This is a genomic window from Clostridium gelidum (genome assembly GCF_019977655.1).
Taxonomy (GTDB): domain Bacteria; phylum Bacillota; class Clostridia; order Clostridiales; family Clostridiaceae; genus Clostridium; species Clostridium gelidum.
In genome coordinates this window covers 620,344-735,686 of sequence record NZ_AP024849.1, presented here as the reverse complement: position 1 = coordinate 735,686, position 115,343 = coordinate 620,344, and the positions used below count along the sequence as shown (strand labels likewise).

The following is a 115,343-nucleotide window of genomic DNA, read 5'->3' as shown; positions in this document are numbered from 1 at the left end:
GGTTTTCCCCAACGTGCAGCTGGAGTCTTTGCTATTATAAATTCGTTAAATGGATGTCCTGGTGTTCTAATTGGTGCAGTTTGAGGTGTTTCTATATATCCAGGTCCAAGTCCGTTACATTGGATATTATATTCACCATATTCAGATGCAATATTTTTTGTTAGCATCTTAAGTCCACCTTTAGCAGCTGCATAAGCTGAAACAGTTTCTCTTCCAAGTTCACTCATCATAGAACATATATTTATTATTTTTCCATGTCCTTTTTTAATCATTCCAGGTATTACAGCTTTAGCTACTATAAATGGTGCAGTTAAATCTACATCTATAACTTGTCTGAATTCTTCTGCTTTCATTTCAAGCATTGGAATACGCTTAATTATTCCTGCATTATTTACTAGAATATCAATTACTCCAACTTCTTTTTCTATTGTTTCAACTAATTCCATTACCTTTGGTTCATTTGTAACATCACATACATATCCAAAAGCTTTTATTCCTAATTCTTCGTATGATTTTAATCCCTTATCAACCAATTCTTGATTAATATCATTAAATACTATTGTTGCTCCTGCTTGTGCATAAGATTTTGCAAGTGCAAATCCAATACCATATGCTGCCCCTGTTACTAATGCTATCTTACCTTCTAATGAAAAATTCTTATTTATATTCATGAAATATTCCTCCTTGAATTCATAATACTTATTTGATAATTTCATTATACTATTATATTTTCACTATTTCTTGTGATATATTCATCAAAATGTTGCAAATATTGAAGTAATAAGTATAATAAATATTAATAAGTCATTATTTAATGAGGTGATTTTAATGAAAGAACTTACATCTTGTAAGAAATCTATTAATAATTGTATAGAAAACAAATATTTTTCAATTGCACATCTACATAGTGAAGAAGAAACTATGGCAATTCATATACATGATTGTTATGAAGTTTATTATTCTATTTCTGGTGGAAAACAATTTTTAATTGATAATAAACTTTACGATATTAATCCAGGAGACTTATTTGTTATAAATCAGTTTGAAAGTCACTATGTTTCTCAAATAAGTAAAATGATTCATGAGAGAATAGTAATTTCTATCCATCCTGACTTTTTAAAATCTATCTCTACTACTAAAACAGATTTAAGCTATTGTTTTACACATCGTGATGAAAATTTTAGCCATAAACTTGAATTTGATAAAGAACAGCAAAATAGATTTATGTATTTTATAAATAAAATTGCAAGCTGTGAAGGTTTTGGTTCTGATATGATTGAGTATTCAAGTTTTATAGAACTTATGACTAATTTAACTAAAGCATTTGTAGATAATAAGGACTCATTGTTATCCTGTTATAAGTATAACAATAAAATTCAAGAAATAATTGGCTATATCAATGACCATGTTATAGAAAACATTACCATTACACATTTGGCAGAACACTTTTTTTTAAGTGAATCATATATTTGTAGAATTTTTAAATTGGCTACTGGCACCACTATAAATAAATATATTACTGCAAGAAGAATATCTATAGCTAAATCTCTGCTTTCAAATGGTTCAAGTATTAGTGATGTATATATTGAATGTGGATTTAATGATTATAGCAACTTTTTAAAGTCATTTAAAAAAGCTGTTGGCGTTTCTCCTAAAAAATATTCTACTTTTAGTATGAATTAGATTTAACAAAAAAAGAAAAAGCATCTACTTAAGATAACGGGTTCCACTTTGAAGCTCTTTTTATAAAATATCATTCATTTTCGCATTAATAAAACTCTATGATTTCATCATAGAGTTTTTGGTGGCATAGCTTTGTTTAAATGTACTTCTCCCATATTTTTTCTAATTTTATCATCAATAATCGCACTGTTAATAAATTTATTAACAGTGTGATTCCTTGTGCGATTATTTTAGTAATTTACCACATAGTAAGGAACAAAAATTATAACCTGAGAAGTTATAGCACGGACTTGTAAATAAGCTTACCTAAGATATGTAACATTTATAAGTTAAGGCACATACATCTTATTCTGACACAAAGTTAAAGAAGTTCAAACCAGGGAACAATTTATATATAATTATGCTAAATACTTGAAATTAATATTGATATTTGGTAAATAAGTATAGTATAATTAGTAAACTATTGTAAGATTAAATAAAATATTAATTTATATAACTTTTAGAGAGGTGGAAATTGATATGCAAACATCGGAAATAATACTTATTGCTCTTGTTGCTTTTATAGTTATAAGTCTAATTTGCCAATACATTTGCCAATACCTCGTCACTACAAACAAAATAAAGGTAAGTAAAATTTCAAAGATATTTTATAGCGATGATGAAAGTTTCATTAAATCTTGGGGAAAAACACAAGAAAGAGGTTTGATAAAGTATATCATTATTAATATTATTTCTTATACTGTTATAACGGGTATATTGGGAATAGTTATTATATTGTGCCAACGCAACGGGTATGGATATGAACTAAGTCAACTGGAATTACTTGATTATTTGTTAATGGGTGTTGTATTAGGTGCATACAATTCTTTTGGTTGGGTTATAAGCAAGAATAGGTACAACCGATTAAAAGAAGAAGAAAAAGTGAAAAGTGACAATATAAAAAAGGATACTATAAAATATAAAGCATAGTTCTAAATATACGTATTATGTGAATTAAGGTAAGATATTTGATTCCCCTTAGAAATTATTTTGTTTTAACAATATTTTTAAACATAGACTAATACTAAGTAAAAAACACAAGCGAAATGCGAGGCCACTGAAAAAGCTATGCTTTTTTAGTGTTTCAGATAAATAAAAAATAGGATTTTATTCAACTGTTTAAATCAGTTAAGTAGAATCCTATTTTTTACATTTAAAAAGAAAATATTTAATTTATAAAGGTTATTAGTTGCTATCTTATTGTTATTTCTCCTTCATTAAAGTTAGAATCCTTTTAATATTTACAGCAAATATTGTCATTGCTCCTTGTAATTCCATGCCAACTAGACCTGAAGATGATGCAACATCATATCCATGTCGGTGCTTAAGTTCACTGTTTTTAGCTTCAATTTTATATCGTTCTTTAGCTTTTTCCTTAAAGTATTCACTTTCTTGAAATTTAATTTGTTCCTCATGAGATAGTGATTTTATAGAAATGGAATATGTTTTTGCTTTTGATCCATCTTTATAGCATCCTTCTTTTATTGAGCATCTTTTACATTTATCTATATCAAAATAATATGTTTCAGTTTGATTTCTACCTACATTCTTTTTACCTTGCTTCGCTTTTCGAATGGCCATATGGCCGGCTTTGCAAACATACATCTCCGCATCTTTATTGAATTGGAATTTATCCTCATTTCTTCTGTTACCGTGTGTTACAGCCTTACTTAATTTAGATATTAATTTGATTTCTTTTTTGCTAGCATAATTTATATTTTCTTTCTCTGAATAAGCAGCATCACCAATAATATTTTCTACTTGAATTCCAGCTTGTTTACTATTCTCAACTAAATTTTGTAATTGCTTTCCGTCATGTTTTTCACCAGTAGTTACTGTAGCTGCAGTAATGATTCTTTCTTCAGTCATAGCAATATGAGTTTTATATCCAAAGAATGATGTATCAGCAGTTTTAGGTCCTACTTTCGCATCTACATCTTTAGAAAGATTAAGTTGCTCTATATCATCTTGTACTAGTTCTTTTAACATATTAATTTTTTCTTTTACATTTGGGTAACTAGAAATAATTTCATCTTCCAAAATAACGCTAATTAGTTTCTCACAGTAGTTTATTTCATCTTCCAAAATTCCATTATTGATCTTTGGAGGAAATTTGCTTTTCATTGTCTCATCTACTGCATAAACGGATTTTCGTAGTCTTTTAGAGTACTCTAAAAGAATTTCTCTAGGAGACTTTTGGTTATACCTTGCTTGTGTATGAGTTGAATCTACTATAATTGATTTACTTTTTATAATCTGTTTGTCTAAAGCTATTTCAACTGTTTTATTTATAAGCAAGTCTAAAAGATTAGAATCTTTCAAACGTAATTTTCTAAATTTAGTTAATGAACTAGGATTTATTACAGCTTCTTCGGGAGCCATACCTAAAAAATACTTAAATGACATATCATATTTTGATCTTTCTACAACATCCACATCTGAAACATCAAAAATAGTTTTTAATAATAAGTATTTAAACATTTTTATAGGATCAATTGCTCCGCGTCCGTTATTGGTACAATAAACGTTAATTAATTCCTCATAAATAAAAGAAAAGTCAACAAGTTCATTGATTTTTCTTAGCATGTTATCTTTAGGAACGATAATATCATATAACTCTGTATAAGGACTTAAAATCATAGCTGCTTGCTTTAACATTTATTTACCACCTTGCTTAGTCTTAATAAATAAATTATATAACAAAAAAAGCATATTCCCAATACTAAACGTATTGGAATTATACTTTTTAATTCTTAAAATAGAGTGAGGGCACTTTTTCAGTGGCCTCCGAAATGCCCTGTGTTTTTTTTGCTTAAATAGTAGATTAGTTACACCCATATATTAGTGGGATTCCGTAAGCTAATATCAATGATATATCAATAAAAGAACTTCAAAACGGAACCCGTTATACTTAAGAGATGCTTTTTAAACCCTTATGTTTCCTATAAATTATTATCTACAGTTGGATGCGGAAGCCACTGAAAATTTACACCATTCAAACCCACATTGTTCTGTTGAGATTTTATTGAAAAAGTGACTTTTCCAGTGCCCTCTTAAATATGCTATGCTAGTCTACTTATTTATCTACATCTTAATTTGAAATTAAAAGTTCTGTAGACTTAAATTTATTTTTTTCTTTAAGAACAAATTTTTTCTTATCAACAGTGAACTGTTAATTTATACATTCTAGATTCATACGGTCTAAGATCTATAGTTCCTATTGGTTCATTTACATCTGCATCATAATTTGAAATCAAAAGTTCTTTAGTCTTAAACTCAATTTGTTCTTTAAGAGCAAACTTCGCCTTATTTTCTGTAAAATTACATACAACTAATAATTTTTCATTTTCTAAAGTTCTTGTATAAGCAAATATTTCTTTATTTTCTTCTAAAATCAGTTTATATTCTCCATGCACAACTACTGGATTTGCTTTTCTAATTTTAATTAATTTTTTATAGTAGTTAAATATAGAATTTTCATCATTTAATTGTGACTCAGCATTTATTTCTTTATAATTAGGATTCACCTTTATCCATGGTTCTGCACTTGTAAATCCTGCATTTTCACTTTCATTCCATTGCATTGGTGTACGTGCATTATCTCTTCCTTTTGAGTAAATAGACTCCATTATTTCTTCATGAGTATATCCTTTTTCTTTTCTCTCTTTATACATATTAAGACTTTCTATATCTTTATAATCATCAAGACTTTCAAATCTTACATTAGTCATACCAAGTTCTTCACCTTGATATATATAAGGTGTCCCCTTCATTCCATGTAATAATGTAGCAAGCATTTTTGCACTTTCTACTCTATATTCTTTATCATTTCCCCATCTTGAAACTATTCTTGGTAAATCATGATTATTCCAAAATAAACTGTTCCAACCTGTTCCTTCTAATCCTGTTTGCCATCTTGATAATGCTTTCTTTAAGTCTAATAATTCTAAAGGTTTTAAATCCCATTTTTCTTTACCTGGTTGTTGATCTAATAAAATGTGCTCGAATTGAAATATCATACTAAGTTCACTATCATCTGGATTAGAATATTGTTTAGCTATTTCTATAGTAGATCCCCAAGTTTCTCCAACAGTTAATAAATCTTTACCACCAAAAGTCTTCTTGTTCATTTCTTTAATATATTCATGAAGTTTTGGTCCATTTGACATAATTTTTTCATCAGGAATCTTGCCTATAAGTTCTATAACATCCATTCTGAATCCACCAATACCTTTATCAATCCAAAAATTCATCATATCATAAACTCTACTACGTACTTCTTCATTTTCCCAGTTTAAATCTGGTTGTTTTTTACTAAATAAGTGCAGATAATATTGTCCACTTTCTTCATCATACTCCCATGCACTACCACTAAATGCTGAAGTTAAATCATTAGGTTCTCTACCATTTACTGGATCTCTCCATACATAATAGTCCCTATATTGATTTTCCTTTGATTTCTTTGCTTCAATAAACCATTTATGTTCGTCAGAAGTATGATTAACAACTAAATCCATAAGGATTTTTATACCTCTTTTATTACCTTCTTTAAGTAGCTCCTCCATATCTTCCATTGTCCCAAAGTCGTCCATTATATCTTCATAATCACTTATATCATATCCATTATCATCATTAGGTGATTTATATACTGGTGATAACCAAATAACATCAATTCCTAGTTCCTTTAAATAATCCAACTTTTCTGTAATACCTTTTATATCTCCAATTCCATCTCCATTTGAGTCATTGAAGCTCCTTGGATATACTTGATAAACTACACTTTCTTTCCACCATGTCTTTTTCATAATTTATTCTCCTCATTTATTATTAATTTTTTCAAACTTAAATACGTCTATGGATTTATTTAAAATGTTCATCATTACTCTTATGAATACTAGCCTCTAATACACTAAGCTTATAATGTATATTTTTCGTAAAACAAATAATTATTGTTATTTATTTTCATGTGCCTTATTAAACTACAAGAATAATTACTTGATATCCTTGTAGTATTATTTTGTCCTTTTCATGTTTTACTTCATCACAATTATTAAGTAATACTTTACTATATAGTTTAGGTAATTCAATTGTTTGCTCTTCTTTTTGATAATTTGCTAGTAACATTAATTTTTTAGATGATCCTTCTCTATAAAAAGCAAATAAATTATCATAGTTTTCTAATACAGATTCAAATGTGCCATATACAACTGCATCTTTAAATTCTTCTGATTTTCTTAAATTTATAAGTTTCTTATAAAAGTTAAATACAGAATCTTCATTCTCAACTTGTGATGCGGCATTAATTTCTTTATAATTTTTATTAACTTTAATCCAAGGCGTTCCTGTTGTAAAACCTGCATTTTCAATATCATCCCATTGAAATGGTGTTCTAGCATTATCTCTGCTATAATTATTTACAATTTCTAATGCTTCTTCTTTACTACATCCTTCTTTGATTGCTACATTATATTGATCTATTGTTGCAATATCATCAAATTCTTCTACAGAATTGATTTTGGTATTTGTCATACCAAGTTCTTGTCCTTGATAAATAAATGGTATGCCTCTAAGCATAAGAGATATAGCTGCAAGCATTTTCTTACTTTTATCATTTAGATCTTCCTTTGGAATATAATTACTTACCCCTCTTGGTTCATCATGATTTTCAATAATATTAGCTTTAAAACCTACGTCCGCTGTTTTTATTTGGCTATCAAAAATAGATGTTCTTAATTCATTTGGTGTAAAAGTTCTATTATCGTACCAGCCCTTTTCACTCTTACCTAACATCTCCATTTCAAAATCAAACATAGTAGAGAAATAGCCGTCTTTACCAATAAATTTATACAGTTCTCCTTCTTTCTCATTAAATACTTCTCCAACTGTAAAGGCACCAAACTTTTCAAAAGTTTCTTCTTTTAGTTCTTTTAACATATCTAAAACGCCTTCTGCTGATTCTAACATTCTATCTATACTACAAAGTCCATCTTCCCTATCAGCTGGAAAATCCTGAAATCTCAAGTCTTTTTTTATATTAATAATAGCATCTATTCTAAAACCTGCTAGTCCTTTTTCAAGCCACCAATTAATCATTTTATATATTTCATTTTTTAATTTTGGATTTTCCCAATTTAAATCTGGTTGTTCTTTTGCAAATACATGAAGATAATACTTATTTGTATTAGGTACCTTTTCCCATACACTTCCTCCAAAGTAAGACCTCCAATTACAAGGCGGTTTATTTCCTTTGCCTTCACGGAAATAAAAATAATCTGCATATTCTCCCTCTGGATCTTCTAATGCTTTTTTAAACCACTCATGTTTATCAGAACAATGATTAACAACTAAATCCATTAATATATACATATTTCTTGCTTTAGCTTCTCTTAGTAACTCGTCCATATCTTCCATAGTACCAAATTGGGAATCAATATTATAATAATCAGAAATGTCATAACCTTGATCTACCATTGGAGAACAATAAATTGGTGAAAGCCAAATTATATCTACTCCTAATTTTTTCAGATAATCAAGTTTACTTATAATTCCTCTTAAATCACCGATTCCATCTCCATTAGAATCACAAAAACTTTTTGGATATATTTGATAGGCTACTTTATCATGCCACCATTTTTTCATAATATAAAACCTCCTAAATTTATTACATGTCTTCTTTTAATTTGAAGTTATTAACTTGTTCAATAAGATTATTAGAATTATGTGCAAGCAATTGTGCAGTATTAGCTAAACTTTCAGCAGATACTGTAACTTCTTGTGTTGAAGCAGCTATTTCCTCAGATGAAGCTGAGTTTTCTTCTGCTATACTAGCTGTAGAATGTATTGTTTCAACAATTTGATCTTTCTTATTATTTATCTCTTCAACAGTAGAATTTATTTCTTCAATTTGTGGAAGAATATCATTAATAGCATTAATAATTCCTTTGAAATCATTAACTGAATTTTCTATAACATATATTTGTTGTTTTAAATCTTTATTAACGCCATTTGTAGTGTTTACTACGGTGTTTGTTTCTTTAGAAATGTCTTGAATCAACCTATTGATATCATTGGATGAGCTCTTTGATTGTTCTGCTAATTTTCTAATTTCCTCGGCTACCACTGCAAATCCTCTACCTGATTCACCTGCTCTAGCTGCTTCAATTGACGCATTTAATGACAATAAATTAGTTTCTTCTGCAATACTGTTTATAACCTCTGTTATTTTATTAATTTCTGAAATTTTTAAACCTAGTCCTTGAATTTTTCCACTAACATTATCAAAAGAGTTACTAATGGTATTTATTGTTTCCATAAGAGTAAACAATTGAATATTACTACTTTGTGCCATATTATTAACTGATTTAGTATTTTCATCAACATCTTTAATTGATGTAAAAATGTTTACAATTTCATCACCCAATTTAGAAAAGGTATCATTTATCACTATTAATTCATTTGATTGAACTGAAGCACCATCGGCTATACCATGTATGGCAATAGCAACTTCCTGCATTGTACAATCCATTTCCTTTGATACAAATTCCAGTGATTTAGACTTTTCTAAAGTTAATATACTACCTTCCTTAATTACTTTTAGAATATTAGCAATTGAGCTTATAGTAGCTGCTAGTTCTTTTTTCATTATTCCTATTTCAGACTTTTTATCTGTTTCAATATCAACGGTAAAGTCTCCCATAGCCAAAGTATCTAAAATCCTATTAAATGAACGAATAGATTTCTTTAATAGTTTAATAACCACAACTGCAATTAAGAATATTAATATAACTGAAGTAATAAAAAACACTATGAAACTAATAATACCGTTTTTATATGTTTTATTGGCTTGATTAAATAATTGTTCTGCATCAGCTTTATTCTGAGTAACCCCTACAAAAACTCCATTTGAAAATTTATACTGATTTGTTTCAAAATTTGCTTTATATGCATTTTTTGTTTTATTTTCAGTAGCAGCATTATTTTGAATTTTAGCTATATCATTACAGCTATTTTTTAAGCCAACAAAAAGTTCATCTATTTTAGTATCATCACCTGTAAACGCCAGTGACTTATATTCAGCTAAATCCATAGAAATACCATCAATTTCTGTATTAATATTATTTCTATTTGAGTTACTTGGATACTCTATTTGATTTGGAATGTTATTCCTCAAAACATTTAGGTGTACATTAATAGAGCTTAATAACATTTGTCTTTGAAGACAACTTGTATACATTAGATTAACATTGTTGTGAGTCGCATTAATCGTAACAAAAGATGATATTCCAATAGCAAAAGTAGTTAAAAGTGAAATAGTACATATAATAATAAAACTTCTAATTATAGTTATGTTTTTAAATGATAATTTTGGAAAAATACTCTTTGAATATTTACTTTTGAAATCTTCGGTGTTTTTCTTGGTAATTCTTTGTTCTTTAAATTTTTTATCCATAGAAACATCTCCCTCTAATAACTGTCCTTCTATTTTAAATAAACTAAGTTTAACAGTTGTTCCTCCAATATCTACACCAAATATATATTCTTTCATTTCTACAACTCCGCATAAGTGCTATTCTTACTTTAAACTTACATAGAATTTAGGCATATTTTAAAAAATAACAAGTCAGTATGCTACTAATCTTAAGACAAAATATACATGGCATTTTTGACTTGTTATTTTCTTTCATATGCCTAACTACTAATTATTGATTATTTCATTTTATAGTTTAATATCCTTATTTTGCAGGATTAGAAATAATAGCTTTTCCATCTACAACTTTCACAGCTTCTCCATTTATAATTAAGATCTTTCCATTTAAATTATGAAGAATAAATTCTATATTTTCATATTTATCATCATATTCATGATCTATTACCTTAAATTTTATTTCAACTTTTTCATTGTTTATTACTTTTATTTTGTAATTATTAAATTCTCCTACTTGATATTTAAAGCTTTCTCCATCATCAATATAGTGGTGATATTTTGTTTCTGTATTTTCATTACATAAGTAGACTTCTACTGTTAATTTATCAGCTTGTTTTTCACCAATGTAGTTTTGCTCTTTTCCTATTGGAATTACAGCCCCACCTTTAATAAATATTGGACAAGTATCTAATGGTGTTTCTTTTATTACATATTGTCCACCTTTATATTCTTCTTTTGTCCAATAATCTATCCAAGTTTCACCTTCTGGAAGATAAACCATTCTTCCTTTTACTCCTTGTTCAACAACTGGTGCAACTAGGATATTATCTCCACAAAGGAATTCATTATTAATTTCATAAGTATTCTTATCATTTTGATAGTTAAATAGTAATGGTCTTATAATTGGAGCTCCAGACTTACTACAATTCCACATAGTATCATATATATAAGGAAGTAATTTATAACGTAATTTTATATACTTTCTATTAATTTCTTCTGTATTTTCATCAAAAGCCCAAGGTTCTTGATCTCTTGTTCCCATGGTTGAATGATTTCTAAATAGTGGAGTAAATGTTCCAACTTGAACCCATCTGCTTAACAATTCTGCACTACAGTCATGCCCAAAGCCACCTACATCAGTTCCACAAAAGGCCATTCCACTAAGTCCAAGATTCATGAGCATTGGAATTGACATCCTTAAATGTTCCCATGTACTTTGATTATCCCCAGTCCATACAGTTGAATATTTTTGAGTTCCCGAATAACATGCTCTAGTCACTATAAATGGTCTCTTTCCAGTTTCTTTCTTTAAGCCTTCATATGTAGCTTTAGCCATCATATGTCCAAAAACATTATGAATTTCTTTATGAGTAACAGGAATTCCATCATTATCAAACATAACATCATCTGGAAGTGGTCCTCTAAAGCTTGCTGGCTCATTCATATCATTCCAAATACCACTTACACCAGTATCCGTCATAATTTTTTGGTTTCCTGCCCACCATTTTCTAACCTTTGAATTTAAGAAATCAGGATAAACAGAATCACCTGGCCAAACTTCATTTACATATGTTATACCTTCCTTATCTGTTGCAAAATATCCATTTTTAAGACCTTCATCATAAATCTTATATCCTTTATCAACCTTAACACCTGGATCTATTATAGTTACCACTTTAAATCCCATACTATTTAGCTTTTTAATCATTGCCTCGGGATTTTCAAATCTCTCGTTATTCCAAGTAAATACTCTATAACCATCCATATAGTCTATATCTAAGTATAATGTATCACAAGGTATTCCCTTTTCTCTAAAGCTATTTGCAATTTCCATAAGCCTTTCTTCATTATCATATGACCATCTACATTGTTGATATCCAAGAGTCCACATTTGAGGTAGTGGCATATTCCCAGTAATTTTAGTATATCCTTCAACCACATTCTTAACTGACGGTCCATAAATAAAGTAATAATCTAAATTACCGGAAGCTGCAGCAAAATAGTAATATTTAGAATTATCTCTTCCCATATCAAAATGAGTTTCAAAATGATTATCAAAAAATATGCCAAAAGCATTTTCTTTATTTAGTGTAATTAAAAATGGAATTGACTTATAAAGTCTATCAAAAGTTTCTCCATGAGGCTTCGGATCATCTGTATTCCAATTTACATAGTGATATCCCTTTTTATTTAAGTGACCACTCTTTTCTCCAAGTCCATAAAAGTACATATCATCTTCCATTTGTTTTGATACATATACCTTGAGGTCTGAATCCACATTAAGATTATGACCTTCTGCCTCTGCAAGCTGATAATCTCCAGTTCTTCTTATAAATGGATCTTTTTCTCCTCTATAATCTGCACATAATAATGTTCCTTCTTTATCATAAATATCAACTTTAAATTCATCATAGATCTTAACCTTTAATTTTTCTGTGGAAATTTGAATTCCGTTTTCTATATTTTCAACATCAAAGTCATAATGGCTATCTTTTAGAAATTCAACTGCTTTTGAATTTCTTTCTTCTCTAAATAAAGGAGCAAAAAAATTAATAATATAAGAATTTACTATTTTCACAAATACTTTTTTTTGTTCAAACTTAACATTAATTGCATTTTCCTCAACTTCATAACTTAATAACTTTCCAAAGATATGTTTTTCTTGTTTACATTTGTCCATAACTATTTCCTCCATTATTCCAACACTTTTTGATTTGCACTCCCGTTATAAGTCTCATAGACTTTATCAAATCCCATTTCTTCATAAAACAAAACTTTTTTTCAATATTATCTGCTGGAATGCCTATATTTTGTACTCCTGTACAACATGCTTTAAAATTCATTATTCTCATCCACCTTTACTTTTTGAGCTAAAAGCAAACATCCTGTAATTCCAGTATTATCTCCAAGAAATGTTGGTACAATATATACATCTAAATTGATTATTTAAACATAGTTTTTCATTAATTATTCTAGCTCTTTTCTAATAGGCGGAAATATATGCTATTTAATTGCTCCGTCTACCATACCGTTAATAATCTGTTTTTGCGCAAACAAGAACAAAATAACAATTGGTATCATCGCAAGAAATGCTGCCGAAAGAATTAAATCCCACTGTTTTACATAAGAACCCACGAAAGCACTTACTGCTACCGGAAGAGTCTTAATCTTACCGTTTAGACCTAACATCAACGATGGTAAAAGATAATCATTCCAAATCCAAATACCATTTAAAATCAAAATAGTCATTTGCACTGGCTTTAACAGTGGAAGGATAATACGAAAAAAAGTACCTTCAGGACTACAACCATCAATCCATGCCGCCTCTTCCAATTCACGAGGAATACATTTTATAAATCCATGAAGGATAAATACTGACATAGAACCACCAAATCCGAGATATGCAAATATGATTCCTTGATAACTTTGTAACATTGGTATTCCAAAAAAATCAGATATACTCCTAAACGTAGAAAGCAAAGGAAGCATAACTACTTGGAAAGGAATAACCATTGCAGCTACAAGACTCATAAAAATAACAGCAGACCATTTAGTCTTATTACGACAAAGTACCCATGCTGCCATTGCAGAAACTACAGACACTAGCACCAGGGAAACTGTAGTAATAAATAAAGAACTTAGAAAAGAATTAAAGTAATTAAAACTATCGGTATTTACAACCTTTTTGAAGTTCTCCAGCATCTGTCCCCAGTGAGATGGAACTCCAATCGGATTGATTACGATATCTGCACTTGTCTTGGCTGAGTTAATTATTACCAAACCAAAAGGTAAAAGAATTACTAATGCCAAAATAATACCAATAATATCTGCAATCAAAGTCCTTGTTTTTTCTACTTTCATTATACCTCTACCTCCTTCTTCTTACTGATGTATACTTGGGTTAATGATATAATTGACAGAATAATAAAGAATATAACCGCCTTTGTCTGACCCATTGCATACTGATTTTTACCAATTGCAGTATTATAAATATTCAAAGCTAAAAATTCCGTTGACTGTACAGCTTTACCAGCTAAAATTCTACTAGGAGCACCATTAGTAATTGACAAGTTTAAGTCAAATTGCTTAAAAGAATTAACTAGCGTTAAAAAGATACATACTGTAAAGGTATTGGCAATCATTGGAACCTTAATTTTAAATAAAGTCACTAGTGGATTTGCACCATCTACATTAGCTGCCTCCATAATATCCTTTGGAACATTCTGCAATCCTGTAACATAAATCATCATAATATATCCTGCATACTGCCAAGTGCTAACCATCAAAATTGCAATTAATGCCATATTCGGATTAGTAAGCATAGATGGACTACCACTTATGATAATTGTGAATACTTTGTTAAAAATAAACTGCCACACATAACCAAGCACAATACCACCAATCAAATTTGGGATAAAGAAAGCCGCACGATACAAATTCTTTCCTTTTACCTTAGATGTACAGAGTAATGCCAAAGCAAATGCCACTACATTAACAGAAATCATATTAATAACTGTGAAAATAAAGGTGACTACAAAAGAATATACATAATCCTGAGACTTAAACATAGTAATATAATTACTCAATCCAACAAATTCTGTAAATTTAATTCCATTCCAGTTCGTAAAAGAATAAAAGATACCACATACAAACGGTATTAGCACAGTAATTAGAAATGTAAACAACAATGGAAATAGAAATAAAATATTAATCACCATACGATGTTTCTTAGTAGGAAAACTATAAACACCAAAAATCTCTAGTAAAGCACCTACTATTAATATATTTCCACGCATTGTGTTTTGGCTACCTGCAAAATCCAGATAGAGTGCGAAAGCCATAGACACAATACCCATCACTATTCCTACAATAGAAAGCGTCCGCTTCATATTTACATTCACGCCTTTTCCCCCTTTTAAATGTTTTGCCAATATAATTAATCTCTGCTATATAAACAATTTAATTGTGAATATATGCTACTTTTTTAAAAGTAGCATATATAAATTACAGGTTTCAATAATTATTTTGCTACATAATCAGCAACTGCTGTTTTCATCATATCTGTAAAACCTTGTTTGTCTAATTGTTTTTTTGCATATAATTCAAAAACAGATCCGGTAGCATTCATAGCAATACCTTCCTTCATATGTGCCCAATCCCAAGCATAGGTTTTACCTTCATTAATATAATTAGACACACTTAGTGCTAAAGGTGCTGTAGGCTTAATTGTACTTGATTTATATGGTGAAACCATAGCACAATCTTTAATTAGGCAGTTTTGTCCCTCTTCTGTGGAAACAAAAGCCTTAAGAAATTCTTTACATGCATCACTTTTCTTACTTTCGCTGTAAATTCCCCAATAAGCTGGCGCATCTGCTAAAATGCCTGGTGTATCTTTTGTTGAAAATGCAGGTGGCGCCATACCAACATCAAATTTCACATTATAAGTTGGTAAAGAAGGATCAATCCAGTTTCCTTGAGTAATAAAAGCTGTTTTTCCTTGTGCAAATAATGCCAGTTGATCATCATAAGTACCAGATATCAAAACGTTTGGATCTGCATTATCAAACAACAGTTTTACATAATCAGCAAATTCTCCTAAACGTGCATCATCCAATTTCCCTTTATTTAACATATTAATATATGTTTTATCAGTTCGTGCTAAACCTTCTGATAAATACGCACCAAACATATGGTTTCCAGTTGACCAGTTCATTTGACCTGATTCTGCTGCCACAGAAGCAACTGCTTGAATTCCAAGTTCAGATTTCATACTATCAATTTTTTTGAATGCCTCTTTGTAAGCGTTTATATTAGTTAGGCTCTTTGGATCCACGCCTGCTTTCTTTAAAATATCAGCATTGTATACAACACCAATTCCCTCAATAGCAAACGGAAAACCGTAAACCTTATCATTTTCGCCCTTAAAAGCAAAATCTGTATCCTTAACCCATGACTGATCACTTAAATCTGTTAAATAATCTTTAAATGAACTGTAAGAATCTGGTCCAAATGCATAGATATCTGGCATATTACCTGCTGCTAGATAATTTTTAAGTTGTCCATTAACATCAACACCGCCCCCAATAGATTCAATGTCCACTTGTTGACCTGTTTTTTCTTGGTATTTCTTAGCAAATTCCTTTAGTTGTTTATCAATCTCAATTTTTGTGTTTACCATACGAATTGCTCCACTATTACTTGTTGATGTTTTAGAGTCAGAACTATTTTGACTTGGGCTGCTTCCACAACCTGTCAAAGAACCAATTATCATGGTACTTGCTAACAATGTTGCTAATAATTTTTTTCTCATATTTTTCCCCCCATATATTATTATTTTATTTTTACCTTATGCGCATAAGGTCATTTTACAAGATTATCATATCACAATGTTCTCATATATACAAGTACTTTTGCGCGTAAGTTTAAAATTCACTTTTACTTCAATTATTTTTTACATTTACTTTAACATAATAAATTACATGTACTTTATATAAAAAGCCAGGATAAACTTTTATGCGTTTATCCTGACTTTCTATCTTATTCACTTACGTTTAAATTTTTAACTGTGTTACGAATTACCAGCCTAGTAGGCAACATTACCATTCTGTTTTCTGGTTCTTTCCCTTGAATCATCGCTACTAAATATTCTATAGCAACTTCTCCCTTTCGACTGATATCTTGATGAACTGTTGTTAATGATGGTCTGCATATTTCTCCATAAAAAATATTATCAAAACCTACAATAGAAAATTCATCAGGTATCTTTTTTCCTCTGTCAGTCATATAATTCATAACCTTTACTGCATAATAATCAGACATGCAAAAAAATGCTGTGTAGTTTTCAGATAATTTATAAATTTCCTGCAAACTAGCATCAAAATTTCCTTCTATTTGCTTTATAATAATAACATCTTCTTTATTGAAATTGATACCATATTCTTTTAAGGCCTTTTTATAACCAATAAGTCTTTGATAACATAGTCCCACACAGTTATCTGTAAAAAAACCAATTTTTTTGTGTCCACATTCAATTAAATACTTCGTCATCTCATAAGCACCCTGAGTATCTTCCAACCCCACATTTACAAAGTCTGTAATTCCGTCATAAAAGTAACTATCAATAAAAACCATCGGCTTTTTGTATTTTTTCTTAATTTTCTTACAGTCATCTTCATCTACACCAAGAAAAACCAATCCATCCACATTCCAAGTGGATACACATTTCAATATTTCCGAAATATCATCAGCTATATAAAGCATCATAAAATATCCACTAGCTCTGATGTGCTTTTCGATAGCTCCCAAAAGTTCGCTGTTAAATGGATCATTAATGACGTTCTCATATTCATCTTTTATTGATTTAATTGCCACTGCAATAATTTTCGAATTATTTGTTGCTAAATTCCTTGCATTAATGTTAGGAACATAATCATATTTCTCTAGTAACTCTTCAACTTTTTTTACAGTTTCTTTTGAAACTTCTTTGGTTTTCCCGTGAATAACATTGGAAACGGTAGTAGAACTAATTCCAAGAATATTAGACATTTCTTTTATTGTTATCATGATTTCATTCTCCTATATCTATTGAAATATATTATAACATGTGTATTTATTATTTATTCGTAGTTATTTTTAATTTTCATCAAAAAATTTCATCTAAACCTTAGGTCCCTCTTCTATTTCTAAATTAAACTGCTTACTTGTATAATCTAGCTATAGCATTTAAATACAATTAATTTTTATTATAGCATATCTCCTTTCTTCAAATACATTATGTCCTATAATTTTTATATCTCCATATATTTTTAGACATAAAAAAGACTAATATAAGAGTAATTCATTTGTCCTATCTTACTTCTTATATTAGTCTTATTTAATATGTTCTTTATTCTCATGAATAATTTATAATTTCACCAATGCTTGTCTATATTAGGACAATAATTCTTTTTAATTGCAGCTCTCATTTCTACAAAGCAACCACAAATCTTACACATACCATTAATTAAATTATCGCACTCTTTACATATATCCAGCCTTTTTTTATATTCCTCATCTTCTGTTTTGATGTACTCATCTAAGTGTTCAATGTAGTCCTGCAAATGTTTATATTCCTTTTCTTCAAATAACTCATCTAATAAACATCGTCTACAAAATCTTTGATTCATATTATTCTATAATGAAGTGAATTACACTACATTTAGGAATCTTAAAGTCGATTCCTTTATTTGTAATTGTGAATTCTTTAAATACTTTTGGTTTTACCACTTCTGGTTCATCAAAAGTATTGTAATCACCCATTTCACTTGTTAAAATAGTAGCTTTAACAGCTTTAATTTCTTTTTCTACGAATATTCCTTCAATCTCATAATCATCAGAAATAGATAAGTTATTTAAAGTAATATTGATTCTTCCGTCTGCATCTACAGAAGCTGATTCATGTAAATTAGGAACTTGATTTTCTTCTTCAACTCCAATATTTTCAGTATCTATATAACTTTCAATAAGAGTTGCATCTTGGTGATTTTTATACATATTAAACACATGATAAGTTGGAGTTAAAACCATCTTTTCTCCTTCTGTTAAAATAACAGACTGAAGTACATTTACTATTTGAGCAATATTAGCCATCTTAACTCTATCACAATTTTTATTAAATATATTTAAATTAATACCTGCTACTAATGCATCTCTCATAGTGTTTTGTTGATATAAGAATCCTGGGTTAGTTCCAACTTCAACATCAAACCATGTTCCCCATTCATCAACTATTAGTCCAACTTTCTTTTCTGGGTCATATTGATCCATAATAGCACCATGTCTATAAATTAATTCTTCCATTTTCAAAGTTTTCTTAAGAGTTAAATACCAATCCTTTTCTTCAAATCCAGTTGCTGCTCCTTTACCTAGCCAGAAATCCCCTGGAATTGTGTAATAATGAAGAGATAATCCATCCATAAAGTTTCCTGCGATCTTCATTACACCTTCTGTCCAATTATAATCGTCTACATTAGCTCCACAAGCAATTTTGTAAAGATTGTTTCCGTTATAATTTCTACAGAAAGTTTGATATCTTCTGTATTCATTTGCATAATGTTCTGGTGTCATATTACCGCCACAACCCCAGCTTTCATTACCAACTCCAAAATATTTTACTTTCCAAGCTTCTTCATGTCCATTTTTAGTTCTAAGGTCAGCCATTGGAGAAATACCTTCTAATGTTAAGTATTCAACCCATTCAGACATTTCTTGAACAGTTCCACTTCCTACATTACCATTAATATATGGTTCGCACTCAAGTTGTCTACATAATTCCATAAATTCATGAGTACCAAAACTATTGTCTTCTACAACTCCACCCCAGTGAGTATTTATCATCTTTTTACGATCTTTATTATCTCCAATTCCATCTTTCCAATGATATTCATCAGCAAAACATCCACCTGGCCAACGAAGTACTGGTATTTTCATTTCTTTTAAAGCTTCTACTACATCATTTCTCATACCATTTGTATTAGGAATCTTAGAATTTTCTCCTACATATATACCTTCATAAATACATCTTCCTAAATGTTCTGAAAAATGTCCATAAATTTCTTTATTAATTTTTCCTTTTTTATCGTGTACGTTTACAACTAACTTGCTCATAATATCCTCCCTTTATTTAAGTAAATACTTTACTATTTAAGTTTATATTCAATATTATTCATAATATAACATTATATTTTGCTCTAGTCAAACAGTTTATACAAATTTGTATAAACATACTATTCTCTATTTGTAATGTTATTTTTTTCTTTCGTTTAAACTTTACTAGGTATATAATTACTATTAAATATAAATTTATGCACAAACTAAATATTTTTGTTTAACACATAGGAGGAAGTTTAATGGATCGTACACTCACCCTAAAAGAGGGCCTTGAAAATAAATCTTTTAAAGAAAAACTTGATTATATATGGTATTACTACAAATTTCATATATTAGCTATCTTAATTTTGGTTTTCCTTGTAGTTTCATATATATCTACTCAAATAAATAGACAAGAGCCATATTGTAACATTACATATATTGGAAATTCAATTGATGTTGGAGAATTAGTTCCCGTAAAAGATAAACTTAATAATATCGTCTTAAATAATGATAAACATTCAGTTATTAATTTTGATTCCATATTTACCGATGGAGAATCAAGTGCTAAACTTGCTATGGATCAAAAATTACAGGCAAGTATTGCTGCTCAACAAATAGATATTGCACTTGTAAATAAGGACTTCTTTGAGAAAAATTTTCCTTATGATATGTTTTTAAATTTAGAATCTCTTAATGGATTTTCTACGCTTCCACTATCAAACCATGAATTAATAAAAAAGACTGATAGTAATAGCGGAACTTATGGCATATCAATTAAGAATTCATCTATTTTAAAAGATATCCATTTTGCTGATGATAATAATATTCTTGTAGTAATTTCTAATACTGAACATAATGATGCTGTAGTTAATGTATTAAAAACATTATTAGACTAATCATGTTTAATCACATTAAGGTACATTCAAAAAATAGTGGAGCGGTAGGTCTGTTAATTTACAAACATTATATTTTCTGCTATGATACATTTATTATTTAAACAGAAAGGAAAAATATATGCTACATTTTGAATCAATGGGAGATGCCAGTGAAATTTTCAAAGCGCTCAGTGCACCAATGCGTCTTAAAATAATGGAGATTCTATATGAAGATGGCGATAAGAATTTAAATGATTTAGCTAATATGGTTGGCTTAACTAATAGCGCCATCTCACTCCATATAAAGAAATTAGAAGAAGTCGGTTTAATCGAGATTCATACCATGTCGGGTAAACGTGGTTCTATGAAGATTTGTAAACCACTTCATGATATATTGGTAATTGACTTACTTCCTAAAAAACTAGATATTGCTTCATATCAAGATGAAATTAAAATAGGTTACTATTCTAACTGCCAAGTAACAGCTACTTGTGGTATTTCAACTAAAGATAAAATTATTGGGGAATTTGATGATCCTCGTTATTTTTTATTTCCAGAACATTTTGATGCTTCTGTTCTTTGGTTTACTACTGGATTTATAGAATACAATTTACCAAATCATTTAACTGCAGGACAAAAATTAACAGAACTTCAACTTTCTTTTGAGATTTCATCTGAAAGTCCTGGATTTAATGAAAACTATCCATCAGATATTCATTTTTCTATTAATTATATTCCTTTAGGTCTTTGGGTAAGTCCCGGTGATTTCGGTGCTAGACATGGAAGACTCACTCCTAATTGGTGGCCTAATATATGTAATCAATATGGAAGACTTAAAACTTTGACAATTAACAATAAAGGTACTTTTATTGATGGTGGATATGAAATTTCTAAAGTTACAATTAATGATCTTGACTTAGACTATACTAGTACTATTTCTTTTCGCTTTTCTGTTCCTAAAGATACAAAAAATGTTGGTGGTTTTACATTGTTTGGAGAAGGATTTGGAGATTATAATCAATCTATTAAAATGCAAACCTTCTATGAAATGCACGAATCTTAATTATTAATATAATCATATTAGGAACAATCAAAAAAATAACAAGTCTATAATTTTTTTGCCCTTATTTATATGAAATAAATAAGGGCAAAATATATATATAATTATATTTTACTAATTCTTGATACCTAATCTATAGAATAACATATTTATTTAGAGCTTCTGCCACACCATCTTCATCATTTGTTAAAGTTACATCATTTGCATGCTTCTTTACATCTTCTGGGGCATTGCCCATGGCTATTCCAAGTCCTGCATATTCTAGCATGTCCATATCATTATAATTATCACCCATGGCTATTATTTCTGATTTATCTACATTAAATTTCTTTTGCAAAATATTAATTGCGGATGTTTTCGATGCATTAGTTGGCATAATTTCTAAGTATGTTGGTTTTGATGGATATATATTTAAATCACTAGCTTTAATATTTTCTTTTAAGAAATTTATTTTATCCGGATCAGACATACATAAAATCTTATTTGGTCCTGTACCTTCCTTTTTCCATAGTTCTATCAACTCATTAAAAGCTGTAATTTCAGGGATAATATTTGTTATTTCACTTTCTTGCTTAGCCCAATAATCCATTTCTTCTATATACCATTCATCATCTTTGTATAAGCTAATGTGTATATTATTCTCATTAACTATTTTATATATTTCTTCAAGATTAATAACATCTATAAATTCTTTAGATAACATATTATTATCCTTATCTAATATTAAAGCTCCGCTATAGCAAATAATTGGTTGTTCTATTCCAAGCTCTTTTTGCAAGAATCTTATGCCTTTGGGCATTCTAGCTGAAACCAATATTACAGGTATATTCTTTTCATTTGCAACTACACTAATTGTGTTTTTCACTTTTTCTGAAATTTTGTGGTTTGAATTTAATAAAGTTCCATCAATATCTAGACATATCATTTTAAAATTATTCATAAGCTCATCCCCTTAAATCATTTAATATCTGTCTTTTTTTAACTCAAAAGCCTTTACGTTTTTTTATATATAATTAATACATCACTTATTTTTATAAAATACATAATGCTTACTAATACTTATTACTTCTTATTAACTATGCATTATTATAAGTAATAATTAATTTAATATCATATGACTCTATAATATCTACAAAAACAGAAGGTGGCATTTTATCAGTAATAATAATATCTATTTGATTCCAATTTACACCTCTGTAATAACTTAAACATTTAAATTTCTCATATTCAGCAAGTACAATTACTATATCAGATCTTTTCACAGCTGCTTGTTTAATTAAAGCATCTTCTTCATCAACATAATAAATACCATCTTCTGTTATGGATGCTGCTCCGAGTATTGCTGTATCGAACCTTATTCCTTCAAAATAATTTACACAATCTCCTTTATAAAAAAATCTATTTTTATGATTAAGAGATCCTCCAATAGAATTTACATTAATATTTTCTTTTTCAGAAAGTATTTCAATATTATCTAGAGAATGTGTAAATACCCAAATTGATTTATCCACTTCTTGTGCTAAAAAACTTACTATTGTAGAAACATCAAAAAAATAGTGTTTACCTTCTTCAATAAATTCTAATGCTTTTTTTGAAATACTTTTTTTCTCTTCTGAATAAGCTTCAATTCTTTCTCTATATTCTTTAATCGCATTTTTCAAAACTGGTAAGCTAATTCCTCCGTGAGTCCGAATTGCAGTTCCTTGATTTATAAGTTTTACAATATCACGCCTTGCAGTATCCCTTGATACATTGAACATTTCACAAATATCGTGAATAGACATAGAATTATGTTCATTTAAATATTCTAATACTTTTAAAAGTCTTTCTTCTTGATACATTAAATCACCCTATTTCTCAATTTACGCACAGATCGTATAATTTCATCTACATAATAACCAAGCTATTAGGATTAATTTCAATATTTTGTGACTTTGTAATTTCTGCAAATAATGAAACTGATATTGGATCAACAATAATAATATTTATTTGATCCAACGTTAATCCCTTATACCAAGTTGTTTTTTCATATTTTTGATGTTCTGCAAGCAAAATTACTTTTTTAGATCTTTTAGCAACTTCACTTTTTATAAAGGCATCTTCTTCATTCTCATAATAAATACCATCACTTTTTATAGCACCAGCACCTAAAAATGCTGAATCAAACTCTATTCCATCAAAGTATTTATTATAATCTTGTCTATAAAAAAAACGATTCTTATTATTAAATTCTCCAGCTATTAAATTTACTACTACATCTTGTTTTTCAGAAAGTATATTAAAATTATCTAGGGAATGAGTAAATATAGTTGCTTTTTTATTTAAACCTTTTGCAAGAAGTTGAACATTGGTAGAAACATCAAAAAAATACGTTCCACCATTATGAATAAAATGCATGGCCTTTTCAACAATTCTTTTCTTTTCATTAATATTTAAATTTAATCTTTCTTTATATGAATCTATATTATTGAAATTTTTATAACTCTTTTCTTCACACATTATGAACACCTCCTATATTTATTATAAGTAACTTTAAGTGATAAATCAATATATTTAAGTAATTGTAAGTATTTTTATTTTCATTTATATAAAAAAGACTATATATGCACTCAAATTCATATATAGTCAATTTAGTTTTATTATATTAAGTTTTTAATAATTGTACATAATAGCAAATCAATCTTACTTTCCTAAATTATTATATTTATACTACTTTATAAATACTTTTTAACAATGCTATTTCTTTAGCATGCCCTTCAAGCTCATTTGGAGTTTCAAGGAAAAACGGCAAATTACATAGTTTAGGGTGATTAATAATATTTGCAATTGCTTCTAAACCAATAGAACCTTCACCAATTGTTGCATGCCTATCTTTGTGACTCTCAAACGGATTCATACTATCATTTAAGTGTATTGCACGTAATTTATCTAATCCAATTATTTTATCAAATTGTTCTAATACACCATCTAAATCATTAACAATATCATATCCAGCATCATATACATGGCAAGTATCTAGACATACTCCCATCTTATCAGATAATCTTACACGACTTAGAATTTCTTGCAACTCCTCAAATGTACGTCCAATTTCAGTGCCTTTGCCTGCCATTGTTTCAAGTAATACAGTTGTTGTTTGTTCTGGTTTTAATACTTCATTTAACAGGTCAGAAATATATTTAATTCCAACTTCTACCCCTTGTTTAACGTGACTACCTGGATGAAAATTATACAAGCTATTTGGTGTATATTCCATTCGAGCTAAATCATCTTCCATTACTTCTTTTGCAAAAGCTCTTGTATTCTCATCTGCTGAACAAGCATTTAATGTATAAGGTGCATGGGCTAATATTGTAGTAAAATTATTTTCTTTTGCTAATTCTAAGAATTCTGCTACATCCTTTTCATCAATGGCTTTTGCCTTGCTTCCTCTTGGATTACGAGTAAAAAATTGAAATGTATTTGCTTTTATTTCAAGAGCTTCTTTCCCCATATTTTTAAATCCTTTTGAAGTTGATAAATGACATCCTATTTTTAACATTAATTATTTCCTCCCTCTATCTTTTGTAATTAGGCACATGAAAATAAATAACAAGTCCAAAGTTGCTATGAATATTTTTCATCAGGCAAGGAGACGAATTGCCCTCATAGCGGGCCTATTAGGTCAATTTTTCTACACAGAATGATGGAAAATAAGCTGGCAAATGGACTTGTTATTTTTTTGATTGTGCCTTATTAAATACATGTTTCCTCTTTATCTATTATGAATATATTTAGTCTTAACTATTTTTCATTATTTTTCTCTAAATTAAGAAGTTTTTCCTTTAAATCAAGTCCACCTGCATAACCAACTAATTTACCATTAGCTCCAATTACTCTATGGCAAGGAACTATAATAGCAATTGGATTTTTATTATTAGCCATTCCAACAGCTCTTGATGCTTTTTCATTTCCAATTATCTTTGCGATTTCACCATAACTTCTTGTTTCTCCAAATGGAATTTCCTTTAAAGCATTCCAAACTTTTTTTTGAAATTCTGTTCCCTTAGGCTCCAGTGGTAAATCAAATGAAGTCCGTTTTCCATCTAAATACTCATTAAGTTGTTTTATAGCTTCCTTTAGTAATACTGTCTCATGTTTTTCTATTATTTCTTCTTGAACATCTTTATGTATAAAATCTAATCTTGTAATAGCCACACCATTTTCTTCTATTCCAATTCTTCCAATCTTCGTATTATAATAAAATATATATTTCATTGTTATCCTCCATACCAATTACCTATATTTTAACTTTGTAACAGCTGTTTTGCCGCCTAATTTTTCATTAAAATCCACTTACTCTATAAAAAATTATATCATTTAAAAATAAAAATGATAGTACTAACAAAAAACTACGAAAATCTAAACTTGAGATTTTCGTAGTTTTAATGATTGAGGTGAAGCAGAGCATATAAACTCCACTTTTATCTTTAAAATATAATAACCAGCTTGACTATGGTCTATAGATATCCGCGACTAAATCATATGTTATTTTTATTTACATCTATAATATTTACAGCAAGATTTCCGTCTACCACCACAACTTCTCCATAAGCAATTACCTTTCCGTTTACGTGGAGTTCTATAGGTTGACCAGCCACTTGATTAAGCTCAAGCAGCGTTCCTTTGCCAAAATTCATAACTTCTTTAATGGTACGTTCCGCATTTCCTAATACTACTTGTATATTTAATGGAACATCAAATATAGAATTTGTGTTTTTGGATACAAAATTTGTCTCATTGAAAGATTTAAACTCCACCTTTTGCATTTTATCATTGAAGGGTTCAGTTTCTGAAACAGAACTGTATATATTACTTTCTGTTTTTTCTTTTGTAACTACGTCCTCTTTGATATTTGCTTGATCTTTAATCTTTTCAACCGCATCCTGCTTACTTTCAATGACAATGTCACTTGATTTAGCAACTTCATTATGTTCTTCTGCAGGTTCACTCCCCATCATGATAGACTCTATTTTTTTCACTGTTTCTATAGATAATACCTGCATAATAATACTGTCGATTAAATCTTCTATCTGGAGTCTAAATGCAACTTGAATAATTGCCTCTTCTTCCCCAATATTGTCAGACATATTAGCAGTTGTAGAATCCCAAACCTTTGACTTTGGAGGAGAAATGTCCACCTTTCTTGAAAACATTGTAGCCATGGATGTGGCCGCAGAACCCATCATCTGATTCATAGCTTCTGAAACTGCACTTTCCTCTATTTCTGATAAAGTTTGACAAGATGTTTCTCCAGTGCCGCCCATCATTAGATTTGCAATGACTGCTGCATCGGTAACCTTCATACAAAAAATATTCTTCCCTGCAATTCCCGTTACATATTTTATTTCTACTGCTATATTCGGGATTTCAAAACTTTCTCTCATCTTTTTTAAAGTTGTCACTGAAATCACTGGCGTAGTTATACTCACTCTTTTTCCAATCATGTCAGAGAGTGCTGTAGCGGCAGAACCCATTGAAATATTGCCCACCTCTCCAATAATATCATTTTCCATGTCTGTCAAGACAACGAGTTCTTTCTCTATATCTGTCAATGCAATAAGTTCTTTCTGATCATCTGTATTAATTGTTGTGTCGATAACTTCTGCCTCAGGAGACGCCTTTTTTCTCCCACGTTTCGATTTTTTTGGTTTTGCTTCTTCATTCAAGCTGCTTTCCAATAAAGCATTGATTTCTTCCTGCGAAATTGCATCACTCATTTTTACACATCCTTATCTAAACAATTTTCTATTTTTACAGCTTTACGGTTATCCAGTATACCAGCTTCACCATCAAAGCAATGTTTTCCTTCAACTAATATAGCTACTTTATTCTTATATGGTTTATGAGTATTTAAAATCATTCCCTTTTGTAAATCCATAAGTTCTCCTAAAGATAAATTTATATCTCCCAATACTGCCTTTATATTTACTTTAGCATTTTCTAAGAAAAAGCTTGTCTCCACTTTGGTAAATGTAGGTATTATTTCTAACTTTCCTGAGTATTTCTCCATACTTGAATAAGGAATACATATATTAAAGAAACCGGTGAACTCATTCAAAGTAGCAGAAAACGATAGCATTGCTACAGGTTCATCCTCAAAAAGTACTTTAATATTAGCAGGATCAGTTTCCACATTTTCTACTTCAGAATTAACAGCTAAAGCATTACCCCAAGGTTTTTCAAGATTCTTGATAAACATTTCAGTTATTTTTATTAAAGTATTTTTATCACTTTCTAAGTTCAAAAGCAGATCCTGTTTCTGCCCTCCATCTTCATCTGAACACACATTAGAAATTTTCGAAACAAAATCTAGACTTGTCTCAAATAACAAATATCCCTCTAAAGGATTCAATTTAAATACAGTTATAACAGCAGGACAGGGAATTGAATGTCTGAATTCTTCATATCTTATTTCTTGTATAGACTCTAAATATACCTTTACTTGTATATTTTCAAACAAACTAAGCGACAAAACCTTTGCATATTCTTTATGTATGTACTCTAATATTTGTAAATCTTTCTCAGGAAATTTCAACTGTTCCTCTAACAAGACAGATGGAGTGCTTTTCATCTCCTCAGAAGGTTTGTCACTAACCTCCTCAGTTGCTTCTCCCATCAACATTGCAGCAAGTAAAGCATCTATTTCACTTTGAGATAAAAGATCTGACATTGCTAACCTCCTCATTTCCGTCTTTATAAATCATCCTTTATTCCACCTAAGGCAAATTTATGACCTTTATCATTTATTTTAGAGGCTATATGGCTTATTACTTCAGTCCCCATTTTATAACTAACCTTATTCGCCAGATTTAATATTTGTATACTTTTTTATAAATTGCTGGCCAATATCTTATTTTAGACTATGTCTCATATATAGCTATTTTAATTATAGCAATTAAATACAACAACTTCAACAACATGCCATAATCATAATTATAGTATGCATATTATATTACTCTAAACATAACTTTAAAATTTGCTAAAAGAAAAATATTGCTAGAAATCAAAATTTCCAGCAATATTATAGTAAATCCATACTCACTTATATAATAATTTATTATATCCATCAAACATGCTATTATTAACAACTGGTACAATATTTATACCCAATGCCTGATATCCACGAATACTTTTTATTGATTCATTTATTAATTTAACACCTTTTATATCTTCCAAAAATGTATCAAAAAATATTCTAATTCCTTCAACCTTTACAAATTTAAAAACATTTTGATTATCTAATCTTATACTTTCTACTACCTTAATAATGTCAGCCTGCCTCCATGCACAATTCACTAAAATCATTTTAACTACTCTCCTCTAATTGATAACTATTGTGTATTTAAATTTATAATTAAACTATATTTTTGTAGCTAATAAATTAACTTGAAAAACAGTTTATTAAAAAACCTACAAAAATCCAACTTTTAGATTTTGTAGGTTTTCTAATGAAAACAAAGACATATAAGTCTAAAATTTTCTCAAAATAATCTTATATATATTGTTTATTAATTACTTAAATCTTCTCCATTAGTACCAATAACCTTCTTATACCAATAGAAAGAATCTTTACGATAACGATTTAGTGTCTTCATATCAAATTCATCTCTATCTACATAGATAAATCCGTAACGTTTAACAACACCTTCATGAGTTGAAACTAAATCAATTGCAGACCATGGGCAATATCCCATCATATCTACTCCATCTGTAATCGATAAACGAAGTTGTTCAATATGTTTTCTTAAGTATTCAATACGATATGGATCATGGATAGAACCATCTTCTTCTAATTTATCATAAGCTCCCAAGCCATTTTCAGTTACTATTAATGGCAATCTATATCTTGAATATATTTCTCTAGCAGTAGCTCTAAAACCATCTGGATCTATTTCCCATCCAAATTGAGTAGTTTGTAAATTAGGATTTTTTAAACTTTTACATACTCCAACTTCATCCATACCACGTTGTTGATCTTTTTTACCAGCAACATCGCCTTCCATATTATATTCTTCTACTGTAGCTGTGCTGTAGTAATTGAATCCAATAAAATCTGGTTTTCCTGAAGCAAGAATTTCCATATCGCCTTCTTGAATTTCTGGAACAGCATCAATTTCTTCTAAAAATGACCATACTAAATTATTATACTTTCCATACACAGCCATATCTAAGTATAACCAGTTACGAATTGCATTTAAATTTTGAGCTGCTAAATTATCTTCTGGTTTACAGCTTGCTGGATAAACTAAAGCGATATTTGGCGCTGGACCAATTTTAGCATCTGGAATCATTTTATGACATAACGCCATGGCTTTTGCTTGAGCAACTAACATATGATGATTTTGTTGATAAAGTTCTTTTCTTACATTTGTACATCCCTCCGGTATCATTGTAGTACCGATAACATCACCCATTAAGGTTAATACATTTTGTTCATTAATAGTTAACCAATATTTAACCCTGTCACCAAAGTTTTCATACATAACCTTTGCAAAATTTACAAACCAATCAATTGATTCTCTTTTAGACCATCCACCACGTTTATCAAGTGCTGCTGGCATATCGAAATGAAACATTGTAACTAAAGGAATAATATTGTATTTTAAACATTCATCAATTAAATTATTATAATATTCTATTCCTTGTGGATTTACTGCCCCTGTTCCTTCTGGAATTAATCTTGACCATGAAATAGAAAAACGATAAACCTTAAAGCCCATTTCAGCCATTAACGCAATATCTTCTTTATATCGATGATATTGATCTGCACAAACATCTAATTCTGAAGTTCCTTCTGGTACTTTTTTTATATCCTGACAAGATGGACCTTTGCCATCAATTAAGTTAGCACCTTCAACTTGATAAGCCGATGTTGAAGCTCCCCATAAAAAATCCTTTGGAAAACCTTTTAAATTTTTGTGAAACATATAAAAACCTCCATTTATATTTTATTTTTAGTTTACAAAATCTATTTAATTTAACTATCTATTAACTTAGTTAAGTGTAATTCCATTCCTTATTCTTAATATATCATAATTAATTTTATATTTGTGTAATTTAGCTTATTTAGTGACACGTGCTTATTATTAGAAATTTGTTTTTTTATAATACACCCTGTTTTTTATTTCCAATAAGATTTTATACTGCTCAATCTAGCATAATATTATATTTACTCTGCGAATTATTTAAGAGAGTTTCTTTGTGCAAAAAAATAGGATAGACTACACTAAGTCTATCCTATACAATAACTTCAACTATTGCTTTTTCTTCTATAATATATTCTTTATTTATATACACTTTGTTTTTATTAAAAGTTTTACCTTTAAACTTATCCTCTTTACTGTTAGTATTTCTTAATTTTTCTTAATTCGATGTTTAGAGTATAGAAGAATGTATACATGAATTTTTATTTATCAATAAATTCATATGCTACCATAGCCTTATATAAGCCATCATCAAAAATATTTTCCGTCACATAAGACGCAATATTCTTCAATTCTTCTACAGCATTGCCCATTGCAATTCCTGTATTTACTGTCTTAAGCATTGTAATATCATTATGCCCATCACCAAATGCAATAGTATCTTCTATTGGTATATTTAAAGCTTTAACGACATATTTAATACCATCACTTTTATCAAAATCTTTAAATGATACATCTGCAGACATATGTGGACCATGAGGGTTGAATATTAAACCATTCTGAAAATAACTTTTACATTCATCTAACTGTATTTTATCTTTATAAAAAATATCTATTGTATTTGCAGATACATCTTCTATTTTCCATATAGTAATTAAATAGTCAGTTTCGTTAAATTGAGAATTATAGTGTTCTATTTCTTCTGATTTCATTTTATAGGAATATCCATTATATGGTCCAGCAAAACTACTTCTTATTCCAAGTTCATCAAAAGACTTTATTAATTCCTTAAGAGTATTAATATCAATGGTTTTATTAAATATACATTCTCCCTTATAAACTATATGTGTACCATTTGCTGATATATAACCATCAAACATATTCTCTCCAAATATTTGATATATAAATCTCATAGGTCTGCCTGTACATATAAATGCCAAATTCCCATTTTCTCTAAACTTTTTTAATGCTAGCTGTGTGCTTTCAGGGATTTTATGTTCCTTCCCATCAAACCCATATAAAGTGCCATCAATATCAAAAAATGCAATTTTACTCATAACATCCTCCTTGTCCACTTAATTCCTCTTATTAATAACTCTACTACATTATATAATTTCGTCAATACCCTGTAGCTTAATAACAGATATTATTAATATCAATATCTCCTATATTCCCAGAAAATCAAAAAATAATAATCCCATAGTTCTATCAAATTAGTTGTTTGATAAATCTATGAGATTATAACTTTATTCACAAATTATTTTAATAGATACTTTCTTAATCCATCTATCATCATTTTATGTGCATCTTTACTTTCTGGTGATTCAAAATCTGCAATTGTAAAACCATGCCTTACTCCATAAAATCTTTTTGCAGTAGTTTCAACTCCTGCTTTTACCAACTTTTGAGCATAATCTTCTGCTTCATCTCTAAGAGAATCTATTTCACAAGTTATAACTATTGCTGGAGGTAAATTTTTAAGTTCATCATTTGTTGCAAACACTGGTGAACAATATGGATTTTTAGCATCCTCTTCATCTCTATAGCATTTATCAAACATTGCTGCTATTTCAGGAGGAATTGCACCTTCAGTATAGAATTTTTCTGTTGGTGATGTTGCTACATCAAGAGGCGGATAATCAAGTATTTGACATTTAAATGAAAACTCATTTTTGTCCTTTGCCATCATACATACTACTGTTGAAATATTAGCTCCAGCACTATGTCCACCAATTGCCATTCTATTAGGATCAGTTCCAAATTCATCACAATGTGCACTTACATAGCTTACAACATCATAGACATCCTTTTTATCTTTTGGACATTTATATTCAGGCGCAAGACTGTAATCAATGGAAATAACCGTTATATCTAATTCATTTCTAACTTCATCACAAAACTTATCATCATCTTCAGGTAGTCCTGTTACAAATCCTCCACCATGAATATCAAAAAATACTGGTGCCATTGTTTTTTTATTTTTAGCTTTATAGATAAGCACTCGGACTTTTCCATCTGCTGTTGGTATAAAAGTTTCTTCTCCTATAACCTTTAATTTTGCTATTCTCTCTGATCCTTCTCTTCTCATGTTCTTCACTATTTCAAATATTTTATCATCATCCATAAGTTAATCTTCCGCCTTCCATAGTGTTCTAATGTAAAATCAATTTAATTTTATATATTTCTATCTTGTATAAAAAATTGTTATGTCAAACTTTCTAATCTTAGATTATATAGATGCCCACTACTAAAGTTTTACTTATGCTTGGTATTATATTCAACATTTACTATACTTAGGAGCATATCCAAACAGAGAAATTGGATACATATTTGTAACCACAAGGGTCATAATATGAAGTAGGCATTGAAAATAAGCTGCTGAAGCTTCTTAATGGAAGGTTGTTCCATTATAGTTTGTCCAAAAAGTGAGAATCGAAATTTTATATTTCGTTCTTCGAACTTTCTCTGTGAGCTTTTACATTTGGAGCAAACTATAATGGGTGCAACCTCCCATTTAGAATGCTTCCAGCGAAATTTTCACAGTCCTACGGAATAAAATTTCGGCGGATGTATGCATAAGTATGAGTTCCACTGTGGTTATCTATATATGATTTGCAACTTCATAAGCATCCCAAATTGCATACATAATATTTGAAACCTTACGTGCATCTCCTAAAAGATGAATTTCAGGAATTTCAAATTCTAATTCTTTATATAATGAATCTTCTTCTGTATATCCAACTGAAAGTATTACTGAATCACATTCAAGCTTTTCTAATCCACTTTCTGTTTCCATTTCTAAAATTCCATCTTTATATGCTTTAACTTTAGAATTTACCTTAACCTTAATTTTATTAAATGGAATTAATCTTTCAAGCATCTCACTATTTGCAGAACATAAAGGTCCATTTATTGCAAGAATTTTATTCAATGCTTCGACTATAGTTACTTCTTTGCCTTTTTTAGCAAGGTCAAGAGCCAATTCACATCCAACTAAACCTCCACCAACTACAACAGTCTTATTTCCTACATCTTTCTTTCCTAATAAAATATCAATTGCTGTAAATACTTTATCATCATCTCCAAGTGAAAAGATCTTTGGATTAGATCCTGTAGCTATTATTACACTGTCAACCTTAGATTCTAGTATTTGTTCTTTTGTTACTTTACTATTTAAATTTACTTCAACTTTTAAGTCTTCTAATGTATGAGCATACCAGTCAGCTAAAGCAATATCATCTTCCTTAAAATCTGGTGCTCCACCTGGAATAAGATTTCCACCTAATCTATTAGACTTTTCATAAATTACTGGCGCATGACCTCTAAGTACTAAAACTCTTGCAGCTTCACAGCCGGCTACACCACCACCAACTATTAGAACTTTTTTCTTTTTTAATATAGGTGTAAGTGCCATGTCTTTTTCTCTACATGCTTGAGGATTTACAGCACAGTTAAGCATTGAATAATGTTGAATACGTCCCATGCATCCTTCTTGACATGATATACAAGGTCTAATTGATTTACAATTATTTGCCCTTAATTTATTTACATAATCAGGATCTGCAAGTAATGGTCTACCAAGACTTATTATATCGCAAGTTCCATTTTCAATAGCTTCAAGAGCCATATCTGGATCATCCATTCTTCCTGCACATATAATAGGTACATCTACAGTTTCTTTCATTAATTTAGCGTACGGTCTATATAATCCTTTTTCTTGATACATTGGAGGGTGACTCCACCACCATGAATCATAAGATCCAACATCTGTATCTAATGAATCATATCCATATGATACAAGTAATTTAGCTGTTTCTATTCCTTCGTCAAGATCTCTTCCCTTTTCAACAAATTCTTCACCTGGAAGTGCTCCATCTCTCAAATCTTTAATAAAACTCTTTGGTGAATATCTAACCGTTACTGGGAAGTCTTCTCCACATCTATTTTTAATTTCTTCAACTATTTCACGTGCAAAACGAAGTCTATTTTCTAAACTTCCACCATATTCATCAGTTCTGTGATTAAATAATGAAATAGCAAATTGATCTATAAGATATCCTTCATGAACAGCATGAATTTGAACTCCGTCAAAGCCAGCTCTCTTTGCATTAAAAGCTCCATCTCCAAATTTTTTAACTATAGATTTAATTTCATCAATTTTAAGTTCACGACAAGTTTTATCAAGCCATCTATGTTGAATTGGTGATGGTGCTACTGGAGGAAATTCTCCAAGGTTAGTAGGTATAGTAACTCTACCAAAGCCACCTGACATTTGTAAAAATACTTTTGCGTTATATGCATGTATTCTTTCAGTCATTTCCCTTCCTGTTCTAACAAATTGAACTGGATTATGTGTAGGACATGGAACATTTGGCATACCGTGTTCTTCAACTTCATTATCTACAAACGTTACACCTGTAATAATTAAACCTGTTCCACCTTTTGCTCTTTCAGTATAATAGTCAATTCCTCTTTGATTAAATCCACCTTCACTATCAGCTAGTCCAAGTGGTCCCATTGGTGCTAGTGAAAAACGATTTTTTATTTCGCATTTCCCTATTTTTATTGGTTCAAATAACTTTTTATACTTGTTCATAAACATCCTCCTAAATTTGCATGATATGTAATACTAAAAGTCTTAAATTTTGTATATTTTATAATTGTTATGCAAAAAAATTCACATACATATATTATATTCTCCAAATTCTAATCATGTCAATATAGACATGTTGTTTTTTTCATATTTTGCTTTACTTTATTCTTAGTCATGATAAAATGATAGTATATAAAAATGAGGTGCTAACATATGAGAACTTTAAAATATGCAATCTTAGGATTGATTAATAGAAATCCATTAACAGGTTATGATATAACAAAAGAATTTAATAGTGGCTTAGTTGAATTTTGGTATGCTAAACATAGCCAAATTTATCCTGAATTAAAAAAATTAACTGATGAAGATTTAATTTCATATGAAACAGTTATTCAAGGTGAAAAATTAGAAAAAAAATTATATACTATAACTGAAAAGGGAACGAAATGTTTTCAAAAATGGCTTGCCAAAGAGGATCCTTTAGAGCCAACTCCCAAGGATATTTTTAGACTTAAAGCTTATTTTTGTGATGAAATGGATACTAACACTTTATTAAGACAATTTGAAAATGCACTCAGCAAACATTCTGAAAAATTAGAGTATCTAGAAAATCACATGGCTGAACTTTTAACGAGTGATGATATATCTACAGTGTCTTCTCCTAGATTCGGAGATTACATTATTTTAAATGGTGCTATTATGAGAGAAAAGACTTACATAGAATGGATTGAGGACTGTATAAAAAAAATATCCCAATAAAAACATAATAACATTTCTATACGCCTATTTTTTGTATTGTAATTAAAATAGGCGCATACTTGTATTCAACATTTTTACTTTTCTTAGCAACTAAATATCCTGTTGCTGAACAAAAGTAAAATAAAAAAAACGGATTAAATACAAATATAAAATTTATGTTTGCATCTAATCCAAATAATTAATTTTAGTATAAGTACATATACTTTTATTGCAGATTATCCTTTAAAGATTCTTCTCTACTCAATCTGCTAAAATTAAATTACGAATTATAATTTAATTTTATAGCTATTTCTTTTATTTCACCTTTAGAATTTTTTCTAATTACAAAATTCTTTATATCTTTAAAATCATTTTCTAGTTGATAATTTAATTCTGTAATAGTAGCTTTTACTTTTTTAGTTATTCCACTATCTTCAACTACTACAAATCTTGTCTTTCTGCAAGTTGTTTCATTCTTCTCATCATCAATAATTACATAGTATTCTGGTGCTTCTTCTATTACTGAATATTCTTTGTTTAAAGTTAGTGCTGTACAAAGATTATTATCGATACATTTTATTCTCATTATAAATTTCCTCCCTATTGTGCATTTCAGTATTTTATAGAAAACTTTCTATTTTTTCTACGTTAATGCAACTTTCTATATCTATTATATAATACTTTATATAAAAAGATGTCAGGAAAATACGAATTGATTAATTTAATGGATATTTTTTAATTAATCTGACATTTGTGCATTTGTAATAGTTTAACATTCATAATTTATCAATTATTTTTAGTGTTGCATATGCTTTCTCCTGTCCATTAACCATTAGGTTAATTCGGTGTTCCCCATGATAATGGCGTCGAACTGTTAAGTCTGCAAAACTGTGTGTCTTGGTTCCACTAATATGTGTTCCTCCTGCTACAGTTTTATCTGACAGTAGGAACAGTTTACGTGAGACATTTCCTCTTGCCTTCACAAAATCAATTCCATATTCAATACGAATATGTACCGATTCACCCTTTGGAATATTCAGTTCATATCGAAGTTCACAGCTTTCGCCAATCTTTATTTCAGAGGGCCCCACGAAAATTGAAGCTTCTGTAATCTGCAATTCTTTGTCTTCAAAGTTTGCATAACCGAACAATTTCATAACCTCTGGATTAGCATCTCGAATTAAAGTACGACATCCCTTTCTCAAAATCCAATCAGTGTGAGAATTTATATTGATCCATCTTTTAGCTATATCAATTACAGCATCAGGATTATCCTTTGCAATGTCATTTAAGTTGTTAGCAACACTTTTTCTCACATAAAGCGAGTGGTCGCTCTTCAACTTTTCTAGTATGCTAAGCACCTTTGATGGATCTTTCTTAAATATTTGGAGTGCCATTCCCCAAGGTAGTCGTGGACGGCAGCCTTCACTAGCTAAGCGTCTTACATGTTCATTTGTATGATCTGCCCAAATCATCATGCGGTTCATAACACGATCTGGGTCTCTCACTATAAAAGGTCTTATGGCAAATTCCGAAGATGATCTTTGAGTAAACCGTTTTATTGCCTTCATTGAAAGTTCCCAGTGTTCTTCTTCTTGACCATATACCTCTACAAAATCAGGAAAAAATAGGTATGGAAAACCGACACAACTTTCATCAATTGAAAATAACACCTTCAACGCATCTTCATAGCACATCGGAAGATGCTGTCCTAAATTTTCTGTAATTCGTCGCATCCTAGCTTTCAATGGAAGGTCATCCCAATCATCGGTAATAATATCATCTATAAAATTCTCCAGATTAAAATTGCAGTATATGTTATGAACCTTCTCCCCAAATTCACGTAAAAACCTTTCATTGTACATGTCTTTTAACTGTGCACGCATAAATTAATTACACTTCCTTTCTCTTTAGATGCTATTGTTTTTTATTTACTAAAATATTAACAATTTTAAATAGCCTGTTTATCTTTATATAAATACTTACAACGCATGTTTGCCCCACTCATTTATAATCGCCAATGCCGGCATCAAATCATGACAGCTATCTGTTAAAGAATATTCTACATGAGGTGGAATTTTATTGTATTGCACTCTTTTTACAAGACCATGTTCTTCTAAAGACTGTAAAGAGCGAGTTAGCATAATATTAGTGATTCCAGGTATACTTCTTTTAAGTTCATTATATCTAATGCCTTTTTCAGTGGATAGTTTCCATATGATAGGTATCCTCCACTTACCTCCAATAATTTCAAGAGCACGAGTAACAGGACATTCTTCATGACAAATATGCGATTTTTCTTTTAATTCGTCTTCCATAAATAATACCTCCAAAAGTAAGGCACAAAAATGTGCGTACTTGATATTTTGTTCCTAAATAAAATATACTACTAATATATCAAATAAGATTGTAAACGTAAATTAATAATCAAATAGGAGTGTGGAATTTTTGAAAAAATTATTTTCAGAATTTAATATTAAAAATGTAAAAATGAAGAACCGTATTTGTATTCCTCCAATGGTAGTTGGATTTCGCCCTGATGGGTATGTAGCACCTGAAAATGTTGAACGTTATAAGAAATTAGCTCAAGGCGGAGCAGGACTAATAATTCAAGAAGCTACCTGTATAAATATTGATGGAAGATTATCAGAAAAGCAACTTGGAATATGGAAAGATAATCAAATTGAAGGACTAAAGAGCATAGTTAATGCAGTTCATGAAGAAGGCTGCCCAATATTTGTTCAAATTCATCATGCAGGAGTTGTTGGAGTATCAGAAAATCCACTATGTCCAAGTGCTTATGAATATAAAACTCCTACTAAAACTGTTGTTGGACATGAAATGACTATAGAGGATATAAAATCTATACAAAATGATTATATTGAAGCTGCAAGAAGAGCTTATGAAGCAGGATATGATGGTATTGAACTCCATGGATGCCATGGCTATTTAATATGTCAATTTTTTAATAAGAGAGTAAATAAGAGAACTGATGAATATGGTAACAATCCCGAAAAATTTGTAATAGAAATACTAGAAGGTATTAGAGGCGTAACACCAGAAGAATTTGTTGTTGGAATCCGTTTAGGAGGATTTGAACCAACAATAGAAGATGGATTACATTACGCTAAAGTATTAGAAAAAAATGGAGTAGATTTCCTTGACATTTCTTATGGATTTGGTAGTGAACAAGAAATGAATGTACCTGAAGGATATAAATACTCTAATGCTGTTTATGCAGCTGAAAAAATTAAGGAAGAAGTTTCAATTCCAGTATTTGCAGTTAACGGAATTTATTCTGTTGAAACTGCAGAAGAAATATTAAAAGAAAGAGATGTAGACATGGTGGACATTGGTAAGGGAGCTCTTATAAATCCTAACTGGGCCAATGATGCTAAAGAAGGTAAGGATACTGGAAAATGCTTAAGTTGTTCAAAATGTATGTGGTTTGGTCAATCTAAGGTTTGTCCAGGAAAAGTTATGTTTGATAAAGCTAATGGACAAAAGTAATATAAAAGGAATCACATTCTTATCATAACTCTGCCTCTGGATATTGATTCCTGTTTTTTTAACAACAACTCAGCTCTGCAAACACATCATAGTTTGCGAAGCTGAGTTTCTTTTATTCAAAATTCATAAATTAATTTATTTAAAACATATATTTCTTATTCTTCAAGAATTCTTTGCCATACTATTTAATACTATTGATAATAAAAATCCCATTCCAGCAATTATAGCTACAATAAAAATAGTAGTATTAACATTAAAATAATTTGTAATTGTTCCTCCAATAGAAGGCATAAGTAATGCAGATAATCCAGAATAAATACTGAGGGCTAATAATAAACCTGTAGATTTTAATTTCCCACTTGAAAATTCAAATATTAACATTCGACTAGCAAGCATCATCATTGGGCCAGTGATAAATTGAAAACCAGAAAGAAGAATCATTGCATCTATACTATTACTCATTCCAAAAAGTATAAATTGTAACATAATTGCAAAAGCAGAAATGCAAAGCAATTTATAAGGTCCAAATTTTCTTAAGAAAAAACTTCCATAAATATAAACTGGTATTTCAACTAACCCTGAAATTGTCCATTTATATCCGATTTGTGCATTAGTTGCACCTAATTCTAGCATCTTATCAATTATTGTTGTTGAATTAGAATTATTAGCACAATAAATAAAAAATAATATAACTATTACTACTATGTATTTTTTATTGCTTAACAATTCTTTTATATCTGTAGCTGTAATCTTTTCACTTTTCTTTTGAGTGGATTTTGAACCTTCTGAAACTAAAAACATTACTCCTAACATGATAATTGTTAAAAGGACAATAGTTAACCCTAACCCCTTATAACCAAACATATTTAACAGTTTTGCAATAACTATACTTGATACTGCCCAACCTATAGATCCAAATGCACGTATAAAACTAAATTGACTTCTTGCCTTTTCTCCAAATGTGAATAACCAATTATCAAAATATCCAAAATTAAGATTAGCTAGTCCAGCACTCATAGCAATTAAAATCATATGTAAAATAAACATTTTTGTTTCCAAACTATAAAATAAATATGTAAATATAGCAAAAGCTACTACTGCAATAATACACAATTTCTTTACTGTCTTATATTTATCTGATAAAATTCCAAATATTAATTGAAATGCAATTGTTGTGATTGCATATGATGAAATTAAAATTCCCCTTTCCATAGGATTATACCCAATGCTTGATAAGTACGGAACATATTGAGTATACCCTAGTGCTATAATTCCATATGCCAGAAAGTATATTATACAAAACTTCATCATTAATCTTTTATCTTCCATTGTTAATCTCCTTAAAATCATTTAACTACATATAAAGATCTATTAATATATTTTCTTTAAATTACAGTTATGCTATATTAACATATCATATTTTGTAGAAATTAAAATGATTTTAGTGATTTTAGTAACATATACTTCTCTTTAGTTATATGTTTTTTGAAAAAACAACTTGTTTTTTAATGCCAAATGGCAGGTTGTTCCATTTTCTGCTTGTCCCATAGTATTGGGATTGTGTAGAAATTGGTGCAACCTGCCATTTATAAATTTTCAAGCGAGATTTTTTTCTTTTATATACCTAATTTGAAAATTCTTGTGTTCCCATAAATTTATTATTTCCTTGAACAACTCCTATACCAACCTTAGTATATGAAGAGTTCATCATATTTGCTCTATGACCTGGTGAATTCCACCATTGGGTAAACAATTCAACTGCGTCATAATTGTTATATGCTATATTTTCCCCAGCTGTAGTATATGTGTATCCTACTGCTTTTAACCAATCTGAATATTTAGTTCCTTGTGGAGTTACATGGTCAAAGTAGTTATATTGAATCATATGGTCACTCTTATATCTTGCGACTTGTACTAAAGTGTTATCTATAGTTAGTGGCTTTAAACCAGCTTCTACTCTTTTTGCGTTCATTAATTCAAGAATTTTATCTTCAACACTAGCTTGTACATTTATTGAATAAGTTGTTGGCAATTGAGGTAACCCCTGTACATCTACTGAAGTTGCATTTGTAGAAGTAGTACTTCCTGTACTTGCAGTAGTTCCTGAATTAGATGTATTTCCTGTATTATTTGTATTTCCTACATTAGTATCAGTTCCTGTACTAGTTGCGTTTCCTGTACTTGTAGTTGCTGTTGTTCCTGTGCTCGTATTACTTTCTGTAGTTGTATTCGTAGTAGTTCCTGTATTTGTTGTCCCTTGATTATTATTTGGCTCACTTACTGTAGAATTTTGATTATTATCTTTTGTTACATTATTATTTGAGTCAAATACTTTATCACTTGTTGGAACTTTAGTTCCTGTAACTTGTCCATCTACAGAACACTTATATGTTTTATTATTTACTGTAACCTTTCCAGTTTCCAATGCACCAGCTTTGTTTAGGCAATAAGTTTTACCATTAACTTTAATTACTCCTGTTTGCATTGCTCCTGTATTATCGCAGAAATACCATCTGCCATTATCATTAATCCAACCAGTCTTTAAATTACCTATTGTATTATTGTAGTACCAAGTTCCATTATCGTAAACCCAACCTGCTTCTAATGTTTTATTTATAATTGAATTATAAAAATTATTAGATGTTGCATCATTAGTTGCTGCAGATACTCCTAATGTTGATAAAGTACTAATAGATGTAGCCGCAATAACTGCTAGTACCATCTTTCTTATAAATGCTTTCTTCATTAGTTTTTCTCCTTCATGTGTTTTATTTGGTTTCTTGCTTTCATTTGTTTTTTCTGTTTAGCAAGTCCATGTCTCTATACTAACATGTTTTCGACATTATTCAACACAGATTTCCTTGAAGTAATTGCACTAAAAGATATTAACTACGATATGTTCCTTTATGCTCTTGTTTCTTTCGTTATGCACTATGATATCCTTTAAACCCTTGCAGTACAAAGGATACCCCCCTATATTTATTTTTATATACACTTTATAAAAGCTTGTTAATTTGAATTCCCGGTGTATTTCTAGGTATTAATTCAAACTAATTAAAAAAATAATCAATTTTATCAGCCAGCTTTTTCACGTAATAATTATAGTTGTATTAAACTTATATTCATATATGTTGTAATTTACAGTGTACAATTTACAATTGTGGATGAAATTCTCACAGAATTTCTTAAATTTGAAATGAAGAATTATTTTTGAAACATATATATATTTGTAATTTTATCAGCTTTTTGATTAATGGTCTCTATTCACTATAATTCAATAACTGCTTCAGAAATGCGGTATTCCGTAGCACCTCTCCTTAATGTTCTCTTATACATGTTTTTCATTTCTTACCTTAGTTTATGCTCCTTATTTTTTAACTCTATAGACTAAGAATATTCCATAACAAACAAGTATCAATGCTATAAAAATCTTAATATCAAATATATTTTCACCCAAAAATATTGATGATAATAATGTTCCAAATACAGGTACTAAAAAATTGAATACCGATATTATTCCTACTTTATTATATTTTAATAATTGAGTCCATGTTACAAAGGCTACAGAAGATAATAATGCCATGTATATTAAAAGTGCTGTAGATGTTATTGTGAATCCTTTTAAACTTCCACCTAAAAGCCACCCTAAAATTCTTAATATAGCTCCGCCTATAAATAATTGAAGTCCTGTAACTAGTGATGGTTCTTGAGTTTGTGTTATTCTTTTACCATATATTGAAGATGCTGCAAATATAATTGCTGCAATCATTACTAGCCCTTCTCCTTTAAAAGTAAAAGAAGTTCCCCCTAATGATTGTCCATTTAAATTGATAATTATTACACCTAAAAATCCTATTACGCATCCTATTATCTTGTTAAAATTAAGTTTATCATTTTTATAAATAAAATGAGCTAATATAATACTTACAAAGGTTCCAGTTCCATTTATTATTGAACCTCTTACTCCTGTGGTATATGACATTCCTATATAAAAAAATATGTATTGAAGAGCGGTTTGTGTTGATCCTAATAATGTTATTTGTGCAAATTGCTTTTTAGAAAAAATAAATGCTTTTTTCTTAATAATTATCTCTAATAAAAGCACCAAAATCCCTGCAAGTGCAAACCTGTATCCTGCAAAAACCAATTTAGAACCTACATCATTTACATTGAATAGAGAATATCCTATTTTTATTGATGGATAAGCACTCCCCCATAAAATGCAACATAAGGTTGCTAAAAGTACAATATTTTTTCTGTTAGTATAAAATTTAGTTTTATCCATGTTGTAGTTTTCTCTCCTGTCCATTATTCGAAGTTAATTTATTTTTGCAGTTTTTCTAATTTCATCTAATACATTCATTACACGAATTGACTCATTTAAAGATAAATTCTCACTTTGTAGTTTTAACTCTTTTAAACAATCATGTACTTCCTTGATTTCTGCATACATATCATCAAATTCTAATTCTTTTTCAATTTTATAAGATTCTTCATTATTTAAATTAACAATAACCTTATGAGGTCTATTATATATTGGTATTTCTATACACCCCTTTGTCCCTTTAATAATAGCAGTTCTTTCCTTATTTCTATCAATAGCACCTTCAATTGTTCCTATTACACCATTTTCAAAAGTTAATATTGCTTTAAAATAGGAATCCACTCCTGCTTCATTTATTTCCATGTGTGATTTAACTTGATCTACTTCAGAATCAATCATATCCATAACAAATGACAAAGGATAAACTCCAACATCTAATAAAGCTCCCCCTTGTTTTTTATCCAATAAATAAGATCCTTGTTTAATATCTGTTACATTATTACAAAAATTAGCTTCAATATTTGTAATTTCACCAATCTCATTATTTTTTAATATCTCTTTAATAGTATGAATTAGTGGAATAAATCTAGTTTTCATTGCCTCCATAAAGAATGTCTTATTTAAGTAAGCTTCTTTTTTTATTTCTTTCATTTCCTCTGCATTTAAGCCTACAGGTTTTTCACATAAAACAGCCTTCTTATGTCTTAGCGCTTCAATTGACCAATATTTATGTAACCCATGAGGCAATGCAATATAAACAGCATCTATTTCCTCATCATTTAATAATTCATAATAATCTTCATAAACTTTATCGCAATTATACTGTTCATAAAAAGAATCACGTTTGTCCTTTGTTTTTGAAGCAATAGCATATAATTTTCCTTCTTTTGTATAAGATAAACTCTTTGCAAAACGCATAGCTATATTTCCAAGCCCAATAATTCCCCATTTAATCATTGCATTTATCTCCTTCTTATAAAATAAATATTCAAGTGATTTACCTTATAATTAATTTTATTGTGTTAACTATATTATATTTTAATTTATATTTATAACAAGACTTTCATCTAGTGAATATAAAAAAAGTCTTAAGAATAAACAAATATATTTATTCTTAAGACTTTTACTGAAATTATTTCACCAATTATACTTGTGCTGATCTTTATCAATATCCTTCATAGTTAAAGATATTCTTTTTCCCCTTCCTAATTTTTATTTTTCTAATTCATTTGTCCTTTCTAATGCCCTTTTTACACTAGACATAACAATTCCATGAAAACCAGACTCGCTTAATACATGCAATCCTGCAATTCCGATACCAGCTGGTGAAGTCATTCTATCTGTAATTTCATATGGATGTTTTCCTGTTTTTTGAAGAGTTAGTGCAGAAGCAATCAAATTTTCCAATGCAATCGCTACTGAATCTTTACGAGAAAGTCCAGATTGTACTCCCGAATCCACTAATGCTGCAATAAAATACATAATATATGCAGGACCTGCACAGCTATATGCAGTAAATCCATTAATGATATTTTCATCAATGAACATTGTCTTTCCTAATCCACTTAAAAGTATTTCAATAATTTCTTTATCACTATCTTCAACTTTTTCATTTATACTTATGGCACTATAGCCATGTTTTACCTCAATCATAGTATTTGGCATAACACGAACAAATTTATGCTGACTTCCAAATATATTTTCTAACTTTTCTATTTTAATCCCTGCACATATAGAAATGATAATAGTAGATTCAGACAAATTATTTTTTATATCTTGTACAGCTTTCTCTATTTTTTGTGGAAGCACTGCAATTAAAACAATATCTGCACCTTCAACAGCAGACAGAGTATCCTCTGCATCTTTAATTCCATATGTGTCTTTAAGATATTTTCTTCTATCACTCAATATATCAAAAACTGTAATATTTTTAGGATCAAAGATTTTATTAGATAAAATTCCACCAATTATACCCTCTGCCATATTTCCTCCACCAATAAATGTAATTTTTTTATTTAACATATATAATTCCTCCTAGTTTTATTTTAATTCATAGTGTATATAAATTTAATAGCTTACTTTTCACTATTATCCTATTCATATTGACCATTTAGCACAGATAAATACTCTTCTCCAAATAACTCTACATATTTTTCTACTACTTTATTAATAATTGATTTTCCATCTTCATCAAGTTTATTTTTTAATGTTTCACTCATTGAATATAGCAGATGTGCAGTGTGAAAGTTGAAATCTCTAGTACAGCTATTGCCTAATTCTGCTTTCTTATTAGCAAGTTTTATAACATCTTCTTCATTCATAGGATTTCCCCAATGAAATTCACAATGATCTGCTCCAGAGCTTAAATTACTAGTAGCTTTCATATGAAATTTTTCATTAAAACCATTGAAAACAGCTGAATCTATATTTATACAGTAATATTTTCCATAATCTAAAAGATTATACTTCTTCCATGCTGTACACCATTCGCATTTTGTAACATTACTAATATACTCAGGCTCCATTCTAATAATTCCGAACCCCATTTGACCTTTTTCTGGGACCCATTCACCATAAGCTTGGCTATTTACAAAATCTAAAGCATCTCCATTAGTAATCGCTCTTTCTGCCATTCTTTTTCCACGTTCATGTCCATAATTTTCGATACTAGTATATATAACATCCTTACCTTTTTCAGGAAGACTTTCTATAGTATATTTTGCAAAAAGTGCAAATAATATTGCGTGATTCTCAATTGTGCAATAAATATTATCTATATCTTTCATTTTCATACTTCACATCCTTAAAAAAATAATTTCTACTCATTCTTATTATTTATATCTTTTCTTAAATAATCTATATACTTTTATGTTCTTCCACAGCTTTCACTAAAATTTCCGAATTATCAATTAACATCTTTGCACCTTGAGCCATAGATTTTGCTACATATATCATGCTCTTATATCCAATTGATGAACCTGCTTGTGCTGTAAATGCCCAATGATGCAGAGGAGTTCCCTTACATGCCGTAGCTGTATTCAATGTAACCGTTGGTACAAGATGACTTACATTAGATACATCAGTTGAAACAAATATATCTGTCGCTTTATTTTTAAATTTATGTAATCCATCAAAGTATTTACCTTTGTTCTTTAGATTTGCAGCTTTACTAATTGATTCTGCAAATTGAATTTCCTCTTCTGTATAAGTTGGCACCAAAATATTACTCATTGCGTTATAAAATGTATCTAGTAATGTAAAATTCAACTTTGTTTCCATACAACTGGCCACTAATTCACTTTCATATCTTGTATCTGTCATTAGTGCTGCACCTTGTGCTATACGTTCTATACGAGCTGATACCTCATCAACATGTTCACGATTTTTACCACGAATAAAATATGAAGTTTGTGCAAAGTCTGGAACTATATTAGCTTTTTCACCACCATCTAAATAAACATAATGTATGCGAATATCATCTGTTACATGTTCTCGTAAATAATTTACGCCTACATTCATTAACTCTGCCGCATCAAGTGCACTCCTGCCTAAATGTGGACTTCCAGACGCATGAGATGTTGTTCCAAAAAATCTAAATTTCTTAGAATCCATAGCTTGATAAATATCTTCTCCGACACGGTTCACATCAGATGGATGCCATGTAATTGCTGCACTCAATCCATCAAAACACCCTTGTTCTGCCATTATAATTTTCCCATACATAATTTCTTCGGCTGGACATCCAAATAATTTTATTGTTGCCTTCTTACCAGTTGATTCCAATTCATTTTTAAGAGCCGCAGCAGCTGATGCAGCACCAACTCCAAGTAAGTTATGTCCACATCCATGTCCGCTGCCTTCTACCTCGCAGCGTTCTCCTACTGGTTTCTGTCCAAGCCCTGGTAGAGCATCATATTCTGCTAAAAAACCTAATATTGGCTCTCCTTCTCCCCATGTTGCAACAAAAGCTGTTTCTAATCCTCCAGCCTTCCACTCAATTGAAAATCCTTGTTGCTCCATAAATTTTGCTAAACATTCAGATGATTTCCTTTCTTCTAATGCTAATTCAGGATTTTCAAAAATAAATTTTGCTGTTTGCTTTATCTTATCATCATTTTTATAAAACCATTTTTCAATATTATCCATATTTCTCCGCTCCTTCCACATACTTTCTTAAATTGTATAACAAAGAAAAACTGCATTCAGCTATCACTTACATTAATGTGAATTATTAGCTAGGAATACAGCATCATTAATAATTTTAAATAGTATACGTAAACTCTGGTAATATTCTCTTTAAAAATTGTTTTGTTCTTTCTTCTTTTGGTCTTGTAAAGATTTCATTAGGCGCTCCTTCTTCCACTACAACTCCACCATCCATAAAAATAACTCTATTTGCTACATCTTGAGCAAAGGACATTTCATGAGTAACAACTAACATTGTTGTCCCTTCCTTTGCAATGTTTTTCATTACTGTTAAAACTTCACCAACTAATTCTGGGTCTAAAGCAGAGGTTGGTTCATCAAACAAAATAATGTCTGGATTTAAAGCAACTGCTCTTGCAATACCAACCCGTTGTTGTTGTCCACCAGATAATTGACTTGGATAAAAATCATATTTTTCTGACAAGCCTACCTTATCTAGTGCTTTTTTACCAATTTCATCTGCTTGCACTTTAGGAATCTTTCTACCAGTAATAAGCCCTAATGTTACATTTTCTAATGCTGTTTTATTATTAAAAAGGCTATAGTTTTGAAATACAAACGCTACTTTTTGTCTAATTTCATGAATTTGTTTCTTAGATACAGTTTTTAAATTCACATCAATCTCTCCAAAGCTGGCATGACCTTCATCTGGCTTTTCAAGAAAATTTATACATCTAAGTAATGTTGTTTTTCCGGAACCACTTGGTCCAAGAATTACTACAACATCACCCTTATCTATTTTTAAATCTACACCCTTTAATACCTCATTTTTACCATATGCTTTATGTATATTTTTTATTTCTAACATTTTATCCACCCCCTGCTTCAGTCTTTAGACACTTACACCTTTATAAGTTCTTAAACGATTCTCATATAACTTAAATCCATATTCTACTATGATGCATATAATTAAATATACAAGAAAGATATCAATATAAGCTTCAACGTAATTGTATCCTACGTTAGCAGCTACTTTTGCTCTTAACGTAATTTCTTTTAATGACATTGCATAACATAGAGATGTTCCTTTAATAAGATTAGTTGTTGCTGTACAAATATTTGGTAGTGCTACAACCAATGCTTGTGGAATAATAATTTTTGTATATGCTTGTACGTTTGTTAATCCAACCGACTGAGCTGCCTCTAATTGCCCTTTATTTACGGTTCCTAGAGCTGAACGAAACACTTCTGTAAGAATAGCTATAGTATTTAAGGAGAAGACAATGAATGCATACCAAATTGGATTTACATCATAAATATTAATTTTAATGTTTAATTTAGTAAATATCGTTGCTAAAATTAGTGGAACACTACTATATATAATGAAAATTTGAACAATCATTGGTGTTCCTCTTACGAAAGAAACATATACTTGAGCAAACCTATTAAAAAATTTAACCTCATTTATTCTTACTAATGCAAGTAAAAATCCTAATGGTATTGCAATTAGTAATGAAACAACAGTAATTAAAATTGCTGTAGGTGCTCCTGATAATGCTACAAAAAACGTATCAACTAAAAATTTATAATTTAACATTCTGTCACCTCCCCTTAAGTTACTTTTATAGTTTGTTTGCCTTTACTAAGGACTTTTTCTATCCTTAAGAAAAGTTGTTCAATAATAATTGAAACCACCCAGTAAATAATAGATAATGCAATATAAATCTCTAATGAATGAGCATTCATGTTAGCTGCAATAATAAGATTTGCTTTTCCCATAATATCAATTAAACCAATTGTATATGCTAAGGCTCCTTCTTTAATTAATGCAAGAAGAGAATTACCTATGTTAGGAAGTGCAACTACAAAAGCTTGCGGTAAAATAATTGTTATATAGGCTTGTACGTCACTTAACCCTACACTTATTGCTGCTTCAAATTGTCCTTTATCCACAGATTCATAAGCTGTTTTAATAACGTCACACATAGCTGCTGCAAACATAAGAGAAAAAGAAATAACAATAAATACTACTTTATCAACATCATCTAAATCAATCCCAAAATTTTTTGCTATAGCTGGAATACCATAATAAACTAAGAACAGGAGAACTATGGAAGGAGTACATCTCAATGCAGTAGTATAAATATCTGCAAATTTTTTAGCTATCTTGCCTTGTCTTATTTTTGCCACCGCTAAGATAAAACCTAACAGAGTTCCAAATAATACAGATAAACCTACAACCATAAATGTTACTTTTAAATATGGTAACAATTTAGGTATTGAGTCCGTTATGTATACCGAATTAAAATACTTATCCATAGTCTTCCCCCATCTCCATTCTTCTTAATAGATATTTTAAAGTATGCTTTATCTATTTACTTTATCTAATACTTCAAATAAGTCTCTTCCATAGAATTTTTTGCTAAGTTCATTTGTTTTCTTTTCTTCTTTAAGCTTTTTGATTGCTCCATCATAAGCATCTGCGAATTCTTGTTGTTTCTTATTGAATAATGGCCAAGTTTTAATTACTGCAAATTCATTATAAACAACATCATTTACTAAATTGTGATATTGACCATTATCTGCTTTTACCTGTTGGTCAAATTGACCTTCAAGTGTTATTCCACCCTTTACACGCCCTTCATTTACCCATTGAATTACATCAACTGTAAATGAATCACCAGCTTCTAATTTCACTTGGTTATTTGGATTTGCCTTATTGTACTCATCAATAACTGTATATTGCGCATTATTAGCAGCAATTGGTGCTAATGTAAACCCAGCCGAAGCAAAATCTGATAAAGTTTTAATATTTTGATTTTCCTTCTTTAATGCAAGACCTGTGCTACTTAGCCCAAGGAATTCTTTTGGAAAAACAAATTTTTCAGTTCTTTCTTTAGTCCAGAAAGCATTTTTAATACCTACATCATATTTTCCTTGTTCAACACCTACCAGTAAATCATCACTTGTAGTTGGAATATATTCAAATTCATATTGTGGAAGTAATTCATCAACTTGTTTCATAACTTCTACATCATATCCAGTTGCATTTCCATTTTCATCTGTATAAGAAATTGGTTTTAAAGTCTGATCATATGCTACTTTTACTTTTGCAACTTTTGCATCACTTTTTGCTGGTGCTGCATCAGTTGTTTTGCTTGCCCCACATCCTGTTAATAAAGTCGTCACTGCTAATCCTGCTACTAATAATTTTAAAAGTTTTTTGTTTTTCATTACTGTTATCCCCTTTTTTTATAATTTTTTTATTGCTTATAGCTTTTTATAATTTTCACGACATATTTTACTTATCTAAGCTTAACTCAAATGGTAACAACATCGTTCACTATTACAGTTAATTTTTCTATAATACATTTGTATTAAATTTAGGTTATGTATTAACATATTGCCACCACCTTTTCCCCATTTTACTTAACCAAGTATTTTTATATGTTTTGTTGGTCAGCTTTTTTTATAGTATAGTATTCTGATAGGAATTTGTCAACATTATTTTTCATTTTTTTGACATTTATTTTTCTAGAAATTTTATATCTGTTTGGAAACTCTTCCTGCATCTATAACAAATTGACTTCCAGTAATATATCTAGCTTTATCACTTGCTAAGAAAAGTACCATATTTACAACATCTGCAACTTCTACCCAGGGTGCTTCCAAAAGATTAACCTTATTTCTAGCTATTTCTTCTAACGTTGTTCCATCTTGCTCTGCCATATCTAGCTTCATTGTGGTATTTACTCCAGCCGGATGTATACTAACCACCCTTATATTATATGGTGCAAGTTCTATTGCTTGAGACTTGGTAAGCCCAACCATACCAAATTTAGATGCTGAATAGTGACTTAATTTTCCCATCCCTTCTAATCCTGCTATAGATGAATTATTTACTATTACACCACTTTTTTGCCTTATAAAATGAGGAATAATATACTTTGAAGTTAACCACGCACCTTTTAAATTAATATTCATAGTTGAATCCCATTCCTCTTCTGTAAGTTCATGTGATAATCCATATTTACAAATTCCTGCATTATTAAAAAGAATATCTATCTTTCCAAAAATTTTGATACCTTTATCTACTGCAAATTTAATATCATTTGAATTTGTTACATCTCCAGAAAATATTTCTATTTCGCCTCCTATTTCGTTAATTTCTTTTTTTAACTCCTCAAGTTTTTTTATGTCACCTCTATTAAATGCAATTGTATTAGCTCCTTCTTTCGCAAATGCTAACGCCGCACCTCTTCCTTGACCTTTAGCTGCTCCTGTTATAAAGACTGTTTTATTTTGAAAATCGTTCATAAAATTTGCTTCCTCCAATATTTATATAAATAAAAAGATGGTTTAGAAATATTTAACCATCTTTTTAATCATTATTTACTATTTATTTATTGCTCTTCTTACTACTTTTTCTTTTTTATTAAAACTTGGCAAGTTTCATCACCATTTGCAATAGTATTTCCTAATTCAAAAGTGAAATTATCAAATTTACTTATTATACCTCTATCTCCATCCATTGCTATATCACACAATTTTGAAATTTTAACTTCATTATTAGTTAACTTTTCCCATGCTGCTACAAGTGGACAGTAATGAAATTCTATATTTAATTCTTCATCTGTAGTTTTTACATCCATTTCAAATACCTTTTGAACTTGTTCTGTTGCAAATGCTGTTGCAAATTCTCTTATATCATCAGTTTTAGGGAACTTATTTTGTCCATGAAAGCAACCACATTGACGTATTGCATCTCTAGCAAATTCTGCATCTACCCCCTTTTTTTCAGCTTCATCAATTAAAAAGTAAAACCAAGTTGCTCTGTGTTCAAACGCTTGTCTTAGATCCTCTGTATGCTTCTCATTAATATTTGGTACATTTTTAATCATAATTTTCTTCTCTCCTTAATCCCTCTTTTTCTTTTTCCTACTACACCTATGTATTTTGTGTATTTTATTAGATTATACTCTCTTTTTATAATTTGTAAACTTATTTCTTCAAATTTCAACCAATATCTTATTATCTTCTACAAAAAAAGTCTTAAGAATAAACAATCTATTTATTCTTAAGACTTTTAAAAATTTAAAATCCACTATTCTATTTTAAAGAAAATATATTAATTATACTTCTGCCGACTCATCAATATCCTTCATAGTCAAAGATATTCTCTTTCTCTTTTCATCAACTTCTATTATAGCTACCTTTACTATATCTCCAACTTTAACTATATCTAAAGGATGCCTTACAAATCTGTTTGCCATTTGGCTCTTATGAACTAATCCATCTTGATGAACTCCAATATCTACAAATGCACCGAAGTCTGATACGTTTCTAACAGTTCCATCTAAAACCATTCCTGGCATTAAATCTTTGAGTTCAACTATTCCTGTCTTAAGTATTGGCTTTGGCATCCCCTCTCTAGGATCTCTACCTGGCTTTTTCAGTTCTTTAATTATATCTTTTAAAGTAAGTTCTCCAACTTCTAGAGTTTCGCTTAAAGCCTTTAATCCTTGTGCTTCTGCTCTTTCATCAATATCACCTAGTTTATTCTCTTTAAGATCTTGCTTTTTATATCCTAATAGTTCAATTAGCTTTTTAGCTACACTATAAGATTCAGGATGGACTGATGTATTATCTAAAGGATCTTTACCATCATCAACTCTTAAGAACCCTGCACATTGTTCATATGCCTTTTGCCCTAATCTCTTAACCTTTAATAACTCTTTTCTTGAAGAGAATTTTCCAACTTCTTCTCTATAATCAACAATATTTTTAGCTATAGCTGCATTTATTCCTGAAATATGTGTCAAAAGTGATGGTGTTGCTATATTTAAATCAACTCCAACAGTATTAACTGAATCCTCTACAACACCTGCTAAAGATTCTTCTAGCTTTTTAGGTGTTACATCATGTTGGTATTGTCCAACACCAATTGCTTTAGGATCTATTTTAACTAATTCAGCAAGTGGATCTTGTAACCTTCTACCTATTGAAATTGCTCCTCTTACTGTAACATCTAAATCTGGATATTCCTTAGTTGCAAGTTCTGATGCTGAGTAAACTGATGCTCCTGCTTCAGATACAATTACGTATGCTAATTCTCTACCAGTTTCATTTTTTATTTCAGTAATCATTTCAGCGATTACTTCTTCTGATTCTCTAGATGCAGTCCCATTACCAAGTGAAATAACATCAACATTATGTTTAGCAATAAGTGCTTTTAACGTTTTCTTTGTTCCTTCAATATCTCTTCTAGGAACTGTTGGATATACTGCAGTATTTTCTAAGAATTTTCCTGTTGCATCTAATATTGCAATCTTACAACCTGTTCTAAATCCAGGGTCATATCCCATTACAACTTTCCCTTTAATTGGTGCTTGCAAAAGCAATGCTTTTAGATTTTCTTTGAAAATATTAATAGCACCTTCCTCACCAATATCAGTTAATTCACTTCTAATTTCTCTTTCTATTGATGGATAAATTAATCTCTTTAATGAATCCTTTATTGCAAGTTTTAGTTTCTCATCTAAAACTGAATTTTTCTTTAATACTTGGTTCTCTAAATATTGCACTATCTTGTCTTCACTTACAGTAATTTTAACGCTCAATATTTTTTCCTTTTCACCTCTATTAATAGCTAATATTCTATGAGGTGGTATTTTATTTACTGCTTCTGAATACTCATAATACATTTCATATGGTGTTGATTCTTTAGAGTCTCCCTTGCTTTCTATGTTTCCTTCTCTCATAACAAAGTCTCTTATATATTTTCTATACTTAGCTTCATCTGAGATACTTTCACAGACTATATCTAAAGCTCCAGAAATAGCATCTTCACTACTTACTACACCCTTTTCTTCGCTTATATATTTAGATGCTTCTTCATTTAGATCACCATTAAATTTGCCTTCTAAAATCAATTCCGCAAGAGGCTTTAATCCTTTTTCAACAGCCATTGTTGCTCTTGTTCTTTTTTTAGTTTTATAAGGTCTATATATATCTTCAACTTCAGTTAAAGTTGTTGCTTTTTCTAAAGCATTTCCAATTTCCTCTGTAAACTTCTCTTGTTCTTGTATTATTCTTGTAACAGCTGCTTTTCTTTCTTCTAAATTTCTTAAATAAGTAAGTCTTTCAGATAATTTTCTTAAAACTTCATCTGAAAGTCCACCAGTAACTTCTTTTCTATATCTTGATATAAAAGGAACTGTATTTCCATCATCTAAGAGTTCAATAACACTTTGAACTTGACCTAATCTTATTTCTAACTCTTTCGCGATTCTTTCTTCAATTGAATTCATAATTGCCTCCTGCTTTATATTAAATTATTTTCAAATAATTCGACTAATAATATTTTACCACATAAATTAGTATTGCCATTACTATTCTTAGTAATGGCAATACTAATCTCATATACATATTAATATTATAAACTTATTTAAATTCAAATCAAGAATTTTTTACAATCCATAGTTATAATTAGTATCCCAATAATTATAGCTAATATTCCAACAGTCCTACTACCTTTGCTTACACCATCTTTATTAGTTTGCTTAGCAAGATTAATTTGACTTAGTCCGCCAATTACTTGAGTAAATCCTAAAAATAGCATCATAATATCTATATTTATATATTCAAAAAATGTTAGCACTGCTAGGCATAACGTTATTATACTGAAAATAATCGTTGTTATTGATAATGCCTTTTGATTTATTACCATAAAACTAACCTTCTTTCACTACTTTATATAAGAATCTTAGCTAGGCTGACGAATCATACAATATTGTTTAAAAGCCATCTTTTCATCCGCAAATTCTTTTACTATATTAAACCCAAAATGTTTATAAATATTTAGATTTGCTTTATTGTGTGTTTCAAGTAAAATAGGAATCTTTTTTTCATCACATTCTTTAATCAAAGGTGAAATTAACTTACGGAAGATACCTCTACCTCTAAATTCCTTATCAATAGCAATAGTCATTAAATGATAATATTCTTCTGAAATTTCATTGAACCATAGCGGATTATCAACTTCACCTAACATTTGGCTAGCACTTATTAGAGTCTGCATCTCCTGCTCCGTTAATATTTTTATCAATTCATTATTAATTTCAGTGACTATTTCTATAAATCTATTAAAATCAACATTTCTACTATTATAACCAAGTATTGCTCCCTTACAGTTATCAATAGTATACACTTCAGCCTTTCCTAAAAATTCTCTCACTTGACTTTCAACTATAGTTTTTAAGATAAGTTGCTTCCTCTCAAGATTTCTTAGCTGATATTTCATTTTAGGATCATCAGCAAAACCTTCTAATATTAATTTGCTTATTCCTTCTATATCTTCATATTTTGCAATTACCATAAAACCCCACTCCTTTTATCAAATATAATATGTAATTAATTAAATCTACTAATACTTTTCATTAATTCCTTAAAATCAAATGTGTTGTAAAAATATATTGCACTAACTCCTAAAAATAAAACTAATATACCATATATACATATGAACTTTATTTTACTCTGCTTGTCTAACTTGAAATAATAATCAGTTTTATATTTGATGGTAAATTTGTATGCTTGATAAATACCTCCTATTATAATAAAAAATAATAATATCTTGCTCTTTAAACGGTGTGCTGATATAAACAAATATAATAATAACGGAAATCCCATATAGCAAATTATAGGAGATATTGCTTCTGCTATATAACCACCATCAAGAGGATTTACAGGTATTAAATTTGCTAAATTTAGTATTATTGAGTTAAAACATAATGCCAAAAATGTATAATCTCCTGTAAAACAATACACCACATAGTAAATAAGTCCAAGTATCCCACCAAATAATGGACCTCCTATTGCAATAAGTGCATTTTCTTTACAACTTTCAGTATTCTCATGAACTATATATGCCCCAAAGGGAGTGAACCCTCCAAAATGGACTTTTAACTTCAGTAGTTTTGCTACAATATAATGACCTAATTCATGAACAATAAGAATGAATAAATAGCCTATTGCATAATACAGATTGAATGCAAATCCTAATATTAATATTGTTACAGAAACTATAAAAAAGTTAAGTAATATCTTACCAATGCTTGGGGTTTTCATTAATTCTATCTCTTCCTCCATATTCAACTTTCCGTCTTATCAATTTCAATATTTTTGACTTGTGCCACAGTTAACCCTATTTTTTCTGCTATTATTTCTATATCTAAAACGTCCATAAGCTTTTTTGCCATACTTATTTTTTCTTCCATCCTTCCTTGTTCTTTGTATTCATTTTCAATGTCCCTTTCTTTCTGCAATTCAATCTCTACATTTCTCCAATATGAAATTGCTTCTAAATCAGTACTCATGAGTTCAAGTCCCTTTTGTGTTATTTTAATTTCCATTTCTCTCATGATTCCAAATTTACCTTTGAACTCTAGCATCCCTAATTTCACAAGTTCTTGTACTCTCCAAAATATATAGTCATCAGAAATTCTTGTTTCACTATATCCTATTGCACTTCCTACAGTTCTCGCTGATTTTCTAAATTCTTTTGGTGTAAACTTTAATATATGTATATCAAAATAATCTTCCTTGACACTTTTCATCTTACCATCATTAAAAATACGAAGTAGTGAATCATCCTTTTTTAAGGAATTCCATTGATTTATAAAATCATTGTATTCCTTCAATTCAACTTTTCTTTTTATTTTAAGAAAATATTTTAGTTTTTCAGCGCTAACTTCTCCAACTGTCCTGTATATATAAACCCTACTATCAGATTCGTCAATCTTTTCAGATACATTAATACAATAAATATGTTCAACTTTATCTTTCAAAAATTCCATAGTATACAGCATCCCACACATATCGCTACCGGATTCTCCATACCATAAATAAATTAGATCTGAGTTTTTAATTTTTGAAATTTGTTTATAAAATTTTTTATAGCCTTCCTTTAGATACTCAGTATTTTCTAAATTAAGTATACCATCTTCTTTATCAATACCATCACACCACTCTATTCTTTTATCTACATTTATATCATTCCCTATTGTTCCTATAGAAATATCATCAGGAAATACAATAATTTTCTTTCCTTCAAATAACTTTTTCTTTTTAACTGCATGTTTTAAACTTCCACCTGCACTTTGTGAAAAACATATATGAATAACATTCCCCTTAATTTTCTCCATTTTAATCATCTCTCCTTAACAAATTGAAATTTATTCAGTATATTATTTTTAACAATACAATATAAATCACTTTAATTTTCTTTCTTTTTTAAAAACATCACATCACTAAAACAAATACCCAATGCTATTGCAAATGCTCTAGTCAATATTTTAAATAAGTCTATTTCTGATGACCTAAAATAGTAATTTAAAATATAATTCAAACCCGAAATTGCAATAAAACAAATAAGCAATTTAATTACTCTTCTTCTTATCTCTATCCACTTGAATTTTCTTGAATTATAAATAGTGATAAAAATAGTAAATAGAAGATATGCGAATAGAAAAATTACATATCCTACTACAAATCCAATAGCAACTTTACTATCTATATCTTTATAAACAATAAAGCATGTAATTATAGTAGCTACTATAATTAATAAATACATAACTTTTGCAAATGATAAAGGTGCATTTTAATACCTCTCTTCATTTGTATTCATAAGGCATAATCAAAAAATAGCAAGTCCATCTGACAGCCTATTTTCTTTCATATGCCTGATATTAACTTTGCTTGATTTCCATACTCTTACTTTTATTAAAACTTTCTCTTAAATAAACCTTATTTTCACAAATAAATTTAATAAAAAATATCATTCCTATATTAAATAATATTATCCCCGATACTGCATACAAAATCATATCGGTTGGATTTAAAGTAATAGCCTTCTTTTCAACTTTTCCAAATGGAATTGATACTATCATATAAAAGATATTGTTTACAAAATATATAAACATAGGTATAAGAATATTTTCATACTTAACATATAGTATACAATTTATTATTCCAAGTAATAAAAATCCTATAAATTCCGGACCTGATCCATTAGTAAATACTGCAAAAATTATGGAAGATACAATTATTCCAACATAGATATTAAACTTCTTTGAAAGTCTTTTAAAAAATACATGTCTAAATACTATTTCTTCTGTAAAAGGTGTTAAAATAACTAAAATTATAAAAACTATCCAATAATCAGTCTTCGAATTAATAATCAATGTGCTATCATTTATAAAACTATTTGCAAAACTTGGACTAATCAAATAAATTATATCAGTCATTATATTCTTTGCTCCTATATTTAAACATGCAAAAAATATAATAACTAAAATTATTTCTTTCATATCTAATTGGCTTTTAAAATCCCTATATAATGAATTTATCTTTCCTTTAGATGGCTTAATTATGCAGCAAAGTGCAATAGTACCAAATACTTCCATAATTAAACATAAAATATTTATATTAGTATTACTAATTTTTCCAGATGGATATATACCGATAATAATTGCTATTAAAATTAGAAACATAATTAAATACATACTAATGATATGCCTAATTTTAATTTCCTTAAAACCATTATCAAACTTCAAAAAAACAGCTCCTTTCTTGATTGATTTTCTGTAATTGTGCCTAAATATATAAGTTATATTTTCACTATCCTATTATACTTATTATAAATACCCCTTGTTAAATACAACTTACACTAACATTAAATTAACCTTAAAATTCTTATTCATAGTTATTACTATCTGTTTTTGATTTGATAATAGGTAACATGATTTCAAAGCTTGTCCCAGCTTCGCTATCTATAATTCTTATACCTCCATTGTGCTTGTTTAATATCTTCTTGGTAATAGATAATCCAAGTCCCGTGCCTCCAGTTTTAGAATTTCTTGATTTATCTAATCTTACAAACAGATTAAATATATTTTCTCTATTTTTTTCTGGAATACTTTCCCCATCATCTGATAGCACAATGCAAAAGTATCTTTCTTTAATTTCAGTTTTTACACCTATTTTACTTCCAGAAGGATTGTATTTAAGCTTATTATCTAAAATATTATTAATAGCTCTAGTTAATTTTTCTTCATCCATCATTACATAATAAGGCTCCTCTAATATATCAAAATCATATTCAAATTTATTATGCTCAAATTCAGGAATATAATTTGCAATTGTTTGCCGCATAAATTCTGATATATCAGTTCTTATTAAATTGAATTTATAATCAGAATTATCATATAAGGAAAATTCAAATAAATTATTCATAAGCTTATTTGCTCTGTATGAATTTTTATTAATTATATTCAAATACTCCATTTTTTCATTTTCATCTAGATCTCTGTTGTTAATTAAGATTTCACTATACCCTAGAATAGATGAGAGCGGATTTTTTAAGTCATGTGATATGTCTAATATTAAACCTTCTCTTATCTTTTCTAATTTTTCTTTTTCTCTTATTTCATTTCTTATAGTTTCTGCCATCATATTGAAACCATTTGCCAAATCTAAGAATTCATTTTTTGTATCAATTTTAATATTTACATCATAATTATTATTAGTTATTTCCATTACTCCATTTAATAATGTTTTTATAGGTTTTATAAAAAGCTTAGAAGTTGCTTTTGCAAAAACATATACAACTAAAAGAATTAAAAAAATATTAAACGAAATTAATATTTTTATTAATATATTATGTGAAATTATTTTTGTAACTATATTAGGTTTTGTAATTTCTGAGTATGGACATCCAAATACAATTATTGAATTTTCTTCTTCTAAATACTTACTATATAATGAATACTTAATATTATGTGATTCCATGGTTGAATTATTAAAGTTTTTCAACACGGAATATGCCATGAGATCGTCATTTAATAAAATTTCATTTTCTTTTGTTAATCCAGATAAGTATATATAACTTTTTAAATCTAGACTCTTATATTCATCTATAACATTTCCTCTAGAGTACGGCACTTCATTTTTATTATTGATTTTTATAATAAACCCATCTATGTCTAGTAAATCTTCGTCATTTATGCTTGTATAATCATCATTAAGTTTATTTTCTAACTCTATGAAATAAGAATTATATGTGCTTGGATTACATAGAAATTCATATCCAACAATAGAAAATATAATACCTACTATTAATATTATAGTAATAGCAATATATCCTAGAAAATACATGAAAAATAGTTCTGCTGTAACACTTCTTTTTATTTTCTTAGCCTTCATTTATATTAACCCTTTCAATTTTGTATCCTATACCTCTTATAGTTTTTATGTACACAGGATTTTTAGGGTCATCTTCTATTTTTTCTCTAATATGACTTAAATGAACCATTATATTATTAGAATCCCCAAAATAGGATTCCTCCCATACATCCTCATAAATTTGTTTTTTAGTAAATACTTTACCTAAATTAGATATTAATAATTTTACGATTTTAAATTCTTTTGGATTTAAATCAATCTTCTTCTTCCCCTTAAAAATTTCAAAAGTTTCAGTAAATAATTTTAATTCTCCGGTTGTATATACTATGTCTTTGTGCTCAGTATAGTTATAACATCGCCTGAGATTTGATGCTACTCTAGCTGATAATTCAATTGGACTTATAGGCTTTACCAAATAATCATCAGCTCCAAGTCCTAATGCTAAAACTTTGTCTGAATCATTTCCCATTGCAGTAATGCAAATAATAGGAATTGTTGATACAGCTCGTACCTTTTGTATTACTGAAATGCCGTCAACATTTGGCATCATTGTATCTAATAAAATTAAATCTATTTTTTCATTTTCAAATATTGTTAATGCTTCTCTTCCATCAGATGCTTCATAAACATCATAGTTTTCTTTTCTCATATGTAGTGAAATAAGATTTCTAATATCCTTCTCATCTTCTGCTATTAAAATATTCATAAAAAGTTATCCCCCTTAATTTTGTTCTCAATACATTTTATCATATATTCATGTAAACTTAGGAATTAATTTCATTCTAAGGTTTTTTGATGTAAATATGTAAAGTTCAAATGAAGATTTAACATAATCAAAATGGAATTTCACTTAATATTTAATATTGATAATTTACTAATCACTTATGAATTAGTAATTATCAACTATATATGTTGCAATAAAGTTTTCACATATCTCTTAACCCGCATTTTATAAGCAAATTCTAAAATTCTTAAGTTCTAAAATTCTTTAGAATATTAGAATTTTAGAATTCCTAATTGTAAAATCATTATTGAAACTTATATAGTACTTAAATTTTTATATTGCCGAAATAAAAATCTAACTGTATAATTATTATGTAAATATTTACCAAAGGGTGGTGGGTTTGTGATTAAAAACGTTAGTAAAATATGTTCTTTTTTATTATTATTTATACTTGCACTTCTTGCCTTAAATGAATTTAAAATAATGAATTATTCAGCTGAATTAAAAAAAATATTTTACTTTTTAACGCTCATTTTAATAATGTTCTCTTCTGTTACAACCTTATTAACAAATAAATCCGGGTTTTTTAAATTTGTTAGTGTAGTAATAATGTTAGCGCTAGTAGTTGGTGGAGTTATTTCAATTCTTAAGCCAGGAATAAATATATCTTTATATGTTTGTCTAATTCTTACTGTAGTATATTCCTTAGTTGACATGTTTTATAAGGTTGCTTAATTCAGCTCACAAATAACTTTTTAGGACAAGCATTAATGAAATACTTTCAAGACAATAACATCCAACTTCTTAATTTAGAATAAATACAATTAAAATTTATAGTTTTATTAAGGGATATTCAAAAAAATATTATTTGATGAGGTGTAATATGTTAAAAAATATTTTTATAAAAGAAAATATTAAATATACTCTAATCTTAACAATATTCATTACACTTATTTGGTCTTTATTATCAGGATTATTAATGGGCATATTTGGTTTTGTTAAAGAACCTGCTTCAAATTCATCAGATTCTTTAAAATCATTGTTATATTTATTTTTACTTTGTTTTTTTAATTCAATAATGGTAATTTGGTATACAAAGAGAAGTCATTATTCAGGGAAAAAATTATTTATTAATATTTTGATTCTTATTTGGGGAATATTTAGTTTTATGACACAAATTGAAACTTTATATTTTAATAAGGCAATTCAAATGCCAACTCTAATGATACTTATTACAGTTTTTACAAGTGCTATTATTGCAATTTTTAGCGGTATTTTTGCAATAAAAATCAAAAATAGGACAACAGATCGAGTAAAAAATGAATACACCTTAAATTTATTTTCCATAAATAAAAATATAGGGAAATTTATATTTTTATCTTTTCTATATGTAGTATTCTATTTTTTCTTTGGTTACTTTATTGCCTGGCAGTTTCCTGCACTAAGGCAGTTTTATTCAGGAAGCACAAACATACTTCCTTTTTGGACTCATATGCTAAATCAAGTTAACCAAGATGCTTTTTTAATTGTATTCCAAATCTTTAGAGGCTTCTTGTGGTCATTAATAGGATATATATTACTAAAAGGTTTGTCCGTTAAAAATGAAATTGAAAGATATATATTAATGGGGCTACTTTTAAGCGTACCCTTAGCAATACCTTTAGTCGTTCCAAATGATTTCATGCCCCCAGCTATAAGATTTGGGCATTTCTTTGAATTACTTATTGAGAATTTTCTTTTTGGAGTTATATTAACTTATGTATTTCCATCAAGTAAAAACTAAGTAAAAAAATTAAAGTCACAAATTCTGTAACGTTTTTCATTACAAATTTTGTGACTCCTAGTTACATATTCTATTACTATCTGTGTACTGTAAAACGGAATATTATTAACAAAAATATTAAAGACTTATACCTGAATTTCTGTGCCTCTAAGGTGGCCATATTATACAATTTATTTACCTCCAGTTTAATTTTAAATTTTATTGGTAAATGATCAGATATCATTTTTTATCTAAAAATAAAAATTATACTTTAGGATGCTCTCTTTATTTATTACTTTATATAGTATACTATTCAAAACTCAATTTCTATTATTGCTTCAAATAAGCATTTATAAACATATCTATTTCACCATCCATTACTGCTGTAACATTTGATGTTTCTACATTTGTCCTATGGTCTTTAACCATGCTATATGGATGGAATACATATGATCTTATTTGACTTCCCCAGCCCATGTCTTTTAACTCTCCAGCCAAATCTTCAATCTTTTCTTTATGTGCTCTTTCCTTTAATTCAACTAATTTGGACTTAAGCATTTCCATAGCTGTATCTTTATTCGAAAATTGGCTTCTTTCATTTTGGCATTGGACAACTACCCCTGTAGGAAGATGTGTAATTCTTACTGCTGAATCAGTTGTATTAACATGTTGTCCTCCAGCACCTCCTGATCTATAAGTATCTATTCTAAGATCATCAGGTTTTATATTAATATCTTGCTCTTTCGTAAGTTCCGGAAGTACTTCCATTGATGCAAAAGAAGTTTGTCTTTTGCCGTTAGAATTGTATGGTGAAATTCTAACCAATCTATGAATACCTTTTTCTGCCTTTAAATATCCATATGCATACTCTCCAGTAACCTTTAAAGTAACACTCTTAATTCCTGCTTCATCTCCTGGAATTAAATCTAAAGTCTCAACACTATAGCCTTGTTTTTCACACCATCTTGTGTACATTCTTAAAAGCATTTCAGTCCAATCATTAGCATCAGTACCTCCAACACCAACATGCAGCGTTAAAATGACGTTATTCTTATCATATTCTCCACATAAAAGTACCTTCATATTATAATCATCAATCTGAGCTTGTATTCCTCTTATTGTTTGTATTATTTCATCGGAAGATTCCTCGTCATCCTCTTCCATCATTTCTTTCAATACTTCAATATCCTCAATCTGAGATTGTAATTTATCAAACCCCTCAATTTTATCTTTTATAGCTTTACTCTTTTTCGTAACTTCTTCAGCTCTTTTTATGTCATCCCAAAAACCTGCTTCTTGCATTTGACATTCTAATTCATGAAGTTCTCGTTCTATTCCTCCTCTGTCAAAGTGAAGCCCCCATTTCTTCTATAGATTTCTTTATAATAGGAAGCTTTACTAATTCTTTTTCAAGCTCAATAATCATCCATTTTTCACCTCTTTCTAATAATTAACTAATAATAATCAATTTTCAATGATTAATTATCAATTGATTTACTATTAATAATTGATAATTTCAAAAAACTACTTTGCAAAAATTCCGTAGAAAATCTCAATCAAAATTGTCACTTATAATAGTAAGCAACTATTTTTAAAAAATCTCTACGGAATTTATTATATCATATACATTCTTTTAAAAAACTCTATAGAGTTTTTCACCTTAACTGTTCACTGTTAATTAATAACTATTAACTGAACTAAGCTTCTCTTCCACAGCAATTCTTAAATTTCAGCCCGCTACCACATGGACATAAGTCATTTCTTCCATGCTTATCAAGATTTCTAACTGGTCCTACACTTGGACCTCCTGGCCCTGGATTTGCTCCAGGTCCTGCTGATGGACTTGAAGTATCAACATGAACCGCTTCTGTTTCTTGTGCAACTCTCACTCTTTCTGGTGCTCTTTCTATTCTAACATGGAATAATAGTTTAATTGTCTCTTCTTTGATTGTTTCAATCATTTCATTAAACATTTCACTACCTTCCATTTGGTATGCTTGAACTGGATCAATTTGCTTAAATGACTGAAGATGAATACCTTGTTTTAAATGATCCATATTATCTATGTGTGTCATCCATTTAGTATCAACAGCTTTTAAAAGAACAACTCTTTCAATTTCTCTTAATCTTTCTGAAGTAAATTCTTCTTCCTTTTGCTCATAGAATTTACATGCACTTTCATAAAGACTTTCAGTTATTTCTTCATTTGAAAGATTTTCAAGACTAGGTAAATCAACTGAATTTGGTGGTATACATATGTCTTGTAAGTATACCATTAAATTTAAGAATTCTTCTCTATATTCTTCAGTTTCACCTGTAATATGAGTATTAACAGAATCTGCTATAATTTCTTTTAACATTGCTAATACTTCTTCTTTTACATCTTCCCCTTCAAGAACTTCTGATCTTTGCTTGTAAATAACTCCTCTTTGTATATTCATTACATCATCATAGCCTAATAATTGTTTTCTTATATCAAAGTTATTACCTTCAACCTTCTTTTGAGCATTTTCTATAGCTTTTGAAACCATCTTACTTTCAATTGCTTCTTCTTCTTGAAGTCCTAATTTCTCAACAACTCCTTGAATCTTTTCTGATCCAAATATTCTCATCAAATCATCTTCTAGTGAAATAAAGAATGTTGATTCACCCGGATCTCCTTGTCTACCAGAACGTCCTCTTAATTGGTTATCTATTCTTCTTGATTCATGTCTTTCAGTACCTATTATCTTAAGACCACCAACTTCAATTACACCTTCACCAAGCTTAATATCAGTACCTCTACCTGCCATATTAGTAGCTATAGTAACCATTCCAAACTCACCAGCATGACTTATTATTTCAGCTTCTTGTTCATGGAACTTAGCATTTAATACTTGATGTGGTACTCCTTTTTTCTTAAGCATACTTGAAAGAAGTTCTGACTTTTCAACACTTACTGTACCAACTAATACTGGTTGACCCTTTTGATGTATATTTTCTATTTCTGATACAACAGCCTTAAACTTTCCAATTTCAGAACTAAAAACTAAATCTGGGTTGTCTATTCTAGCTACTGGTCTGTGTGTTGGAATAACAATAACATCTAATCCATAAATTTCTCTAAATTCATTTTCTTCTGTTAATGCTGTACCAGTCATACCTGCTAATTTTTCAAACATTCTGAAGTAATTTTGGAATGTAATAGTTGCAAGTGTTTTAGATTCTCTTGCAATCTTAACATTTTCTTTTGCTTCTATTGCTTGGTGAAGACCATCTGAATATCTTCTACCTTCCATAAGTCTTCCTGTAAATTCATCAACAATTATTACTTCTCCATCTTTAACCATGTAATCTTTATCTCTTCTCATGGCAAAGTTTGCTTTTAACGCTTGAGTTAAGTAATGTTGTAATTCTATATTTTCAGCATCAGCATAGTTTTCTATTTTAAATGTTACTTCTGCTTTTCTAACACCCTCATCAGTTAACATTACTGCATTAGCTTTTTCATCTTTTGTAAAATCTTTTTCTGCAACTAATTTCTTTGCAAAATAATCTGCAACTTTATAAAATTCAGTAGACTTTTCTCCTTGACCTGAAATTATAAGTGGAGTTCTAGCTTCATCAATTAAAATCGAGTCAACTTCATCAACTATAGCAAAGTTTAGTCCTCTTTGAACTCTTTCTTCTTTGTAAACAACCATGTTATCTCTTAAGTAGTCAAACCCAAATTCATTATTAGTTCCATAAGTAATATCAGCTGCATAAGCTTCTCTTCTTTGGTCATTATTTAGGTCGTGAATTATTACTCCTGTAGTCAATCCTAAGAAACCATATAATTCACCCATTTCTTCTGATTGTGTTTTAGCAAGATAATCATTTACAGTTACAATATGAACCCCATTTTCAGTTAATCCATTTAAGTAAGCTGGCAGAGTTGCAACAAGAGTCTTACCTTCACCTGTTTTCATTTCCGAAATTCTACCTTGGTGAAGTATCATTCCACCCATAAGTTGTTCATCAAAATGTCTCTTCTCAAATACTCTTACTGATCCTTCTCTTACAACAGCAAATGCTTCTGGTAAAATATCTTCTAATGTCTCTCCATTATTTAATCTTTCTCTGAATTCAGAAGTTTTTGCTTTCAACTCTTCATCTGATAGTTTTTGCAACCCTTCTTCTAAATCATTTATTTTTTGTATTGTAGGATTAAGTCTTTTTACTTCTCTTTCACTATATGTTCCAAATACGGCATTTAATAGTCCCATAATGTCATCCTTTCGAAATTCTATATTTCTTATTAATTTCTAATACATCGTTTTGATTTATAATTTGTTTCATAAATCACGTATTTTATAATTATATCATTTTAACTATGCATTTTTCAATAAAACTCATGATTTTTGTATTAAATCCTATATAAAACATCTAAATTTAACTATTTATTAATATATTAATCATAAATTATTAATAATACTTGCCAATTTTAAGCTAAAACATACTATAATCTTGCTTTTAGTTTAAAATAATATTTTTTAGTTGAGTATATTAAAAAAAATAACTGTCCAAATATGCAAGTTAAACATGCATATTGGACAGTTGTTTTTAACTTATTATATAAATTCAGGTTCTAACAAACCATAATCTCCATCTTTTCTTTTATAAATTACATTTACTTTATCACTATCTGCGTCTTGATATACAAAGAAATTATGTCCTAATAAATCCATTTGAAGAATTGCTTCTTCAGAATTCATTGGTTTAACTCCAAATTTCTTTACTCTAACTAGTTTGCCTTCATCTTCTTTTTCTAATTTAAGGTCTATATTATTTATTTCACCAAATCTTAATGATCCACCATGTTTTCTTGATAATCTGGTTTTTTGCTTTCTAATTTGTCTTTCTAACTTATCTCCAACTAAATCTAATGACTTATACATATCTGAAGTTGCTTCTTCACCTCTTAATATAACTCCATTAAATGGAATAGTAACTTCAATTATTTGTCTATTTTTTTGTACAGTCAATGTAGCTTTTGCTTCTACCTTTGATTCAAAATACTTTTCCAATTTACTTATCTTTTTTTGCACTATTTCCTTTAGTGCATCTGTTAATTCCATATTTTTTGCTATAACTGTTACTTTCATTAATGCCAGCCCCTCTCTACATGAAAAAGTTTTTTAATTTTATATGTTTAAGTTAATATTATTCTATCACTTTATTACAACTTTAACAAGATAATTATCAGTAAATTCTGATAATTATCGCAAAAAAATATCTAATCCTTGCAATTGCGGATTAGATAAACTTCAAACTATTATTTTTATATGTTTCTAATAGCTTATATAAACAGTAAAGCTAGTTGACCTGGTTTTTGACCCCACACTCGCCTGCTGGAGCTTTTGCTAATAGAAATTAACCCTCACTACTAACCCTCTCAGTACTATCTACTGGCAGGACTTACTTCTATACCGCACCATGCTCCTTAGACATTTTGTCTAAATTACGTGGATCGTTTCGCCTGCGACTGGCTTCGACTTTCAACCACAAACCTAGCTTTACATTAATATTATATATGACTTTTCGCTAAGGTCAAGAGTTTTATGTCTTTTACTTCAAATTTTTTTAATAATTTATATGCTTCATGAATTGTTGCACCTGTAGTTGTTACATCATCTATCAATATAATTTTGTATTTTTTTACTTTAATTCCTTTTTTTATAGAGAATGCATCTTTTATATTTTCATACCTTTCATCTCTTTTTAATTTCTTTTGTTCCTTAGTTTCTTTTTGTTTAACCAATACGTCTAAAACTTCAATTGATAAATCTCTAGATATCTTTTTTGCAATATATTCGCACTGATTAAAGCCCCTGTTTTTTTTCGATTTTTTTGATAACGGTATATATGTTATTATGTATTCTTCATACCTAATATTTTTACTTATATACTCTTCTAAAAATCCCGCTAATATATCTCCTGCTGTAAAATTATTTTTATATTTAAATTTTAGTATTAAATCTTTTAATACTCCGCCATAGTATCCGTAACTTATTACTTCATCTTGATATACTTCATTTATAACTTTAATACTTTTTCTGCAAGTATTACATAGTCCAAAACAATCATCGTCTTTACAAATAATACAATAATTTTCTCTTGGATATAATACTTCAATTAGCCCTTCCCATAACGTACTTATAATTCTCTTAATCGTTTTTCCCATACTCTTTTATTGAAATCTCTTGCCATATTTTTTGCCTTATCCATATCTTCTGATATATAATTTGATACTAAAAGTACTTCTGGTAAGCTTGCGTTTATATTTCTTATTTGACCACATACATATAAAATCTTTTTGTAATTATATCTTTCATTATCAGAAAACATTATTATGCTATCATCGATATAGCAATATTCAAGTAACTCCTCTATTTTATTAGTTATTATAAATATTGCCTTATCTTTATATTTCGATACTCTTTCGCATCTTTTTATTTCATCACTTTTTGAAACTTTTATTATTTTAACTTCTGAAAGCTTTAACTTGTTAGTAAAATAATCATAAACTATATTAAGTTTTTCTTTATTAGGTACATAGATTGCTACTTTATGATTATTTTCTTTGAACCATTTGAGATAATCATAAAGAGTGTATGGAATATCTATATTTAAATCTATTCTAGTTGTTAATATCCTAGGCTCTACAAATGGTTTTTTATAGTTGTATGCTGCAAGTTCAAACTTTTCACCAACTAATGCCATTTTTTCTATGCTATATAATAAAACTCTTTCTCCTAAATTGGCACAAATCTCTAATCCATCTCTTACATTTACACTACTTGAATTTGAAAAATATGTTATATCATCAAAAATAACCAAATCATATTGCCCCTCAATTTTTGTTAAATTATCGTGATGTGTGAATACCAAATTAGTAGTTGAAAATCCTTTTTCAATATGTGAGTAAGTTATATTCAAATTAATTTCTCTTATTATATTAATTAATTCTCTGTTCTCTGCATCTTTTCCCCAAACATATAGTACTTTCCCATTATTTTGAGCGACATTGCTTATTATATTAGAAAAAATACAAGGTGTATTAAATGGAACTGTAATTATTGTTAAAAATTTAATATTTTTTTTATACCAATAATCTATTTTATCATATGCATACTTTAATTCCTCTTGAGTTACTTTGCATACATCCACCATACTCTTTCTCCTTTCAATTACTCTTCAAACTCTTCTTTAGTTATTATATCTCTAATTCTATGCTTTAAAGCTGAATATCGTTCTATACTATTTGTATTATTAATCATATACATTAATGCTTTTTGAAATCCAACTACAACCACCAATTGTTTTGCCCTTGTGATTCCTGTATAAAGTAAATTACGATTCATTAAAAAAGGTGATCCCATAAATACAGGAATAATAACAACTTTAAATTCACTTCCTTGACTCTTGTGGATGGTAGTTGCATATGCTAAATCTAATTCATCTAGAAAGCTAAAATCATAAATAATTTTTCTTTCATCATCAAATATAATGGTTAACGCTTTCCTCTCTTCATCGATGCTTTCAATAAAACCTAAATCACCATTAAATACTCCAGCACCTTCACTTTCTCCAAATCCATTTGCTCTAACCCACTTTAAAGTATAATTATTCTTTGTTTGCATGACTTTATCGCCTTCTCTAAATACTATATCTCGAGAAGTTTTTTCTTTCTTATCTTTTGATGGTGAATTAAATACTTTTTGAAGACTAGTGTTCAAATTATTAACTCCAAGTGTTCCTTTTCTCATAGGAGTTAGCACTTGCATATCCTTTAGTATATCCCAAGATTTATTAAATTTAGGAAGTCTTCTGTTCATTAAATCTATTATTGTATTTAAAATTTTATCTTGATCATTTTCATTAATAAAAAAGAAATCCTTATCTTTTTGATTTAACAAGGGCATTTCACCCTGATTAATCTTATGTGCATTTATAACAATTAAGCTTTCTGCACCTTGTCTAAATATTTCTTTTAATCTTACCACTTTTATATATTCACTCTCTATAAGGTCTTTTAATACGTTTCCTGGTCCAACAGAAGGCAATTGATCAACATCCCCAACAATTATAAGTCTTGTGCCCAAATTGATTGCTTTAAGCAGATTCTGCATTAGCATTATATCAATCATAGATGCTTCATCAATTATTATTACATCACAATCTAATGGTGATGATTCTCCCTTTTCAAAAACTGATTCATCTTCTTCTGAAACACCCATTTCTAAAAGTCTATGTATTGTTTTTGCCTCTCTTCCTGTAGATTCAGTCATTCTTTTAGCTGCTCTTCCAGTTGGAGCTCCAAGTATTACTTTCATACCATTATTTTCATAAATATGGATTATAGCCCTTATAATTGTCGTTTTACCCGTTCCAGGACCACCTGTGATTATTTCTATACCATTATTAAATGCACCAAGAATTGCTTCTCTTTGAGACTCTGCAAACTGTATTTTATGCTCCTTTTCAAAAACATCAACTTCAAAATCAACATCTGAATTTATAGTTTGTATTTGTTGCAATCCCAAAGTAATAATTTTACTCGTTACCCCAAGTTCACAATAATAATATTGAAGTAAAAATCCAATTTCAACATCATCTATCTTTTCAATAATTATTTTTTGCTGCGCTGCCATATCATATATATTTTTTTCAATTAATTCCTTAGATATCAATAAATTTTTTTCACATTCTTCTATTATATTACTTTTAGGCATAAATGTATTTCCCGTAGCACAAAACTGATTCATTACATACTTAATTCCACTTTGAATCCTAAATTCTGAGATACTCTCTACTCCAATGCTCATGGCAATTCTATCTGCTGTTTTAAATCCAATACCTGAAATTTCATCACATAATATATAAGGATTATCTGATACTATTTGTTTTGCATTTGATCCAAATTTCTTATAAATTTTAATACATTGATTATTAGTTACTCCATGTTTATTGAAATATAAAATCACATTTTTAAGACCTTGCTGTTCTATATAAGACTCATATATAATTTGAAACTTTTTCTCTCCTATACCTTCTATCTCCATTAGTCTTTCAATGTGATTTTCCATTATATCTAAGGTTTGTTTACCAAATTGTTCTATTATCTTCTTAGCTGTAACTGGTCCAATTCCATGTATTATTCCCGCACTTAAATACTTTTCTATTCCATCTAAGGAAGTTGGAATAAGTTCTTCATAATCTTGAATATTAAATTGATTTCCAAACTGCTTATGTACTGTCCAGTATCCTGTTAATTTGACATTTTGACCTTCCTTTATAAAAGGAACTGTCCCTACAGCACTAACTAACTCTTTTTCATTCCTAATTTTACAAACTACATAACCAGTATCTTCACTTTTAAAAACAATGTTCTCAACAAAACCATTTAGAACTTCCATAGAATCTCTCCAAATCTTTTATATAATATTTACTCATATTCTTGACAATATAACTTAATTCTAACACAAATCTTAATTTCAAAATTTCACTTTTATTTTTCTTTTTCAATTATATCATAATATATATGTTGCAAAATGATTCTTCATTTCAAATTTAAGAAATTCTGTAAGAATTTCATCCACAATTGTCAATTGTAAATTGCAATATATATATACTTTAAAATAATTAAACATTGCTCGTTGTCCATTACCGATTATTTTCTTATATCTACTTATTTTTTAATCTGTAGAGAATTTGTTCCTTAATTTTGCATTGTAAAAGTTCCTATGTATCTAAAAAGAGCTGTCTCAAAATAAATTTGAGACAGCTCTTATATTATTCTATAAATATTTTTTTATTTCTTCTACTTTATTTAATTGCTCCCATGGTAAGTTAAGATCATTTCTTCCAAAATGTCCATAAGCAGCTGTTTGTTTGTAGATTGGTCTTCTTAAGTCAAGATCTCTTATTATAGCTCCTGGTCTTAAGTCAAATACTTTTTCTACTATTTCAGCTACCTTATCTTCTCCAATTTTTCCTGTTCCAAAAGTATCTACTTCAATAGAAACCGGCTTTGCAACACCTATTGCATATGCTAATTGGATTTCTAACTTGTCAGCAACTCCTGCAGCAACTAAATTCTTAGCTACCCATCTTGCAGCATATGCAGCTGATCTATCTACCTTTGTTGGATCTTTTCCTGAGAAAGCTCCACCACCATGTCTACCATATCCACCATATGTGTCAACAATTATCTTTCTTCCAGTTAATCCTGAATCTCCTTGAGGTCCTCCAACAACAAATCTTCCTGTTGGATTAATGAAATATTTAGTTTCATCATCTAATAATTCTGCTGGTACAACAGCTTGAATTACATATTTTTTTAGATCTTCTTGAATTTGTTTTAAAGTAACTTTTTCATCATGTTGTGTAGATATTACAATGGTATCAATTCTCTTTGGTTTATTGTCTTCATATTCAACAGTAACTTGAGTTTTACCATCTGGTCTTAAATAACTTAATGTGTTGTTCTTTCTTACTTCTGTAAGCTTTCTTGATAATTTATGAGCCATAAATATTGGAAGTGGCATAAATTCTTCTGTTTCATTAGTTGCAAAACCAAACATCATACCTTGATCTCCAGCTCCAACTGCTTCAACATCATCCTTTTCACCTGCTCTAGATTCAAATGCTTCATTTACACCCATAGCAATATCTGCTGATTGTTCATCTATTGCTGTAATAACGGAACAAGTGTCACAATCAAAGCCATACTTAGCTCTATCATATCCAATTTCTCTTACAGTTTCTCTAACTACTTTAGGAATATCAACATAACAATTTGTTGATATTTCTCCCATTACCATAACCATACCTGTAGTTGTGCATGTTTCACAAGCAACTCTAGCAAGTGGATCTCTTGCTAAAATAGCATCTAAAATACCATCTGAAATTTGGTCACACATCTTATCTGGATGTCCTTCTGTAACTGATTCTGAAGTAAATAACTTTTTCATACTTTTCTCCCCTCAACTTAACTTTTTATCATTTCTTATAATTTTATTTTCTCTTAACAAAATATATATGCTTAACTTTTAAAATGTAATATAGCTTTACTCGCGATTAAATACTATATTGTTATATAATTACAAATTTGTTGCTAATCATTTGGAATTTTTATTATTCTTTCGTAATTTAAGTCTGTACAAACTTATAAATTGAAATAAAAAAAACCCTTCGATAAGAAGAGTGCGATTTTAATAATCCTTTTCTTATCTCGTAGAAATATATCTACAGGAATTGGCACCTTATATAATACAGGTTGCCGGGTTTCATAGGGCCCTTTCCCTCCACCTCTCTTGATAAGAGTTCTATATTTAATTTTCAACAGTATTCTATCATAAAATTTATAATTAGTCAACATTTCAAATTAATCTTTTTGTCCTATGATTGTTTTTTGTTTTTATACATTTTTTTGTTCTCTGATTTAATTTTTCCTTATTGTTAAGTAAAAATATAACTTCAAACACCCCATATAGTTATATGCTCTTTTTATTTGTTGACAAATAAAAAAGAATAAACTAAGTTTATTCTTTTCTTGGTGGAGGAAGATGGATTCGAACCATCGAAACTAACGTAACAGATTTACAGTCTGCCCCCTTTGGCCACTCGGGAACTCCTCCATATTTAATTGTCATTACAATGCAAGTTTTTCACCTATCTATTTTCTTGCATTATCTTACTGGAGCTGGCAATAGGAATCGAACCTACAACCTGCTGATTACAAGTCAGCTGCTCTACCGTTGAGCCATGCCAGCACATTGTTTAGTTAAGAGTAAGAGTTAAGAATTAACAGTTAACAAGTAATAGTTATAAACTTTGTTTTAAATGGTGGGCACAACAGGGTTCGAACCTGTGACCCCCTGCTTGTAAGGCAGGTGCTCTCCCAGCTGAGCTATGCGCCCATTTTAATGGTGGAGGAAGATGGATTCGAACCATCGAAACTAACGTAACAGATTTACAGTCTGCCCCCTTTGGCCACTCGGGAACTCCTCCATATTTAATTGTTGTTATAATACAAGTTTTTCACCTATCTATTTTCTTGCATTATCTTACTGGAGCTGGCAATAGGAATCGAACCTACAACCTGCTGATTACAAGTCAGCTGCTCTACCGTTGAGCCATGCCAGCACATTGTTTAGTTAAGAGTAAGAGTTAAGAATTAACAGTTAACAAGTAATAGTTATAAACTTCGTTTTAAATGGTGGGCACAACAGGGTTCGAACCTGTGACCCCCTGCTTGTAAGGCAGGTGCTCTCCCAGCTGAGCTATGCGCCCATTTTAATGGTGGAGGAAGATGGATTCGAACCATCGAAACTAACGTAACAGATTTACAGTCTGCCCCCTTTGGCCACTCGGGAACTCCTCCATATTTAGTTATTTAAAACTATTGATTTATTACCAATCAACAATGATTAGTATATCTTCAAAAAGCTTTTATTTCAACTCCCATATCACTCAATCTAGTCAAATTAAGTCTTTTTTTCTCTAAATTACTGCAAAATACTCTTGTTTAATATAGTGATCCTATTTTTTTTATCTTTTGATCAATCCGCTCTAAATCCAGAAATGAAGAGCTTATTTCATGTATTTGTTTGTAATCTCCTGTTGTAAGTCTTTGCCTTAACAATGTAAAAATACTTACTACACCTTCTTCATCATTATAATCTTCGTAATACTCTTTTATTTTTCCTAAATCAAATGCAGATAATTTTTTAATTATTTTTTCTAGGTCTCTTTTATCATTAGATGATAATCTTTCTAATACTTTTCTCTTATCAAATTTATATACTGCTTGAGAATAAGATACAGCTTCCTTACTAACCTCTTCTTGAGTCACACACTTACTTTGTGGCTCCCAATAAAATATTAAATAAATATTTGTTATTACTATACAAACTGAAAATAAACATATTAATTTTTTTTTCATATTTACCTCCTTTCTTAGTATTATTTTCCACAAATTATTTTTTTATACTATTTTTTCTATATTTCTCATATATATATTTTATAAAGGGGGTATCTATCCTTGAATAAAGAAGATATTAATGTTAACTCTACCATCTCCTATAACTTAACTCTAGAAATCAAAGATTACATCACTAAAAATACTGTAATAGTTTGTATTGGCACTGACAAATGCATTGGAGATTGCTTAGGTCCTTTAGTTGGATCTATATTGACAGAAAACTTTTTCCCCCTACCCGTTTACGGAACTCTATCCACTCCAATTCATGCCTTAAATATAGATGAACGTTTAGATGAAATATATTCTAATCATCCTAATGCCTCTATAATCGGTGTTGATGCTTGCTTAGGTGATACTGAAGATATCGGAGAAATTCGTATAAGAGACTATGCAATACACCCTGGCAAAGGAGTTGGAAAAGAACTTCCTGAGGTTGGAATTGCATCAATTATAGGTATTGTCGATTCAATTAATAATTCTGAATTGTTTTTTTCACGTAGTATCCGACTTTCTTTTATTATGAACATGGCTAAAATTATATCTAGAGCATTTATCGAATCTTATAATTTAAATCGTGGACAGTTCCCTATGATTTAAGTGGCATTTAAAAATAAATAACAGTCAAAAATATATTTTTTCGACTGTTATTTACACATTATTCTATAAGAACTATTTGTTGTGAATTTACGTCACTATCTAGCTTATCTATATAACTAAGTACTTTACCAGTTCCCTTAGCAACACATTCAACAGAGTCGTCAGCAACAGTAGTTACCACTCCTGTTTTAAATTCTATAAGCTTATCTAAGCCATGTATTAATGCTCCTCCACCTGTCATTACTATTCCTCTTTCTATTATATCTGAAACTAACTCAGGTGGTGTTTTTTCTAATACTTTCTTTACTGTATCTACTATAATTTCTATAGGCTCTTTTATTGCATTTCTTATTTCTTCTGTCGTAATTTCTATTTCATCTGGCAATCCTGTTATAAGATTTCTTCCCTTCATCATGCATGCTAAGTTCCTAGAATTTTTGAACGCTGAACCAATATTTATTTTTAAATCTTCAGCAGTTTTTTCGCCTATCATCAATTTGTATTCGTTACGTACATATTTTATTATAGCATCATCAAATTTATCGCCAGCTACTTTTATTGATTCTCTTTCCACTACTCCACCTAATGAAATAACTGCAATATCACAAGTACCGCCTCCGATGTCTACTACCATACATCCATTTGGTTTAGTAATATCCAAGCCAGCTCCAATAGCTGCTGCTAATGGTTCCTCTATTAAATAAACTTTCTTAGCACCGGAGTTCATCGCTGCATCAATAACAGCTCTCTTTTCAACTTCTGTAGCTTGAGATGGTACACAAACAATCACTTTAGGTGCTCTAATATTTCGTTTTCCACATGCTTTCTTTATAAATTCTTTTAGCATCTTTTGTGTTATATCATAATCTGAAATAACTCCATCTCTTAATGGTCTTACTGCAATTATATTTCCAGGGGTTCTTCCTATCATTTTTCTTGCGTCTTCCCCTATAGCCAACAATTTATTATTATTTTTATTTATAGCTACAACAGAAGGTTCTTTTAATATTACCCCTTTACCTTTCACATAAACTAGTACAGTTGCTGTCCCTAAGTCAATTGCAAGGTCTGTCCCCGTTCTCCAAAAGCACATCTTTTATTCACTCCTATAATACATATTAATACCTATGTTTACATAATTCTACTAATATTATATTATAGACTTAATTTTATTAAGATTCAATAATTTTATATTTCATTTGTGTAGCCTTTCCACCTCGAATATGTCGTTCAGCCTTATTTAATTCTAAAATTAAATGTGTTTCTTCTGCAATTTCAGGATTGATTTTTAGAAGTCTCTCTGTCATATCTTTATGAATCGTGCTTTTACTAACACCAAAAACTTTAGCTGTTTTCCTTATTGTAGCTTTTGAATCTATAATATACTTTGCAACATCTAATACCCTTTCCTCAATATAATCTTTCAAAATACCACTTCCTTGATTTTATCTTTTATTAGTTTTTATCTTACAATTTTTTTATTCAAATAATTATTTTCTTATTAGTCATTCATTTTAATTAAAATGAATGACTAATATTTGTTTTTTATATGTCTAATATTTTACTTGGACTTTAATGTAAAATACTTTTCTGGATTAACTTGCTCGCCCTTAGCATCAATTACTTGTAAATTTAAAAATTCTCCAAATACTTCTTTACTAAATACCTTTGCAGTGTCTCCAACTTTAGCAATCACTTGATTTTCTTTAACCTTTTCTCCTTTTTTTACCAATACGTTTGAGTCAAGATTTCCATATCTTGTTTTTAATCCATTGGCATGTTTAATTTCTACAACTACGCCTTCTTCAACACCTGAATTTTCTATTAGTTCTACTATTCCTTCTGCTGCTGCCTTAACTTCAGTTCCTATTTTTGATTGTAAATTCACACCTCTAATGGTTCTATAAACACCTTCTTCCATCTTTACTGGTGCAGGGTAAGTATACTTTCTACTTTCAATACCCTCTATAGGATTTGAAAAGTTCATAGTATTAGTTGTAGCTACAGTAGTAGATTTTTCAGCCTTTGTTTTATCAACATTATTTTTGCTAGTATCAGGAGCCTTTTCTACTCTCTCTGCATTTGGAATCTCATTAATTGTTTTTTCCTCATTGCTAGAGTTCAACGTCAAATCTTTATTTATCTCTTCTACTTTATTAACTTCATTTTTACTACTAATCATTTTGTAGGAAATAGTTCCAACAGTAACTATTATGCAAAGACAAAGGAATAAAGCGATATAAAATCCCTCCTTCCTAATTAAATTTTTAAACTTTTCTTTTAAATTTTTGTCCAATATGAACACCTCCTATTGTTATAGTTCCCTTTTTATGAAAAATAATACATAAATATTTTTTTATTGTATTTTTATAATCCCAAATTTATGATTTCCATTTAAAATATTATTAATTTAGTTTAGATTATATCCAATTCCAAATTTTCTAAACAAAAAAATAGAAGCACTATCTATTTTTAGTTATCTAAAAACAGATAGTGTTTCTATCTGAGTAGGTTATTAATTTACACTAACAATTAATGTTTCAAATCATAGGTTTTCTTTATGTTAAAAGTTCTTAATTGCGCTTAAAAAGTTCTTTTTTATACTCACACTTTTTATCGGTGGGTACTTTTTTCTAAGGTGTAAATTTTATTTTTTGAATTTCAACTCCACTATAGTAATGTTTAAGAATCTCATCATATTTCGCCCCATTTTGTGCCATGGCATTTGCTCCCCATTGACTCATTCCAACCCCGTGCCCATAACCTATACAATTTATTTTTACTATATCTTTTTCAAAATCAAATTTGAAATTTGTTGAATTTAAATTAAATAATTCTCTAAATTCAGTTCCTTTTAATGTCTTATCACCAATTTTAATTTCTTTAACGCTTCCTGATTCAGTATAACTTTCAATTTTAATTAGCAACGATAAATTACTTTTTTTTAAATTAGCAGTAGAATACTTTGCATTGATTTTATTTATAAATTCACCTATAGGAATTTGTATAGTGGTTTTATATTTAGGTGCAATTTCTTCTCCTTTACTTTCTTCAGATTTTAAGTAGGGTACATCCATTGAAAAAACATCCTTTGCATCTTCAGTTTTACCCGAACTAATCGCAAAAAATTGTGGATATTTTAACACTAAATCGTCATAAGTAAGAACTTGAGACTTTGTATCTAGAACTGCTTTTTTTATCTTATCCCAGTTAATCTCCGCCTGACTACTACTCCATTTAGCTATTCGCTCTTCTTTATTCATATATACTTGGCAATTAGTTGTATCACAAATTTCAGCACCTTTATTTTTTGCATCTTTGCATGGATCGTTTCTTCTATTCATATAAAATGTCCTTGCAGCTATTGCCTGAGCTTTTAAAGCTTCTTCATTAAAATTTGCTGGAACTTCGCTTGCTACAACTCCCATTATATATTCTTCTAAATCTAGTTCCTCTATTTTATCTTCTTCTTTACGATAAATTTTAACTTTGCCGTTAATCGGAAATATTATTTCCGAACTATTAACTATATTGTTATTATTTAAATTAAAAACATTAATACTTTCTTTACTTACTCTTAAAAAAATTAACGGTAATACTATTAATATAGCAAAAATAATTAAAGTTATAATAGTAATTATCTTTATGCTACTATCAATTTTTATATTTGTAATTTTCATTACTCGACCTCCTAAAACATGCACTATAAAGTATATGTTTTAGTTTTATTATTATGATAATTATGTTAACTTAAAAATGGCATGTTAAATTTGGATGCACAATGTACCGTTCACATGTAAGAATCTAGGTTTTCTATTCCATTCTTCTAACTTGCTCTGTGAGTTTATTCGCCCATTGTGCATTAGTCATTAATTAAAAATATATCTCTAAGTAAATTTGAAAACTTTACTTTAAGTTAATCAATTTTGAAAAGTCTATTATTTTTTTATACATCTATTCTGTATATTTCTGCTCCCAAACTTCTAAATTTGTCCTCAATATTAACATAGCCTCTATCAATATGATAAATATCACTTATTTCTGTTTTACCTTCTGCTATTAATCCACTTAGTATCATCGCTGCTCCAGCTCTTAAATCTGTTGCTCTAACTTCACACCCTGTAAATTTAGATACTCCTTCAATTATAGCAATTCTGCCATCAATTTTTATATTCGCACCCATTCTATTAAGTTCAACAACATGCATAAATCTATTTTCAAAAACTGTTTCTGTAATAACACTGACTCCTTCAATTACAGATAATAAGCTCATCATTTGAGCTTGCATATCAGTTGGAAATCCTGGATATGGAAGTGTCTTTATATCTAATGGTTTCTTAGGACCTCTTCCATCTACTATTACAGAATCATTCTTATAATCACTAAAAATAATTCCGCACTCTTTTAATTTCTCTATTACAGGCCTTAAATGCTCTTCATTTACTCCGTTAATCTTTATTTTGCTATTTGTAATAGCAGCCGCTATCATAAATGTTCCAGCTTCTATCCTGTCATATATAGGCGTATAATTTATTCCTTTTAAGCTTTTTACCCCATCTATTGTTATTTTGCCAAGTCCTGCACCTTTTATCTTAGCACCCATCTTATTTAAAAATCTTGCTAGATCCCATATTTCTGGTTCTTCCGCTGCATTTTCTATTATTGTTGTGCCTTCTGCAAAAACTGATGCCATCATAATATTTTCTGTTGCACCAACTGAAGGAAAATCTAAGTATATTCTACTTCCAATCATCTTTTTTGCTTTTACTTCTACAAATCCATGACCTATTATGACATCAGCTCCAAGTAGCTTAAATCCTTTTAGGTGCAAATCTATCGGTCTACTGCCTATATTGCATCCACCCGGTAGTGATAATTTGCAATACCCAAATCTAGCAAGCATAGGTCCCATAATTAAAAATGATGCTCTCATTTTTCTCATAAGCTCTGCATTAGCATCCATTTCCACTATATTCTTTGTATCTATCGTTAATTTATTATTCAAATTTGAAATATGAACATCACAGTTTAATTCACTTAATAACTTGCAAATAACTTCTACATCTTCTAATCTAGGTGCATTATCTATAACTATAGATTCTGGACACAATATAGTTGCTGCTATTATTGGTAAAATCGAATTTTTTGCGCAGCTTATATCAACTTCACCCTTAAGTTCTTTTACTCCTTTAACTACTATTTTCTCCATATTATCCTCCATATTAAATTGTTAGACATCTTAAAATAACATTCCAAATATTCGGAATATATTTTATATCAGGCAAATACGTGAATTTTACCTAGCACAAGCTATTAGCAAAATTCACTCAAATAGTATGATATAAAACAAACAATCTACTTGGATCTTTTTAAAGATGCTTTAGTATATTGCAAATATTATTGGTGTTCCAATTATTATATGAGATCCCGTATTATACCTAATTATTGCCAAATTAATTTTTTCTCCATTACTTAAATATCCATTTCCTGTATAACCATTATTAATTCTTAATAAATTTATTTTTTGTATATTGTTTTCATTTGCTAATTTGTCTATAGAATAATTATTATCCAGATCCTTTTCTTTTCCTTCATAGTAAAATAAGTATTGTATGTTTTCTGATTCTTGATCTTCTAATTTTTGAAGTATACTTTTCAAATCTACTGTTGTATACTTAGCATTTTCATTTATTAATGTTATTTCAACATAAGTATATTTATCTTCACACCACAGTTTTATATTAGTATGAAAATTATTATCAAAGGTTTCAAACTGATTTTTATTAATTTCTCTATAGTCACCATTTATCTTTTTAATTAAATATTGTTTTATCCTATCACTTTCTTTTTCAATATTATCTCTTGTTTTATATTGAAGTTTTACACCATTTTCTTGAAATTCACTTACACTTCTTATATTTGTTTCTAAAGCACTAAATGAATTTTTAGAATTAATTACTTCCTTCGAAACAGCTCCAATATTAAAAAAAGATAATAATATAAAAATTAGTATACTGAATTTTACCTTCATAGTAATCCCCCCCTAATTTATCTTTTTTTAATTATGAACATCTCTTTCAATTTTTATTCTCTTTATATCGAGTTATATATATATAATATAAATTTATTAAATTTTTGTGATAGATTGTCAATATCTAGAATAAAAATATAAAAAAATTAAAGGGGCTGTTGCAAAACTAACGTAGTTAGTTTTGTGGCAGCTCATTTTTTTATAAAAAAAATAAAAAATGTGAATTCAAAAGAATTCACATTTTTAGTATAATTAAATTATGTTAAAAACCAAATTATACAATAAAAATTATAATCAATTTAATGATAATTATCAACTTATATTACCATTAAATTTAGAAAACTTAATACCAGAAGATGATTCAGTCCGCTTGCTAAGCCATATATTGGAGGGATTAAATTATACAAAGTTGTATCAGGCGTACTCTTCCGTTGGAAGAAAACCGGCAGTGGAACCAAAAATCATGTTCAAAATAGTATCGTATGCTTATTCTCAAAATGTTTATTCTAGTAGAAAAATAGAGAAAGCATGCAAAAGAGATATAAATTTCAAGTGGCTACTTCAAGGCTATAAAGCACCTGATCATGCTACCATTAGTAGATTCCGTAAAGAATATCTTTCAAATGAAGTAATTGAAGATTTATTTTATCAACAAGTTAAATATCTAGCAGCTCAAAATGAAATATTATTTGAAAATGTATTTATTGATGGTACTAAAATCGAAGCGAATGCCAATCGTTATACTTTTGTTTGGAAGAAATCCATTTATAAAAATGAGGCAAAAATGTTTGATAAGATTCTTACTCTTGCTGAAAATATCAATCTTGAAGAATCGAGAGACTTTATTGCTAAAAAAGAAACATTGATAGATGATATTGATAAAATTCTCGAATGGCTTTTATATGAAAAAGATAAAAGAAACATAGAGTTTGTTCACGGTATTGGTAAAAGAAAAACTGCAATTCAGAAATGGATAGAGCAACTATTTGAATATAAAGAAAGACAAGAAAAATATAATTTCAGTAAAAACATATTATCAAAAAGAAATAGTTATTCTAAAACTGATACAGATGCAACTTTTATGCGTATGAAAGATGACCATATGAGAAATGGTCAATTGAAACCTGCATATAATGCACAAATCGCAGTTGAAAGTGAATACGTAACCGGGGTCGGAATATTTGATGATAGAAATGATATAGCAACATTAATACCTATGCTTAATAATATGCAAGAAAAAATTGGGTATAAATATCTTAATGTAATTGCAGATTCTGGTTACGAAAGTGAGGAGAACTATTTATTTTTAGAATCTAACAATCAAACTCCGTATATAAAACCACAAACTTATGAAAAGTGGAAAAAAAGAAGTTTTAAAAATGATATTAGTAAACGTGAAAACATGAAATATGATGCAGAATCAGATTTATATATTTGCCATAATGGTAGAAAGTTGATTCCGACCTCTATTATTAATAGAAAATCCGCCAGTGGATACAAATCAGAGGCTACTATCTATGAGTGTGAAAGTTGTGATAACTGTGCTCATAAATCGAAGTGCACGAAAGCAAAAGGAAATAGAAAGATGCAAGTTTCAAAAACTTTTGTGGAAAAGCGTGAAATATCTTATAGAAATATCACAACTGAATTTGGAACTAAATTAAGAATGAACAGATCTATTCAGGTCGAAGGAGCATTTGGAGTTCTAAAAAGTGATTATGAATTCAATAGATTTTTAACACGTGGAAAAAATAGTGTTAAAACTGAATTTATTTTGCTTTGTTTTGGCTACAACATTAACAAATTGCATTCAAAAATACAAAATGAAAGAACCCAAAATCATCTTCATGAATTAAAATCTACTGCCTAATTATGGAATAAAATAAGTAGGCTTATTTGAGTGCGCTTGAAATTCAGAAATCTCCCCAAAATTGATTTGATATTTCAATTTTGGGGAGATTTCTTTCTTTGAATCGAAAAGGAGCATCGCTCCTGATCGAAAATCAATCATTTTGCGACACTCCCTTTAATTTTTATTAAATTCTATTTATTATTAGATTTCTTTAATATTAACCTTTGTTTCGCTCTAGATAATGCTGATTCTGCTCTATCTTTATTATACTTATCAGCTTCCTCTAGCCTTTTTTTTGCTCTTGTCATTGCTTCTTCTGCTCTTATTTCATCAATATCTTCTTCAAATTCAGCCGCATCACTACATATTGTCATTTCATTTGTAGTAATATGCACGATTGATGTTGAAATAAATAATTGATCTTCAACGCCCTTAGAATCTTTAAATTTAGCAATACAAGGTATAGTACTTGATATCATATTTTCATGGCTTGCTAATACTTCAAAGTCTCCATCAGTATTTTTTAAAAATACTTTTTCAACTTCGCTATTATAAACCTCATGATTTGGTGTAATAATTTTTAGTAAAAAGGTACTAGCCATTATTGCTCATCCCCTATCCTAAACTTTTTGCTTTTTCTATAACATCGTCAATAGATCCTGCAAATAAGAATGCTGATTCTGGCAAAGTATCATATTTACCTTCAAGAATTTCTTTAAATCCTCTTATTGTTTCTTTTATCGGAACATATTTACCTTTCATTCCAGTAAATTGTTCAGCAACTGTAAATGATTGAGATAAGAACCTTTGTATTCTTCTTGCTCTAGCTACAACTGCCTTATCGTCATCTCCTAATTCATCTACACCTAAGATAGCTATAATATCTTGTAATTCTTTATATTTTTGAAGAACATTCTTAACATCCGAAGCTACTTTATAGTGCTCTTCTCCAACTATTCTTGGATCTAATATCCTTGATGTAGATTCTAGTGGATCTACTGCAGGATATATACCAAGTTCAGCTATACTTCTAGATAAAACTGTTGTTGCATCTAGATGTGAGAATGTTGTTGCTGGTGCTGGATCTGTTAAGTCATCTGCTGGAACATATACAGCTTGAACTGATGTAATAGAACCATTAACTGTTGATGTAATTCTTTCTTGTAATGCTCCCATTTCAGTTGCAAGTGTTGGTTGGTATCCAACTGCTGAAGGTGTTCTTCCAAGTAATGCTGAAACTTCAGAACCTGCTTGAGTATATCTGAATATGTTATCTATGAATAATAATACATCTTGACCTTTATCTCTAAAGTATTCTGCCATAGTTAAACCAGTTAATGCAACTCTCATTCTAGCACCTGGTGGTTCATTCATTTGTCCAAATACCAATGCAGTTTTACTGATAACTCCTGATTCCATCATTTCATGATATAAATCATTACCTTCTCTTGATCTTTCACCAACTCCAGTAAATACTGATAATCCACCATGTTCTTTAGCTATATTGTTTATTAATTCTTGGATTAAAACTGTTTTACCAACTCCAGCTCCTCCAAATAGACCTATCTTACCACCTTTTTGATATGGTGCAAGTAAATCTACAACCTTAATTCCTGTTTCAAACATCTCTGGCTCAACTGCTAGATCTTTAAATGCAGGAGCTGGTCTATGAATTGGATATCTTTCCTTTATATTTACTTCTCCACAATTATCAATAGGCTCTCCTAAAACATTAAACAATCTTCCGAGTACTTCTTCACCTACTGGAACAGAAATAGGACTTCCTGTATCAACAGCATCCATTCCTCTTTTTAAGCCTTCTGTAGCTGACATGGCAATTGTCCTAACTATATCGTCTCCAACATGTTGCTCAACTTCAGCTACTAATTCATGATCTCCCATCATAATAATAATTGCATTATATAAATTAGGAAGAGAATCTGAATCAAACTTTATATCTATTACCGGTCCAATTACTTGAACTACTTTTCCTATCTTTCCAGGCATAAGATACCTCCTTACTATTTTTGAGCTGCCGCTCCTCCAACAATTTCACTTATTTCGGCTGTAATAGCACCTTGTCTAATTCTATTATATTTAAGTTTTAAATCAGACAATAAATCATTTGCATTTTTTGTAGCTCCATCCATAGCCGTCATTCTTGAACTTTGTTCACTACATTTAGAACTTAATAAAATACCTCTGATTTTTCCTTTTAGATAAATATTAAGAGCATCTTCTAATACCAATTCTAAATTCGGCTCAATAAGACTTTTATTTATTTTGCCTTCAATTTTTTCTATAGGTAAAATTTTATCTACTTTTGTTTCTTGTCTAACTGGTGATATAAAATTTGAATACACAATATTTACTTCTGAAACTTCCTCATTGATAAACATTTGAAGAGCTTTATCAAATATTACTTTTGCTTCTCTTACTGTAGGTAAATCTGAAATATCAACATATTCTCCTACAGTATCAAATTTAGCCCTTTTAACATAACCAATTCCTCTGTTTCCAACTACAATAATTTTAGCATTGCTTTTTTTATCTCCAATTAAAGTTCCTAAGTACGATACTACATTACCATTGAATCCACCACATAATCCTGAATCAGATGTCATTACTACATATAATTTATTTTCACTTTTATTTCCATCAAAATAAATATTAGCACCCTCTTCTGAAGCACTTGTTGCAAGATTTTTCACTATTGGTTCAGTTGATTCAATAAACTTATTATTTACTAATAATTCTTTTCTAGATTTTCTAAGCTTTGAAGTGGCAACAAGCCCCATGGCATTTGTAATTTTTTTTGTATTTTCTACTGACTTAATTCTTTTTTTAATATCAAGAAGTCCAGCTGCACCCATGATTTTCACCTCCTAAAGAAGGGCATAGCTCAAATTTAAGCTATGCTTCTTGTAAAAATACCTTTTTAAATTCAACTATTGCTTCCTCTAACTCAGATTTTATTTCATCAGTTAAAGTTTTTCCTGTAATAATTGATTTTTCAATTTCTCTATGATGAGTATCTAAATATTCTAAATATTCTTTTTCGAATTTTTTTATATCGCCAACCTTAATGTCTGATAAGAAATCATTAACTGCAGCATATAATATTGCAATTTGTTTTCCAACTTCTAGTGGGCTATATTGATCTTGCTTTAATATTTCAACTAGTCTCTTACCTTTTTGAAGTCTTCTACTAGAATCGTTATCTAAATCAGATCCAAATTGAGAAAAAGCTTCTAATTCTCTGTATTGTGCAAGTTCTAGTCTTAATGTACCACTAACTTGTTTCATAGCTTTAATTTGTGCATTACCACCAACTCTTGATACTGATATACCTGCATTTACAGCTGGTCTTTGTCCTGCAAAGAATAAATCGGATTCTAGGAATATTTGTCCATCTGTAATTGATATAACATTAGTTGGTATATAAGCTGTAACATCTCCAGCTTGAGTTTCTATAATTGGAAGAGCTGTTAATGATCCACTACCTAATTCTTTCGATAATTTGGCTGCTCTTTCAAGTAATCTTGAATGAATATAGAAAACATCTCCTGGATAAGCCTCTCTACCTGGTGGTCTCTTAAGTAGTAGTGACATTGCTCTGTACGCTACTGCATGTTTAGAAAGATCATCGTATACAATTAATACATCTTTTCCTTGATGCATAAAATACTCTCCCATACTACATCCAGCATATGGAGCAATATATTGTAATGGTGCAGATTCTGATGCTGTAGAACTAACTACGATAGTATAATCCATAGCACCCATTTCAGTGAAAGTATTCACTATATTAGCTACTGTAGATTGTTTTTGACCGATAGCTACATATATGCAGATAACACCTTTACCTTTTTGATTTATGATAGTATCTGTACCTATTGCTGTTTTACCAGTTTGCCTGTCTCCTATTATAAGTTCTCTTTGTCCTCTACCAATTGGAATCATTGAGTCAATTGCTTTAATTCCTGTTTGTAATGGTTCATTAACTGAGCTTCTATCTATTATACTAGGAGCATGAATTTCAATAGGTCTAGTTTCAGATGTAATTACTGGTCCCTTACCGTCTATAGGTATTCCTAATGCATTAACAACTCTACCAAGTAATTTTTCTCCAACTGGAACTTCAACTACCTTACCAGTTCCTTTAACGATATCGCCTTCTTTTATTCCCTTTTCTTCTCCTAAAAGTACGCAGCCAACGTTATCTTGTTCAAGATTTAAAACCATCCCATATACTTCATTAGGGAATTCTAGCAATTCCCCTTCCATACAATTATCTAATCCATAAACTCTTGAAACTCCATCACCAATTGTGATTATAGTACCAGAATCTACTGTTTGAATTTCTTTTTCATATTTTTCTATTTCTTTTTTTATGATAGAAGTTATTTCTTCTGGTTTAATATTCATGGATTCACCTCTATTCCTTCTTAAGCATTAAAACTTTCATTTCTTCTATCTTTGATTTAATAGTATCATCAATAACATCATTTCCAATTTTTACATAAACTCCACCTAAAAGATTTTTGTCTACTTCAGTATCGAACCTAATAGTCTTATCATACTTATCTTCAAAAATAAGTTTTAATTTTTCTAATTCATCTGGTAAAATTGGTATAGCAGTTTTAACTACACCTTTTATAATATTTTTTCTTTCCAGATCAATTTTTTCCATTTCATTCAGTTTTTCTTTTAAATAAAGTATTCTATTTTTTTCAATTAATATAATCATAAAAGAAAGTAATTCATCGTCAATTCTTCCTTTAAATAAATCAGTAAAAATTTCTTTCTTTTTTATTGTATTAATTTTAGGATGTTTAATCACCTCATAAAAATCTTTATTATTGTCAAACAAATCACATATTTCTCTTAAATCTTTTAAATATTCATCAACTTTGCCTTTTTCTTCAGCGACTTCATAAATAGCTAAGGCATATCGCCTATCTAAATATTCATACATATTACATACCTACCTTAGCAATAAAATCACCTATAAGTTTTCTATGAGTATCTTCATCAATTTTTTGTTCTAATGCTTTAATTGAAAGTTCTACTGCTAAATATACTGCTTGCTTTTTGATTTCATATTCAGCTTTTTCTTTTTCTCTTTCAATTTCTAACTTAGCTCTTTCTTTTAATGAAATTGCTTCATTCTTGGCATCATCAATGATTTCTTCATAAACTTTATCGCCTTTTTGCTTTTGTCTTTCAGTAATCTTTTTACCTTCTTCTTTAGCAGATTGTAATATACTTTCATTTTTAAGCAAATACATTCTAGCTTTTTCAGAATCCTCATCTGCCTTGGATAACTTAGCATCTACATAATTTTGTCTTTCTGCAATTATTCCTTTTAGCTTATCCCAAAAGAAATATTTCATAATCAGAATTATAATACCAAAGTTGACCCAATTCATTATTAGCGTCGATTTCTCTATATCCATTTTTTACCTATATCCTCCCTTCGGAGTCAACATAATTAACTCATGCGAATTTATTATTTAGTTATTGCTATTAATGCTATGATTAACCCGTAAATTGCTGTTGCTTCTGAAAGTGCTGCTCCTAAGATTAACATAGTTTGAATTTTTCCAGATGCTTCTGGTTGTCTACCAACAGCTTCTGCTGCCTTTCCTGTCGCTATTCCAATACCTATTCCTGCTCCAATTCCTGATAATACAGCTATTCCAGCTGCTAGAACTGATAAATTCATTAATAATTCCTCCTCAAAATAATAATTAACCTAGTCTAATTTTTAGTGTTCTCCTATTACTTTAATATTGATCATAGTCAGCATTGCAAAGACTATCATTTGAATTGCTCCATCAAACAAATCAAAATATAGATGTACAAATATTGGCGAACCAAATTGAGCAAGCATTCCCATTGACCCTAGTGCTGAATATACTAATTTCACTAGTACTACTGCTGCAACCATGTTACCAAAAAGCCGAAGTGATAATGATACTAGAAGTACAAATCTCTCCATTATATTAATTGGTAGCATAAATGCAAATGGATGCACTAATCCCTTTCCATATCCCAAAAGTCCATTTCTCTTAATAGCATTTAGATTCACAACTAAGAAAGTAACTATTGCAAATGATACGGTTACGCTTAAATCTGCTGTAGGTGGTTCAATACCTATTAATCCAGTAAAATTTAAAATTAGTAAATAAATCATTAGCGTTCCTATGTAAGGTAAAAATGATTCATACTCTTCCCCCATAATATTCACTACGAGGTCACGTATAGATTGATAAATTTTTTCTAAAGCTGATTGTGTTTTACTAGGTTTTAACTTTAGATTTTTTGTTAATAGAAAAGCACCTATCCCTAAAATCAAAATAACAATCCATTCTATTACTATGCTTGTTGTAAGATTAAATGTAAAGCTACCAATGTCTTTAGAAAATATAGGTAAAATGGGCTCCAACCTAAACACTTCCTTTCCTATTTTTTATGCCAAAAACTATAAGCATTATTATGTAGTGTGTAATAAATCCTATGACATAAAATACTATACGATTTGTATTTTTTACGAAAGGTATTATACTAATTATTATAAATCCCATCCTTAAAAAATAACATGCAATAATAAACAATTGTTTTTTGTTTTGTCCTAGATACTTTGAAATAACATATCCACTAACAAAAAAATTTATTGTTGCTACACTTATACCTGCTAAATAACTTCCTGCATTCATGAAAGTAGAAATTATTCCTATAACTAAAGATATAAATAATCCACTTACTAAATCATATTGTACCATATGTAGAAGTAACTTATTCATCTCTTTATTCATGTCTAACCTCCTTACCTTCAATATGAGTTATTATATCTTTATCTTTATCTTTAATAAAATACTATTTTAAGGTAAAATTCGCTATTTTTTCGTTTTAAATGAATTTATACGCCTTATACTACTAAATACTCAGTTAATATAAGGTATATCTCCATTTTTCTTGATTTTTGAATAATAAATTTTATCACCATTCATTTTTCTGAATATTTCGAAACATGAATAAAGTTTATTTTATTCATGTTAACATTTTCATTACATTAATTACCATAGGATTTTAATAATACTATAATTTTGAGATAAATACTTCTACTTTTTGTTTTTTATAACAATCTGTTCACTCTTATCTTTTTTGTATTAGTGAATATATAAATTAGTTCTTATTCAATATTTATTTTTTTATAAGCATATAATCACTATATAATATCAATATTCTTAACGTTAAGTCCTTATCCGGACTATGTTACAAAGTAATCAAAACGCCTTGTGATTTTTATTGTTTTTTAATATTTCATTTTTATAGGGTTTATTGAAAATCATAGTGTTACCTAAGTGCTATTATAATATTGAATATAGTTAATCGATACCTTAAATTTCTACAATCAATTCTATTTTTCAGACCAACCTGTTTCTATTTAAATATGCATGTATATTTGCTTTCTTTATAAACTTTATAACTTTATACTTATCTGTGTATAAATTTGAAATCAATAAAAAAAAGGTTCCTATGATTAATATCATAGTAACCTTTTTCACAATAAAATGCAAACGTCTATTAAACTCTTTCAACTATAATAGCTGTTCCCATTCCTCCACCTATACAAAGTGTTGCAAGTCCTTTTTTAGCATCTCTCTTTTCCATTTCATGAAGAAGAGTAACTAAAATTCTTGCTCCTGATGCTCCAACTGGATGCCCTAAAGCAATAGCTCCACCATTTACGTTTACTTTTGACATATCAAACTTTAAATCTTTAGCAACTGCTAAACTTTGAGCTGCAAAAGCTTCATTAGCTTCAATTAAGTCTAAATCATCTACTGTTATGTTAGCTTTTTCTAAAGCTTTCTTAGTTGCATGGAATGGTCCATATCCCATTATAGCTGGATCTAATCCCTTTGATCCATAAGAAAGGATCTTAACTAATGGTTTAAGTCCTAGTTCCGCTGCTTTTTCTGCACTCATAACAACAAATGCTGCTGCTCCGTCATTAATTCCTGAAGCATTACCTGCTGTTACTGTACCATCTTTAATAAAAGCTGGCTTTAATTTTCCTAAAGTTTCTGCTGTTGATCCAAATCTTGGGAACTCATCTGTATCAAATACTTTTGGTTCTCCTTTTCTTTGTGGAATAACAACTGGAACTATTTCGTCTTTGAATCTTCCTGATGTAACTGCTGCTTCAGCCTTTTGTTGTGATGATGCTGCAAATTCATCTTGTTCTTGTCTTGTTAATCCCCATTGTTTAGCTATATTTTCAGCTGTGTTACCCATATGATAGTTATTAAAAGAATCCCACAATGCATCATTTATCATTGTGTCGACCATTTTGCCATCGCCCATTCTTTGTCCCCATCTAGCACTTTTTAATACATACGGAGCTTGTGACATACTTTCCATACCACCTGCAACAATAACATCTGCATCTCCAGCTTTAATCATTTGAGCTGCTAAACTAACTGCTCTAAGTCCTGACCCACATACTTTATTTATTGTCATAGCTGAAACTTCTTGTGGCAATCCTGATTTAATAGTTGCTTGTCTAGCTGTATTTTGTCCAAGTCCTGCTTGAATTACATTTCCCATAATAACTTCTTCAACTAATTCCGGTTTAACACCAGCTCTTTTTACTGCTTCTTTAATTACTAAAGCTCCTAAATCTACTGCTGATACATCTTTAAGTGACCCGCCAAAACTGCCTACTGCTGTTCTTACTGCACTTACAATAACTACGTCTCTCATGTTTGACCTCCTAAAATCTTATAAATTATTTTATTAACATTCGTTAAACTATTAACATGACTTAATTATAACATTATTATTTCTTTTATCAAGAGTTAATTGTTAAATTTTAAACAAACTCTATCTTTTAAATTCTTCTACTTCTCTTGAACTTAAATCAAAATATCTTAATATAGATTCCACTATCCTTTTAGAAGCTATTCCGTCACCATACGGATTAATAGACTTACTCATTTTTAAATATGCTTCTGGATTTCTTATAAGTTCATTTGCTTCATTTACTATTTGATTTATATCCGTTCCAACTAATTTAACAGTTCCAGCTTCAACTGCTTCCGGTCTTTCTGTAACATCTCTAAGTACTAATACTGGTTTTCCCAAATGTGGAGCTTCTTCTTGCAATCCACCTGAATCTGTCATTACCATATATGATTTATTCATTAAATTATGAGTTTCTTTAGTATCTAAAGGAGATAATAAATGGATTCTATCCTTTCCTCCAAGTCTTTCAAATACTACATCTTTGACAACAGGATTCAAATGAACTAAATACACTAACTCTACATCACTATTTTCTTCCACTATCTTATTTAATGCTATACAAATATTTTGAATTCCCTCGCCCCAATTTTCTCTTCTATGAGCAGTAATCATTATTACCTTTTTGCTGAAATCAATATTATTCAACTCATCGCTTTCAAATATATAATCCTCTTCAACAGTATGCTTCATAGCATCAATTACAGTATTTCCTGTAATATATATATCATTTTCCTTTATTCCTTCTCTTAGTAAATTTTCTTTCGAACCCTTAGTTGGTGCAAAGTGTAAATCTGCTAAACTACCTGTTAGCTTTCTATTCATCTCTTCCGGAAATGGGAAATATTTATTGAAAGTTCTAAGGCCTGCTTCTACATGACCAACCTTAATTTGTTGATAAAATGCAGCTAATGAACCAGCAAATGTAGTTGTTGTATCTCCATGTACCAATATCATATCTGGTTTTTCTTCTATAAATACTTCTTCTAATCCCTCTAAAACCCTATTTGTAATACCTGTTAATGTTTGCTTTGTTTGCATTATATTTAAATCATAATCTGGTTTAATATCAAACAAATCTAAAACTTGATCTAACATTTCTCTATGCTGAGCTGTTACACAAACTTTTGATTCAATCTCTTCTCTTTTTTCTAATTCTTTTATTAATGGTGCCATTTTTATAGCTTCTGGTCTAGTTCCAAAAATAGTGATAATCTTCTTTTTATTCAATTTACACCCTCCTACTTATAATATATAATGATTTTAATTTACTTATTTATACAGACTTCATCAATCAAACACATTGTTAATATTAACTTTAAATTATAAAAATCAAACCAACATGCATGCTTCAATTATAGATTAGTATCCTGCATCCTTCATAATTCTAAGTGAATCATCATCTTCTATCCATGAATCTACATTTATTTCCCTATGTTCTTCTTTTGAAACTCTTATAATTACATAGGAAATACCTGCATTTATAATTAATCGCTTACACATTGAACAAGAATTAGCATCCATAACATATTCTTTTGTTTTTACATCTTTTCCAACTAAATATAATATAGCACCAATCATGTCTTTTCTTGGAGCACTTATTATTGCATTAGCTTCGCTATGTACACTTCTGCAAAGCTCATATTGTGTTCCTCTTGGAACTTGAAGTTTTTCTCTTATACAGCTGTTTAAATCTATGCAATTTTTTCTACCTCTAGGCGCTCCTGTATATCCTGTAGAAATTATTTCATCATTTTTTACTATTATTGAACCATAGTTTCTCCTTAAACAAGTTCCTCGTTCTAAAACTGTTTCTGCAATATCTAAATAATAGTTTTGTTTATCACGTCTATCCATTTTCATATTCCCCCAAATTAACTAATAATTAATGATGAATAATGAATGGTTAAGGTTGAAATTACAATTACTTTTTATGAAAAACCGTAGGCTTTTCTTCCTTAATCATTCATCGTTCATTATTCACTCTTAATCATTATCCTATTTAGTTCCAAATAATCTATCTCCAGCATCACCAAGACCTGGTACTATATATCCATGTTCATTTAGCTTTTCATCTATGGCAGCTAGATAGATATCAACATCATCATGAGCTTTTTGTACAGCTTCTATTCCTTCTGGTGCTCCTACTAAACACATTAATTTCAAACTTTTTGCGCCTCTATTTTTTAGCATAGTTAAAGCATCTATTGATGATCCACCCGTTGCAAGCATTGGATCAACAACTATTATATCCCTGTCTGCAATATCTTGTGGTAATTTACAGAAGTATTCTACTGGTTGAAGTGTTTTTTCATCTCTATATAATCCAATATGTCCAACCTTAGCTGCTGGAATTAAATTAAGTACTCCGTCAACCATTCCAAGACCAGCTCTTAAAATAGGAACTACTGCCATCTTTTTACCTGCAAGCATTTTACATTTTGTTAAGGCTACTGGAGTCTTTACTTCAACTTCTTCCATATTTAAATTTCTTGTTACTTCATAAGCCATTAACATAGAAATTTCTTCTACTAATTTTCTAAAATCCTTCGAACCTGTTTTCTCATCTCTTAAAAACGCCAATTTATGTAATATTAGTGGGTGACTTATTTCTATAACTTTACTCATTATTATTCCTCCAAATTTCACTTTATATATTTATAGCCCTATATAATTTCTTAAGGTCCCAACTTATGCTTTTATGTTTTAAAATCACTTATTGTATTTCTTTTCAATTCCTGAAATCTTATCTATTCTATTTTGGTGTCTATCACCTTCAAATTTTGATGTTATAAAAGTTTTTACTATATCTAAAGCAAGCCCAGTACCAACAACTCTTTGCCCCATAGTTAATATGTTTGCATTATTATGTTCTCTAGTTGCATGTGCACTAAACGTGTCTGAACATAGCGCTGCTCTAATCCCCGGAACCTTATTAGCTGCAATACCAATTCCTATTCCAGTACCACAAATTAATATACCAATCTCATATTCTTTTGATACAACAGCTTCTGCTACTGGCAGTGCGACATCAGGATAATCGCAAGAACCAGTTGAATATGTACCAAAATCTTTTACTTCATACTTTTCATTTTCTAAAAATTTAATAATTTCATTTTTTAATTCAAATCCACCATGATCGCATCCAATTGCAATTTTCATAATTAAATCCTCCTCCGAATTATAATTTAGTATTAACACTTATTTTATAAGTGTTAAGTTCTTGGTTATACTTAATAAGTTGTTAATTGCGCTCCGCGCTTTTTTCATAAGTGCATGCTTTTTTTATATGTGTAAAAGTTCTTGATTTCACTTAGTGCCTTTTTTATATGTTCATATTCTGAAGAATATATATAGTAATATTGTTCAGAATAAACATTCTATTCTGTAGAATATTTATTTCAATATTATCTCTTTAAAAATTAAACTTCAATAATATCAAATCCAGCGGCCTTATTTAATCTATTCATAATAGCTACTCCGACGCCCTCTTCTTCATATCCTTCTGCTAAAATTAAATCAGCTCCTAAATCATCGCATTTTCTTAAAGCCTCAAACAAACTTTTAGCAACTGTTGACAAATCTAATACACTTCCTAAAACCATGCTTATACCTTCTGTATATTCTTCAACATTTTCTTCAACAGTAAGGATGCATACCTTTTTACCTTTTTCTATATTATAGTGTACCATTTCTCTTATTTTTTCAACAGTTTTTTTTCTTTCTCCTAAAATTATTGTAACCTTAGCATTAGGTGCATAATGTTTATATTTCATTCCTGGAGCTTTTGGCTTTAGATTTTCTCCTGGTTTTTGTAATATAGCATTATCTATTTCAATGCTTGAATCCACTTTTTTAAGCATTTCTAATGTAATACCACCTGGACGTAAAACTATTGGTGGAACTACAGTACAGTCAACTATTGTAGATTCTACACCTATATCACTTTGCGCTCCACCTAAAATGTAATCCACTTTTCCATCTAAATCCTCAATACACCTCTCATAATCTGTCGGACTTGGTCTTCCACTTATATTAGCAGAAGGCGCTGCAATAGTTGTATTTGATAATTCAATGAGTTTTCTTGCTATTTCATTGTCGGGCATTCTAATTCCAATAGAATCCAAATTAGCACTAGTTATATCTGGTATTATGTCCTTTTTCCACAGAATTATTGTAAGTGGTCCCGGCCAAAATTTGTCTATAAGCTTATTTGCTATTTCCGGAATTTCTTTCACATATGCTTCTATATCTTTTGATGAAACATGAATAATTAATGGATTATCTTGTGGCCTTCCCTTTGCCTTGAATATTTTCTCCACTGCTTTTGCATTAAGCGCATCTGCACCCAATCCATAAACTGTTTCTGTTGGAAAAGCTACAGTTCCACCATTTTTTATAACTTCAGCTGCTTCTTTTATTTTTTCTTCATCATCTTTGATGCTTTTAATTATACTAACCTTAGTTTTCAAATGTTTTGCCTCTTTTCTTAAGTAGATAAATGAGAGTCCAAATTTTATATTTGGTTTCTTGAACTTAGTTAACTCGTTATAAAATGATTCTGTGTGAATCAGTTAATCAGACATCTCTAATCTATGATTTTATGATGGTCGCTTACTCTTTAAGTACTCAGCGAACGCATGAGTCGAGTTTCCTAATAAGATATTTAACTATTTATTTTATTTACCAATACCTTGCTAAACTATAAGTTGCCCTCTTGCTATCTTTATGTTTTGTATACTTTCATCAGTATAAATAGCCTTAACACAATTTTTATATATTGAGTCTAGTAGTAAGTATTTTTTTAATCCCCCTCTTTTGATCACTTGAAAATAGTAATCTCTTTTTTTGTTTTGCTGTTTAATATCAGTATATTCCTCAAGAATTTGTGGATATCTCTTTAAAAAGTTATTATCTATTGGTCTTAATCCCTTGTTTTTAAAAATTACACTTGTTATTAAAACTATTTCTAAGTCATAATCTGATTTATTAGTATGTACTAATGTAACTTTATCACAAATAATCAAATGTTCCTTAGCAAAAATACCTACCTTGAATATTAATCTATTGTTTAAACATCTATATTCTACCCTATAAGAATTCATTTTAATTATAATAGCTATTGCTATCAACAAATCAATAAAAATCACATAACTTATATAAAACATAGTTGTTAATCCAGTTATCATTAATACTATAGGAAGAATAATTAAAATAATAACCATAGTTATTATTAATATTTTCAAATGTGATTTTTCCTTTTTTATAGCCTGATATATATTCATATTCAATCCCCCAATTACTTTTAAGAAATATGAAAGAAAAGAACGCATGAAAGATGCGATGTATATTTTACAAAATAGCAAGACAATATATTAATCCCATATATTATCTATTTTTGAACATCACCGAGTAATCTTTCACAAAATAGATTAGCATATTTTCTTAAATATGCCTAAAGCCCTACATATTTAATGCAAGGCTTTTGGAGTAATTTTATTACAGTTGTGTATTTCCCATTAGTTTCATTTTTTCAGCTTGATCTGCTGTAATAAGTGAATTTATCATCTCATCAAGATCCCCACTTAAAAATGAGTCTAACTTATATAAAGTTAGTCCTATTCTATGGTCAGTAACTCTTCCTTGTGGATAATTATATGTTCTAATTCTTTCGCTTCTATCTCCAGTTCCAACTTGACTCTTTCTGTCTTCAGCTATTCCATCTGATCTTTCTTTTTGTGCCGCTTCATAAAGTCTTGATTTTAAAACTTTCATAGCCTTTTCTTTATTTTTCAATTGTGATTTTTCATCTTGGCATGAAACTACAAGTCCTGAAGGTAAATGAGTAATTCTAACAGCTGAATCTGTAGTATTAACACATTGTCCTCCGTTTCCTGAAGCTCTAAATACGTCTATTCTAACATCCTTATCTGCAATTTGTATTTCAACGTCATCAACTTCTGGCAACACTGCTACCGTAACTGTTGAGGTATGAATTCTTCCACTTGATTCAGTATCTGGAACTCTTTGAACTCTGTGAACTCCACTTTCATATTTTAATTTAGAATAAGCTCCATTACCTTTAATCATAAATACAACTTCTTTAAATCCACCAAGATCAGTTTCATTCAAACTCATAATCTCTACAGACCATCTTTGAGTTTCTGCATATCTTGTAAACATCCTAAATAAACTATATGAAAATAGTGCTGCTTCTTCGCCACCTGCACCTCCTCTGATTTCTACGAATACATTTCGTTCATCATTGGGGTCTTTAGGTAATAATAAAATTTGTATTTCATTTTCCAATTCGACTTCTCTATTTGTGAGATCACTTATTTCTTCGTTTAACATGTCTCTCATTTCTCTGTCGCTTTCACCACTTAGCATTTCCTTATTAGCTTTTAAATCTTCAGTAACTTTTTTATACTCTCTATAACTATTCACTATGATTTCTAAATCAGAATGCTCTTTACAAAGCTTTCTCCATTCATTTTGATTTTGCATAATTGATGGGTCACCAATTTTAACTGATAATTCATCGTATTTATTTTCTATAAATTGTAATTTATCTAATAACATTTAATCACTCCGTACTTCATTTTTCATATTTCTACATTATATCATATTTTACGTCATATTCAAAAATAGCAGATCAGATTAATCATCTAACTGCTAACAATATTCTAGCTTAGCTACAAAAATCCAGCCTTAAACCCAATTACCACTCTATCAAGACTAGCAAAATCTTTAACTACTTTTACATTTGTAAAATTGCCTTCTTTCATTAACAATTTTACTTTTTCTGCTTGATTATGTCCTATTTCGAATGCTAGTATTCCATTATTCTTTAATGCAACTTGACTTTGCTTAATTATTTCTTTATAGAAATCTAGTCCATCTATTCCACCATTTAAAGCTGTATGAGGTTCATATTTTTTTACATCATCCATCAGACTTTCTATTTCTTCTTCCTCTATATATGGAGGATTTGAAACTATTATGTCATAGATATTTTTATTTTCTATAGCTTTTTCTAATAAATCACTTTTTATAAATGAAACTCTATTTTCTAAATTATTTTCTTTTATATTTATTATTGAAACTTTTTCTGGAATAGGATAATTATCTATCAAATCCACTTTGACATTTTGTCTAAAACTAGCTAATGCTATACCAATCGCACCAGAACCTGAGCACAAATCACATATATTTTTCTCTTCATCTTCTTGTATGTTTTTAAGTACTTCATCAACTAATATTTCTGTATCACCTCTAGGGATTAAGACTCCTTCTTCAACATAGAAATCAATCCCCATGAACTCACACTTTTTTAAAATATATTTAACCGGCATTTTATTCCTTCGCTTTTCAATTAAATCAAAATATTTTTTAGTGTTTTCATGGCTAACTTCTTCTTCTCTATTCGTAATTAAATACACTCTATTTTTTTCAATTATGTTTCCTAATAATAGTTCTGCATCTAATCTTGCTGTATCAATCCCATTTTCTTTTAAAGTTGTTGTACCAGTATTTATTAATTCTTCAATCTTCTTATTAGAATCTTGAATTCCTTCTGATGCTTTTAAAGCTGCAATAGCAACTTCAATTTGCGAATCATCCGGTTCTTTTGTTGTTAATAATTGTAATTTAAGTCCTGGATATGCTATTATCTTAGATAACATCCCATCACTTTTCCCAAGCCACTTTATAATTTCATAGCTAATTCCCGTAACTAATGGTATAAGTATTATTCTAAGTGCCAATCTTTCTACAATTCCACCCCAACCAGTAAAAGAGAAAATTGCAATACTAACAAACATTATTAAAAATAGGAAGTTCGTTCCACATCTTGGATGTAGTCTTGATTGTTTCTTAACATTTTCTACAGTTAGCTCTTCCATAGCTTCATAGCAAAATATTGTTTTATGTTCAGCACCATGATATTGAAAAACTCTATATATATCCTTCATTTTGCTTATCAGAAACATATACAAAACAAGAATTGTTATTCTTATAGCTGCTTCAATTAAATGTAGTATTATATTAGACATTCCTGCTTTATTGAAGATAGAGGCTATACCAGTTGGTAATGCAACAAAAAGACCAATTGCAAAAATGAAAGAAACAATCATTGTTATACCCATAAATATATCATTAACTCTTTCACCAAATTTATTATCTAGCCATATTTCAAATTTTGAAGGGCTTTCTACTTCTTCTTCTAAAAATGAAGCTGAATAATTCATAGCTTGCATTCCAACTTTCATTGAATCTATGAAAACAAAAAAGCCTCTAAGAAAAGGTATATTTAATAGTGGATATTTTTTTGTTAACGGTTTGTTATCTTTATATTCTATTTCTATATTTCCATTAGGAGTTCTAACAGCTGTTGCAAGACTTTTACCACCTCTCATCATAACGCCTTCTATAACTGCTTGACCTCCAACATCACATCTTTTCATTAATAAAATCACTTACTCTCTTATCTTATTTTTCGGTGTATTTGTAATAACAATCTCCACATAATGATTCATATTGAACATCATTTTTATCGTCAATTGCAATTTGTTCTCCCTCAAATACAAACTTTCCATTTATTTTCCTTCCATTAAATATAGCTTTTTTGCCACATGCACATATAGTTTTCATTTCTTCTATGCTATGCGCTAATAATAGAAGTCTCATGCTACCTTCAAATCCATCTCTTTTAAAATCGGTTCTGAGTCCATAACATATAATAGGTATATTACTTTTAACTGCAATTTCAAATAATTGATCTATTTGAGTGCTTTTCATAAATTGAACTTCATCCACTAATATACAATCTATTCTTTTATTTTCTTTTAAGAAGCTCACCATTATTTCTAAAATATTATCATATTCTGAAATTAGCAAATCAACTTGCCTATTTACACCTAATCTAGATACAAGCGTATCTCCGCCTTTATCGTCAATCTTGGGTTTTAAAATGATTACTTTCATTCCACGCTCTTCATAATTATAAGCAACTTGCATTAAATGAGTCGACTTACCTGAATTCATAGCGCCATATCTAAAATATAATTTACTCATTCCTAAAGTACTCTCCTTATTAAGATATCATATTCGATTATATCATTTAATACTCAGCATAAAAAGATATTTTTATATTATTCATCCTATGTTAACTATTTTCACTCTTAATTTTCAGTGATTTAATTATCCAAGTTATTATTGACGCTAAAAATCGACTATGATATAATCTAATGGTTGTTATTGAATAATTAACATAAGTTTATATAATTGAAAGAGGTGAAAAATAATGAGAGAAGGCATACATCCAGAATACCACCACGAATCAGTGGTTAAGTGTGCATGTGGAAACACTTTCACTACTGGTTCTGTTAAAGAAGAACTAAAAGTTGAAATATGCTCTAAATGCCACCCATTCTTCACTGGTAAACAAAAAATCATGGACATCGGCGGAAGAGTTGATAAATTTAAAAAGAGATTCAACCTTGACGAAAAGTAAGAAGCTTAGGGAAAGACATTGTCTTTCCCTTTTTCTTTAAATTTGCGACTATACAATCATAAAAATTTAAGCTTTTATTTATTCATTGAAATAATCAAATTTCAATGATTTTTTAATTTAAAACCATTGAACTAAAGGTTTATTCTTGATTATCTGCATTTAATTAATTAAATATTAATATACTGATATTTAAATTCTATAATAAATATGATAGAATATGTAATATAATACAGTGGAAATGAGTGACTTTCATGAAAAAAGTTTTAATCTTTACAACATCTACAGGTCAAGGACATAATCAAGCTGCTGCTTCAGTAGCTGAATCTTTTGAAAATGATGGTTATGAAATAATAAAACTTGATTTTTTAGCTAAGAATAGTAAAATTCTTAATGATATAATTGTAATCGGCTATGAACTTTTAGCCTCAAAATTTCCAAAATTCTATGGTTGGTTTTATTATTTAACCGATAAAAAATTAATCAATAAAATATTGAGGTTCCCATTTTTTCTTGCAAAGAAAAAAGTTTCAAAATTAATAGCTGAAATTAAACCTGATATAATTGTTGCCACCCATTCTATTAGTATCAGTGTGATTTCAGACTTAAAAAAACACGGATTAAAGATCCCATACGTTTTAATAGTTACAGATTTTAAAGCCCATTATTTATATGTAGATTCTTATATTGATGCTTATATTACTGGTAGTAATTACACTAAGCAATCATTAATAGATAGAAATATTGAACCTGATAAGATATATCCCGTAGGGATTCCTATAAATAGCAAGTTTTATACCGAAGTTACATCCGTTAATGATTTAAAGGATGATGAATATTTTAATTTATTACTTATGAGTGGAAGTCTTGGATTAAATACTATATTTATAGTTCTCAAGGAGTTATTAAAAAATCCAAATAAACTAAGAATCACCGTAGTTTGTGGCAAAAATGATCATTTGAAAAATAAGTTAACAAAATATTGTAATGATAATGAATTTGAAAATAAAAAACTTCATATATTAGGTTTCACTAAAGATATCTCTTATCTAATGGATTATTGCGATGTGATAATATCAAAGCCTGGCGGTTTAACTGTTACAGAATCCATAGTTAAAAATATCCCTTTGATTATTCCTTTTGCTATTCCTGGCCAAGAAAATGAAAATATAGATTTTCTTACTACTGAAGGATATTCTATATATGTTAAAGATTTAAATAAAATTAATGATTCAGTAAATTATTTAATAGAAAATCCAGATGAATTATCTAAAATGAAATTTAATCTCAAATTATTGTCTTCAACTTATTCTTTAACAAAGATTGTTGATATAGCAAATAATTTAATTTTACTCAAATAAAAAGATGACCACTAAAATCTAATGGTCATCTTTTTTTATATTACTTCTATTTTTTCAAGTAAGTATCTATAAATTCTTTGTTATCACGGTTTTTAGATAGCATATTAATAAGATTCTCTGTAACATTATCTCCATTTTTATCTCTATACATTGTTTGTCTTATGGCAAACGATACTTCTAGTTCTTCTTTAGATACAATTAAATCTTCTTTTCTAGTTCCTGATTTATATATATCTATAGCAGGGAAAATTCTTCTTTCTTGTAATCTTCTATCTAAATGAACTTCCATATTACCTGTTCCTTTAAATTCTTCAAATATCATATCATCCATTCTTGAACCAGTGTCAACAAGTGCAGTTGCAAGTATTGTTAAACTTCCACCTTCTTCAATATTTCTTGCTGCTCCAAAGAATTTTTTAGGCATTATAAGTGCTCCTGGATCAAGTCCACCAGATAATGTTCTACCAGTTGGATTTATTGTTAAGTTATATGCTCTTGATAATCTAGTTATACTATCCATGAGAATAAAAACATCTTTTCCTTGTTCTACCATTCTCTTAGCTCTTTCTAAAACCATTTGAGCTACCTTAGCATGATTTTGTGGTTCTTCATCAAAAGTAGAATAAACTACATCTCCATTTATAGATCTCTTCATATCCGTAACTTCTTCTGGTCTTTCGTCTATAAGTAATACTATTAATTTAATATCAGGATAATTTAAAGATATATTTTGAGCTACTTTTTTTAACAAAGTAGTTTTTCCTGCCTTAGGAGGTGCTACTATTAGCCCTCTTTGTCCTTTACCTATAGGACAAATTATATCCATTAATCTAGATGATAAATCATTTCTATCAGTTGTTTCTAATCTAAGTCTTTCTTTTGGATATATGGGTGTTAAAGTTTCAAAGTATTTTCTACCTGCAGCTTTTTCTGGATGTTCCCCATTAACTTTTTGAACAAATAAAAGAGCTTTAAATTTTTCAGTTTCTTTTGCTCGTCTTACCTTACCTTCAACTTCATCCCCTGTTCTTAAATTAAACCTTCTAATTTGGGATGGAGAAACATAAATATCCTCACTGCTAGTCAAGTAATTTTTACATCTTAAAAAACCAAAACTATTATTTTCTAAAATTTCTAAAATTCCTTTTTCAACGCTAGATTCATCTATCATTTCTTTCAATTGTTCTTTTTTTTCTATGTTTTCAGCATCAGTATTTGCTGTATTTCCTTCTATATTATTAATTGCTCTTGAAACTTCATTACTATCTCTTTTTACTGTTGTATTTGGTATCAATTCTTTTCTTTCAGGTTTTACGGTTGTATTCGGTATCAATTCTTTCCTTTCAGGCTTTACCGTAGTATTTGGTATTAATTCTTTTCTTTCAGGTTTTACGGTTGTATTCGGTATCAATTCTTTTCTTTCAGGTTTTACCGTAGTATTTGGTATTAATTCTTTTCTTTCAGGTTTTTCTGCAATTTTAGGAGCTATATTTTCTTTTAATATCACACCATCTTTTTCCACAAAATTAACAGAAGTCTTCAATATCTCTTCTACCAATTCATTTTTCTTATATTTAGATATATTTTTAACACCTAAGTTTTTAGCAATGTCTTTTAAATTTATTAAAGTCATGCTTTCATATTCTTGTTTTGTCAAGTTTGCACCTCCAATTTATAGATTACAAATCTATAAATATCAATTCTTTTATTATTTTTTCTATTTATATGAGAAATTTTAATAGCTAGATAACTAGATGTGAGATTATACTTTAGAATATTTCAGTAATATTATTTGATTATATACCTAGAAATTATATTTTGGTTCTTTATAATTGCATATAATTTTGAACTGGTAAATACTTACCAGTTCATGTTAATTGCTATATTCAAAGCTTATTATATATTAAATTTTATCATAAGACAAATTTATTTTGATTTATTTTCTTCTAATGCAGCTTTAATAAATCCAATGAATAATTTATGTGGTTTATTTGGTCTTGATTTCAATTCTGGATGAAATTGAACTGCTACATACCATGGATGATCATTAACTTCAACAATTTCAACTAATCTTTCATCAGGACTTGTTCCTGCAATTCTCATTCCTGCTTCAGATATTTGTTTTCTGTATTCATTATTAAATTCATATCTATGTCTATGTCTTTCACTTATAATATCAGAATTATATACTTTATAAGAAGTACTTTCCGCATCTAATTTACATGGATATTTCCCTAATCTCATTGTTCCACCAAGGTTTTCTATATCCTTTTGATCATTCATAAGATCTATTACAGGATATTTTGTATTTGGATTTATTTCTGAGCTATTTGCTCCTTCAAGTCCTAACACATTTCTTGCATATTCTATTACAGAACATTGCATTCCTAAGCAAATCCCCAAGAAAGGAACCTTATTTTCTCTAGCCCATTTTATTGCAGTTATTTTACCTTCAATTCCTCTGTCTCCAAATCCCCCTGGAACTAATACACCATCTACACCATTAAGGATTGCATTTACATCCCCTGCTTCGATATCTTCTGCATTAACCCACTCAATCTCCACATTAGAATCATTAGCATATCCACCATGGCTTAATGCTTCAACTACCGATATGTATGCGTCATGTAATTCAACATATTTACCAACTAAAGCAATCTTAACATTATTTTTAAGATTCTTTATCTTCTCTACCATTGAAATCCATTCAGAATTATCAATATCTCTACATCCTAAATGTAATTTTTCACAAACTAAGTTATCTAAACCTTCATTATGTAACATTAATGGTACTTCATATAAGTTTTCTGCATCTAAATTTTGAATTACTGATTTCGCCTCCATATTGCAGAATAAACCGATTTTAGCTTTTATATCATCTGATAATTCTTTTTCTGATCTACAAACTATTATGTCTGGTTGAATACCAATCATTCTTAATTCTTTTACAGAATGTTGAGTAGGCTTTGTCTTTAATTCTCCCGCTTTTCCTAAGTATGGTACTAAAGTAACATGAATATAGCAAACATTTTCCGCTCCAACTTCACTCTTAATTTGTCTAATTGCTTCTAAAAATGGTTGAGATTCTATATCTCCAACAGTTCCACCAATTTCAGTTATTACTACATCTACATTTCTTTCGTTTGCTACTTGATAAACTTTATCTTTTATTGCATTAGTTATATGCGGAATTACTTGAACTGTACCTCCAAGATATTCTCCTCTTCTTTCTTTCTCTATAACTGAACTATATATTTTACCAGTTGTAACATTTGAATTTAGAGTTAAGTTTTCATCTATGAATCTTTCATAATGTCCTAAATCTAAATCAGTTTCAGCTCCATCATCAGTTACAAAAACTTCTCCGTGTTGATAAGGACTCATTGTTCCTGGATCTATATTTAAATATGGATCAAATTTTTGAAGAGAAACATTTACCCCTCTATTCTTTAATAATCTTCCAAGAGATGCTGCTGTTATTCCTTTTCCTATCCCTGAAACAACTCCACCTGTAACAAAAATGTATTTAATGCTCATCTTTTTCCTCCCTATATAAAAATTATAATATTAATGTTGACTTCCCATTCATCTTCTGATATAATGTTTATTACCCAATAAAATAATATTTTGGGTTATTTGTCTTGCTTAATAACATAGGTATTATAATATCATATATTCATCTTAATATCTAGTCTTTTTTTATAAATTAGTCATGTCATTCTTTTCTATATTATTTTCTAATTCAAAATATTTTTCTCTGAAGAGTCTATTAACTAATAACTTCTCTTCTGCTAATCTTAGGCTACTGTTTATACTCTTAGCTGTTTTCAACTTAAATATTTCCTTAATTTCATCCATTTCTAAACAATGATTATTCTTTAAAATTAGTAGTAATATATATTTATTATCTCTATTCTTTAACAATTCGATAAATTCTTCTTCATTAATACCATAATAACTGCATATATTATTTAATATTTTTACATATTTTAATTTATTTTTCATAATCATTCCTCCTCGTATAAATTATATCCCTCCACTTCAAAATTTAATCATTTTCATTTTATTCTTTTAATATTTATTGAAATATAGATTTCTAAATAATTCGTTAAAATTAATAAATGGCAGGCTGCTCCTTTTCAGTTTGTCCTAAAAGTAAGAGTCCCAAAAGTGATGCTCCAAAAAGTGAGAATTGAAATTTTACATTTCATTCTTCGAACTTTCTCCCTGGAGCTTTTATATTTGGAACAAACCGAAATGAGTGTAACCTGCCATTTAGTCGCCTTCAGCGAAACTTTGTTAGTCCTATCTAATAAATATATATCCAATTTTTTATGGTATATAATATTTCTAATTTTAATTCACTTTTATATCAATAGTTAAATTAGTTTTTAATGCAGTTTGGTCACCTATTTCTAATATGTACATTGTATTTATAGTTCCGCCATCTTCTTTTATATTAATATCAAGCTTTTTAGTATTTATTTTAACATCCAATACTCCATAAGGTGTTTTATATAAACATACTGTTCTTTTATTATTTTCAAATTCCATCTTAGTTTCTGTAGTTCCTTCTCTTATTAAATCAAAAGAATTCTTTCTTATTATTATTGTAGTTTTTGTTCCTTCCATTCCCGAAATTTTCGTTTCGTTATATTCTACTTTAAAACCATCTTCCATTTCATAAAAATCACCTGGTGTTACTACACTTATCATATCATCGTCTTCATTTAACACAGCACTATCAACAGTGATAATTGCCTTTTTTTTCATAATTTTCCTCCATTTTTTATATTCACCTTTATAATTTAACATGATGCATATGTTCTATTTTACATCATATTTTATATCTTACACATATAGTTGTATAACTTATACATTTGAACTCTAATAACCATATTTTATATTTTTTACTGCCAACATATTCAATATATTAATTTTTAATTAACAATATATTTATCCAATTCTTCTTGAGTCATAGCATTAACGTCTTTAGTCATATCAAACTCGGTTGATACTTGTCCAAATTTAACTTTAACTAATTCCTCTTCTCTTCCTTTACTATATCTAGCAGCTAGTCTACAGGCAAAAATTAAATCATCATCAGTAGGATTATTGCCTTCTGGTATTATGACCATCGCTCCATTAAAGTTAGCAGTGAAGAACATCATATCTTTATTATTTAACAATTGTTTTATTTGTTCTCCTTCTTCTCCAGTCCTTGATACTACTACTTTAGTCTTATTCTCACTTACAAAATGTCGTCCATACTTTAATAAGTGTATATCTTTTTCTGTAACATCTTCTTTTGCATCTAAAATATCTTTTAATCTAATAGAATAATTAGGTTCTGTTAATTTGCACCCTCCTGCTGGAGATGGGTAGTCCTTTATCCCCCACTTTTCAGCCAATGCCATTTGAGGTTTTCTATTTCTTCCTGAAAGATCTAATAGTTTTTCTCTATCTACTAATCCATCAATTTCCATTTGCGTTTCTTTTATTTTTTTTGCACATAATGGTCTTAAAATTTTATCATTAAATCCAGATTGCTTTTTTACTACATCTAACGCAGATCTATTTTGTGACATAGGTCTTTGATTCAAAACTTCACCTGTAATAATAAAATCCGCGTCAAATTTTTCAAGCAATTCACCTGAATATCTCATCATCATAGAATGACAATCTATACATGGATTCATATTTTTTCCCCACCCATGCTTAGGATCTCTAACCATATCAAAATGTTCCTTAGAAAAGTCTATTACTTCCAATTGTATTCCTATTTGCTTTGTCATTCTTTTCGCATTTTCTTCATCAAAAAAATATGATCTAAAACAAATTCCTATTACCTCTATATCTTGTTCTTTGATTAGCTTAGCTGCTAAGATACTATCTAATCCTCCTGAAATCATAGCTAATGCCCTTGTCATATTGATCCTCCTAGTTAAATAAATTATTGATTATTTCTACTATTTTAAATTTTATTTGTACATCATTTTTATTGTTATTTTTACTATTATCATTTTGTGTATCTAATCCCTCATATTTATTTTCATTAGAATCTAAGTCCATCTCTAAATTTGAGTTATTTTTCCTTGAATTTATTTTGTTTTCTGTTTTATCATACTCTACTTCTGCCTTAGATTCATCCACAAAACATAATGGTGGAAACATTACACACCACCAATTTTTGCCTTGTCCATCTCCTATTATTATTCTAAAAGCTTCATAATTACCTTGAGGTAAAGTTATATTTCCGTAAGACTTATCCGGAAAATTTTCCCTAGATAGTTCAACTTGTATGTCATATTCATAATTATTATCCTTAATTACCTCTTCTGCAAGCTTTTTGACTTCTTGCATTCTATCTTTTATAATTTGTCTAGATTCATCTAATGACTGAGAATTATTTAAATAAGGATATAAATAATCTATAACTTTATTTTTGACTTTTAACTTTAAATTCTGATCCTCTTCATTATCACTATTAGCAATAACATGAAATCTTATTAATGAATCTTTCACCTCATCATAATTGAGAGTTCTAATTCCGTCTTCACTTTTAGTATTATTTTCCAATTCATATAACTTACTCCCAATGTTTTTATCCACACACTCCGGAATGCTTGTACATCCTTGAAATATACCTATGCTAATACATATCAAAACAATAGAAATTACTTTTTTTAATTCTAACATTTTTTTCATAAACAAACCCCCTTGTAGTTAAAATTATTACCACTTGGAGGCCTTTTATACATTTACTTAAAATTAAATTGTTCTTGTTATAAATACATCTTTATATTTCTTCTTCATATTATCATAACACATTTGAGCTGTTAGCATATCATCAAAAAAGGCAAAAACAGTAGGACCACTGCCGCTCATCATGGTTCCAATAGCACCATTTAAACTAACTTCTTCTTTAATATTAGTAATAACTCTATGTTTTTTTAAAGTTACATTTTCTAATAAATTCTTCATATTATTTGCTACAAAATAAATATCATCATTTTCCATACTTTTTATTAATGTTTCTATTCTTGGATGAAAAATTACTTTTGATAAATCAAAGCTTTTATAAACCTGTTTAGTTGATACTCCAAAAGGTGGTTTTATTAAAACCAAGATTTTATTTTTAAATTGTTTCAATTGGGTAATTTGTTCTCCAATACCTTCACACAATGCAGTTCCACCATTTATGCAATATGGGACATCCGCTCCGAGCTTCAATCCTAAAGCTTTTAATTCATTATCATCTGCATTTATGTCAAATAATTTGTTCATAAGTTTCAAAACACCTGCAGCATCCGTACTTCCACCTGCTAATCCAGCTGAAACTGGTATGTTTTTAATTAATTCAATATCAACTCCATCATTAATAGAATAAGTTTCCTTAAATAAGTTTGCTGCTTTGTATGCTAAATTCCTTTCATCTGTAGGAACATAGGGTTTATTACATCTTAACTTTATGCCAGAATTAATTTTTTCAATTTTAATTATGTCATATAAATCTATAGTCTGCATTATCATTCTTAATAAATGATATCCATCATCCCTTTTTCCGACAACATCTAAGGCAATGTTTATTTTTGCATAAGCCTTAATCTTCATTTTCATATATCCTCTCTGTGCATTTTAACAATATTTTATCATAGGTAAAATATCTTGTCTAATTAAGTTATTGAAAAAAGCTTATGCAAATATATTTATTATTTTTAGTTTTGTATATCTTCATCAAATTTAATATGAACTAATCTTATATTTAAAGAAATATAACTTATTACTATACTGTTTTATATTTTTTATCTAAAACATTTCGTGTATTTACTTGTTCTTCTTTTATAACATCTAAGAGTAAATCTAATTTTTCATAAAATACTACGATTATATCATCTTTTTCACTTATTTCAATAGCATATTTTAGCGCTTCTACTTCATCAAGACATATCTTTAAGTTTGCATTTTTATTAGTTTTTAGTATCGCTTTTTCTAACAATTCTGCAATCTCTCCAACTTTTCTACCACGCCTATCCTTATCTTCTTTTATCACTATTTTATCTAAGTTATTAGCACATATCTCTCCAATTGAATATCCCACATCGTTTTTTCTATCGCCAGGTATACCAATTACTCCAATTAAATTATTTATGCCTTTAATCCTTTTTAATGAAGATATTACTGCTTTATATCCTTCAATGTTATGGGCATAATCTAAAATAATTTTTCTATCACCATAATTGTATATATTAAATCTTCCATTATTATATTCATTGTTTAGCTTAAAATCCATAAACCCTTTAGAGATCATGCAATAATCAACTTTTAATGCTATTAATCCCCCGCATGCTGCCATTGCATTTTCAATGTTATATTCCAATTTTCCGTCATAGGATATCGGTAAATCTTTAGTTGAAATAATTTCATATTGTCTGTTTTTATTAATTACACAAATCATATCATTTTCAATAAATATTGCTATTTTACCATTAGATATATTTTCTTGTATTAACTGATTTTCTTTAGATTTTGAAAAATAAATATTTTCAGCTTCAAATCTATTAATTATAGTTTTGCTATATTCATCATCAGCATTTATAACTACAAATCCATTCTTTTTTACAGCTTCTCCAACTAATGCTTTTGTAAAACTTAATTCTTCAATAGAATTAATTCCATCTAACCCCAAATGATCATTTGTTATATTTGTTATAATTGCCACATCTGCAAAGTCATATGCTAGACCTCTTTTTATTAATCCACCTCTAGCAGTCTCTAATACAGCTACATCTACATCCTTATTCATTAATATTGTCTTTGCACTGTTAAACCCCGAATCATCACCTTTATGTATACATTTATCATTTAAATATATACCATCAGTACATGTCATTCCTACGTTATTCCCCATTTTTTTCAGTACATGACTTATTAATCTTGTGGTAGTAGTTTTTCCATTAGTTCCAGTAATAGATACTACAGGTATGTTTTTAGGTTTTTGATCATAAAACATTTCAAGTATTGCTTTTCCCACATTACGTTTTTTACCTTCTGAAGGATAATGATGCATTCTTATTCCAGGTGCGGCATTTATCTCTAATATAACTCCATTACTTTCTTTAATAGGAATGCCTATATTTCTTGTGCAAATATCAACTCCACATATATCTAACCCCAAAGTTTTAGCTGCATTTATACAACAATCTATATTAGCTTCACAAATTTCATCTGTGCAATCTATTGCTATGCCACCAGTTGATATATTCGCATTTTCTCTTAATATTATTTCTTCTCCACTTTTAGGTATATAATCTAAATTAAATTTTCTCTTTGAAAGACATGAAGTCAACTCTGCATCAATTTTGATTTTTGTTAATGCTTTCTCATGATCCTCTCCTCTTAATGAATCTTCGTTAAGAATGTTAATTAGTTTCTTCAAATTATCTCTTCCATTACCAATAACAAAAGGTGGCAGTCTTAAAGATGCTGCTACTACTTTATAATTAACTACGCAAACTCGATAGTCTTTCCCATGAAAATACTTTTCAATAATAATATCCTTTTGATTTTTTCTCAAATTAATATATGATTCAACTAGTTGTTTTTGATTTTTTATATCAAGTATTACTCCTTGACCCTTATTCCCATATTGAGGTTTTAAAACTACTGGGTATCCTATTCTTTCTGCTTCCTGTAATAATCCAATTATATTAAATACCTTATCGCCTTCTGCTACAGGAATACTTTGATTTCGAAGTAACTGTTTTGTTAAAAACTTATCACAAGAAATATCAACACCTACACAACTAGTTTTATTTCCTATAGAAGCTTCTATAACTCTACTCATTTTTCCATATCCTATTTGATATATGTTACTATCTCCAAGTTGCATAACTGGTAGACTATATTCTTTTGCTGCATCACAAATTGCTTTTGTAGTACAACCCATTTGTTCATTTTTTAATATACCTTTTATGATATCAATTCTTCCCTTAAAATTTATTGGAATTTGATGAATTAAAGAATTTATTAAATCAATAGCTACATTTGCAATCTCAATTACAGTATTTTTATATTCATATTGCGCAATAATATAGTATATATTGCCATTAATTTCTCTTGATTTTCCATATGAAACATCTATCCCAAAATTATTTTGTAATGCTATAATTATATGTTCACAGATATGTGCTAAATAAGTCCCTTCTTGTAGTCTCTTTACAAATCCTCC

General features: G+C 29.2%; 103 protein-coding genes, 7 tRNA genes and 1 riboswitch (2 of these 111 only partly in view). Of the genes, 12 read left to right on the top strand and 98 right to left on the bottom strand.

Annotated features, from left to right (window positions below):
• Window positions 1-671, bottom strand: partial view of a gluconate 5-dehydrogenase gene (locus psyc5s11_RS03505; RefSeq protein ID WP_224036256.1) — the 5' portion only. Its footprint begins 118 nt before the window's first position; the window shows 671 of its 789 coding nt (coding positions 1-671); the start codon lies at window positions 669-671; its stop codon lies beyond the left edge, outside the window.
• 157 nt (window positions 672-828) lie between these two features.
• Here psyc5s11_RS03505 and psyc5s11_RS03500 point away from each other — a divergent pair, with 157 nt between their 5' ends.
• Complete coding sequence (locus tag psyc5s11_RS03500) at window positions 829-1,683, top strand: AraC family transcriptional regulator (protein WP_224036255.1); 855 nt, start codon at window positions 829-831, stop codon at window positions 1,681-1,683.
• Between the two features lie 519 nt (window positions 1,684-2,202).
• Window positions 2,203-2,652: a hypothetical protein gene (locus tag psyc5s11_RS03495; protein WP_224036254.1), complete on the top strand. Its 450-nt coding sequence runs from the start codon at window positions 2,203-2,205 to the stop codon at window positions 2,650-2,652.
• A 273-nt stretch (window positions 2,653-2,925) separates the two neighbouring features.
• Here psyc5s11_RS03495 and psyc5s11_RS03490 read toward each other — a convergent pair whose 3' ends face one another.
• From psyc5s11_RS03490 to psyc5s11_RS03435, 12 genes are all read right to left on the bottom strand, one after another.
• The gene (locus psyc5s11_RS03490; protein ID WP_224036253.1) at window positions 2,926-4,380 is read right to left on the bottom strand and encodes an IS1182 family transposase; all 1,455 of its coding nucleotides are present in this window, start codon (window positions 4,378-4,380) and stop codon (window positions 2,926-2,928) included.
• Window positions 4,381-4,880: 500 nt separating this feature from the next.
• Window positions 4,881-6,527, bottom strand: a complete 1,647-nt coding sequence (locus tag psyc5s11_RS03485; protein ID WP_224036252.1) for a glycoside hydrolase family 13 protein — start codon at window positions 6,525-6,527, stop codon at window positions 4,881-4,883.
• A gap of 169 nt (window positions 6,528-6,696) precedes the next feature.
• Window positions 6,697-8,361: an alpha-glucosidase gene (locus tag psyc5s11_RS03480; RefSeq protein ID WP_224036251.1), complete on the bottom strand. Its 1,665-nt coding sequence runs from the start codon at window positions 8,359-8,361 to the stop codon at window positions 6,697-6,699.
• A 22-nt stretch (window positions 8,362-8,383) separates the two neighbouring features.
• Window positions 8,384-10,267, bottom strand: a complete 1,884-nt coding sequence (locus tag psyc5s11_RS03475; protein WP_224036250.1) for a methyl-accepting chemotaxis protein — start codon at window positions 10,265-10,267, stop codon at window positions 8,384-8,386.
• 187 nt (window positions 10,268-10,454) lie between these two features.
• Window positions 10,455-12,827, bottom strand: coding sequence for a glycoside hydrolase family 31 protein (locus tag psyc5s11_RS03470; RefSeq protein WP_224036249.1), 2,373 nt, complete (start codon window positions 12,825-12,827; stop codon window positions 10,455-10,457).
• On the bottom strand, window positions 12,814-12,990 hold the full coding sequence (locus psyc5s11_RS03465) for a hypothetical protein (protein ID WP_224036248.1): 177 nt from the start codon (window positions 12,988-12,990) through the stop codon (window positions 12,814-12,816). The genes psyc5s11_RS03470 and psyc5s11_RS03465 overlap by 14 nt, the downstream gene beginning before the upstream one ends.
• Before the next feature lie 160 nt (window positions 12,991-13,150).
• Entirely contained in the window at window positions 13,151-14,008 is an 858-nt protein-coding gene (locus tag psyc5s11_RS03460) for a carbohydrate ABC transporter permease (RefSeq protein WP_224036247.1), read from the bottom strand.
• Window positions 14,008-15,048, bottom strand: coding sequence for a carbohydrate ABC transporter permease (locus psyc5s11_RS03455; protein ID WP_224036246.1), 1,041 nt, complete (start codon window positions 15,046-15,048; stop codon window positions 14,008-14,010). The genes psyc5s11_RS03460 and psyc5s11_RS03455 overlap by 1 nt, the downstream gene beginning before the upstream one ends.
• Before the next feature lie 119 nt (window positions 15,049-15,167).
• Window positions 15,168-16,460, bottom strand: coding sequence for an ABC transporter substrate-binding protein (locus tag psyc5s11_RS03450; protein ID WP_224036245.1), 1,293 nt, complete (start codon window positions 16,458-16,460; stop codon window positions 15,168-15,170).
• 227 nt (window positions 16,461-16,687) lie between these two features.
• Complete coding sequence (locus psyc5s11_RS03445) at window positions 16,688-17,713, bottom strand: LacI family DNA-binding transcriptional regulator (protein WP_224036244.1); 1,026 nt, start codon at window positions 17,711-17,713, stop codon at window positions 16,688-16,690.
• A gap of 347 nt (window positions 17,714-18,060) precedes the next feature.
• Window positions 18,061-18,315, bottom strand: a complete 255-nt coding sequence (locus tag psyc5s11_RS03440; protein ID WP_224036243.1) for a DUF6171 family protein — start codon at window positions 18,313-18,315, stop codon at window positions 18,061-18,063.
• Between the two features lies 1 nt (window position 18,316).
• Window positions 18,317-19,795 (bottom strand): alpha-N-arabinofuranosidase, encoded by a 1,479-nt coding sequence (locus psyc5s11_RS03435; RefSeq protein ID WP_224036242.1) that lies wholly within the window; start codon window positions 19,793-19,795, stop codon window positions 18,317-18,319.
• 242 nt (window positions 19,796-20,037) lie between these two features.
• Here psyc5s11_RS03435 and psyc5s11_RS03430 point away from each other — a divergent pair, with 242 nt between their 5' ends.
• On the top strand, window positions 20,038-20,676 hold the full coding sequence (locus psyc5s11_RS03430) for a hypothetical protein (protein WP_224036241.1): 639 nt from the start codon (window positions 20,038-20,040) through the stop codon (window positions 20,674-20,676).
• A gap of 118 nt (window positions 20,677-20,794) precedes the next feature.
• Window positions 20,795-21,718, top strand: coding sequence for an ArsR/SmtB family transcription factor (locus psyc5s11_RS03425; RefSeq protein WP_224036240.1), 924 nt, complete (start codon window positions 20,795-20,797; stop codon window positions 21,716-21,718).
• Window positions 21,719-21,848: 130 nt separating this feature from the next.
• On the opposite strand, the gene psyc5s11_RS03420 is transcribed toward psyc5s11_RS03425, so the two are convergent.
• From psyc5s11_RS03420 to psyc5s11_RS03365, 12 genes are all read right to left on the bottom strand, one after another.
• The gene (locus psyc5s11_RS03420; RefSeq protein ID WP_224036239.1) at window positions 21,849-22,655 is read right to left on the bottom strand and encodes a Cof-type HAD-IIB family hydrolase; all 807 of its coding nucleotides are present in this window, start codon (window positions 22,653-22,655) and stop codon (window positions 21,849-21,851) included.
• Between the two features lie 136 nt (window positions 22,656-22,791).
• A complete protein-coding gene (locus tag psyc5s11_RS03415) occupies window positions 22,792-23,556 on the bottom strand; it encodes a DeoR/GlpR family DNA-binding transcription regulator (RefSeq protein ID WP_224036238.1) in 765 nt (254 codons plus the stop codon).
• Window positions 23,557-23,602: 46 nt separating this feature from the next.
• Window positions 23,603-24,214, bottom strand: a complete 612-nt coding sequence (locus tag psyc5s11_RS03410) for a sugar phosphate isomerase family (RefSeq protein WP_224036237.1) — start codon at window positions 24,212-24,214, stop codon at window positions 23,603-23,605.
• A 205-nt stretch (window positions 24,215-24,419) separates the two neighbouring features.
• Window positions 24,420-25,256, bottom strand: a complete 837-nt coding sequence (locus tag psyc5s11_RS03405) for a deoxyribonuclease IV (RefSeq protein WP_224036236.1) — start codon at window positions 25,254-25,256, stop codon at window positions 24,420-24,422.
• Window positions 25,257-25,498: 242 nt separating this feature from the next.
• On the bottom strand, window positions 25,499-25,972 hold the full coding sequence (locus psyc5s11_RS03400) for a methylated-DNA--[protein]-cysteine S-methyltransferase (protein ID WP_224036235.1): 474 nt from the start codon (window positions 25,970-25,972) through the stop codon (window positions 25,499-25,501).
• 263 nt (window positions 25,973-26,235) lie between these two features.
• A complete protein-coding gene (gene fliY / locus psyc5s11_RS03395; RefSeq protein ID WP_224036234.1) occupies window positions 26,236-27,474 on the bottom strand; it encodes a flagellar motor switch phosphatase FliY in 1,239 nt (412 codons plus the stop codon).
• Between the two features lie 2 nt (window positions 27,475-27,476).
• On the bottom strand, window positions 27,477-28,427 hold the full coding sequence (locus psyc5s11_RS03390; protein ID WP_224036233.1) for a flagellar motor switch protein FliM: 951 nt from the start codon (window positions 28,425-28,427) through the stop codon (window positions 27,477-27,479).
• 368 nt (window positions 28,428-28,795) lie between these two features.
• Window positions 28,796-29,062: a hypothetical protein gene (locus tag psyc5s11_RS03385; RefSeq protein WP_224036232.1), complete on the bottom strand. Its 267-nt coding sequence runs from the start codon at window positions 29,060-29,062 to the stop codon at window positions 28,796-28,798.
• 203 nt (window positions 29,063-29,265) lie between these two features.
• Complete coding sequence (locus tag psyc5s11_RS03380; RefSeq protein WP_224036231.1) at window positions 29,266-30,684, bottom strand: glycoside hydrolase family 1 protein; 1,419 nt, start codon at window positions 30,682-30,684, stop codon at window positions 29,266-29,268.
• Between the two features lie 479 nt (window positions 30,685-31,163).
• The gene (locus tag psyc5s11_RS03375) at window positions 31,164-31,958 is read right to left on the bottom strand and encodes an HAD family hydrolase (RefSeq protein WP_224036230.1); all 795 of its coding nucleotides are present in this window, start codon (window positions 31,956-31,958) and stop codon (window positions 31,164-31,166) included.
• A gap of 200 nt (window positions 31,959-32,158) precedes the next feature.
• A complete protein-coding gene (locus tag psyc5s11_RS03370; RefSeq protein WP_224036229.1) occupies window positions 32,159-33,025 on the bottom strand; it encodes an alpha/beta hydrolase in 867 nt (288 codons plus the stop codon).
• Window positions 33,026-33,502: 477 nt separating this feature from the next.
• Window positions 33,503-35,497 carry an oxidoreductase gene (locus tag psyc5s11_RS03365; protein ID WP_224036228.1) on the bottom strand — a complete coding sequence of 665 codons (1,995 nt, stop codon included), beginning with the start codon at window positions 35,495-35,497 and terminating at the stop codon, window positions 33,503-33,505.
• A gap of 210 nt (window positions 35,498-35,707) precedes the next feature.
• On the opposite strand from psyc5s11_RS03365, the gene psyc5s11_RS03360 reads away from it, so the two are divergent.
• Window positions 35,708-36,253, top strand: coding sequence for a PadR family transcriptional regulator (locus psyc5s11_RS03360; protein ID WP_224036227.1), 546 nt, complete (start codon window positions 35,708-35,710; stop codon window positions 36,251-36,253).
• Window positions 36,254-36,512: 259 nt separating this feature from the next.
• On the opposite strand, the gene psyc5s11_RS03355 is transcribed toward psyc5s11_RS03360, so the two are convergent.
• The 3 genes from psyc5s11_RS03355 to psyc5s11_RS03345 all read right to left on the bottom strand — a co-directional run bounded on the left by psyc5s11_RS03355 (window position 36,513) and on the right by psyc5s11_RS03345 (window position 38,550).
• Window positions 36,513-36,818, bottom strand: coding sequence for a hypothetical protein (locus tag psyc5s11_RS03355; RefSeq protein WP_224036226.1), 306 nt, complete (start codon window positions 36,816-36,818; stop codon window positions 36,513-36,515).
• Between the two features lie 190 nt (window positions 36,819-37,008).
• Window positions 37,009-38,118 (bottom strand): DNA alkylation repair protein, encoded by a 1,110-nt coding sequence (locus tag psyc5s11_RS03350; RefSeq protein ID WP_224036225.1) that lies wholly within the window; start codon window positions 38,116-38,118, stop codon window positions 37,009-37,011.
• A gap of 96 nt (window positions 38,119-38,214) precedes the next feature.
• Window positions 38,215-38,550, bottom strand: a complete 336-nt coding sequence (locus psyc5s11_RS03345) for a winged helix-turn-helix transcriptional regulator (protein WP_224036224.1) — start codon at window positions 38,548-38,550, stop codon at window positions 38,215-38,217.
• A gap of 130 nt (window positions 38,551-38,680) precedes the next feature.
• On the opposite strand from psyc5s11_RS03345, the gene psyc5s11_RS03340 reads away from it, so the two are divergent.
• Window positions 38,681-39,742, top strand: coding sequence for an oxidoreductase (locus psyc5s11_RS03340; RefSeq protein WP_224036223.1), 1,062 nt, complete (start codon window positions 38,681-38,683; stop codon window positions 39,740-39,742).
• Between the two features lie 162 nt (window positions 39,743-39,904).
• Here the strand turns inward: psyc5s11_RS03340 and psyc5s11_RS03335 are convergent, their stop codons facing one another.
• From psyc5s11_RS03335 to psyc5s11_RS03230, 22 genes are all read right to left on the bottom strand, one after another.
• Window positions 39,905-41,071, bottom strand: coding sequence for an MFS transporter (locus tag psyc5s11_RS03335; RefSeq protein ID WP_224036222.1), 1,167 nt, complete (start codon window positions 41,069-41,071; stop codon window positions 39,905-39,907).
• Window positions 41,072-41,366: 295 nt separating this feature from the next.
• Entirely contained in the window at window positions 41,367-42,488 is a 1,122-nt protein-coding gene (locus psyc5s11_RS03330; RefSeq protein WP_224036221.1) for a CAP domain-containing protein, read from the bottom strand.
• Between the two features lie 621 nt (window positions 42,489-43,109).
• Window positions 43,110-44,027 (bottom strand): DMT family transporter, encoded by a 918-nt coding sequence (locus psyc5s11_RS03325; RefSeq protein ID WP_224036220.1) that lies wholly within the window; start codon window positions 44,025-44,027, stop codon window positions 43,110-43,112.
• 33 nt (window positions 44,028-44,060) lie between these two features.
• The gene (locus psyc5s11_RS03320) at window positions 44,061-45,023 is read right to left on the bottom strand and encodes a Gfo/Idh/MocA family protein (RefSeq protein WP_224036219.1); all 963 of its coding nucleotides are present in this window, start codon (window positions 45,021-45,023) and stop codon (window positions 44,061-44,063) included.
• A 255-nt stretch (window positions 45,024-45,278) separates the two neighbouring features.
• Window positions 45,279-46,088: a pyrroline-5-carboxylate reductase gene (proC, locus tag psyc5s11_RS03315; RefSeq protein ID WP_224036218.1), complete on the bottom strand. Its 810-nt coding sequence runs from the start codon at window positions 46,086-46,088 to the stop codon at window positions 45,279-45,281.
• Window positions 46,089-46,159: 71 nt separating this feature from the next.
• Window positions 46,160-46,858, bottom strand: coding sequence for an L-2-amino-thiazoline-4-carboxylic acid hydrolase (locus psyc5s11_RS03310; protein WP_224036217.1), 699 nt, complete (start codon window positions 46,856-46,858; stop codon window positions 46,160-46,162).
• Window positions 46,859-46,922: 64 nt separating this feature from the next.
• Window positions 46,923-48,212, bottom strand: coding sequence for an amidohydrolase (locus psyc5s11_RS03305; RefSeq protein ID WP_224036216.1), 1,290 nt, complete (start codon window positions 48,210-48,212; stop codon window positions 46,923-46,925).
• Between the two features lie 115 nt (window positions 48,213-48,327).
• Window positions 48,328-49,080, bottom strand: a complete 753-nt coding sequence (locus tag psyc5s11_RS03300) for an amino acid ABC transporter ATP-binding protein (protein ID WP_224036215.1) — start codon at window positions 49,078-49,080, stop codon at window positions 48,328-48,330.
• A gap of 24 nt (window positions 49,081-49,104) precedes the next feature.
• Complete coding sequence (locus psyc5s11_RS03295) at window positions 49,105-49,809, bottom strand: amino acid ABC transporter permease (RefSeq protein WP_224036214.1); 705 nt, start codon at window positions 49,807-49,809, stop codon at window positions 49,105-49,107.
• Between the two features lie 14 nt (window positions 49,810-49,823).
• Window positions 49,824-50,531 carry an amino acid ABC transporter permease gene (locus psyc5s11_RS03290; RefSeq protein ID WP_224036213.1) on the bottom strand — a complete coding sequence of 236 codons (708 nt, stop codon included), beginning with the start codon at window positions 50,529-50,531 and terminating at the stop codon, window positions 49,824-49,826.
• 48 nt (window positions 50,532-50,579) lie between these two features.
• The gene (locus psyc5s11_RS03285) at window positions 50,580-51,446 is read right to left on the bottom strand and encodes a transporter substrate-binding domain-containing protein (RefSeq protein ID WP_224036212.1); all 867 of its coding nucleotides are present in this window, start codon (window positions 51,444-51,446) and stop codon (window positions 50,580-50,582) included.
• Window positions 51,447-51,755: 309 nt separating this feature from the next.
• Window positions 51,756-52,529, bottom strand: coding sequence for an SDR family NAD(P)-dependent oxidoreductase (locus psyc5s11_RS03280; RefSeq protein WP_224036211.1), 774 nt, complete (start codon window positions 52,527-52,529; stop codon window positions 51,756-51,758).
• A gap of 101 nt (window positions 52,530-52,630) precedes the next feature.
• Window positions 52,631-53,113, bottom strand: a complete 483-nt coding sequence (locus psyc5s11_RS03275) for an L-2-amino-thiazoline-4-carboxylic acid hydrolase (protein ID WP_224036210.1) — start codon at window positions 53,111-53,113, stop codon at window positions 52,631-52,633.
• Between the two features lie 231 nt (window positions 53,114-53,344).
• A complete protein-coding gene (locus psyc5s11_RS03270) occupies window positions 53,345-55,522 on the bottom strand; it encodes a Tex family protein (protein WP_224036209.1) in 2,178 nt (725 codons plus the stop codon).
• Window positions 55,523-55,665: 143 nt separating this feature from the next.
• On the bottom strand, window positions 55,666-55,941 hold the full coding sequence (locus psyc5s11_RS03265; protein WP_224036208.1) for a hypothetical protein: 276 nt from the start codon (window positions 55,939-55,941) through the stop codon (window positions 55,666-55,668).
• Between the two features lie 36 nt (window positions 55,942-55,977).
• Window positions 55,978-56,589: a GNAT family N-acetyltransferase gene (locus tag psyc5s11_RS03260; RefSeq protein WP_224036207.1), complete on the bottom strand. Its 612-nt coding sequence runs from the start codon at window positions 56,587-56,589 to the stop codon at window positions 55,978-55,980.
• A gap of 35 nt (window positions 56,590-56,624) precedes the next feature.
• A complete protein-coding gene (locus psyc5s11_RS03255) occupies window positions 56,625-57,359 on the bottom strand; it encodes a site-2 protease family protein (protein WP_224036206.1) in 735 nt (244 codons plus the stop codon).
• A 2-nt stretch (window positions 57,360-57,361) separates the two neighbouring features.
• Window positions 57,362-58,414: a DUF3658 domain-containing protein gene (locus psyc5s11_RS03250; protein ID WP_224036205.1), complete on the bottom strand. Its 1,053-nt coding sequence runs from the start codon at window positions 58,412-58,414 to the stop codon at window positions 57,362-57,364.
• Window positions 58,415-58,485: 71 nt separating this feature from the next.
• Window positions 58,486-58,842 (bottom strand): hypothetical protein, encoded by a 357-nt coding sequence (locus tag psyc5s11_RS03245; protein WP_224036204.1) that lies wholly within the window; start codon window positions 58,840-58,842, stop codon window positions 58,486-58,488.
• Window positions 58,843-58,957: 115 nt separating this feature from the next.
• A complete protein-coding gene (locus psyc5s11_RS03240; protein WP_224036203.1) occupies window positions 58,958-59,824 on the bottom strand; it encodes a CPBP family intramembrane glutamic endopeptidase in 867 nt (288 codons plus the stop codon).
• A 139-nt stretch (window positions 59,825-59,963) separates the two neighbouring features.
• Complete coding sequence (locus tag psyc5s11_RS03235) at window positions 59,964-61,472, bottom strand: sensor histidine kinase (protein ID WP_224036202.1); 1,509 nt, start codon at window positions 61,470-61,472, stop codon at window positions 59,964-59,966.
• Window positions 61,462-62,157, bottom strand: a complete 696-nt coding sequence (locus psyc5s11_RS03230; protein ID WP_224036201.1) for a response regulator transcription factor — start codon at window positions 62,155-62,157, stop codon at window positions 61,462-61,464. Before psyc5s11_RS03230 ends, psyc5s11_RS03235 begins: the two co-directional genes overlap by 11 nt.
• Before the next feature lie 420 nt (window positions 62,158-62,577).
• Between psyc5s11_RS03230 and psyc5s11_RS03225 the strand changes: the two genes are divergently transcribed.
• Both psyc5s11_RS03225 and psyc5s11_RS03220 read left to right on the top strand, forming a co-directional pair.
• Complete coding sequence (locus psyc5s11_RS03225) at window positions 62,578-62,910, top strand: hypothetical protein (protein WP_224036200.1); 333 nt, start codon at window positions 62,578-62,580, stop codon at window positions 62,908-62,910.
• 148 nt (window positions 62,911-63,058) lie between these two features.
• Window positions 63,059-63,958, top strand: a complete 900-nt coding sequence (locus psyc5s11_RS03220) for a hypothetical protein (RefSeq protein ID WP_224036199.1) — start codon at window positions 63,059-63,061, stop codon at window positions 63,956-63,958.
• Window positions 63,959-64,267: 309 nt separating this feature from the next.
• Here psyc5s11_RS03220 and prfB read toward each other — a convergent pair.
• The 15 genes from prfB to psyc5s11_RS03145 form a co-directional block, all read right to left on the bottom strand.
• A protein-coding gene (gene prfB, locus psyc5s11_RS03215) for a peptide chain release factor 2 (protein WP_224036198.1) occupies window positions 64,268-65,363 on the bottom strand; the annotation gives its coding sequence in 2 pieces (ribosomal slippage) (window positions 64,268-65,284 and window positions 65,286-65,363; 1,095 coding nt in all).
• Between the two features lie 271 nt (window positions 65,364-65,634).
• A complete protein-coding gene (secA, locus tag psyc5s11_RS03210; protein WP_224036197.1) occupies window positions 65,635-68,184 on the bottom strand; it encodes a preprotein translocase subunit SecA in 2,550 nt (849 codons plus the stop codon).
• A 345-nt stretch (window positions 68,185-68,529) separates the two neighbouring features.
• On the bottom strand, window positions 68,530-69,063 hold the full coding sequence (gene hpf, locus psyc5s11_RS03205) for a ribosome hibernation-promoting factor, HPF/YfiA family (protein ID WP_224036196.1): 534 nt from the start codon (window positions 69,061-69,063) through the stop codon (window positions 68,530-68,532).
• Window positions 69,064-69,485: 422 nt separating this feature from the next.
• Window positions 69,486-70,142 carry a ComF family protein gene (locus tag psyc5s11_RS03200; RefSeq protein WP_224036195.1) on the bottom strand — a complete coding sequence of 219 codons (657 nt, stop codon included), beginning with the start codon at window positions 70,140-70,142 and terminating at the stop codon, window positions 69,486-69,488.
• Window positions 70,115-71,131 (bottom strand): hypothetical protein, encoded by a 1,017-nt coding sequence (locus psyc5s11_RS03195; protein WP_224036194.1) that lies wholly within the window; start codon window positions 71,129-71,131, stop codon window positions 70,115-70,117. Before psyc5s11_RS03195 ends, psyc5s11_RS03200 begins: the two co-directional genes overlap by 28 nt.
• A 17-nt stretch (window positions 71,132-71,148) precedes the next feature.
• Window positions 71,149-73,377 carry an SF1B family DNA helicase RecD2 gene (gene recD2 / locus psyc5s11_RS03190; RefSeq protein ID WP_224036193.1) on the bottom strand — a complete coding sequence of 743 codons (2,229 nt, stop codon included), beginning with the start codon at window positions 73,375-73,377 and terminating at the stop codon, window positions 71,149-71,151.
• Window positions 73,378-73,758: 381 nt separating this feature from the next.
• Complete coding sequence (gene metK / locus psyc5s11_RS03185; RefSeq protein WP_224036192.1) at window positions 73,759-74,934, bottom strand: methionine adenosyltransferase; 1,176 nt, start codon at window positions 74,932-74,934, stop codon at window positions 73,759-73,761.
• A 252-nt stretch (window positions 74,935-75,186) separates the two neighbouring features.
• Window positions 75,187-75,286: riboswitch (SAM riboswitch) on the bottom strand.
• Between the two features lie 230 nt (window positions 75,287-75,516).
• A tRNA-Tyr gene (locus tag psyc5s11_RS03180) sits at window positions 75,517-75,600 on the bottom strand.
• 60 nt (window positions 75,601-75,660) lie between these two features.
• A tRNA-Thr gene (locus psyc5s11_RS03175) sits at window positions 75,661-75,735 on the bottom strand.
• 71 nt (window positions 75,736-75,806) lie between these two features.
• Window positions 75,807-75,882, bottom strand: a tRNA-Val gene (locus tag psyc5s11_RS03170).
• A 7-nt stretch (window positions 75,883-75,889) separates the two neighbouring features.
• Window positions 75,890-75,973: transfer RNA gene (locus psyc5s11_RS03165), tRNA-Tyr, on the bottom strand.
• Window positions 75,974-76,033: 60 nt separating this feature from the next.
• A tRNA-Thr gene (locus tag psyc5s11_RS03160) sits at window positions 76,034-76,108 on the bottom strand.
• Window positions 76,109-76,179: 71 nt separating this feature from the next.
• Window positions 76,180-76,255 (bottom strand) — tRNA-Val (locus psyc5s11_RS03155).
• A gap of 7 nt (window positions 76,256-76,262) precedes the next feature.
• A tRNA-Tyr gene (locus tag psyc5s11_RS03150) sits at window positions 76,263-76,346 on the bottom strand.
• Window positions 76,347-76,490: 144 nt separating this feature from the next.
• Complete coding sequence (locus psyc5s11_RS03145; RefSeq protein ID WP_224036191.1) at window positions 76,491-76,907, bottom strand: hypothetical protein; 417 nt, start codon at window positions 76,905-76,907, stop codon at window positions 76,491-76,493.
• Between the two features lie 99 nt (window positions 76,908-77,006).
• Here psyc5s11_RS03145 and yyaC point away from each other — a divergent pair, with 99 nt between their 5' ends.
• Window positions 77,007-77,543 (top strand): spore protease YyaC, encoded by a 537-nt coding sequence (gene yyaC / locus psyc5s11_RS03140; RefSeq protein WP_224036190.1) that lies wholly within the window; start codon window positions 77,007-77,009, stop codon window positions 77,541-77,543.
• A 58-nt stretch (window positions 77,544-77,601) separates the two neighbouring features.
• Here yyaC and mreB read toward each other — a convergent pair whose 3' ends face one another.
• From mreB to psyc5s11_RS03110, 6 genes are all read right to left on the bottom strand, one after another.
• Window positions 77,602-78,636 (bottom strand): rod shape-determining protein, encoded by a 1,035-nt coding sequence (mreB, locus tag psyc5s11_RS03135; RefSeq protein ID WP_224036189.1) that lies wholly within the window; start codon window positions 78,634-78,636, stop codon window positions 77,602-77,604.
• Between the two features lie 79 nt (window positions 78,637-78,715).
• On the bottom strand, window positions 78,716-78,970 hold the full coding sequence (spoIIID, locus tag psyc5s11_RS03130; RefSeq protein ID WP_224036188.1) for a sporulation transcriptional regulator SpoIIID: 255 nt from the start codon (window positions 78,968-78,970) through the stop codon (window positions 78,716-78,718).
• A 134-nt stretch (window positions 78,971-79,104) separates the two neighbouring features.
• A complete protein-coding gene (locus psyc5s11_RS03125) occupies window positions 79,105-79,839 on the bottom strand; it encodes a M23 family metallopeptidase (RefSeq protein WP_224036187.1) in 735 nt (244 codons plus the stop codon).
• A gap of 337 nt (window positions 79,840-80,176) precedes the next feature.
• Window positions 80,177-81,223, bottom strand: coding sequence for a stage II sporulation protein D (gene spoIID, locus psyc5s11_RS03120; RefSeq protein WP_224036186.1), 1,047 nt, complete (start codon window positions 81,221-81,223; stop codon window positions 80,177-80,179).
• A gap of 266 nt (window positions 81,224-81,489) precedes the next feature.
• Window positions 81,490-82,752: a UDP-N-acetylglucosamine 1-carboxyvinyltransferase gene (gene murA / locus psyc5s11_RS03115; protein WP_224036185.1), complete on the bottom strand. Its 1,263-nt coding sequence runs from the start codon at window positions 82,750-82,752 to the stop codon at window positions 81,490-81,492.
• Window positions 82,753-82,923: 171 nt separating this feature from the next.
• Window positions 82,924-83,574 carry a hypothetical protein gene (locus tag psyc5s11_RS03110; protein WP_224036184.1) on the bottom strand — a complete coding sequence of 217 codons (651 nt, stop codon included), beginning with the start codon at window positions 83,572-83,574 and terminating at the stop codon, window positions 82,924-82,926.
• Window positions 83,575-83,833: 259 nt separating this feature from the next.
• On the opposite strand from psyc5s11_RS03110, the gene psyc5s11_RS03105 reads away from it, so the two are divergent.
• Entirely contained in the window at window positions 83,834-85,444 is a 1,611-nt protein-coding gene (locus psyc5s11_RS03105) for an IS1182 family transposase (protein ID WP_224036183.1), read from the top strand.
• A 173-nt stretch (window positions 85,445-85,617) separates the two neighbouring features.
• Here psyc5s11_RS03105 and atpC read toward each other — a convergent pair whose 3' ends face one another.
• The 19 genes from atpC to psyc5s11_RS03010 form a co-directional block, all read right to left on the bottom strand.
• Complete coding sequence (gene atpC, locus psyc5s11_RS03100; protein ID WP_224036182.1) at window positions 85,618-86,028, bottom strand: ATP synthase F1 subunit epsilon; 411 nt, start codon at window positions 86,026-86,028, stop codon at window positions 85,618-85,620.
• Between the two features lie 13 nt (window positions 86,029-86,041).
• The gene (gene atpD, locus psyc5s11_RS03095; RefSeq protein ID WP_224036181.1) at window positions 86,042-87,433 is read right to left on the bottom strand and encodes a F0F1 ATP synthase subunit beta; all 1,392 of its coding nucleotides are present in this window, start codon (window positions 87,431-87,433) and stop codon (window positions 86,042-86,044) included.
• A gap of 14 nt (window positions 87,434-87,447) precedes the next feature.
• A complete protein-coding gene (gene atpG / locus psyc5s11_RS03090) occupies window positions 87,448-88,299 on the bottom strand; it encodes an ATP synthase F1 subunit gamma (protein ID WP_224036180.1) in 852 nt (283 codons plus the stop codon).
• Between the two features lie 40 nt (window positions 88,300-88,339).
• Window positions 88,340-89,854, bottom strand: coding sequence for a F0F1 ATP synthase subunit alpha (gene atpA / locus psyc5s11_RS03085; protein ID WP_224036179.1), 1,515 nt, complete (start codon window positions 89,852-89,854; stop codon window positions 88,340-88,342).
• A gap of 10 nt (window positions 89,855-89,864) precedes the next feature.
• Window positions 89,865-90,404, bottom strand: a complete 540-nt coding sequence (locus psyc5s11_RS03080; RefSeq protein ID WP_224036178.1) for a F0F1 ATP synthase subunit delta — start codon at window positions 90,402-90,404, stop codon at window positions 89,865-89,867.
• A gap of 1 nt (window position 90,405) precedes the next feature.
• Window positions 90,406-90,885 (bottom strand): F0F1 ATP synthase subunit B, encoded by a 480-nt coding sequence (locus psyc5s11_RS03075; protein WP_224036177.1) that lies wholly within the window; start codon window positions 90,883-90,885, stop codon window positions 90,406-90,408.
• Window positions 90,886-90,938: 53 nt separating this feature from the next.
• Window positions 90,939-91,154, bottom strand: a complete 216-nt coding sequence (atpE, locus tag psyc5s11_RS03070) for an ATP synthase F0 subunit C (RefSeq protein WP_224036176.1) — start codon at window positions 91,152-91,154, stop codon at window positions 90,939-90,941.
• Window positions 91,155-91,196: 42 nt separating this feature from the next.
• On the bottom strand, window positions 91,197-91,877 hold the full coding sequence (locus psyc5s11_RS03065) for a F0F1 ATP synthase subunit A (protein WP_224036175.1): 681 nt from the start codon (window positions 91,875-91,877) through the stop codon (window positions 91,197-91,199).
• A gap of 1 nt (window position 91,878) precedes the next feature.
• Window positions 91,879-92,247: a hypothetical protein gene (locus psyc5s11_RS03060; protein WP_224036174.1), complete on the bottom strand. Its 369-nt coding sequence runs from the start codon at window positions 92,245-92,247 to the stop codon at window positions 91,879-91,881.
• 772 nt (window positions 92,248-93,019) lie between these two features.
• Window positions 93,020-94,201: an acetyl-CoA C-acetyltransferase gene (locus psyc5s11_RS03055; protein WP_224036173.1), complete on the bottom strand. Its 1,182-nt coding sequence runs from the start codon at window positions 94,199-94,201 to the stop codon at window positions 93,020-93,022.
• Window positions 94,202-94,321: 120 nt separating this feature from the next.
• On the bottom strand, window positions 94,322-95,470 hold the full coding sequence (wecB, locus tag psyc5s11_RS03050; RefSeq protein WP_224036172.1) for a non-hydrolyzing UDP-N-acetylglucosamine 2-epimerase: 1,149 nt from the start codon (window positions 95,468-95,470) through the stop codon (window positions 94,322-94,324).
• Between the two features lie 132 nt (window positions 95,471-95,602).
• Entirely contained in the window at window positions 95,603-96,097 is a 495-nt protein-coding gene (locus psyc5s11_RS03045; RefSeq protein WP_224036171.1) for a deoxycytidylate deaminase, read from the bottom strand.
• 141 nt (window positions 96,098-96,238) lie between these two features.
• On the bottom strand, window positions 96,239-96,868 hold the full coding sequence (upp, locus tag psyc5s11_RS03040) for a uracil phosphoribosyltransferase (RefSeq protein ID WP_224036170.1): 630 nt from the start codon (window positions 96,866-96,868) through the stop codon (window positions 96,239-96,241).
• Window positions 96,869-96,952: 84 nt separating this feature from the next.
• Entirely contained in the window at window positions 96,953-97,402 is a 450-nt protein-coding gene (gene rpiB / locus psyc5s11_RS03035; RefSeq protein ID WP_224036169.1) for a ribose 5-phosphate isomerase B, read from the bottom strand.
• Window positions 97,403-97,662: 260 nt separating this feature from the next.
• Window positions 97,663-98,712 (bottom strand): L-threonylcarbamoyladenylate synthase, encoded by a 1,050-nt coding sequence (locus psyc5s11_RS03030; RefSeq protein ID WP_224036168.1) that lies wholly within the window; start codon window positions 98,710-98,712, stop codon window positions 97,663-97,665.
• Between the two features lie 225 nt (window positions 98,713-98,937).
• Window positions 98,938-99,525, bottom strand: coding sequence for a hypothetical protein (locus tag psyc5s11_RS03025; RefSeq protein ID WP_224036167.1), 588 nt, complete (start codon window positions 99,523-99,525; stop codon window positions 98,938-98,940).
• A 214-nt stretch (window positions 99,526-99,739) separates the two neighbouring features.
• Window positions 99,740-100,822, bottom strand: a complete 1,083-nt coding sequence (gene prfA, locus psyc5s11_RS03020; RefSeq protein ID WP_224036166.1) for a peptide chain release factor 1 — start codon at window positions 100,820-100,822, stop codon at window positions 99,740-99,742.
• Between the two features lie 113 nt (window positions 100,823-100,935).
• A complete protein-coding gene (gene prmC / locus psyc5s11_RS03015; protein WP_224036165.1) occupies window positions 100,936-102,705 on the bottom strand; it encodes a peptide chain release factor N(5)-glutamine methyltransferase in 1,770 nt (589 codons plus the stop codon).
• A gap of 25 nt (window positions 102,706-102,730) precedes the next feature.
• A complete protein-coding gene (locus tag psyc5s11_RS03010) occupies window positions 102,731-103,315 on the bottom strand; it encodes a thymidine kinase (RefSeq protein WP_224036164.1) in 585 nt (194 codons plus the stop codon).
• Between the two features lie 229 nt (window positions 103,316-103,544).
• Between psyc5s11_RS03010 and rpmE the strand changes: the two genes are divergently transcribed.
• Both rpmE and psyc5s11_RS03000 read left to right on the top strand, forming a co-directional pair.
• A complete protein-coding gene (rpmE, locus tag psyc5s11_RS03005) occupies window positions 103,545-103,754 on the top strand; it encodes a 50S ribosomal protein L31 (RefSeq protein WP_224036163.1) in 210 nt (69 codons plus the stop codon).
• A gap of 251 nt (window positions 103,755-104,005) precedes the next feature.
• Complete coding sequence (locus psyc5s11_RS03000; protein WP_224036162.1) at window positions 104,006-105,112, top strand: MGDG synthase family glycosyltransferase; 1,107 nt, start codon at window positions 104,006-104,008, stop codon at window positions 105,110-105,112.
• Window positions 105,113-105,158: 46 nt separating this feature from the next.
• Here the strand turns inward: psyc5s11_RS03000 and rho are convergent, their stop codons facing one another.
• From rho to cphA, 8 genes are all read right to left on the bottom strand, one after another.
• On the bottom strand, window positions 105,159-106,769 hold the full coding sequence (gene rho, locus psyc5s11_RS02995; RefSeq protein WP_224036161.1) for a transcription termination factor Rho: 1,611 nt from the start codon (window positions 106,767-106,769) through the stop codon (window positions 105,159-105,161).
• A 269-nt stretch (window positions 106,770-107,038) separates the two neighbouring features.
• A complete protein-coding gene (locus psyc5s11_RS02990; RefSeq protein WP_224036160.1) occupies window positions 107,039-108,649 on the bottom strand; it encodes a CTP synthase in 1,611 nt (536 codons plus the stop codon).
• A 162-nt stretch (window positions 108,650-108,811) separates the two neighbouring features.
• Entirely contained in the window at window positions 108,812-109,117 is a 306-nt protein-coding gene (locus psyc5s11_RS02985; protein ID WP_224036159.1) for a hypothetical protein, read from the bottom strand.
• 351 nt (window positions 109,118-109,468) lie between these two features.
• The gene (locus psyc5s11_RS02980) at window positions 109,469-109,885 is read right to left on the bottom strand and encodes a DUF1934 domain-containing protein (RefSeq protein ID WP_224036158.1); all 417 of its coding nucleotides are present in this window, start codon (window positions 109,883-109,885) and stop codon (window positions 109,469-109,471) included.
• A 167-nt stretch (window positions 109,886-110,052) separates the two neighbouring features.
• On the bottom strand, window positions 110,053-111,042 hold the full coding sequence (locus tag psyc5s11_RS02975; RefSeq protein WP_224036157.1) for a tRNA 4-thiouridine(8) synthase ThiI: 990 nt from the start codon (window positions 111,040-111,042) through the stop codon (window positions 110,053-110,055).
• Between the two features lie 10 nt (window positions 111,043-111,052).
• A complete protein-coding gene (gene spoIIR, locus psyc5s11_RS02970; RefSeq protein ID WP_224036156.1) occupies window positions 111,053-111,820 on the bottom strand; it encodes a stage II sporulation protein R in 768 nt (255 codons plus the stop codon).
• A 63-nt stretch (window positions 111,821-111,883) separates the two neighbouring features.
• Window positions 111,884-112,726 (bottom strand): 4-(cytidine 5'-diphospho)-2-C-methyl-D-erythritol kinase, encoded by an 843-nt coding sequence (gene ispE, locus psyc5s11_RS02965; protein ID WP_224038116.1) that lies wholly within the window; start codon window positions 112,724-112,726, stop codon window positions 111,884-111,886.
• A gap of 172 nt (window positions 112,727-112,898) precedes the next feature.
• A protein-coding gene (gene cphA / locus psyc5s11_RS02960; RefSeq protein ID WP_224036155.1) for a cyanophycin synthetase crosses the window boundary here: on the bottom strand, window positions 112,899-115,343 show its 3' portion. The gene runs 186 nt beyond the window's last position; 2,445 of the gene's 2,631 nt are visible here — the last part of the coding sequence; its start codon lies off the right edge, out of view; its stop codon occupies window positions 112,899-112,901.

Excerpts from the sequence above, each read along its gene's own strand:
- atpE (WP_224036176.1), bottom strand. The coding sequence starts at position 91,154 with ATGAATTTATCAGTTCTAGCAGCTGGAATAGCTGTATTATCAGGAATT.
- psyc5s11_RS03200 (WP_224036195.1), bottom strand. The coding sequence starts at position 70,142 with ATGGGAAAAACGATTAAGAGAATTATAAGTACGTTATGGGAAGGGCTA.
- psyc5s11_RS03475 (WP_224036250.1), bottom strand. The coding sequence starts at position 10,267 with ATGAAAGAATATATATTTGGTGTAGATATTGGAGGAACAACTGTTAAA.
- hpf (WP_224036196.1), bottom strand. The coding sequence starts at position 69,063 with ATGAAAGTAACAGTTATAGCAAAAAATATGGAATTAACAGATGCACTA.
- psyc5s11_RS03380 (WP_224036231.1), bottom strand. The coding sequence starts at position 30,684 with ATGTTTCACAAAAATTTAAAAGGTTTTCCAAAGGATTTTTTATGGGGA.
- psyc5s11_RS03490 (WP_224036253.1), bottom strand. The coding sequence starts at position 4,380 with ATGTTAAAGCAAGCAGCTATGATTTTAAGTCCTTATACAGAGTTATAT.
- psyc5s11_RS03000 (WP_224036162.1), top strand. The coding sequence starts at position 104,006 with ATGAAAAAAGTTTTAATCTTTACAACATCTACAGGTCAAGGACATAAT.
- rpiB (WP_224036169.1), bottom strand. The coding sequence starts at position 97,402 with ATGAAAATTGCAATTGGATGCGATCATGGTGGATTTGAATTAAAAAAT.
- ispE (WP_224038116.1), bottom strand. The coding sequence starts at position 112,726 with ATGAAGATTAAGGCTTATGCAAAAATAAACATTGCCTTAGATGTTGTC.
- metK (WP_224036192.1), bottom strand. The coding sequence starts at position 74,934 with ATGAAAAAGTTATTTACTTCAGAATCAGTTACAGAAGGACATCCAGAT.
- psyc5s11_RS03355 (WP_224036226.1), bottom strand. The coding sequence starts at position 36,818 with ATGAGAATAAAATGTATCGATAATAATCTTTGTACAGCACTAACTTTA.
- psyc5s11_RS03250 (WP_224036205.1), bottom strand. The coding sequence starts at position 58,414 with ATGGAGAAAATTAAGGGGAATGTTATTCATATATGTTTTTCACAAAGT.
- psyc5s11_RS03335 (WP_224036222.1), bottom strand. The coding sequence starts at position 41,071 with ATGGAAGATAAAAGATTAATGATGAAGTTTTGTATAATATACTTTCTG.
- psyc5s11_RS03420 (WP_224036239.1), bottom strand. The coding sequence starts at position 22,655 with ATGAATAATTTTAAAATGATATGTCTAGATATTGATGGAACTTTATTA.
- psyc5s11_RS03045 (WP_224036171.1), bottom strand. The coding sequence starts at position 96,097 with ATGGATAGACGTGATAAACAAAACTATTATTTAGATATTGCAGAAACA.
- recD2 (WP_224036193.1), bottom strand. The coding sequence starts at position 73,377 with ATGGAAGTTCTAAATGGTTTTGTTGAGAACATTGTTTTTAAAAGTGAA.
- psyc5s11_RS03375 (WP_224036230.1), bottom strand. The coding sequence starts at position 31,958 with ATGAGTAAAATTGCATTTTTTGATATTGATGGCACTTTATATGGGTTT.
- psyc5s11_RS03075 (WP_224036177.1), bottom strand. The coding sequence starts at position 90,885 with ATGGATATAGAGAAATCGACGCTAATAATGAATTGGGTCAACTTTGGT.
- psyc5s11_RS03465 (WP_224036248.1), bottom strand. The coding sequence starts at position 12,990 with ATGAATTTTAAAGCATGTTGTACAGGAGTACAAAATATAGGCATTCCA.
- psyc5s11_RS03360 (WP_224036227.1), top strand. The coding sequence starts at position 35,708 with ATGAGAACTTTAAAATATGCAATCTTAGGATTGATTAATAGAAATCCA.
- psyc5s11_RS03485 (WP_224036252.1), bottom strand. The coding sequence starts at position 6,527 with ATGAAAAAGACATGGTGGAAAGAAAGTGTAGTTTATCAAGTATATCCA.
- psyc5s11_RS03145 (WP_224036191.1), bottom strand. The coding sequence starts at position 76,907 with ATGAAAAAAAAATTAATATGTTTATTTTCAGTTTGTATAGTAATAACA.
- psyc5s11_RS03400 (WP_224036235.1), bottom strand. The coding sequence starts at position 25,972 with ATGAAATATATATTTTATTATAATACGAAGATTGGAAGAATTGGAATA.
- psyc5s11_RS03270 (WP_224036209.1), bottom strand. The coding sequence starts at position 55,522 with ATGAATTCAATTGAAGAAAGAATCGCGAAAGAGTTAGAAATAAGATTA.
- psyc5s11_RS03060 (WP_224036174.1), bottom strand. The coding sequence starts at position 92,247 with ATGAATAAAGAGATGAATAAGTTACTTCTACATATGGTACAATATGAT.
- psyc5s11_RS03280 (WP_224036211.1), bottom strand. The coding sequence starts at position 52,529 with ATGAACGATTTTCAAAATAAAACAGTCTTTATAACAGGAGCAGCTAAA.
- spoIIR (WP_224036156.1), bottom strand. The coding sequence starts at position 111,820 with ATGAAAAAAATGTTAGAATTAAAAAAAGTAATTTCTATTGTTTTGATA.
- psyc5s11_RS03265 (WP_224036208.1), bottom strand. The coding sequence starts at position 55,941 with ATGGTAATAAATCAAAAGGCATTATCAATAACAACGATTATTTTCAGT.
- psyc5s11_RS03320 (WP_224036219.1), bottom strand. The coding sequence starts at position 45,023 with ATGATTAAATGGGGAATTATTGGGCTTGGAAATATAGCTATGCGTTTT.
- psyc5s11_RS03025 (WP_224036167.1), bottom strand. The coding sequence starts at position 99,525 with ATGAATATATATCAGGCTATAAAAAAGGAAAAATCACATTTGAAAATA.
- psyc5s11_RS03470 (WP_224036249.1), bottom strand. The coding sequence starts at position 12,827 with ATGGACAAATGTAAACAAGAAAAACATATCTTTGGAAAGTTATTAAGT.
- secA (WP_224036197.1), bottom strand. The coding sequence starts at position 68,184 with ATGGGACTATTAAATGCCGTATTTGGAACATATAGTGAAAGAGAAGTA.
- psyc5s11_RS03410 (WP_224036237.1), bottom strand. The coding sequence starts at position 24,214 with ATGTGTGAAGAAAAGAGTTATAAAAATTTCAATAATATAGATTCATAT.
- atpD (WP_224036181.1), bottom strand. The coding sequence starts at position 87,433 with ATGCCTGGAAAGATAGGAAAAGTAGTTCAAGTAATTGGACCGGTAATA.
- spoIID (WP_224036186.1), bottom strand. The coding sequence starts at position 81,223 with ATGAAAATTACAAATATAAAAATTGATAGTAGCATAAAGATAATTACT.
- psyc5s11_RS03290 (WP_224036213.1), bottom strand. The coding sequence starts at position 50,531 with ATGGATAAGTATTTTAATTCGGTATACATAACGGACTCAATACCTAAA.
- psyc5s11_RS03370 (WP_224036229.1), bottom strand. The coding sequence starts at position 33,025 with ATGGATGATGATAAAATATTTGAAATAGTGAAGAACATGAGAAGAGAA.
- murA (WP_224036185.1), bottom strand. The coding sequence starts at position 82,752 with ATGGAGAAAATAGTAGTTAAAGGAGTAAAAGAACTTAAGGGTGAAGTT.
- psyc5s11_RS03305 (WP_224036216.1), bottom strand. The coding sequence starts at position 48,212 with ATGGATAATATTGAAAAATGGTTTTATAAAAATGATGATAAGATAAAG.
- psyc5s11_RS03260 (WP_224036207.1), bottom strand. The coding sequence starts at position 56,589 with ATGGTAATTGCAAAATATGAAGATATAGAAGGAATAAGCAAATTAATA.
- psyc5s11_RS03010 (WP_224036164.1), bottom strand. The coding sequence starts at position 103,315 with ATGAGTAAATTATATTTTAGATATGGCGCTATGAATTCAGGTAAGTCG.
- psyc5s11_RS03310 (WP_224036217.1), bottom strand. The coding sequence starts at position 46,858 with ATGAAAATGAAAGATATAGATAATATTTATTGCACAATTGAGAATCAC.
- psyc5s11_RS03330 (WP_224036221.1), bottom strand. The coding sequence starts at position 42,488 with ATGAAGAAAGCATTTATAAGAAAGATGGTACTAGCAGTTATTGCGGCT.
- prfA (WP_224036166.1), bottom strand. The coding sequence starts at position 100,822 with ATGTTATTAGATAAATTACAATTTATAGAAAATAAATACGATGAATTA.
- psyc5s11_RS03325 (WP_224036220.1), bottom strand. The coding sequence starts at position 44,027 with ATGGATAAAACTAAATTTTATACTAACAGAAAAAATATTGTACTTTTA.
- psyc5s11_RS03055 (WP_224036173.1), bottom strand. The coding sequence starts at position 94,201 with ATGAGAGACGTAGTTATTGTAAGTGCAGTAAGAACAGCAGTAGGCAGT.
- fliY (WP_224036234.1), bottom strand. The coding sequence starts at position 27,474 with ATGAGTGATGCAATTTCGCAGGAAGAAATCAATGCTTTATTGGAAAGC.
- mreB (WP_224036189.1), bottom strand. The coding sequence starts at position 78,636 with ATGTGCTTTTGGAGAACGGGGACAGACCTTGCAATTGACTTAGGGACA.
- psyc5s11_RS03350 (WP_224036225.1), bottom strand. The coding sequence starts at position 38,118 with ATGCGTGCACAGTTAAAAGACATGTACAATGAAAGGTTTTTACGTGAA.
- psyc5s11_RS03390 (WP_224036233.1), bottom strand. The coding sequence starts at position 28,427 with ATGTCAGATCTTTTATCTCAAAGTGAAATAGATGCTTTACTTGCTGCA.
- psyc5s11_RS03480 (WP_224036251.1), bottom strand. The coding sequence starts at position 8,361 with ATGAAAAAATGGTGGCATGATAAAGTAGCCTATCAAATATATCCAAAA.
- psyc5s11_RS03275 (WP_224036210.1), bottom strand. The coding sequence starts at position 53,113 with ATGATTAAAAATGTACCAAATATTAATGAGAAGCATACAGAGGATCTA.
- psyc5s11_RS03440 (WP_224036243.1), bottom strand. The coding sequence starts at position 18,315 with ATGAATCAAAGATTTTGTAGACGATGTTTATTAGATGAGTTATTTGAA.
- psyc5s11_RS02980 (WP_224036158.1), bottom strand. The coding sequence starts at position 109,885 with ATGAAAAAAAAGGCAATTATCACTGTTGATAGTGCTGTGTTAAATGAA.
- psyc5s11_RS03195 (WP_224036194.1), bottom strand. The coding sequence starts at position 71,131 with ATGGTGGATGTATGCAAAGTAACTCAAGAGGAATTAAAGTATGCATAT.
- psyc5s11_RS03415 (WP_224036238.1), bottom strand. The coding sequence starts at position 23,556 with ATGTATCAAGAAGAAAGACTTTTAAAAGTATTAGAATATTTAAATGAA.
- atpA (WP_224036179.1), bottom strand. The coding sequence starts at position 89,854 with ATGAATATTAAACCAGAAGAAATAACTTCTATCATAAAAAAAGAAATA.
- psyc5s11_RS02975 (WP_224036157.1), bottom strand. The coding sequence starts at position 111,042 with ATGACAAGGGCATTAGCTATGATTTCAGGAGGATTAGATAGTATCTTA.
- psyc5s11_RS02985 (WP_224036159.1), bottom strand. The coding sequence starts at position 109,117 with ATGAAAAATAAATTAAAATATGTAAAAATATTAAATAATATATGCAGT.
- upp (WP_224036170.1), bottom strand. The coding sequence starts at position 96,868 with ATGAGTAAAGTTATAGAAATAAGTCACCCACTAATATTACATAAATTG.
- psyc5s11_RS03080 (WP_224036178.1), bottom strand. The coding sequence starts at position 90,404 with ATGTATGAATATTTAGATAGGCGATATGCCTTAGCTATTTATGAAGTC.
- psyc5s11_RS03235 (WP_224036202.1), bottom strand. The coding sequence starts at position 61,472 with ATGAAGGCTAAGAAAATAAAAAGAAGTGTTACAGCAGAACTATTTTTC.
- psyc5s11_RS03365 (WP_224036228.1), bottom strand. The coding sequence starts at position 35,497 with ATGAACAAGTATAAAAAGTTATTTGAACCAATAAAAATAGGGAAATGC.
- psyc5s11_RS03245 (WP_224036204.1), bottom strand. The coding sequence starts at position 58,842 with ATGTATTTATTAATTATAGTAGCTACTATAATTACATGCTTTATTGTT.
- psyc5s11_RS03110 (WP_224036184.1), bottom strand. The coding sequence starts at position 83,574 with ATGAAGGTAAAATTCAGTATACTAATTTTTATATTATTATCTTTTTTT.
- psyc5s11_RS03230 (WP_224036201.1), bottom strand. The coding sequence starts at position 62,157 with ATGAATATTTTAATAGCAGAAGATGAGAAGGATATTAGAAATCTTATT.
- psyc5s11_RS03385 (WP_224036232.1), bottom strand. The coding sequence starts at position 29,062 with ATGATTTTAGTGAATTGTGCATGGAGGCAGGCTGACATTATTAAGGTA.
- psyc5s11_RS03450 (WP_224036245.1), bottom strand. The coding sequence starts at position 16,460 with ATGAGAAAAAAATTATTAGCAACATTGTTAGCAAGTACCATGATAATT.
- psyc5s11_RS03295 (WP_224036214.1), bottom strand. The coding sequence starts at position 49,809 with ATGTTAAATTATAAATTTTTAGTTGATACGTTTTTTGTAGCATTATCA.
- psyc5s11_RS03500 (WP_224036255.1), top strand. The coding sequence starts at position 829 with ATGAAAGAACTTACATCTTGTAAGAAATCTATTAATAATTGTATAGAA.
- rpmE (WP_224036163.1), top strand. The coding sequence starts at position 103,545 with ATGAGAGAAGGCATACATCCAGAATACCACCACGAATCAGTGGTTAAG.
- proC (WP_224036218.1), bottom strand. The coding sequence starts at position 46,088 with ATGTTAAATAAAAAAATTACATTTATTGGTGGAGGAAATATGGCAGAG.
- psyc5s11_RS02990 (WP_224036160.1), bottom strand. The coding sequence starts at position 108,649 with ATGAGCATTAAATACATTTTTGTTACAGGTGGAGTTGTTTCAGGGATA.
- atpG (WP_224036180.1), bottom strand. The coding sequence starts at position 88,299 with ATGGGTGCAGCTGGACTTCTTGATATTAAAAAAAGAATTAAGTCAGTA.
- psyc5s11_RS03435 (WP_224036242.1), bottom strand. The coding sequence starts at position 19,795 with ATGAGCAAGTTAGTTGTAAACGTACACGATAAAAAAGGAAAAATTAAT.
- psyc5s11_RS03285 (WP_224036212.1), bottom strand. The coding sequence starts at position 51,446 with ATGAAAAACAAAAAACTTTTAAAATTATTAGTAGCAGGATTAGCAGTG.
- psyc5s11_RS03105 (WP_224036183.1), top strand. The coding sequence starts at position 83,834 with ATGTTAAAAACCAAATTATACAATAAAAATTATAATCAATTTAATGAT.
- psyc5s11_RS03430 (WP_224036241.1), top strand. The coding sequence starts at position 20,038 with ATGGATCGTACACTCACCCTAAAAGAGGGCCTTGAAAATAAATCTTTT.
- psyc5s11_RS03460 (WP_224036247.1), bottom strand. The coding sequence starts at position 14,008 with ATGAAAGTAGAAAAAACAAGGACTTTGATTGCAGATATTATTGGTATT.
- psyc5s11_RS03220 (WP_224036199.1), top strand. The coding sequence starts at position 63,059 with ATGTTAAAAAATATTTTTATAAAAGAAAATATTAAATATACTCTAATC.
- psyc5s11_RS03445 (WP_224036244.1), bottom strand. The coding sequence starts at position 17,713 with ATGATAACAATAAAAGAAATGTCTAATATTCTTGGAATTAGTTCTACT.
- psyc5s11_RS03255 (WP_224036206.1), bottom strand. The coding sequence starts at position 57,359 with ATGGAGGAAGAGATAGAATTAATGAAAACCCCAAGCATTGGTAAGATA.
- psyc5s11_RS03425 (WP_224036240.1), top strand. The coding sequence starts at position 20,795 with ATGCTACATTTTGAATCAATGGGAGATGCCAGTGAAATTTTCAAAGCG.
- psyc5s11_RS03405 (WP_224036236.1), bottom strand. The coding sequence starts at position 25,256 with ATGTTAAAAATAGGATGTCATTTATCAACTTCAAAAGGATTTAAAAAT.
- psyc5s11_RS03300 (WP_224036215.1), bottom strand. The coding sequence starts at position 49,080 with ATGTTAGAAATAAAAAATATACATAAAGCATATGGTAAAAATGAGGTA.
- atpC (WP_224036182.1), bottom strand. The coding sequence starts at position 86,028 with ATGGCTAGTACCTTTTTACTAAAAATTATTACACCAAATCATGAGGTT.
- psyc5s11_RS03495 (WP_224036254.1), top strand. The coding sequence starts at position 2,203 with ATGCAAACATCGGAAATAATACTTATTGCTCTTGTTGCTTTTATAGTT.
- psyc5s11_RS03345 (WP_224036224.1), bottom strand. The coding sequence starts at position 38,550 with ATGGAAGACGAATTAAAAGAAAAATCGCATATTTGTCATGAAGAATGT.
- prmC (WP_224036165.1), bottom strand. The coding sequence starts at position 102,705 with ATGAAAAGATGTGATGTTGGAGGTCAAGCAGTTATAGAAGGCGTTATG.